Here is a 112,759-nt window from a genome sequence, read left to right as displayed (position 1 = left end):
CTTCCGGCGGCCGCATCCTCACCGGGGGCGTCGACGCGACGGCGCTGACCGGACCCAAACGGTTCTTCGGCGCCGCCCGGACGGCCGAGGAGGGCGGCTCCCTCACGATCCTCGCGACCGCCCTGGTGGAGACCGGTTCCCGGGCCGACGACTTCTACTTCGAGGAGCTGAAGGGCACCGGCAACATGGAGCTCCGCCTGAGCCGGGACCCGGCGTCCCGTCGGGTGTTCCCGGCCGTCGACATCACGCCCTCGGGCACGCGCCGCGAAGAACTCCTGCTCGAACAGCCCGAGTTGGCGGCCGTCCACGGTCTGCGGCGCGTGTTGCGGGACCGGGACGGGCAGGGCGGTCTGGAGACCCTCCTGGAACGCATGCGCGAGACGCCGGACAACGCGACGTTCCTGCGGCGCATCCAGCCGACCCTGCCCTCGGGCTGACGCGGCGAGATCATCCATCCGGGTACGAGCGCGCGGAATGCGGCCGTGCCGTCGCGGCGCGGAGCAGGTCCGTTCCTACGTTGATCATATGATCATCGGATTCTCTTCCCGGGTGGCTGCGTCGGCCGGTGCGCTCTGCGTGGCGGGGCTCCTGGCGCTGACGCCCGCGGCGTCGGCCGACCCCGGTGTGGTGGAGCCCACGCCACCGGGCGGGCCGAGGGCCGCGGCACCGCACCCCTCGCTGCTGTACCGACCCGGCATCCAGGTCCGCCCGCGCCCCGGCGCGGCTCGCCTCCCGGAGGTCTCCGCGCTGTCCTGGCTGGTGGCCGACGCCCGCAGCGGCGAGGTGCTCGCCGCCCACAACGCGCACCGCAGACTGCCCCCGGCCAGCACCCTGAAGACGCTGTTCGCCCTCACCGTACTGCCCGGGCTGCCGGCAGGCGTCCGGCACACGGTCCGTGAGCGGGAGCTGCGGGGCATCGGTGCCGGCAGCAGCCTGGTCGGGGTCGCCGAAGGCCGCTCGTACCGGATCGCCGACCTGTGGCGCGGTGTCTTCCTCAACTCGGGCAACGACGCGGTGCACGTCCTGGCCGAACTCAACGGCGGCTGGCAGCTCACCGCCGAGCGGATGCAGGCCAAGGCCCGCTCCCTCGGCGCCCTCGACACCCACGTGGTGTCGCCCGACGGTTACGACGCACCCGGCCAGGTGTCGTCGGCGTACGACCTGGCGTTGTTCGGCCGGGTGGGGCTGCGCAACCCCGACTTCGCCCGGTACTGCGCCACCGTCGAGGCCATGTTCCCCGGTGACGGCACGTCGTCGTACCCCATCCTCAACACCAACCGGCTGCTGAGCGGTGCCAAGGGCGTGAAGCCCTACCCCGGCCTGATCGGCATCAAGAACGGCTACACCAGCAAGGCCGGCAACACACTCGTCGCGGCGGCGCGCCGGGACGGGCGCACCCTTGTCGTGACGGTGATGAACCCTCAGGACGGCGGTGGGTCCGCCGTGTACGAGGAGGCCCGCTCGCTGCTCGACTGGGGCTTCAGGTCGGCCGGGAAGGTCGAGGCGGTGGGCTCGCTCGGCGCACCGCCCACCTCCACGCGGCCGACGGCGGCGCCGCCCGCGGTCGCGGCGGCCGTACCGGAGGAGCACACCTCCGCCTGGACGGAGGCGGGGCTGATCGCCGGTGCCGCCGGTACGGGCGCGGCGGTCGTGGTGCTGGTGCTGCGGCTCCCGGTCCGCAGACCGGACCGGAGCTGACCTGCCGGCAGCCACAGCAGCAGCCCCAGGGTGATCCAGGCGTAGGTGTTGCTGCCCACGAACCCGACGACGCCGGAGGCATCGTCGAACCACAGCCACACCACGCTGGTGCACAGCACCGCGTACAGGGCGCCCGCGATCCTGGGGCGCCCCGCCCGGACCAGCACGGCGAAGGACGGGAGCAGCCACACCAGATGGTGCACCCACGTGATCGGACTGACGAGGCAGGCGGCGAGACCGGTCAGGGCGAACGCCGCCGTCCAGTTCCTCGCGGCGACCGCCCGGCGCGTCCGCAGCACCCATACGCCGAGGACCGGCAGGACCGCCACCGCCCACACCGTGCGGTCCGTCTCACCGAGCCGGGCCAGGACGCCCTGCAGCGACTGGTTCGAGACGTAGTCGAGACGCCCCACGCGGCCGGTGTCCCACAGCGCCTCGGTCCAGTAGAAGCGCGAGGCGTCCGGGTCCACCCACGCCGCCAGGGCCGTGGCCCCGAGGGCGACGGCCGTCGCGACCGCCGCCGCGTGCCACCGCCTGGCCACCAGCAGCAGACCGATGAACAGTGCGGGCGTGAGTTTGACCGCCGCCGCGAGCCCGATGCCGGCACCCGCCAGGCGCCCGCGTCCGGTGGCGAGCAGCGTCGCGTCGGCGAGGACGAGGGCCAGCAGCAGCAGGTTGACCTGACCGAAGCTGAAGGTGTCCCGCAGTGGCTCGAAGAGAACGAGCAGACAGGCGATGAGAGCCCAGCCGAACCAACCGGGGCGCCTCCGGTCCGGCCCCGCGAGCAGGCGCAGTACCACGGCGAGGGCGGCCAGGTTGAGCAGCAGGGCGACGGCGATCGCGGTGCGCAGGCCGAGCAGGGCCATCGGCACCATGGCGACCGCGGCGAACGGCGGGTAGGTGAAGCCGTACGTCGTCCCGGGCACCCGGTAGTCGTACACCCGGCCGCCGTGGTGGACCCAGCTGTCGATGCTGCCGTAGTAGACGCGCAGGTCGAACCAGTCGCGCAGCAGCGGCACGGTCGCGGTGAAGACCGTCACCAGTGCGGCGAGGGCCAGCACCAGCAGCAGCCGGCCCCGGTCGGTGCGCGGCAGGGCCGGGGTCATGCCGCTCCTCCCGGCGCCGGGGCGAGTTCGGCCTGGTGGGCCTGCCACAGCACGACGAGGGCGAGTGCCGCGCCGCATGCGGCCAGCACGACTTGCCCCGGGTCCGCCGGGCCGCCGCTGGGCAGGACGGACAGCGCGAGCACGCCGGTCACCGCTGCGGTGCGGTGGCGTACGGAGGTGCTGGGGGCGGCGGCGGCGATGAGGAACAGGCCCCACAGGGCGTACCAGGGGCGGATCGCGGGGCCGAGCGCGGCCACCGCGGCCAGGGACAGGCCGAGCGCGTACACCGGCCGCAGGCGCAGCCGCCGCCAGATCAGCACGATCACCACCACTGCGGTCACGACTCCCAGAGCGTGCCAGGCGGGAAGGGCGACGGGCGCGAGATCGCTGCCGAGGTGCGTGAGCAGGGCACGGGTGGCGCGGCCGAGGAGGGTGGTCAGGGCCCAGTTCTGGTCAGAGGCCGGGGTGGTCAGGGCGCCGACCCAGCCGTACCCGGTCCCGGCCACGGCCGTCGCCGCGACGGTGGTCCCCGCGGCCGCGACGGTGGTCGTCACGACGGCCTTCGACGGACTGCGACCGGCGCGGACCTGCAGGACCACGACGGCGGCGAGACCCAGCACGGCGGGTGCCTTGACCAGGGCGGCGAGGGCGACCAGGACGCCGCTGAGCACCGGCCACCGCCCGCGTGCGGCCACCAGGCCGACGCCGAGCAGGCCGAGCATGACGGCGTCGTTGTGGGCGCCCGCGACCAGGTGCAGCAGGACGAGCGGGTTGAGGGCGCCCAGCCACAGCGCCGCGCTCGGGTCGGCGCCGTTGTGGCGGGCGAGACGTGGCAGCGCGGCCGCCATCAGGGCTACGCCGGCGAGGGCGACGAGCCGCATCCCGAGCAGTCCGGCGGGCAGTTCGCCGCGGGTCAGACCCGACAGGGCCGCCGCCACGACCAGGAACACCGGCCCGTACGGGGCACCGGTGTGCCGCCAGAGCGGGGCGACCTCGTCGGCGAGCGGACCACCCAGCAGGGACGGCCCGTGCGCGTAGACGTCCAGGTGCGCCTCGACCATCGCCCCCTGAGCGAGGTAGCTGTAGACGTCCCGGCTGAACAGCGGCGGGGCGAGCAGCAGCGGAGCCGCCCATGCCGCGAGCACGAGCAGCAGGGCGCGCGGCGCGGGTGGTCTCGGCCTTCGGACCAGCCGGCCCAGCAGCGCCCAGGCCGCTATCAGCAGGACGACGCCGAAGTACGCGCCGACCAGGCCGAGAGCGGCGCGAGCGGAGGCCGGGTGGAGAAGGTCCTCCACGGGCAGGGCACCGGCCGTCTCACCGCCCAGGGCGAGGCAGGCGGTACCGGCCAGACCGAGCATCTGGCAGCGGCGGAGATCGACGGGGAAAGCCATGGCCAACACTCGGGCAGCGTGTCAACGGCGGATGGCCGAAAGGGGACGCACCCCTCTCCGGAGGGCGGCCCCGCGGTGACCGGCCGGTGATCACCGGCCGATGAGTTCCCGCCGGGGCGAGAGTCCCAACCCCGTCAGCACACCGACGAACGGACGTGATCCCATGACCGGCACCTCGGCCTACGCGAAGGTCAACGGCCTGGAGATGTACTACGAGCTGCACGGCACCGACAGCGGGCAACGGCCCCTGGTGCTGCTGCACGGTGGGGTTCTCACCGTCGGCCTGTCCTTCGGGGCCGTCCTGCCGGCGCTCGCGGCCACACGCCCGGTCGTGGCCCCCGAGTTGCAGGGCCACGGGCACACGGCCGACATCGAGCGGGAGATGAGCGTGCCCGGCCTCGCCTCGGACGTGGTCGCCCTGCTGGACGAACTGGGCATCGAGCGGGCGGATCTCCTGGGCTTCAGCCTCGGCGGCCTGACCGCCCTCGAAGTGGGCGTGCGCCACCCCGAGCGGGTGGGGCGGCTGGTCCTCGCCGCCACCCACTACCGTCAGGACGGCTACTACGAGGAGGTCCGGGACCCGGAGTACGCCTCGCCGCGGCTGCCGAGCCAGGCGGATTTCCAGGAGATGGCCGACGCCTACGCGGCCGTGGCACCGGATCCCGGGCACTTCGCGGACTTCATGGCCAAGTGCGGGACGGCGGCGCACGCCCCGCTGCCCTGGACCGCGGACGACCTGCGCGCGCTGGCCGCCCCCACGCTCCTGGTGCTCGGCGACACGGACTTCCTGCGGGTCGAGCACGCCGCCGAGATGCGTGACCTGATCCCCGACGCCCGGCTGGCGGTGCTCCCGGACACCACCCACATGGCGCTCATGCGGCGCACGGAGTTGCTGCTGCCGATGCTGGAGGAGTTCCTCGGCTGAGTCGCCCGCGGACAGGTGGGGCCGCCGGTCAGAACACCGACAGGCCGGTCAGGGTCGTGAACCGGTCGAGGGCGGCCACGCCCGCCACCGAGTTGCCCCGCTCGTCCAGGCCCGGGCTCCACACGCACAGGGTGCAGCGGCCGGGTACGACCGCGATGATGCCGCCGCCCACCCCGCTCTTGCCGGGCAGGCCGACCCGGTAGGCGAAGTCGCCGGCCGCGTCGTATGTGCCGCAGGTCAGCATGATGGCGTTGATCTGCTTGGCCTGGCTGCGGGTGAGCAGGCGGGTGCCGTCGGCGCGGATGCCGTGCCGGGCGAGGAAGCTGGTGGCGAGGGCCAGGTCGGCGCAGGACGCGGCGATCGAGCACTGCCGGAAGTACTGCTCCAGCAGCGTCGGCACGGGGTTGTCGATGTTGCCGTAGGACGCCATGAAGTGGCCGAGCGCGGCGTTGCGGTCGCCGTGGGCGGTTTCGGACGCGGCGACCTCCTGGTCGAAGGTCAGGTCGGGGTTGCCGCTCTCCGCCCGCAGGAACGACAGCAGTTCGCCCGACGCGTCGCCGGTGCGGGTGTGCAGTCGGTCGGTGACGACGAGGGCGCCCGCGTTGATGAACGGGTTGCGCGGGATGCCGTTCTCGTACTCCAGCTGGACGAGGGAGTTGAAGGGGTTGCCGGAGGGCTCGCGGCCCACGTGCTCCCACAGGACGTCGCCCTCGCGGGCCAGGTCGAGGGCGAGGGTGAACACCTTGGTGAGGGACTGCGCCGAGAACGGCTGCCGCCAGTCCCCCACCCCGTACACCGTGCCGTCCGGCTCGGCGACGGCCATGCCGAAGCTGCGCGGATCGCAGGCGGCGAGCGCCGGGATGTAGTCGGCGGGCCGGCCGCGGCCGGGAGTCCGCTCGATCTCCTCGGCGATGCGCTCCAGGACCGGCTGGAAGGTGGTCGACGACGTCATGATCGGTATTGTCCCTCCGCCGGTCCCGGTGCGCTCCGGCAGGTCAGGCCGGTGCCGGACCGCTGCCGGCGAGGACCTCGGGGCGCAGCAGGCCGGCGAGTGTCCCGGCGGGGAGCAGGCCCTTCTCCAGCACGAGTTCGGCCACGCCCCGGCCGGTGGCGAGGGCCTCCTTGGCGATGTCGGTGGCGGCCGTGTAGCCGATGTGCGGGTTGAGGGCGGTGACCAGCCCGATGGAGTTCTCGACGCTCGCGCGCAGTGCCTCGGTGTTGGCGGTGATGCCGGAGACGCACCGCTCGGCCAGGGTCAGGCAGGCGCTCTGCAGGTGCGTGATCGACTCCGACAGGGAGTGCAGGATGATCGGCTCGAAGGCGTTGAGCTGGAGCTGCCCGGCCTCGGCGGCCATGGTGATGGTGACGTCGTTGCCGATGACCTCGAAGGCGACCTGGTTGACGACCTCGGGTATGACGGGGTTGACCTTGCCGGGCATGATGGACGAACCGGCCTGCACCGGCGGCAGGTTGATCTCGCCGAGGCCGGCGCGCGGGCCGGAGGACAGCAGCCGCAGGTCGTTGCAGCTCTTGGACAGCTTGACCGCGATGCGCTTGAGCACCCCGGACATCTGCACGAAGGCACCGCAGTCCTGGGTCGCCTCGACCAGGTTGGCCGCGGTCACCAGGGGCAGCCCGGTGATGGCCGCGAGGTGGCGGCGGGCCGCTTCGGCGTATCCGGCGGGGGCGTTGAGCCCGGTGCCGATCGCGGTGGCGCCGAGGTTGATCTCGTGGATCAGCTGGACGGCCTCGGCGAGCCGGGAGCGGTCCTCGTCCAGCATGACGGCGTAAGCGGAGAACTCCTGGCCCAGCGTCATGGGCACCGCGTCCTGCAACTGGGTGCGGCCCATCTTGAGCACGTCGCGGAACTCGACGGCCTTGCGGGCGAACGTGTCCTGCAGGACGGACATCGCGTCGAGCAGGCCGCGCACCGCGAACACCGTCGCGATCTTGACGGCGGTCGGGTAGACGTCGTTGGTGGACTGGCCGAGGTTGACGTCTTCGTTGGGGTGCAGGAACCCGTACTCGCCCTTGGCGTGGCCCAGCAGCTCCAGCGCCCGGTTCGCCACTACCTCGTTGGCGTTCATGTTGGTGGAGGTGCCGGCGCCACCCTGCACGACGTCCACGACGAACTGGTCGTGCAGCTTGCCGTCGCGGATCTCCCGGCAGGCCTCGACGATGGCGGCGGCCTTCCTCGGCTCCAGCAGACCGAGCTCCTCGTTGGCGAGGGCGGCGGCCTCCTTGACGGCGGCGAGGGCGTCGATCAGGTGCGGGTAGGCGGAGATGGTCATGCCCGTGATGGGGAAGTTCTCCGTGGCCCGCAGGGTGTGCACACCCCAGTACGCCTCGGCGGGTACGTCACGGTCACCGAGCAGATCGTGCTCGGAACGGGTGGCGGCGGTCATGACGGTGAGGGTCCTCTTCTCTGAGGTACAGCGTGGGAAGCGCCCCTGAAAGGGGCGCGGGGAACTGCGCGACCAGCCTCGTGCGGCCCGCAGCCGCCGACGGGGAGACCGGGCACGGCGTCAGGCGCGGGCCGAAGCGGCGGCCGGCTCCAGCGAACGGGCGGGCCGCACTCGCCCGACCTCCCGCCCGCCCCCCAGAAGCGGCTCGCCCTGGAACTCGGCAAGCAACTCCGGATCGACACCGGCCCGGGCCAGCGCGGCGGCAGCCACCGGCACACGCGCCCGGTTCGCCCCGTCGGCGATCTTCACCGCCACGGCCCGCCCATCGGCCAGCGCAGCGACCTGCACGCCCTCGAAGCCGTCCTTGGACAACAGCCCCGGCACGGCCCGCATCAACGCGGCGACGTCCCGGCCGGATCCGGAGGCCATCTCGGCGTGTTCCCGCATCGCGTCGGCGACCCTGGCCTCGGGCGTGCCCGGCGCGGCGGTGGTGATCCGGGCGGCGGCCCGGGCCAGTCCGTGCAGGGAGAGGGAGAACAGGGGCGCGCCGCAGCCGTCGACGGTGACGCCGGCGATGCGCTGCCCGGTGAGGTCCTCGACGATCTCGGCGATGGCCTGCTGCAGCGGGTGGCCGGGGTCGAGGTAGTCCTCCAGGGACCAGCCGTTGAGGGTGCAGGTGTAGAGCATGGCCGCGTGCTTGCCGGAGCAGTTCTGGGCGAGCCGTGAGGGCAGTCGGCCCTCGCGCACCCACGCGTCCCGGACGACCGGGTCGAACGGCAGGTCCGGGACGTTGCGCAGGTGGTCCTCGGTGAGTCCGGCGAGTTCCAGGATGCGCCGGGCCCCGGCGAGGTGGCGTTCCTCGCCGGAGTGGCTGGCGGCCGTCAGCGACAGCAGCTCGCCGTCGAGCGGCAGCCCGGCCCGGGCCATGGCCACGGCCTGCACGGGCTTGATCGCGGAGCGGGGGTAGAAGGCGGCCTCGATGTCTCCGATCTGGAGCCGGACCTCTCCGTCGGCGTCGAGGACGACGACGGAGCCGTAGTGGATGCCTTCGACGATTCCGCCGCGGATGAGGTGGGCGACGGGGGCGTGGAGGGGTTCACGGACAAGGGGTGCGTCCGCGAGAGAACTGCTGAACATCACTGCCTGCTTCTCGGGGAGCGACGCGTTCGTCACGCGTCGGCTCCGGTGGTGGACTTGCGTGCGATACGGCCGCGGATGCCGAACCATCCGACGACCAGGGCCCCGACGATCAGCGGCAGGCACAGCACGGTGGTGCGGCCCGCGCCGCCGTCGGCGTACATGAGGACCAGGACGGAGGCGAGGAACACCAGCGTCACGATCTCGGTCCAGGGGGAACCCGGGAGCCGGTAACCCGGGCGGGTCAGCTCGCCCTTCTGGGTCTTCTGCCAGAAGAGGAGGTGACAGATCATGATCATGCCCCAGGTGGCGAGGATGCCGATCGCGGCGAAGTTCAGCACGATCTCGAACGCCTCGGCGGGCACGACGAAGTTGAGGCCGACGCCCAGCACGCAGATGCCGCTGGTGAGCAGGATGCCGCCGTAGGGGACCTGGCTGCGGCTCATCACGGAGGTGAACCTGGGGGCGGATCCGGACATGGCCATGGAGCGCAGGATGCGGCCGGTGGAGTACAGACCGGAGTTCAGGGAGGACATGGCGGCGGTGAGGACGACGAGGTTCATCACGCCGCCGGCCGCCGGGATGCCGATGTTGGACAGCACCGTCACGAAGGGGCTCTCACCGGCGGTGTACTTGTTCCACGGCAGCAGCATCGACAGCAGCACGACCGAGCCGACGTAGAAGACGCCGACGCGCCACATGATCGAGTTGATCGCCTTCGGCATGATCTTCTCGGGGTTCTCGGTCTCACCGGCGGCGACGCCGACCAGCTCGACGGAGGCGTAGGCGAAGACGACGCCCTGGATGATCAGCAACATGGGCAGCAGGCCCTGGGGGAAGACGCCGCCGTTGTCGCCGATGAGGGACGGGCCCGGGGTGTGGCCGTCGACGGGGTGCTGCGTGACCAGCAGGAAGATGCCGATGCACATGAAGACGACCAGGGCGCCGACCTTGACGATCGCGAACCAGAACTCCAGCTCGCCGAAGATCTTCACCGAGATCAGGTTCACGGTGAGCACCACGGCCAGCGCGATCAGCGCGATGACCCACTGCGGGATGTCGGAGAACATGCCCCAGTAGTGGGTGTAGGTGGCGACGGCGGTGATGTCGGCGATGCCGGTGGTCGCCCAGTTGAGGAAGTACATCCAGCCGGCGGTGTAGGCGCCCTTCTCCCCCATGAACTCGCGGGCGTAGGAGACGAAGGCGCCCGAGGAGGGCCGGTACAGCACCAGTTCGCCGAGGGCGCGCACGACGAGGAAGGCGAAGAGGCCGCAGACCGCGTAGGCGATGAAGAGCGACGGGCCGGCGTCGGCGAGACGGCCGCCCGCGCCGAGGAACAGCCCGGTGCCGATGGCTCCGCCGATGGCGATCATGTTGACGTGCCGCGACTTCAGGGACTTGCTGTAGCCCGCGTCTCCGGCATCGACATGGATGGAACGTTTCTGCACATCGTCGTGCAGGGACTGCTCGCTCACGCCTCGGTTCCGCCTTCCGTGGGGATGTCCGTGCGCGAGGAGCGCACGATGTCGGTGAGGGTGGTTTCGACGCGGTCGAGATGGTGGGCCATGGCCTCCACCGCGTCGGTCTCGGAACCGTCGGTCAGAGCCTCGACGATCGCCCGGTGCTCGCGGTTGGACTGCTCACGGCGGCCCCCCAGCTCGTTGAGGAAGGCGGACTGGCGGGCCAGCGCGTCCCGGATCTCCTCGATGACCCGGCGGAAGACCGGGTTCTGGGCTGCCTCGGCGACGGCGAGATGGAACAGCGTGTCCATGGCGACCCACGCGGTGGTGTCCGTCTCGCGCTCCATCCGGTCCAGGAGGTGGGCCAGGTGGTCGAGGTTCTCCGGGGTGCGGCGCCGGGCCGCGTACCCGGCGACCGGGATCTCGACGTGGCGGCGCACCTCCAGCAGGTCGCTGGCCGAGTAGTCGCCGAAGGTGGGGTCCTCGACGGTACTGGCCACGACGAAGGTGCCCTTGCCGGTCCGGGACACGGTCAGGCCCATGGTCTGCAGCGCCCGCAGCGCCTCGCGCAGCACGGGCCGGGAGACCTCGAGGGTGCGGCACAGCTCCGCCTCGGAGGGGAGCTTGTCACCGATGGCGTACTCGCCCCGCTCGATGGCGCCGCGCAGGTACGCCAGCACCGCTTCCATGGCACTGACGCGACGCACGGGCTGTCCGGCTGTCCGGCTGTCTGACAGGTTCACGGGAGAGATACTCCGGGCGAAGGCTCAAGCTGTCAAGGGTGGAGCGCCCCGAAGGGGCGCGGGGAACTGCGCGACAAGCCACGATGGCGCCGCGCACAGCCACGGCGCCCCCGGCAGACCACTCAACTGTGCAGCACACCCGCCCCGAGCAGCCCGAACAGCAGCACACCCACGACGATCCGATAGATCACGAACGCGTTGAACGAGTGCTTGGCGACGAACTTCAGCAGCCAGGCGATGGAGGCGTACGCCACGACGAAGGAGACGAGCGTGCCGACGGCCAGCGGCGCCGCGCCCACCCCCGTGCCCAGGGCGTCCTTGAGTTCGTAGAGGCCGGCACCGGTCAGCGCGGGGATGCCGAGGAAGAAGGAGAGCCGGGTGGCGGCGACGCGGTCCAGGTCGAGGATCAGCGCGGTGGACATGGTCGCGCCGGAGCGGGAGAAGCCGGGGAAGAGCAGGGCGAGGATCTGGGAGCTGCCGACCAGCATCGCGTCCTTGAAGGACGTGTCGTCCTCGCCGCGCTTGTGCCGGCCCATCTGGTCCGCCGCCCACATCACGCCGCTGCCGACGATCAGGGAGCCTGCGACCACCCACAGCGAGGCGAGGGGGCCCTCGATGAGCGGCTTGGCGGCGAGCCCGACGGCGACGATAGGGATGGTCGCGCAGATCACCCACCAGGCGAACTTGTAGTCGTGGTGGTACCGCTCCTCACGGTCGCGCAGGCCCCTCCCCCAGGCGGAGACGATCCGCACGATGTCCTTGAAGAAGTACACGAGCACCGCGGCGATCGCGCCGACCTGGATGACGGCCGAGAACCCGACCACGGCGTCGTCGTCGACGGGGATGTCCATCAGGCCCTCGACGATCTTCAGATGGCCGGTGGAGGAGACGGGCAGGAACTCGGTCACCCCCTCGACGGCTCCGAGGACGACGGCCTGACCGACGCTGATGACGCTCATGGGATCCAGTTCTGCTCGGGGGCGGGAGCGGAGGGGACCGTCTTACTACACCCGGACGAGAACGGAGCTCATGGACGCGCCTCACATACGCGCCAGTGCCGCCCCCGCGAAGGCGGCGGCAAGGCCGACCGCCACGGTGACGCCGACGTTGAGGGCGGCCTGGAGACGTGCCCCGGTCTCCGCCAGCCGCAGCGTCTCGTAGGAGAACGTCGAGTAGGTCGTCAGGGCGCCGCACAGGCCGGTGCCGAGCAGCAACTGGACGTGGGTGGCGGCTCCGGTGAGCAGGCCGAGGACGAGGGAGCCGGTGACGTTGACCGTGAAGGTGCCCCAGGGGAAGACCGAATCGTGGCGCGCCTGGACCGCCCGGTCGGTGAGGTAGCGCAGCGGGGCGCCCACCATCGCGCCGCAGACGACCAGCAGCCAGTTCACAACGAGCTCTTACCCTTCGTGTCCGCTGTGCCGGGATCGTCCCCGCGTCCGGCGTAGTGGATCACCTCGCAGTCGTCGAGGGTCACGAGCCCCTCCGTGACGATGTCGTCGAGTTGCGGGAGGAAGGCGCGCACGCGCGGTTCGGTGTCGACGATCACCACGGCGACCGGCAGGTCCTCGCTGAGGGAGAGCAACCGCGAGGTGTGGATCAGGGCGGAGGCGCCGAAGCCCTCGATGCCGCGGAAGACGCTGGCGCCCGCGAGGCCCGCCGTGTGGGCCCGGTGGACGATCTCCGAGTAGAGGGGCCTGTGATGCCAGGTGTCGCTCTCGCCGATGAAGACGGTCAGACGCAGGGCCCTGCCGTTCGGCCTCGTCATCGTTGCCTCCTTTTCAGGACGCGGCGGGTCGTCCCGGCCGCGAGCCACACCGCCGTGAGGGCCGCGAACGGGGTCGCGGCGAGGTAGGCCAGACCGGGGCCGGGGCGGCCGCCGTCGATGAGTTTGTGGATGTCGACGGCGTACGTCGAGAAGGTGGTGAAGCCGCCGAGGACGCCGGTGCCGAAGAAGGGGCGGACCAGAGGGTGGGCGGTACGGACCTCGGTGATGATCACCATGAAGACGCCGATCACGGCGCAGCCGGCGATGTTGACCCAGAGGGTCGTCCAGGGGAAGCCGCCCGGGGGCGTGGGCCACCAGAGGGAGGCGGCGTAGCGGGCGGTCGCCCCCGCTCCCCCGCCGAGTGCCACGACCCCGACGACGGGCGCCTGGGTGCGCCAGGACGGCTGCCGCGGGGTGGGGACCCGCAGGCGGAGGCTCTCGGGGGATGTCATGGGGGTGTCTCCTACTCGCCGGGAGCCCGGGGTCGTGCGGGCGCGTGCCGTCGCAAGTAGGGACCGTTGGCGGCGTCCTCGCCGCGGTTCGGGTACGGCGGGCCCCACCGCCGCGCCGCGAGGGGGTCGCGGCCGGAGTTCAGGTTAACCCCGGGGCGGGGCGGGGTCACGCCGAGGCCGAGACGGACGATGCGGGTCACCTCGGGACTGCCGGCGCAGGCCCACCCCGGGACAGCCGACGCAGGCCACCTCTGGACGGACGACGCAGGCCACCTCTGGACGGACGACGCAGGTCACTTCAGGGTCGGCGGCTCGCAGACCGCCACGCCCCGTTCCCAGATGCTGCCGAGGATCAGGTACCCGCCCGCTTCGCAGACGCTGGTGGGCATGCGGTAGCCGGAGTGGCGGCGGGCGAGGTGGTGCACGACGCGGCCCTCGTCGTCGAAGGCCTGGAGGGCGATCGTGCCCGTGGGGCGGAACGGGGCGCGCACGGCGACGCGCGCGGCGGCGGCCCGGACCCCGGGCGCACTGCGGTGGAGCACGTCGAGGGGCGGGACGCGGGGCCCGGCGAGGGCCACCCAGATCGGTCCGTCCGGCGCGCCACGCCAGAGGTTGTCGGGCATCCCCGGGAGGTTCTCGGCGAACGGTTCGCTCCGCCCGGCCCGCGGCCCGGTGAGCCAGTGGCGCAGGAGCCGGCAGGCGCCGGTCTCGGCGACGACGAGGAACGACTCGTCCGCGCCGACGGCGACCCCGTTGGCGAACTGCAGCCCGTCCAGCACCACCTCGGCCGCGTCGGAGCCCGGGGCGAGCCGCAGCAGCCGCCCCGTCCCGGTGTGTTCGACGATGTCGCCGATCCAGTGCTCCAGCGGGTACCGACGGCTGGAGACGGTGAAGTAGACGCTCCCGTCGGAGAGGGACACGACGTTGCTGCAGAACCGCAGCGGCTCTCCCGACACCTCGTCGGCGAGGATCCGAACCGTGCCGTCGCCGGTGCCGACCCGCAGCAGTCCGCGTTCGGCATCGCAGACCAACAGGTCGCCGTCGGGGAGGAGTTCCAACCCGAGCGGCCTGCCACCGGTCTCGGCGAGCACTTCGACGCGGGCCGCGACCGGGTCGGCGAGGGCGTCGAGCCGCAGGATGCGGCCGTCCGCGACGCCGGTGAGGACGCGGCCGCGCGGGTCGGCGACCACGTCCTCGGGTCCGGGGCCCACCGCGATGTAGTGGCGGGGGACGAGTGCCGTGGGACGGTCCATAGTGCGCGTGTCCTTCGTCATCGGGGGCGATATGGCGGGTACCGGGTCGCCTACCAGCCCTTCTCGAACATCCGGGCGACCTCGGCGATCCGCATGTCGTCGCGGTGGTAGCGCACACGGCCCGCGGACCTGCTGGTGCGCAGCATGCCGGTGGCCTCCAGCAGCCGCAGATGGGTGGCGGCGACCGGGCGCGGTAGCGAGAACCGCTCGGCGACGGCGTCCGCGGTGACACCGTCCGCCGCGGGACCGGGTTCCTTCAGCCAAGCCAGAATGCGCAGCCGCGTCTCGTCCGTGGGAGTCCTCAGCATGTCGTGCCCCTGCCTCGCGGCTTCGCCCTCTCACCGAGCCTTCCCACTGTCTCGCAGTCGACGCCGCCCTGTCCGGGACTCGGCATCGTTGACCGATACCGAACTACCCCTTCGCAGGGCGGAGTTCGGCCAGTCCCCCGGTCGTCGTGCCCGAACGGCGCCCGGCGCCGCCGCAGGCCGCGCCGCCGGGCTCCGCCGACGTCCTCGCGGTGCTCCCGCTGGTCGCCTTCTTCCCGGTCGTCCCCCGCCTCCGGAGTCCGGATCCGGTCTCCGGAGCCGTAAGGTCATGACCATGAACGCTGCGGGAGGCAGGCGCAGGCCGCCCACGATCCACGACGTGGCGCGCGAGGCGGGGGTCTCGCGCGGCACCGTCTCGCGCGTCCTCAACGGCGGCCACTACGTCAGCCCTGCCGCCCAGGAGGCGGTCAACGCGGCCATCCGCAGAACGGGTTACGTCGTCAACCGGCACGCCCGCTCCCTGATCACCGGGCGGTCCGACTCGGTCGGCTTCCTGCTCACCGAGCCGCAGGAGCGGTTCTTCGAGGACCCCAACTTCAACGTCCTGCTGCGCGGCTGCACCCAGGCGCTCGCCGCGCACGACATCCCGCTGCTGCTGATGCTGGCGGGCACCGAGGACGAACGGCGGCGCATCACGCGGTACATCACCGCCGGTCACGTCGACGGGGTGCTGCTGGTCTCCAGCCACTCCGGTGACCCCGTCGCGGAGCGGCTGCGCGAGGCGGGGGTGCCGCTGGTCACGTGCGGGAAGCCGATCGGGCCGGCCTCCAAGGTGAGTTACGTGGCCGCCGACGACCGCGACGGGGCCCGCGACATGGTGCGCCACCTGTTGTCGCTCGGGCGGCGCAGGGTGGGCACGGTGACCGGACCGCTGACCACACCCGGCGGTGTCGATCGCCTCGCCGGCTACAAGGAGGTGCTGGCGGAGGCGGGCCTGGAGTTCGACGAGCGGCTGGTCGTCTCCGGTGACTTCGGCAGGGCGAGCGGCGAGGCGGGCGCCGAGCGGCTGCTTGCGCAGGCCCCGGACATCGACGCGGTGTTCGTGGCCTCCGACCTCATGGCGCAGGGGGCGCTCACGGCACTGCGCCGGGCCGGGCGGCGGGTGCCGCAGGACGTGGCGCTCGGCGGCTTCGACGATTCGCCGGCCGCCGTGGCCTCCAGTCCCGGTCTGACGACCATCCGGCAGCCCTGGGACCGCATCAGCAACGAGATGGTGCGGGTGCTGCTCGCGCAGATCGGGGGCGAGGATCCGGCGGCGGTGATCCTTCCGACGGAGCTGGTGAGGCGGGAGTCGGCCTGAGGCTCGGCGCCCTGCCGGGAGCCTGTGCGGTCCGGCTCGGCGGCAGGGGGCGGGCGGTTCCGCATCCGGGCGACGAGCCCGTACTGCATGCACGGTCATTGAAACCCCGCGCCGGTGTTACCGTTCCCCTATGGCGTCGAAAACGGCTGGCGGGCAGCTCGAGGACCGGTGGCGGGACATCCTGTCGGCGCACGCGCGCACGATGTGCGAGATCGACCGGGCGCTGCATCCGCACGGTCTCGGCGCGTCCGATTTCGAGGTCCTGGACATGCTCGCTGCTGCGGCGCCCGAGGAGGGCGAGCAGTGCCGTGTGCAGAACCTCGTCGGGCGGGTCCACCTCAGCCAGAGCGCGCTGTCCCGGCTGATCGCCCGGCTGGAGAAGGACGGTCTGGTGACACGGTCCGTCTGCATGGAGGACCGGCGGGGTGTGTGGGTCGCCCTGACCGCCAAGGGCCGTGACCTGCACGCCGAGGTGCTGCCCCTGCAGCGCGCGGCGCTGGCCCGGACGCTGGGCGCGTAGGCGGGCGGGGGCCGGCGGCCCACGCGGTGCAGCGGCGGATCAAGCTCTCGCCCCCGGCTCATTCCGAACCCAGGCAAGGTGCTCTGACCCGCGCCGCGACCGCGTGGGCCGTCGGCGCGCGTGCTGTCAACGGACCAGCAGGGTGCGGACTCCCTCCGAGGTCAGCGTCAGCCGGTGCTCCGAGCTGCCGTCGATGGTGAGCGACAGGTCGTCGGCCGGCCACTGTGCGGCGAGGGCGCCGAGCGGCACCATGCGGTAGCGGGAGACGAACGGCAGCAGCCCGGCCATCTCCACCTCGGAGGTGAACACGGGCACCACCGGTTCGCCGCCCGGCTGTTCCAGCACGGGCAGCGCCACCGTCGAGGGGTTGGCTGCGTCGGCGTCGCCCGCGTCGTCGGGCACGGGGATGAGCACGTCGCTGTTGGCGAGCGCGTCCAGAGCCGCCGCGTCCTCGGTGTTCTCGGCGAGGACGTCCAGTGCCCGCTGGGCGGGCGTGGGCGTGGGGTCGTTTGCGGGTGTCTCCATGGCACATTCCCTGGTAGCGGCGGTCGTGCGGCCTGCCCGGGGCAAGATCCGCCCCGGGTACGGTCCTGCTCGCGTACCCGAACGGGAACAGGGCAATCCTGGTGGATCTTCGGGCTTCGTGGGAGCGCGGGGGAGATCTTGTGGTGCCCCGGGCCGGCCCGGGCCTGCCGAGGGGTGTCGACCGGCTCATGTTACCGGTAACATCAGGCGTCTGATTCAGACGTACGCGCCTGTGCCCTCCGCCCCGCCACTCGGTGGCCCGTCCCTCGGAGTCCGCGTGATCGAAGAGCGTGTCGCCCGTCCCACCCCCGCACCGCTCTTCAGCAGGGCCGCCGTCCTGGCCTCATGCGCCGGCTTCGTGCTCATCGGGGCGCTGCAGGCGCTGTACGGGCCGGCGATCCCCGCTCTGCGTGCGGAGTTCGGGCTGTCGCCGTCCGCCGCGGGGCTGGGGCTCAGTGCGCACTTCGTCGGGGGTGTCGCCGGTGTGCTGCTGTTCGACCGGCTCTACGGGCGGATAGGAAACCGGCGGATCCTCGGCAGTTCGTATCTGCTGATGGCCGTCGGCGCGGCAGGCTTCGCACTGGCGCCCGACTGGCCGACCGCGCTGGCGGCGGCCCTGCTCGCCGGGCTCGGCTTCGGCGGCATCGACTACGGCCTCAACCAGTTGTTCGCCGTGGGCTTCGGCCACCGCTCGACCGCGATGCTGAACATCCTCAACGCGCACTTCGGCATCGGTGCCATCCTCGGCCCCGCCGTGATCGGCGCGGTCGGCTCCGAGCACTACCCGGTCGTGTTCCTCGTGTTCGCCCTCGCCGATCTGCCGTTGCTGCTGTGCCTGCGGGGCGTGGGGAACCAGGCGCCCGTCACGCCCGGGGAACGGGCCGTCGGCGGAGCCGTCCTCGGGCGGAGCCTCGGCTCCGTGCTCGCCCTCTTCGTCGTCCTCTACGTGCTGCACGTCGGCATCGAGGCGGGTGTGGGCGGCTGGGAGCCCACGCACCTGGAGACCGTCGGCTACGGCGCGGGGGCCGCCGCCACCGCCACCTCCGTGTACTGGCTCATGATGACCGCCGGCCGCTTCCTGGTCGCCCCGCTCGCGCTGCGCTTCTCCGCCCAGGCCATCATCACCGTCTCCTGCGCCGGGATGACGGTGTGTCTGCTGGCCGCGGCCGTCCCGGCACTGGCGCCCTACGCCTACGCCGGTGTCGGTCTGTTCATCGCGCCGATCTTCCCCACCGGACTGCCGTGGCTGAACCGGGTCGCACCGCGGGCCCGGCGGGCCGGTGCGCTGGTCATCGCGGCTTCCATGGCCGGGGGCGTGGCCGCGGGACCGGCTCTGGGCAAGGCCATCGAGTGGTCCGGGGTCCGCGCCGTGCCGCTCCTGCTCTGCGGCGTGTCGGCGCTCTGCCTGTCCGCCACGCTCTGGCTGATCCGCGCCACCCGCTCCCGCTGACCGTACTCCCCCTCTCCCGAAGGGACGCTTCCACATGCCCGCCCTGACGACGACGTCCGACGGATTCCTGCTGAACGGCGAGCCGTTCCGGATCATCTCCGGTGCGCTGCACTACTTCCGCGTCCACCCCCAGCTGTGGTCCGACCGGCTGCGCAAGGCGCGGCTGATGGGGCTTAACACGGTGGAGACGTACATCCCGTGGAACCACCACCAACCCGCCCCCGAGGGCCCTCTCGTCCTCGACGGCTTCCTCGACCTGCCCCGTTTCCTCCGGCTCGCGGGGGAGGAGGGACTGCGGGTACTGCTGCGTCCGGGTCCGTTCATCTGCGCCGAGTGGGACGGGGGCGGCCTGCCCGACTGGCTGACCTCCGAGCCGGACCTCCGGCTGCGCACCAGCGACCCCCGCTTCACCGGGGCCGTCGACCGCTACCTCGACCTGCTGCTGCCCGCGCTCCGCCCGCACCTGGCGGCGGCGGGCGGTCCGGTCATCGCCGTACAGGTCGAGAACGAGTACGGGGCCTACGGCGACGACGGCGCCTATCTGAAGCACCTCACCGACGCCTTCCGCTCCCGCGGCGTGGAGGAGCTGCTGTTCACCTGCGACCAGGCCGACCCCGAGCACCTGGCCGCGGGAAGCCTGCCGGGCGTGCTGACCGCAGGCACCTTCGGCAGCCGCGTCGAGCGGTCCCTGGCCCGGCTGCGCGAGCACCGGCCCGAGGGCCCGCTGTTCTGCGCCGAGTTCTGGATCGGCTGGTTCGACCACTGGGGCGGCCCCCACCACGTGCGGGACGCGGCCGACGCCGCCGCGGACCTGGACCGGCTGCTGTCCGCCGGGGCGTCGGTGAACATCTACATGTTCCACGGCGGCACCAACTTCGGCCTCACCAACGGCGCCGACCACAAGCACGCATACACGCCCACCGTCACGTCCTACGACTACGACGCCGCGCTCACCGAATGCGGCGACCCCGGCCCGAAGTACCACGCCTTCCGCGAGGTCATCGCCCGGCACGCGGCCGTGCCCGAGGAGCCCGCCCCGGCTCCGAGCAAGAAACTTCCGCCCACCTCGGTCGAGTTGAGCAGCCGTGCCCCACTCCTGCCCCTCGTCGGCTCGCTCGCGGCGGCCGTGCGCGCCGACGCGCCCGTGACCATGGACGAGCTCGGGCAGCGCACCGGCTACGCGCTCTACCGCACCACCCTCCCGGTCGGTGGCGACGGCCTGCTGCACTTCGCCCGGGGGGTCGGCGACCGCGCCCAGGTCTTCGTCGACGGTGCGCCCGTCGGCGTGCTGGAGAGGGAGCGCCACGACGAGTCGCTGCCCGTGCGGGTGCCGTGCCCCGGGGCGACGCTGGAAGTGCTCGTCGAGAACATGGGCGGCGTCAACTACGGCCCCCGGATCGGCGCTCCCAAGGGCCTGCTCGGGCCCGTCTTCCTCAACGGAACGGCCCTGACGGGCTGGGACTGCCTGCCGCTGCCGCTGGACGGCCTGGCCGCGGTGCCGTTCGCCCCGGCCGGGCAGGCGCCGGTCACCGTCCCGGCCTTCCACCGCGGCACGTTCGCCGTCGACACCCCCGCCGACACCTTCCTCTCCCTGCCCGGCTGGTCGAAGGGCCAGGCCTGGGTCAACGGCTTCCACCTGGGCCGCTACTGGAACCGCGGCCCACAGCGCACGCTGTACGTCCCGGCCCCGGTCCTGCGCCCGGGCGACAACGAACTCGTTCTGCTGGAGCTGCACGGCACCACAACCACCAGCGCCCGGCTCACCGACACCCCCGACCTCGGTCCGGAGAACACCTGGTGAGGCACGCCGTGCGTTCCTCGGCCCGCCGCCGGACGGTTCGGCCCGGCCGAGGACCGCACGGGGCACCTCCCGGCCTATGCTGTGCACCTGCCGGGCGGGTCAGGACCGCCGTGCCGACCGCGAGGAATCATCCGCCATGACACCGAGCGCCTCCGACGGCCCTGCTCCCAAGGGCCGCAGCAGGCGCAACTTCGCGGGGGCGCGGCCGGTGATGGCCGACGTGGCCAGGATGGCGGGGGTTTCCAAGCAGACCGTGTCGCGGGTGCTCAACGACCATCCGGCCGTCCGCAGTGAGACCCGCGAGGCGGTTCTGGACGCCATGCGTGCCCTCGGCTACCGGCCCAGCCGCAGCGCGCGGTCCCTGGCCAGCGGCAGGACCCGGATGCTCGGGGTCATCTCCTTCGACGCCGCGCGGTACGGGCCCGCGTCGATCCTCACCGCGATCAACACGGCCGCCCTGGAGGCCGGTTACCTCGTCAGCTCCATCGCCCTGGACACCGCCGACCACGACACCGTCGTCGAGGCCGTGAACCGGCTGTCGGCCGAGGGCGCGGACGGCGTGATCGCGATCGCGCCCCAGCTGTGGGTGGGCCGGACCCTGGCGAAGGCGACCGCTCTGGGCACTCCCCTGGTGGTGCTGGAGAACGCGCTCGACGACGAGACGTCCCTGGTCACCGGCGATTCCCGCATCGGCGCCCGCAAGGCCACCGAGCATCTCCTCGGCCTCGGCCACACCACCGTGTGGCACATCGCGGGGCCCGCGGGGTGGACCTCCGCCGACCACCGGCTGACAGGCTGGCAGGAGACGCTCCGGGCGGCCGGTGCCACCGTTCCCGAACCCCTGGCCGGGGACTGGAGCGCCGGATCCGGGTACGACCTGGGCCGTCGGCTGGCCCGGCGCCCGGAGGTGACGGCGGTGTTCGCCTGCAACGACCAGATGGCGCTGGGTCTGCTGCACGCCCTGCACGAGTCCGGGCGGTCCGTCCCCGGGGACGTCAGCGTCGTCGGTTACGACGACATCCCCGAAGCCGCGCACTTCCTGCCGCCGCTGACCACCGTCCGCACCGACTTCGCGGAGATCGGCACCCGTGCTCTGCGGCTCCTGGTCGACCGCATCGACGGCCCGGGCGAGCGGTCCCGCGTCGACACCCTCGTGCCCGTGGACCTCGTGGTGCGGGCGAGCAGCGCTCCCCCACCGGTGCGCTGACCGCCCTTGGTCAGCCGTCTCCACCGGCGGCAGCCCGCTGCCAGGCCCCTTCCCTCAGCAGCCGCAGCCCGTTCAGGCCCACCAGGACGGTGGAGCCCTCGTGGCCCGCGACGCCCAGGGGGAGCGGCAGGTCACCGGCCAGGTCCCAGACGACGAGGCCGGTGATGAACACCCCGGCGATCACGAGGTTCTGCACGACGAGGCGCCGGGCGCGCCGGGACAGGGCGACCGTGGCGGGAATCGCGGCGAGTTCGTCGCGCACGATGACGGCGTCCGCGGTCTCCAGGGCCAGGTCGGAGCCGGCCCGGCCCATGGCGAGGCCGGTGTGCGCGGCGGCCAGCGCGGGAGCGTCGTTGACGCCGTCGCCGACGACCAGCACCTTGCGGCCCACGCTCTCCATCTCCTTCACGGCCGCCAGCTTGTCCTGCGGCAGCAGCCCGGCACGCACGTCGTCGATGCCGGCTTCGGCGGCGAGATGCGCGGCGGCGCGCGGGTTGTCGCCGGTGAGGAGCACCGGGGCGGTGCCGGTGAGCCGGGCGAGGGAGGCGACGGTGACGGCGGCGTCCGGGCGCAGCCGGTCGGCGATGCCGAGCAGTCCGGCGGGCGTGCCGTCGACGACGACCAGGACGGCGGTACGGCCGGACTGCTCCAGTTCCGCGACCGTGCCGAGGGCGGTGCCGGCCAGCCGGGCCGGTGCGCCGACCTCCACCGTACGGCCGCCGACGACGGCGGTGACTCCCACGCCGGGCGCGGAGGTGAAGTCCTGTGCGTCGGGCAGGTCGAGACCACGCTCGCGGGCCGCGTCCACGACCGCCCGGGCCAGCGGATGCTCACTGGGCCGTTCGGCTCCTGCCGCCAGTGCCAGCAACTCCCCCTCGTCCAGGCCGGATCCGGGCAGCGGCCGGACGTCGGTCACCCGGGGACTGCCCTCGGTGAGGGTGCCGGTCTTGTCCAGGGCGACGGCGTCCACCTGGCCGAGCCGCTCCATCACCACGGCCGACTTCACCAGCACGCCGTGGCGTCCGGCGTTGGCGATGGCCGACAGCAGGGGCGGCATGGTGGCCAGTACGACCGCGCACGGGGACGCCACGATCATGAAGGTCATGGCGCGCAGCAGGGCGTCGGTGAGCTGGGCCCCGAAGGCGAGCGGCACCAGGAAGACGGCCAGGGTCGCGGCCACCATGCCCAGTGAGTAGCGCTGTTCGACCTTCTCGATGAACAGCTGCGTGGGCGCCTTGGTCTCGGACGCCTCCTGCACCATGCGGACGATCCGGGCGATCACCGAGTCGGAGGCGTCGCGCTCCACCCGGATCCGGAGTGCGCCGGTGCCGTTGAGGGTGCCGGCGAAGACCTCGTCGCCGGGCTCCTTCGCCACGGGCAGCGGCTCGCCGGTGATGGTCGCCTGATCCACCTCGCTCGCCCCGTCCAGCACGCGTCCGTCGGCGCCGACCCGCTCCCCGGGGCGTACGAGGACGGTGTCTCCGACCGCCAGCTCCTCGACGGGGACGGCCTGTTCGGCGCCGTCCGGGCTCAGCCGGGCGGCGGTGGCGGGAGCCAGATCGAGCAGGCCCCGCACGGAGTCGGCGGTGCGGGCCGTGGCCAGGGCCTCCAACGCGCCCGAGGTGGCGAAGATGACGATGAGCAGGGCGCCGTCCATGACCTGCCCGATCGCGGCCGCGCCCAGTGCGGCGACGACCATCAGCAGGTCGACGTCGAGGGTGCGGTCCTTCAGCGCCTTGAGCCCTTCCCACCCCGGCTCCCAGCCCCCCGTGACGTACGACAGGGCGTACAGGGCTCCCCAGGTCCAGACGGGGGCGCCGGTCAGCTGCAGGGGCAGCGCGAGCAGGAAGAGGGCGGTGGCCGCGGCGGCCCAGCGCGCCTCGGGGAGCGCGAGAACACGGGTACGCCGCCGGGCCGCCGCTCCGGCGCGGGCGGGCTTCGCCCGTTCGACCGGCTGGGGCGCGAGCGTGGAGGTCATCAGGGGTCCTTCTGGCGGGGGCGCGTGGCCATCCACCATACAGGAACACATGAAGACTGATTCATGTCTTCATTTCGAGCAGAGCTTGGCCAGGGCCTGGGGCGGTCCTCGCCCCGGCGGCCTCAGTCACCGAAGGAGTCGATGACCGTCTCGCCCGCGTGCACACGCCGCAGCGTGCCGATGAGACGGTCGGGGTCGCCCAGACGCTCCTTCAGCAGGCAGCCGACGCCGCCCGCGGGGTGCGGTCCGGCGAGGCGGTGCACATGGTCGGTCGCGACCCGGGACGACAGCACCAGCAGCCCTGTTTCCGGGTGCCCGGCTCGGATCGCCCGGGCCGTCCCCAGTCCCTCCCCCGGGCGGCCGAACGGCAGGTGGATGTCGAGGACGACGACGTCGGGCGACGACCGGGCGACCTCACGCAGCCCGTCGACATGGCCGGAGGCCGTGCCGACCACCTCGATCCCTCGCTCGGTGAGCACCCGGACGAGGGCGTCCCGCAGGGCGGGGGTGCCTTCGACGACGACGACACGCATGTCCACTCCCTCCCCGCACAGGACAGATGGTCCCCGCTCCGCGGGTGGACGTCAGCGAGGTTTCCCTCACCGGTCCCGCTGGTTTTCCGCGCCCAGGTACATCAAGGTGGCCACGACCCGGCGGTTGAGGTGCCGCTGCTCGTTCTCGGAACCCAGGCCGAGCTTGCCGAAGACGGTCGACAGGTTCCTTTCGACGTTCCCCAGCGTGCAGGAGAGTTTCTGGGCGATGGCCAGGTTGGTCAGTCCCCTGGCCACGAGGGACAGGATCTGCCGCTCACGGGGCGTCAGGCCCTCCAGCGGATCGGGCGCCCGGTCGGCGGGCCGGGGCTGCGGAACCAGGAGGTCACGGACCCATCCGGGGTCGATGACGACCTGGCCTTTGGCGACCCGGCTCATCGCGTCGGTGATCAGTTCCATGTCGCCCAGGCTGCCCTTCGCCATGAGGCCGACCGCGCTGGGCGGCTCCAGTTCCATGAGCCGTTTGACGTGCTCCACCGTCGGGTCGGTCGCGAGGACCAGCAAGGCGACCTCGGGGTAGAGAGCCCGGACGCGTTCGGCGATGCGCAGTCCCGCGTCGGCGGGCTGGGCCTCCTTGACCAGCCGCAGATCGAGGGTGACGACGTCCGGGGCGTGTTCGTCGACCAGGGCGACGGCGTCGTCGGCCGTTTCGGCACTCCCTGCGACCTCGACGCCGAGGCCGGTCAGGGCGGCGATGAACGTGGTGCGCAGCATCGGGTCGTCCTCGACGACGACAGCTTTCAAGGGGCGTCTCCTTCTGTGGGATCGGGTGAGTCGGCGGGTGGCCCGCCGGGCAGGCGGGCCACGAGGCGGGTGCCTCCGCCGCGTGGGCTGTCGACGCGCAGTTCGCCCCCGACGGCCGCGACCCGCTCGGTCAGCCCGCGCAGGCCGGTGCCGCGGGCGTCGGCGCCGCCCTGTCCGTCGTCGGAGACGGTGACGATCACGTCGTCCCCGTCCGGTGCGACCGCGACGCGGATGGCCGCCCCGGGCGTGGCGTGCTTGACCGCGTTGGTGACGCCCTCCGCGATGACGAAGTAGGCAGTGGACTCCACGTGGCCCGGCCAGCGCCGGTCGGGCACCTGGTAGGTGACCCGTCCCCCGTGGTTGCGGGCCAGATTGCCGAGGGTGTTGCCCAGGCCCTTCTTGACGAGCTCGTACGGGTCCAGTCCCTGGGACAGCTCGCGCAGCGTCTTCATGGAGTCGGTGAGTTGGCTCTTCGCCGTGGCCAGCAGGTCGGCGAGTTGGTGGCTTCCATCGGTCACCGCCCTGCTGTGTGCCACGCCGAGCAGGGTCAGCACGGCGAAGAACCCCTGCTGGGCACCGTCGTGAAGCGCACGCTCGATCCGTGTGCGCTCGGCCAGTTCGGCTTCGAGCAGTCGCCGCCGCGACTCGCTGACCTGCTCGTACAGCCGGACGTTCTCCATCACCAGGCCGGCGAGGGCGAACGCGATCGCCGTGGCCCGCCCGGTTTCCGTGAGGGCGGCGTCGTGTTCGATGACGCACAGCAGCCCGTCGCCGCGCCTGACCGGCGTGCGGGTGCGCGCCGGGTCCCGGCTGTCGTCGGCACGGCTTCCGGACAGATCGGTGAGCACGCCGCCCTGGCGGGGCAGCAGCAGGCGCAGCGTGGGATCGCCGACGGCTTCGGCGAGGGACGTCTGCAGCGTGTCCAGCGGCGTGGCGTGCAGTTCCCCGAGCCGGGCGGGCAGTTCCGCGATGTGCATCTCCCTGCGCCACTGAAGGCCGGCCGAGACGATGTACGCCACGATGAGCCCGGCCGCCGAGCCACCGAGCATGAGCACCTCGATGACGAGGCGGAAGTCGAGAGGCAACCCCATCGCGCTGGTCAGGGAGGACGCGATGAGCAGCACACCGGCGATCACCAGGATCGCCCAAACCGGCCCGGTACGGCGACGGCGTACGGTGAGCGCGATCAGCAGGCGGCGCAGCACGATGACGATGCCCGTAATGCCGAGCACGGCCAGGATGAGGCTGCTCGCGATCGCCCACCGCGTGTTGACCTGCCCGATGTTGTAGTTCCACGTCCCGTCGGGGCGGTCGGCGAGGTACCGGCCCACCTGGGTGCCCGTGCAGGCGAGGTAGCAGATCGCGACGTAGACGCGGTCGCCCACCCCGCGCAGGCGTCCGGAGGGCAGGCTGAGGGCCAGGTGGCCGAAGACCCCGACGTACAGGAAGGCCAGGCAGAATCCCACGGCGAACAGGACCGGGTGGCTGCTGACACGGAGGAACTGCAGGTAGTAGGTGACGCCGAGCGCGATCAGCAGCACGCCCACCCGGGCTCGCGCCGCGCGGGTCCACAGCACGCCCCCCGCAAGGATCAGCGGTACTCCGAACCCCCGGTAGGCCAGGTCGGTCCAGAGCGCGGTCGGCGGCCCGACTCCCCAGGAGGCGATGGCCGCCCACCCTGCCGCGGCGAGCGCGAGCAGCGTGACCGGCACGGCGATCATGCCGGGCATCAGCCCGCCGCGAACCGTACTCCCCACTGGGTCAAGCCACCCCCCGGCCCGTGGTTAACCAGGCCTAGCACCCCGGGTTTTCCCCGCCTGACCGCCCAGGATGCCAGTCGCGAAGAGCAGGTTTGTCCGATCGTCGGAGAAGGCCCGAGCCGGAACACTTTCGAGTGACTTCAACGCCCGCTGGAGGTCTCCGGCATGTCAGAGACATACGTCCTGCCCACCTTGGTGAAGGGACCATTCCCCCTGCCCGAGCGGTGGCTCGTGGTGAACGTCGGCTGGCTGGCCGTCATCTTCCGCAACGGGGTGCCCTGCCGGGTGTGCGGCCCCGGCCGGCACAGCACGGTGACCGGCCTGTTCACCGGCCGCAGGCTGCCCGCGACCGGCGAGTTGTCCGTGCTGCTCTTCGACAACGCGCCGCAGACCGTGGAGATGTCGGCCGACGCCGTACGGCTGGCGGACGCGCGCAAGGTCGGGGTGAGCGCGGTCGCGGTGGTGCAGCCCCGCTGGAGCGCCGACCCCGAGTCCCTGCTGGACGTCGTGGCCCGTTACGGCGTGCTCAGTTCCCGGTACGGCGAGGCGGCCGGGGTCCGGCTGGAGGCCGACTTCCGCGCGTGGGCGCGCAGACTGCTGCGTGAGCGCGGCCACGACGACGTCTATCTCGCGTTGGACAGCCGCAGCATCCTGGCCGGCCCGCCCGGCGCGTCCACCGGGCCCGGCGGGGGCCTGCTGGTAGTGGAGCAGTTCGTCGATGTGGACGTCACGCCCGACCCGACGGTGATCGCTATTGAGCGGGTCCACGACGAGCGAGAGATCGACGCCGCCAAAGAGCAGGCCAACGTCGCGCTCGAGCCGCTGCGTGCCCTCCTGGTCGATCTCAGGCAGCAGTATGCCGACCAGACCGAGCGCGCGCACAGCATCCGCCAGGCCGAGCTGGATGTGGACGTGGCCGCCGTGTACGACGTGATTCCCCTGTTCATGCGGGACCCGGAGGCCGCAGGCGAGGTGGTCAAAGCGCGCTGGGAGACGCTGACCCAGCTGCTGGGCGAGTACGCCGACACACTGCCCTTCGCAGCCGAGGAGCTCAAGGTCACACCGACCCAACTGCTGCGGAGTCTGGCGCAGGGACGCGTGCCCCAACCGGGCCGCGACAGCGAGGGGTCCTCCCTCGACGACATCGGACAACTGGACGAAAGGAGGCGCTCCGCATGAGCGCGGGATCTCGCCGGCAACAGGAGCAGCATCGGGACGACGAGCACGGCCGACGCGACGGCAACGCCCCGGCACCGCCGAACGCACAAGGCGGTGGACCGCGCAGCGGGGACGTCCGCCGGGGGAACGGCCACCGTCCGAGGGAAGATCACCTCGTCGACGCACCCGATCACCGCAGGCATGACCGGTTCTTCGGCCCGGCGCAGCAGGATCAGGGACAGCCGGGGGCGGGCCGGCCGCGCACGGGGGAGGGCTCCGGGCAGGCCCAGGGCGGGGTACCGGCCCGGGAACGCCAAGGGGGCAGCGCCCGCCCCGGGCCGGGTGCCGAGCCGCCCACCGGGCCGCGGGAGCGGCGGCCGCGGGGTGAGGAGCACCCGGACGGTGGCGGCGCCCAGCCCACGCCCTCCACCGAACGCCCGGCCCCGGCCACCGAACGCCCGGCCCCTACCAGGGAACAACCTCAGGGAAACGGCGAACGGCAGGCTCCCGGACATCCCGGCGGGGCGTCGCGAGAGGGAGGCGGAGAGCTCTTGCGGCCGCGCCAGTTCGTCGACGGCTGGTCCATCGGCCCCCGCGAGCGGTGGGAAGAGCGGCACGGCGGAGGGCACCGCACTGAGCCGGGCGAGGGACACCCCCGTCCCACGGGCGCCCGCCCTCCGCAGACCGGCGACGGGGGAACCACCGCACCGCAAGGCCATCCGCCCCGCCAGAAGGGGTCGTTGGAGGCGGAGGACGGGCAGCGCGTGTCCGATCCGTACGAGCGTCATCACTCGTGGGGCCACGACCGCACCGGCGGCCTGAAGCAGACGGACCAGCAGCTCCACAGCGGCCAGGGACAGACGTCGGTGCCCCGGACCGACTTCCACACCCATCTCAACGAGCAGGACAGGTCGTCGAGCAACACCCACGACAACAAGTCCTCCTCGGAGCTCGGGACCGGGGGGTACCGCCCATGAGCAGGAACTCCGGCGACCTGAACGAACTGCGCGACATCATCATGCGGGCGCAGACCAGGCAGGACCCGTACCCGAACGATCCGTCGGCGCGGATCACCGTGGGGCGGGACGGCACGATCTACCGGGGGGACTCGGCGGAGGACGAACCGGTCTCCCGAGTGCACCACGGCACCTTCGCCGCCTCGAGGGCCGATCAGCGGCGGCTGGCGGCGGACCGGCAGTTCGCGCGGACCCACATGCCGGAGGGCACCGTGTACGTCGACGAGCCGGACGTGCGCGGCTGGGCGTACTCGATCACGACCGAACTCGACGAGCGCTACACGTTGTTCGCGTTCTTCGACGGGCGCGAGTACCGGGTGAAGCTGGTCGAGCCCCCGCTGGAGCAGCTCGTCCAGCGGAACGTGATCGATGCGCACGACGGCCATCTGTACGCGGACGGGACGATCTGCCTGTCCCCTACGCGCGGTGCGGGCCGGCCGACGCTCGAGGAGGCGTACTCCAAGTCCGTTCTGTGGGCGCTGGGCATGGGGTTCGTACGGGGCGGCCACCGGTTCCCGTTCGCGGCGGAAGGGCGGTGAGCGCCGTGATGAGGGTACGGGTCACCGATCACGCGCTTGCGGCGATCGTCGACCGGATCGGCGGGGTGCCGCCGGAAGCCGGCGGGGCGCTGCTCGGGCCGGCGGGCACCGATCTGGTCACGCATCTGGTGCCGGACGATGAGGCGGCCGTCACCAGCGTGCGGTACCGCACCAGCACCCGGCTGATCGAGGAGGTCGAGCGGATCCAGCGGGCCGGTGCGGCACGGTTCAAGGGCATCGTCCACTCGCATCCCGCAGAACTCCCGGAACCGTCCGAGCAGGACCACCGCGAGTTCGGCCGGTCACTCGCGCTGAACCCGCATCTCGGGCGGTACCTGGCGCCCGTGGTCACGCGGGACGACGGGCCACCGGCCCCGCACGAACTGGTCAGCCGTGGGACGCGGGTGTCGTGGTTCGGCGCGGTGGGCACGCCGGGCGGGGTCGAGGTGCTGCCGATGCGTCCGCTCGTGCTGCCGGTGTCGGCCTCGCTGGACCGGGCGGGAGCCCACGAGGTGGGCGAACCCGAGGTGCTGACCATGGACGGTGTCCCGGTGCTGGCCGTGCGGGCCCGCTTCGAGGCGCTGCCCTCAGTGTCGGCGGTGCTGTTCGGCGTGGACTTCCCGGCCACACCTCCGGTGCTGGTCACGCACGGCTCACCGCTCGCGTTGTCGTGGGATCCGGCGGCCGCGGCCGCCGACCGGCTCGCCCTGGCCGTGGCGGCGGCGAGGCCGCGGCGCCGTTCCCCGGCCTCCGCAGCGCGGCTGTGGGCGGCTTCGGCCGGGACGGCGCGTCCGCGGGCGCGCCGGGGCGGCCGCCGCACGCCCAGGCTGTTCGCGCGCAGCGCGGGGCTGGTCGCCCCCGAACTCGCGGGGCGGCACGTCGTGATGGCCGGCGCGGGGTCGGTCGGCGCGTACCTCGCCGAGTGCCTGGTTCGCTCGGGAGTCGGTGGGCTGACCCTGATCGACCCGGAGCGGGTGGCCCCCGAGAACCTCGGGCGCAGCCCGTACACGGTCCGCGACATCGGCCGGTCGAAGGTGTCGGCACTCGCCTCCCGGCTCGTCGCGGTGAACCCGGATCTGTCGGTGCGCACGCTGGGGCGTACCGTCCACGAGCTCGGCGCCCGCGGTCTGGCCGACGAACTGCGCGACAGTGATCTGCTGGTCGCGGCCACCGACGACAGCCGGGCCCAGCGCCGCCTGGACCACCTCGCGTACTGGACCGGCGTTCCGGCGGTCTTCCCCGGTCTGTACCGGGGCGCGGCCGGCGGTGAGGTGATCATGACCTATCCGGGGGCCGCGTGCTGGGGCTGTGCCACGGCGGGGGTACGGGAGCTGTCGGCGGGCACTGCCCTCGTACAGCCGGCCGATTACGGCACGGGCCGACTGGTCGCCGAACCCGGACTGGTCGTGGACATCCAGCACGTCTCGGCCGCGGCCGCCAAGATCGCGCTCGCCCTGCTGCACCCGTCCGACGGTGGGACCGGGCAGGCGCGCATCGCGCGGTTCCTGACCGTCGCCCGTGAGCGCGGCCAGTCCTACGTGGCGTTCGGCACCGAACCCGGCTACTGGCTGTTCGGGCACGTACTCGCCGAGGCCCCGGGCCAGCATGCCTTCCAGAGCGTCTGGATGACGGTGGAACGCAGGCCCGACTGCCCGGTGTGCGGTGCCGAGGACTCCAGGACCGACCCTTTGGCCGGGCCCGCCCAGGACGTGTCGCCCGGCAGGCTGCGCGACCTGATCAGGACAGGGGGACAATCATGAGCGCGGCACAGGAGACCACCGGCCCGGCCGGCGTTCCGGCGACGGCGCGCAGCGTCAGTCTGCCGGTCGTCCGGCTGCCGGCACAGGCCGCGGTTCCCTCGCCCGACCGTTCGTCGCGGACGGTGGATGATGTCCTGCGGCTCAGGCTGGCGGAGTTCCTGGCGGGCATGCGGCCCGGTGATCCCGTCGCCGTGCACGCTCGTGTCTGGCGTGATCCGGTGACGGGAGCGCGCATGGAGCTGCGGCTGACCGGGCAGCACGCGTCGGTGGCCGGCCATGTGGCCCGCTGCCGTGATCTGCTCGCCGGGCTCACCGACTTCGGGTCGGCCGACGGCGGGCCGGCGGGCGCCGAGGGTGCGCTGACGTGGCGGTTGAGCGCCGGGCCCGCCGGGCGGCTGTCGGGCCGGAGCATCGCGTGCTGGCCGCCCGCCGGGTTGCGGTGGGCCGCGCTGCTGGACGCCGTCGAACGCTCCGCCGGAGCGTGCGGCGTACGGGTGGCGCTGGTACCGCTCGCGCCGCCGCGGACGGTCGTGCCGGTGCTGCGCCGCGTGGTCCGGCGCGTCGACGGACGGGCGACGGCCCCGGAACGGGACCAGGCGGCGGGCGGCCTGGTGGACGCGTCAGGTCCGACGGCCTCGCTGGAGGCTCTGGACCAGGCTCTGGTGGCCTTCCACGCGACCGTGACGGTCACGGCGGACGGGCCCGCCGTCGCGGCGGAGCTCGCGGCCGCGCTCGCCGCGCCCGGCCTGTCCCCCGAACCCGTCGCGGAGCTGCCCCGACCGAGCACGCTGGAACTGGTCCGGAACGGCACGATCGTGCCCCCGCAGACCGCGGCCGGCCTGCTGCCTCTCACCGCGTTGCCCAGGGAGGCGGTCACCCGCCTGGAGCGGCGTCCCGCGATCGTCTCCCGTTACGCCCCGCAGGCGGACGGGGCCGGGGTCCGGCTGGGCCGGTCGGCCGGCGGCCGGCCGTACCGGCTGCGGATGCCGGACCTCAATCAGCATCTGCTCGTCACCGGACTCGTCGGGTTCGGCAAGACGACCACCGTGATGACGCTGCTGCGGCGCATGTGGCGCGAGCACGCGGTCCCGTACCTGGTCGTCGACCCGGAGAAGACCGACTACCTCCCGATGGGTGCCCATGCCCTGAGGCTCGGTCACGACGGGACGCAGATCAACCCGCTGGCGGTCCCCGAGGGCGTGGACAGGGCCGCGTTCGCCGACACCGTGGCCGAATGCCTCGACGCGGCCACGGGGTTGTCGGCGTCCTGGCCGCTCGCCGCGGCGGCCCTGCGCAACGCTGTCACCGATCTCTACCAGGACGACGCCCCGCCCACCGTGGCCCAGCTCTACCGGGCGGTCCTGGAACAGGTCTGTGCGTACGGGGGCACCGGGGAACAGGCCGCCAATCTGCGGGCCTCGCTCGGGCAGCGGGTGCAGAGTCTGCTGGCGGGCGCGGGCGGTGACGCCCTGGCCGGTGGCCCGGACGCCGGGCTGGACTGGGGACGGCTGCTGGCCGAGCCCTCGGTGATCACACTGGCCGACTTCGGGGACCGGGCGGCCCGGCAACTGGCCTTCGGCCTGCTGCTGGCCGGTCTCGTGGCCTACCGGCGGGCCCATCCGCTCCCCGGCTTCGGACATCTGACCGTCCTGGAGGAAGCGCACCTGCTGCTAGGCGGTGGGGGCAGCCCCGCCCAGAACGAGTTCCGGATGTCGGCCGCCGCGGAGGCGACCGCGACGGCGATCGCAACACAGCGTTCCTACGGGCAGGGGTTCGTCCTGGTGACGCAGGACCCGAAACAGCTCCCGGACACGGTGACCGGCCTGTTTCCCAATCTGCTCACCCACCGGCTGCGCGAGGCGCCGGGCCCCGGAGCGATCGGCGAGGTGGCCGAGCAGGTGCCGTTGCTCGGCCGGGGCGAGGCCTTCGTCGTGTCGGCGGGCGGCCACCCGGCTCCGGTGTGGGTGTCGGTGACCCCGGAACCCCCTGCCCCGGTCGACGAGGTGCGGCGGTCCGCGGCCGGGCCCGCGCTGGGCGGGCAGCCCGGGCCGGCCGAGCGGATCTGGTGCCAGGCCTGTCCTCGGCCGTGCGCGGCCCGGCACTGGCTCAGGCTGGTACCGGACGTCGAGCACGAGCTGGCGGGCGTCGCCCAGGAAGCGCAGGCGGTAGCCGCTCTGCGAGCGTTGGGCGACCGCGTGCCCCGCGACGGCATGCGGTTCGACTCCGAGGAACTGCACACCGGGTTCTACTGCGTCATCGCCCGGGCGCTGACCCGGGTGCGGGCGGCCGACCGGCGCGGGGCCGCCGCGGCCGTACGGGAAGCGCGCCTGATCGCCGACCGGGTCGCTGCCGACACACGACGAGGGGCGGAGCAGGCACATGGCGGCCAATGAGGACCTGGAGAGGATCCGCGAAGCGATCACCGGCCGGCCCGGGCCCGCTCCCTTCACGGGCGGCGCGCAGTCGTTCCCCGGAACGGGAAAGACGGGGAAGCCCGCGGGAAAGGGCAAGAAGAAGTGCGGCCCCGCGCCGCTGCCGCCGGGACCGGCGGCAGCTCCGCCCCCGGCCCCGCGCCGCGAGGAGAGCGGTGGCGGGAGCGGCATCCTCGGCGGGATCGCGTTCCTGGTGGCCGCGGCGTTCGTGATCAACGGGTGGATCAACTCCGGCGGCCTGCCGGACTTCGGCTCCGCCACACCGCCATGGTCGTCGGGTTCCTCGGCCGGATCCGGTTCGTACCCGGACACAGTCCCGGAGAACGACACCTACTCCGCCCCCGAGGAGCTGACGGTCAGTCCCAGGAGCGGCTCGGCCCACACGACCGTCACCGTCACCGGATCCGGGTTCGTCCGTGACGGCCTGGTGAAGCTGACGTTCCACGCCACCGCCATGGGCGAGGCCCGCACCGACGGCGACGGTGACTTCACGGCACGGATGCGACTGCCCTCCCCCGACTTCTACGGCCGCTTCCCCGGCCAGACCTTCTCCATCAGCACCACTGAGCACACCCGGGACGGGACCTACCAGGGCAACGGTCCCGGCGTCGGGTTCCACATCAACTGACTCACGGACCACCAGGAGGTCCTTTTGTCGGTCGGCATCAGGCGGTTCCTTACACTGGCCACGGCAGCCATGCTCGTCGTCCTGTGCTGCGCGGCACCCGACGCGGCGGCCGGGCCGGGCGAGTTCGACAACTGCACCGCTCCGGTCCCGGACGAGACATGTCTGTTGCTCACTCTGAAACCGGCGGAGACGATCTGCGGGGAGGCGGCGGCGTCTCCGGCGACCCGCCGCCCCGGGAACTCCCTCCGGCTGTCCGAACCACGCCGTTCCGGTTCACCAGGTCCGACAACACCTCCTTTCAATCCCGGCAACCGCACTTCGGTGACGGCGTTCTGCGGGTTCTGGGGTCTGGGCCGGGACGGCTGGATCCAGTTCGACCATCTGCCGGTTCGGCGCGCCTGGACAAGCGGCCGTCAGCGCACGGGCACCGCCACGTACTGGTACTCCAGGAACTCGTCGATGCCGACGCGGCCGCCTTCGCGGCCGAGGCCGGACTGCTTGACTCCGCCGAAGGGTGCGGCGGGGTTGGAGACGAGGCCGGTGTTCAGGCCCACCATGCCGACCTCCAGGCCTTCACTGACGCGCAGCCCTCGATCCAGCCCCTGGGTGAAGACGTAGCCGACGAGGCCCCACGGCGTGTCGTTGGCGCGGCGCAGCACCTCGTCCTCGTCGTCGAAAGTGAGGATCGCGGCGACCGGCCCGAAGATCTCCGTGTCCATCAGACGGCTGCCGGGGTCGACGCCGGCCAGCACGGTCGGCGGGTAGAAGTGGCCGGGCCCTTCCGGCGGGCGGCCGCCGACGAGCACCTGGGCGCCGCGCTCCACCGCGTCGGCGACGAGGTCCACGACCTTGGCGCGTCCGGCGGCGTCGATCAGCGGGCCGACGTCGACGCCGTTCCGGGTGCCGGGCCCCACCACGAGGGCGCCCATCCGCTCGGCGAGCCGCCGCCCGAACTCCTCGGCCACCGACCGGTGCACGAAGAACCGGTTCGCCGCCGTGCAGGCCTCGCCCATGTTCCGCATCTTGGCGATCATCGCGCCGTCCACGGCCACGTCCAGGTCTGCGTCGTCGAAGACGATGAAGGGCGCGTTGCCGCCCAGTTCCATCGACGTGCGCACGACGGTGTCGGCGCACTGCGCGAGCAGCAGCCGTCCGACGGCGGTGGAACCGGTGAAGGACAGTTTGCGGATCCGGCCGCCGCGCAGCAGCGGCTCGCAGACCTCGCCGGCCCGAGAAGTGGTGACGACGTTCAGCACACCGTCCGGCAGACCTGCCTCCTTCAGGATCCCGGCCAGCGCGAGGCTGGTCAGCGGCGTCTGCGGGGCGGGCTTGAGGACCATGGTGCAGCCCGCCGCGATCGCCGGGCCGATCTTGCGGGTGCCCATGGCCAGCGGGAAGTTCCACGGCGTGATCAGCAGGCAGGGGCCGACCGGGCGGCGGGAGAGCAGCATGCGGTTGCGGCCGTCGGGCAGGGTGCCGTAGCCACCGTCGACACGGACGGCCTCTTCGGAGAACCAGCGGAAGAACTCGGCGGCGTACGCCACCTCGCCCCTGGCCTCGGCGAGCGGCTTGCCCATCTCGGACGTCATCAGGTGGGCGAGCTCGTCGGTGCGCTCCAGGACGATCTCGTAGGCACGGCGCAGGATCTCGCTGCGCGCCCGGGGTGCCGTACGGGCCCAGTCCTGCTGGGCCTGGACGGCGGCCTCCTCCGCGAGCCGGGCGTCCTTGGGGCCGGCGTCGGCGACGTGGCAGATGAGCTCACCGGTCGCGGGATCGTCGACGGGCATGGTGGCACCATCCGCGGCGTCCACCCAGGCACCGCCGATGAACAGCTGGTTCAGGACCTCGGTCATGTCGTCTCTCCTGGCTGGTCGGCGGCGGGGTCGAGGAGTTCGGCGAGGTGCAGGGCGCGGATGCCCCGGTCACCGGCGAGGTGGTCGATCTGGGTGGCGCAGCTGAAGCCGTCGGCGACGACGGGCCGTCCGTCGAGACGGGGCTCCAGCGCCAGGCCGGCGACGGCGATGGAGGTGTCGTAGTGCTCCGCCTCGAAGCCGAAGTTGCCGGCGAGTCCACAGCAGCCCTCCGCCTCGTCGACCTCGCGTACGCCCAGGCGGCGCAGGAGGTCGGCGGGACGGCGGCCGGTGAAGGTGGCGTACTCGTGGCAGTGGGTCTGCAGCACGATGTCCTCCGGCAGGGGCGGAGGGCTCCAGCCCTGGCCGGCCAGGTCGGTGAGCGCGCCGGTGAAGGTGTGGACGCGATCCGCGACACGCTGGGCTTCCGCTGTGCCGAGAAGTTCGGGGACGTCGCGTTTGAGGGCGGCGGCGCAGCTGGGTTCGGCCACGATGATGGGCCGGTCGTCGCCGTTGTCGAGAGCGGTCACGGTGCGGGTCATGATGGTGCGGGCCGTGTCCAGTTGGCCGGTGCTGACCCACGTGAGACCGCAGCACAGGCCGTCACGGGGGGTGCAGGGGATTCCGGCGTCGGCGAGGACGCGGCTCGCCGCTCCGGCTACCTGAGGGCGGAAGGCTCGGGTGAAGCTGTCCACGAAGAGCAGGGCCTTGGCCGGTTCCGTGGTCTTCGCCGCCTGGAGGGTCTTGCGTAGCTCACGGCGGGAGGCGAAGGCGGGGATCCTGCGCCGGGTGGTGACGCCGCCCAGACGGGCCAGGAGCTTGCCGAGCGGTCCGCGCAGCAGGGCGTTGACCGGCCGGGCGGCGTATCCGGCGAGCGCCGAACTCTTCGGCAGCCAGCCCAGGGAGTAGTGGGAGCGGGGGCGAAGGCGGCCACGGTAGTGCTGGTGGAGGAACTCGGCCTTGTAGGTGGCCATGTCAACACCCACCGGACAGTCACTGGAGCAGGCCTTGCAGGACAGGCACAGGTCGAGGGCATCGCGCACCTCGCTGGAGCGCCAGCCGTCTGTCACCGTCTCGCCGCGGACCATCTCCTGCAGCATGCGGGCCCGGCCGCGGGTCGAGTCGTTCTCCTCACCCGTGGCCCGGTAGCTGGGGCACATCACCCCGCCCGCATGGCTGCGGCAGCGGCCCACCCCCACGCAGCGGCGCACCGCACCGGCGAAACCGTCCTCGTCATGGGGGAAGCCGGACGTCGTCTCCAGCAGGGGAAGTTCGCGCAGCGCCAGGTCGGCGTCGAGCGGGGCCGGATCGACGATGACGCCGGGGTTGAGCAGCCCGTCGGGGTCGAACACCCGCTTGAAGGCGGCGAACGCGGCGATCATACGGTGGCTGTACATCACCTCCAGCAGTTCACTGCGGGCCCGCCCGTCACCGTGCTCACCCGACAGCGTGCCGCCGTGCTCCACGACCAGCGCGGCGGCCTCCGCGAGGAAACGCCGCATGACCTGCCGACCGTCATCGGTGGTCATGTCGAAGTCGATCCGCACATGCACACAGCCCGCGCCGAAGTGCCCGTACAGCACACCGGTCAGCCCGTGGGAGTCGAGCAGCTTGCGGAACCCGCGCAGGTAGGCGGCCAGGTCATCCGGCGCGACGGCCGCGTCCTCCCAGCCCGGCCAGGACTCCCCGCCGTCCACCAGCCGGGCGGCCAGCCCGGCCCCGTCCTCCCGCACCCGCCACAACGACCGCCGCTCCGCCGGGCTCTCCACCACGCGGCCACCGGTCAGCCGGCCCAGGGCCTTCAGCGCCTCCAGCAGCTCGACGGCGCGGGCGTTCACCTCGGCCTGGTCGTCGCCTTCGAGCTCCACGTACAGCCAGGCCCGGCCCTCGGGCAGGCCGGTGACCGAATCCGGTCCGCGGCGGGCGCGCATGGTCGCGACGATCGCCTCGTCCATGCCCTCCACCGCGCTCGGCGCGAAACGCAGGATCTGCGGCACGTCCTCGGCCGCGGCCACCACGTCGTCGTAGCCGAGCGTGAGGAGGGTGGATGCCTGTGCGGTCGCCACCAGGCGGACCGTCGCTGCGGTGACGACCGCACAGGTGCCCTCGCTGCCCACCAGGGCGCGGGCCGGATCGAAGCCGTTCTCCGGCAGCAGATGCTGCAGCTGATAACCCGAGACCTGGCGCGGAATACGCCCCAGCTCGGTCCGGATCGGTGCCAGATTCTCCTCGACCAGACGCCGGACTTCGGAATCGAGCCGGGCGACGCGCCGCACAGCCTCCGCGTCGCCCTGCTCGGCGGCACGCAGCCCGGTATGGTCGGCCACGGCCCGCACGCCGTCGGCCGTCACGATCTCCAGCGCCACCACATGCCCACCGGTTCGCCCGTCACGCACCGACCGGTTCCCGCACGCGTCGTTGCCGATCATTCCGCCGAGCGTGCAGCGGCTGTGCGAGGACGGGTCCGGACCGAAGTCGAGCCCGTGCAGCGCGGTTGCACCGCGCAGCGCATCCAGCACCACCCCCGCCTCGACCCGCGCGGTACGCGCCACGGGATCGATGTCCAGGATCCGGTTCATGTACCGGGAGAAATCCAGCACCACACCCGCCCCGACGGCGTTGCCCGCCATGCTGGTGCCGCCGCCACGGGCCGTGACCGGCACACCCGCCTCACGGCAGGCCCGCAGCACCGCGACCACATCCTCGGCGCTGCGTGGGAAGGCCACCGCCCGCGGCGGCACACGGTAGTTGGAGGCGTCGTAGGCGTAGGGACCGGTGGCCTCCGGTCCGGTCTCCACCCGCAGACCGGGCGCCAGCTCGGCGAGACGGGCCGTGAGACCCGCCAGGTCGCGGGTGGCGGTGCTCATCGGTGCGACGCTCCCGAGGTTCCGGCCTCGACGGCGTTCGCCCAGGCCCGGAGGCCCTCGTCGACGCCCGCCTCGTCGATCACGAGCGCCGGGATCATACGGACGACCTGGTTCCAGGCGCCGCACAGCAACAGGAGCAGGCCCTCGTCGACGGCGGCCCGCTGGACGCGGGCGGCGGTCTCCGGGTCGGCGCTGCCGTCCTCGGTGACGAACTCGGTGGCGAGCATGAGGCCCAGGCCGCGGACGTCGCCGATGCCGGGGGTCCGGTCGGCCACGGCCTCCAGGCCCTGGCGGAGCCGCTTGCCCATCGCCTCGGCGTTCTCAACGAGCCTTTCGTTCCGTACGACGTCCAGGGTCGCGCAGGCGGCGGCGCAGGCGACGGCGTTGGCGCCGTACGTGCCGCCCTGCGAGCCGGGCCAGGCCTTCGTCATCAGTTCCTCGGAGGCGGCGATGCCGGAGAGGGGGAAGCCGCTGGCGAGACCCTTGGCGGTGACCAGGATGTCGGGGGTGACGCCGAAGTGGTCGTGGCCCCAGAAGCGGCCAGTGCGGCCGACACCGGTCTGCACCTCGTCGAGGATCAGCAGGAAGCCGTGCCGGTCGGCCCGCTCCCGCAGGCCTTCCAGGAAGGCGCGGTTGGCGGGGACGTAGCCGCCCTCGCCGAGGACCGGCTCGACGATGATCGCGGCCGTGTCGGCGGGCGACGAGATCGTCTGGAGGGTGTAGTCGAGTTCCTTCAGCGCGAAGCGGGTGGCGGTCTCCTCGTCCCAGCCGTACCGGAAGGCCGTCGGGAACGGGGTGACGACCACGCCGCTCATCAGCGGCGAGAACCCGGACCGGAAACGGATGCCGGAGGTGGTCATGGAGGCCGCGGCGACGGTACGGCCGTGGAAGCCGCCGTGGCAGACCAGGACGTTGGGCCTGCCGGTGGCCTGGCGGGCCAGCCGCAGGGCCGACTCGACGGCCTCACTGCCGGAGTTGGTGAAGAACAGGCTGTCCAGACCGGCCGGCAGCACCTCGCCCAGCTTGTCGACGAGGCGGCGCAGCGGCTGGTGCATGACGGTCGTGTACTGGCCGTGGATCAGCGTGCCCACCTGCTCCCGGGCCGCCGCCACGACCTCGGGGTGGCAGTGCCCGGTGCTGGTGACGCCGATGCCGGCGGTGAAGTCGAGGTAGCGGCGGCCGTCCTCACCGTAGAGGTGGACGCCCTCGCCCCGGGCGGCCACGACGGGCGTGGCCTGGCGAAGGTGCGGCGACAGTGCGGTCATGGTCTCTCCCGGCCGTACGACGAGGTCCGATGGCTTGGCTCAGCTCCGGTACCGAGCATCCGAGCCGTCGCGGAACGGGACAACGCGTGATCTGTCCAGCCGGAGCCCGTTCTCCGGACGATGTGTCAACCGGCGAACCCCGCGGGCACCGCCCGCCCCTCCCGTGGACAGCTCTTGCGCAGGTCAGCGCCGCTTGTCAGAGTGACCGGGCACGCAGGGAGGCACCGTGAACGCTCACCCCCCGACGGCCGGTCCGGACGCCGCCCCGGCCGGCCGTGCGCCGACCCTCGCCGACGTCCTCGCCCTGCCGGTCCTGGCCGCCGGGCAGCCCCAGGTCGTCACGGGACTGGACCGGCTCGACCGGCCGGTGCGCTGGGTGCACATCACCGAGCTGACGGACCCCGCCTCCTTCCTCAAGGGCGGCGAGCTGGTCCTGACCACGGGCATGCCCCTGCCCGAGGACGCCGCGGGGGTCCGCCGGTACGTCGAGGAACTCACCGAGGTGGGGGCGGCCGCCCTGGTCATCGAGCTCGTACGGCGCTACCACCGGCCGCCCGACGCCCTCGTGCAGGCCTGCCGGGCCCGGGGACTCCCCCTGGTCACCCTGGCTCGCGACGTCAACTTCCTCGAGGTCACGCAGGTCGTGCACGCCCTGATTCTCGGCAACCAGGCCGACGCGATGCGCCGCACGCAGCGCATCCATGAGGCGTTCACCGCCCTGACGTTGCGCGGGGCGGGGCCGGAGGACGTGGTGCGCGCGGCGGCGGAGATGAGCGGCCGGACGGTCGTGCTGGAGAACCTGGTGCACCAGGCGCTGATCTGCGAGCCCTCGGGGAGCACGGTGGAGGAGGCGCTCGGGGACTGGGAGCGGCGCTCCCGGGCGACCGAGCCCGGTGACCACACCGAGGTGGGCGGCCCGGAGGGCTGGCTCACCGCGCCCGTCTCCTACCAGGGCGAACGCTGGGGGCGCCTGGCCATGCTGCCCGCCGACGGGGCGGTCTTCGGGCCGGAGCACCTCACCGTCCTGGAACGGACGGCGATGGCCCTGACCGTGGCCCGGCTCATCCATTCCACGCCGTGGGAGCACACGGCCCATCGCAACGCGCTGCGGGAGCTGGCGGAGCAGCGCCACCACTCCCCCGAGGACGTCCGTGCCCGCTGCGCCGCGCTGGGCCTGCCCACGGAGGCCGGTGTGTTCCTGGCGATCCTCGTGGACCCGGGGCCCGGCGGGCGGGGCACCGAGCCGGAGACGCGGCTGCACCGGGAGCTGAGGTCGGCCGGTGTCCCGGCCCTGGTCGGAGAGCTCTCCCCCGGGCGCCTCGGCGTCCTGCTGGCCTTGCGCCCGGCCCAGCCCTGGCGGCCCGTGGCCGAACGGCTGAGCCGCACGGCCCTGGCTCTGGCCCCGGCGACGATCGTCGGTGTCGGTTCGGAGGTGGCGGATCTCGCCGACACCGCACGCTCCTTCCGGGAGGCGGCCCGGGTCATAGAGGCCACCCCGCCCGGCCAGGCCCCGCCCGCGGACCGTTCCTTCCACGAGCTGCCGGACATCGACCTGCGCCGGCTGCTGTACGCGCTGCGCGAGGACACCAGGATCCAGGACTTCACCGAACGCCGGCTGGGCCGGCTCATCGACCACGACACCCGGCACGGCACCGACCTGCTGACGACCCTGGGCCACTACCTCGACGCGGCGGGCAACAAGACGACGGCGGCCCGTCGCGGCGGCCTGTCCAGGGAGACCATGTACCAGCGTCTGCGCGCCATCGAGCGCCTCCTCGACACCGACCTCGAATGCGGCGACCGCCGCACGGAACTCCACGTGGCGCTGACGGCGTTGCGAGTACTGCGTGCCGACCGGGGAGCGCACCCCCTGTAACGCTTTTCCCGTCCCGTTCCAAGAACAAGTGACAGGCACCGGTCGCGAGAAGGGGACATGCGTGGACGACGCGGAACGGTTACGGGGCGGGCCCGCCGCGGCGGTCGGCGACCCGCGGCTCTTCGAGGAGTTCTACCGGCGTCACGTCGACGCGGTGCTGCGCTTCGTGGCCCGCCGGGTGGACGACCCGCACACGGCGGCCGACCTGACGGCCGAGATCTTCCTCGCCGTCCTCGACTCGGCCGGCACGTACCGGCCGCACCTCGGCAGCGAGACCGCATGGCTGTACGGCATCGCCCGCAACGTGGTGTCGTCGGAGCGCCGCCGAATCGCCCGGGAGACCGAACGCGATCTGCGCATCTCCGGGCGGCGGTTGCTGGAGGCCGACGACATCGCCCGCATCGAGGACAAGCTCGACGCGGAGAGCCCCGGGCGGCGCGTTCTTGCCGCGCTGGCGAGGCTGCCCGAGGGTGAGCGGGCCGTCATGGAACTGATCGCGGTCGACCAGCTCACGGTCACCGAGGCCGCGGCCGCGCTGGGCATCCGCCAGGTCACGGCCCGGGTCCGGCTGCACCGGGCGCGCAAGGCACTGCGGGAGGAGACGGACGGGCGGTCCGATCGGACGGCGGAGGCATCGCTGGTGTACGTGGCGAGGGGGGAAGCATGAGCACGAGGACGACGTTCGAGGACCGGCTGCTCGCTGAGCTGAAAGGGGAAATCACCCTACGGGGGGCGGGGTCCGGGGCGAACGACCTCGGCAGGGCGACGGCTTCCGTGCGCCGCCGGTCCGCCCCGCGGCGGATCGCCGTGGTGGCGGCGGCCTGCGCGGCGGCGTGGGCCGCCACGGTGGTGGTACCCGGTTCGCCCGCCGACTCCGGCGCGTTCGCGGCGGAGCGCACCGACGACGGCAGTGTCGAACTCACCGTCAGGACAAGAGGCTTCGGCATCGACGACCAGCTGGAACTCGCGGAACGCGTGCGCCCGTGGGGCATCCGGGTCGACGTGGTCGCTCCCGGGGACGTGTGCAGTTCGTGGAAGATCCCACGCGTCATGGTCCTCACCGCCGAGGGCGACCCCATCCGTGCCTGGCCCGTCACCCTGCGCCGGGGCAGCACGCTGGTGATCGAGAACTCCTGGGGCGAGCCGGTGCCCAGGGACGAGATCGAGCGTCACGCGGTGAAGCCCTGCGACCGGTGAGCGGGCGGTTGGGCTGGCTCGACGGGTTGCGCGGACTCGCCGCACTCGTCGTGGTGTTCGACCACTCGTCGCACACCTTCATGCCGGACTTCCGGGCGGAGTTGATGCCTCAGTTCAACACCAGCCGCTACGGCATCATGGTGTTCTTCCTGGTCAGCGGGTACATCATCCCGGCGTCGCTGGAACGCCGGGGCTGTGTGCGGACGTTCTGGATCGGGCGGGTCTTCCGGGTGTACCCACTGTGGGCGGTCGTCGTCGCGGTGCTGCTCGCCGTCGACGTCCTGGGGCTCGCCGAGCTGCGCGACACCGGCTCGCAGAGCGCGCTCACGGTGGCCGTCGCGCACGTCACGATGCTCCAGGAGCTGCTGGGGACGCCCAACGTCCTGCTCGTCCTGTGGACGCTGTCGTACGAGATGTGCTTCTACCTGCTGGTCGTCGCGCTCTTCACGGTCCGGCTGCACCGGCGGTCCGCGGCGGTCGCGGTCCTTCTGGCGGTCCTCGCGGGAGTGAGCGCGGCGGCGGGTGCCGTGCTGCCGTCTTCCGCGCTGTCCGGCCTGGTCGGCACCGGCCCGCTGATCGCCTTCGCGTCGATCGCCATGGGCGTCGCCCTGTGCTGTGCTTGCTCCGGCTCGCCCGTGCCGCGGGTGTTCGGTGGTGTGCTGGGCGGGGCGCTGGGGCTCGCGCTGGTCGCCTTCAACGGCACGGTCCCCTTGTGGGAGGGCCTGCTGATCCTCGCCGTCATGTTCCTCGGTACCGCGGTCCGTCGTGCCGAGCGGGGGCGGAGCACCTGGCGCAGCGCAGGGGGCACGGCCGTCCTGGTGGTGGTCTGTGCCGTGGGAAGCGCCTACCGGTACGGCGACGGCGACCACTTCACCCGGCGCGGCTGGATCACGGCGTTCCTGCTGGCCGTGCTCACCTTCGCCGCCGGCTGGGCGTGGCGCGGCCGGCGCCTACCGCGACCCCTGATCGGCCTGGGGGCGGTCAGCTACTCGGTGTACTTGGTGCATCCGGTGCTGCTGGCGGTGATCGACGGCACCGCCGGACGCAGGCACGACGACAACGCCGTGCTCGAAGTGGCGTTTTTCGCCGTCCTGTTGCCCCTGTGCGTGGTGACCCACCGGCACATCGAAGCGCGGGGCCAGACCTGGGGGCGCAGGCTGGCCCGGCGCTCGGGAGATAAGGCGTCCCGGGATCAGGCGCCTCGGGATCAGGCGCCTCGGGATCAGGCGCCTCGGGATCAGGCGCCTCGGGTTCAGGTGTCGAAATCCACCGTCAGTTCCTCCGACACCGGGAATGACTGGCAGGTGAGGACGTAGCCCGCGTCGACCTCGGACGGTTCGAGGGCGAAGTTGCGGCGCATGTCGGCCTTGCCGTCGGTGATCTGGGCCCGGCAGGTGCCGCAGACACCGCCCTTGCAGGCGAAGGGCAGGTCGGGACGGATCTGCTGGGCCCCTTCCAGGATGGTGCGGTCGCGGGGCAGCGGGGAGGTGGTGGAGCGGCCGTCGAGGGTGACGGTGACCTGACTGATCGGGCCGGAGGGACCGGTCTCGGCGTGCCGGACCTCACGGACGGGCTCGTCGTCGGCGTAGAACAGCTCCTGGTGGACGCGGTCTGCGGGGACGCCGAGGCCGGTCAGGACCTGCTGGGCGGCGCGGACCATGCCGTGCGGTCCGCACAGCCACCAGTGGTCCGCCGACTCCACGTCCACCAGGGCGTCGACGAGCGCCGAGAGCCGCTCGGCGTCAAGTCGGCCCGAGAGCACCTCGGCCTCGCGGGGCTCGCGGGACAGGACGTGGGCAAGCTGGAACCGCGTCGGGTAGAGGTCCTTCAGGTCGGCGAGTTCGTCGGCGAACATGACCGTGCCGGTGCGGCGGTTGCCGTAGAGCAGGGTGACGCGCGAGCGGGGGTCGGCGGCCAGGACGGACTCGGCGATGGACACCATGGGCGTGATGCCGGAGCCGGCCGCGATCAGGACGTGGTGGCCGTGAGCGGTGAGGTCGGGGGTGAAGGCACCGGTGGGCGCCATGACCTCGACGGTGTCGCCGGGGCGCAGGTCGTGCACCAGCCAGGAGGAGAACAGGCCGCCCGGCACCACCCGGACGCCGATCCGCGGCGCTGTGCCGGCGGGGGCGCAGATCGAGTACGAGCGGCGCTCGTCCCTGCCGTCGATGTCGCGGCGTACGGTGAGCGACTGTCCGGGCGCGAAGGTGAACTCCTCGGCCAGCTCGGCCGGGATGTCGAAGCTGACGGCTGCCGCGTCCTCGCACAGGGGCTGCACGGCGGCGACCCGCAGGGGGTGGAAGACCGGGCGTCGGCGGGCACGCGGGCGTGCCGCCGGGGCGGGGGCCGGCTCCATCAGGTCCTCCATCAGATCTCCTTGACGTACTCGAACGGCTCGCGGCAGGCGAGGCAGCGCCACAGGGACTTGCAGGAGGTGGCGCCGAAGCGGGAGGTCTCCTCGGTGTCGGGGTGGCGGCAGCGGGGGCAGGGCACCGAGCGGCGGGTCGGCGACAGCACGAGCGGAACGGGCCCCACGGCGTGCCGCGGCGCTGCCCCGGGCGGGGCGATGCCGTGCTCCGCGAGCTTGCGGCGGCCCTCCGCCGTGATCCAGTCGGTGCTCCACGGCGGGTCGAGGACCGTGCGGATCTCCACGCGCGCGTACCCCGCCTCACGCAGCCGGGCGGCCACGCCCGCGCGCATCTCGGCCATCGCCGGGCAGCCCGAGTAGGTCGGCGTCAGGCTCGCGACGACCGTGCCGTCCTCGGTGAGCGACACCTCGCGCAGCACGCCGAGGTCGGCCAGGGTGAGCATGGGCAGTTCCGGGTCGGGCACCTGCTCGGCGATGCGCCGGGCCCGTCGCTCGTCCAGGAGTGCCGTCACCATGTCGCCTCCGGGTGAGCGCGGGCCACGCCCTGCAACTCGGCGAGCAGCGGGGCGAGATGCTCGGTGTGGTCCCCGGTGCGGCCCGAGCCGGGCAGCGGGCGGTAGACCGGCATGGGCAGTCCTGCCGCGTCGGTGACCTGGCGGAGGACCGCGACGACCTCGTCCCGGACGTCGCACGCCGTGAACAGCTCGCCCAGGTAGGGCGCCACCTGCTCCTGCGCCCTGCGCATCCGGCGGTGGGACTCCTCGGTGCCGTCGCCGAGGCGCACGGCCCACTCGGCCGCGTACTGGCGGTGGTAGGCCAGTTCCTTCACGCCCTTGGCGGCGATGGCCGCGAGCACCGGGTCGCGGTGCGCGGTGAGCCGCTCGAAGTGCGCGAGGCGCCAGCTGACGAGCACCAGCAGCCGCACGATCGAGAACGCGAAGTCGCCGCCCGGCAGTTCGGCCAGGCGTACGTTGCGGAAGTCGCCGGCGTCGCGGAAGTAGGCGTAGGCGTCCTCGTCGCGGCCGGTGCCGTCGGCCTGGCCCGCGCGGGAGTAGAGCAGGCGGGCCTGGCCGAGCAGGTCGAGGCCGATGTTGGCGAGCGCCACCTCCTCCTCCAGCTCGGGGGCGCGGGTGGTCCACTCCGCGAGCCGCTGGGCCGAGACCAGCGCATCGTCGGCCAGCGTGACGCAGAGGTCCGCCAGTTCAGCGGCGTCCACGCCGTCCGGGACGGTGGTGTCGACGCCGTGCAGGGGGTCCTCGAAGCCGGTGCCGTAGGCCCAGCGGGTGTCGTCGTCGTGTCCCTCGGCGAGGGTCAGGTAGACGTGGTCGTCACTCATGCCCTCTCCTTCAGATGTGCGGGACGTCTTCGGGGATGTCGTAGAACGTCGGGTGCCGGTAGACCTTGTCGGCGCTGGGCTCGAAGAAGGGATCCTTCTCGTCGCGGGTGGAGGCGGCGATGTGCTCCGAGCGCACCACCCAGATGCTCACGCCCTCGTTGCGCCGGGTGTACAGGTCGCGGGCGTGGGTGAGCGCCATGCGGTCGTCGGCGGCGTGCAGCGATCCCACGTGGACGTGGTTCAGTCCGCGCTTGCCGCGCACGAACACCTCGTACAGCGGCCAGTCCTGCCTGTCGGCGGTCATGCCACCGCTCCCTTCTGCGCGCGGGCGGCCTGTTTGGCGGCGTGGGCGGTGGCCGCCTCGCGCACCCAGGCGCCCTCCTCGTGGGCCGTGCGGCGCCGTTCCATCCGCTGGTCGTTGCACGGGCCGTCGCCCTTGATGACCCGCATCAGCTCGTCCCAGTCGGGCGTGCCGAAGTCGTGGTGGCCCAGCTCCTCGTTCCAGCGCAGCTCCGGGTCCGGGAGCGTCACGCCGAGCTTCTCGGCCTGCGGAACGGTCATGTCGACGAAGCGCCGGCGCAGTTCGTCGTTGCTGTGCCGCTTGATCTTCCAGGCCATCGACTGCGCGGAGTTGGGCGAGGCGTCGTCGGGCGGACCGAACATCATCAGCGACGGCCACCACCAGCGGTTCACCGCGTCCTGCACCATCTCGCGCTGCTCCGGGGTGCCGCGCATCATCGTCATCAGCAGCTCGTAACCCTGCCGCTGGTGGAAGGACTCCTCCTTGCAGATGCGCACCATGGCGCGCGCGTACGGCCCGTAGGAGGAGCGGCACAGCGGCACCTGGTTGCAGATCGCGGCGCCGTCCACGAACCAGCCGATCACGCCGACGTCGGCGAAGCTCAGCGTCGGGTAGTTGAAGATCGATGAGTACTTCTGGCGGCCCTCGATGAGGCGCTCGGTGAGGTCCGCGCGGTCGGCGCCCAGCGTCTCCGCCGCCGAGTACAGGTACAGCCCGTGCCCGGCCTCGTCCTGGACCTTGGCGAACAGAATGGCCTTGCGGCGCAGCGACGGCGCGCGGGTGATCCACTCGCCTTCCGGCTGCATGCCGATGATCTCCGAGTGCGCATGCTGCGCGATCTGCCGGATCAGTGTCTTCCGGTACCCCTCCGGCATCCAGTCGCGCGGCTCGATCCGCTGGTCCCGCGCGATCGTCGCGTCGAAGTGCTGCTGGAGAGCCGGCTCGGCGCCGTCCGCCCCCGCGGGGCTGGAGTGTGTCGTGTCCATCCGTCCCACTTCCCAACCGACCATTCGTTCGGTCCATCGTAGGACACTCCGGCAGGCCTTGGTAAGACCCCTTGACCAAGTCCTGGACCCTTGACAGGCGTCGAGACGCCTGGATTACATGACAACGCCAAGCTAACCGAATGTTCGGTCGGGCCATGAGGTGGTGCGAGAAGTGACCCATGCCGCTGATGCGACGACGCCACCCGCGGAGGCGATGTTCGCCGCGGACGAGGCTTCCCGCGCGCTCGGGATAGAGCTGCTGGAGCAGGGCGAAGGCACCGCCGTGCTGCGGATGACCGTCACCCCGGCGATGGTGAACGGGCACGGGATCGCCCACGGCGGCTACGTCTTCCTGCTCGCCGACAGTGCTTTCGCCTGCGCGTGCAACAGCCGCGGCCCGGTGACCGTCGCGGCCGGCGCGGACATCACGTTCGTCGCCCCGGCGCACCAGGGCGACGAGCTCGTGGCGAGGGCCGAGGAACGCACCCGCTACGGGCGCAGCGGCCTCTACGACGTGACGGTCAGGCGGGGTGACGAGGTCGTGGCGGAGTTCCGGGGCCGCAGCCGGAGCATCAGGAGCACGAGGCCGGAGGAGTCCTGAATGACCAGCGAGCAGACGGCCTCCCGGGCCTCTGAGCCGACACCGCGGCGGCTCGGCGAGCCCCTCCCCCACGACCTGTACGACGACGGTGAGCGGCTGACCCGCGAGCAGCTGCGCGAGCTCCAGCTCGACCGTCTGCGCGGCAGCCTGCGGCACGCCTACGACAACGTGGAGGCGTACCGGAAGAAGTTCGACGCGGCCGGGGTCTCCCCCGACGACTGCCGCTCACTCGAGGACCTGTCCCGCTTCCCGTTCACCACCAAGGCCGACCTGCGGGACACCTACCCGTTCGGGATGTTCGCCGTCCCCATGGACCAGGTACGGCGGGTGCACGCCTCCAGCGGCACCACCGGCCGCCCCACGGTGGTCGGCTACACCGAGAACGACCTGTCGACGTGGGCGGACCTCGTCGCCCGCTCGATCCGCGCCGCGGGCGGGCGCGCCGGCCACAAGGTGCACGTCTCCTACGGCTACGGGCTGTTCACCGGCGGCCTCGGCGCGCACTACGGCGCGGAGCGCGCCGGCTGTCTGGTGATCCCGGCCTCCGGCGGCATGACCGCGCGCCAGGTGCAGATCATCGAGGACTTCCGGCCCGAGATCATCATGGTCACGCCGTCCTACATGCTGACGCTGCTCGACGAGTTCGAGCGGCAGGGCCTCGACCCGCGCGCGAGCAGTCTGCGGGTGGGCGTCTTCGGTGCCGAGCCGTGGACGGAGGAGATGCGCCGTGAGATCGAGGAGCGGACGGACATCCACGCCGTCGACATATACGGCCTGTCCGAGGTGATCGGTCCCGGTGTCGCGCAGGAGTGCGTGGAGACCAAGGACGGGCTGCACGTGTGGGAGGACCACTTCTACCCCGAGGTCGTCGACCCGGTCACGGGTGAGGTGCTGCCCGAGGGAGAGGAGGGCGAGCTGGTCTTCACGTCCCTGACCAAGGAGGCCCTGCCGGTCGTCCGCTACCGCACCCGGGATCTGACGCGGCTGCTGCCCGGCACGGCCCGGCCCGCGTTCCGCCGCATCCAGAAGATCACCGGCCGCTGCGACGACATGATCATCCTGCGCGGGGTGAACGTCTTCCCCAGCCAGATCGAGGAGATCGTGCTGCGCACGCCCGGCGTCGCCCCGCACTTCCAGATCAGGCTGACCCGGCGCGGCCGCCTGGACCACATGACCGTGCGTGTCGAGGCCCGCCCCGGCACCGGTCCCGAGCAGCGCGAGGCCGCGGCCGGGACGATCGCCCAAGCCGTCAAGGACGGCATCGGCGTCGCCGCCGACGTGGCGATCGTCGAACCGGAGACTCTGGAGCGCTCCGTCGGCAAGATCCGCCGGGTGAAGGACCTGCGCGAGGCGTGAGCGCCTGTGGCCGCGGTGACGTCACGAGAGGCATTTCGCCCCGTGGCACCGGGGCGAGGGCGCCCCGGAAGGTGCGGCCGCCGCTCAGGAGCAGGGCCACCCCCCGAACAAGGGCCGGTGCAGCCGCCACGGCCCTCAGGAGCAGCACTCCGCCCCCGGCACCGGGGCAGGAACGTCCGGGCCGGTGCCGCTCGCAACAGCAGCCTCCGCTTCCGCCGCGCGCACGGCGGGCTTGCGGATGAGGAGCAGGGCCGCGTCGTCGTGCAGCCTGCCGCCCACATGGGCCAGCAGTTCCTCGTGGAGCGCGCCGAGGGTGGCCGCCGGCTCCTGGGAGACGTGCCGCTCGAGGCCCTCGGCCAAGGGGTAGAAGGCGCGGCCTCCGTCGCGGGCCTCGGTGACCCCGTCGGTGTAGAGCAGCAGCTGGTCGCCGTCGGCGAAGGGGAGCGTGTGGAGTCCCGGGGCGTATCCCGCCAGGTCGCGCAGTCCGAGCGGCGGCGCCGGAAGCACGGGCTCCACCGGGGTGACGGTCCCGGAGGCGCGCACCAGGAGCGGGGGCGCGTGTCCGCAGTTCACCACCTCCAGATGTCCCTCGCGCGGATACCCGGCGACCACGGCGGTCACGAAGTCGTCGCGGCCCAGATTGCGGGCGAGGCTACGCTCGATCCGGTCGACCACGGCGAGGAGGTCGGGCTCGTCGTGGGCGGCCTCGCGGAACACACCCAGCACCAGCGCAGCAGTTCCGACGGCAGGCAGCCCCTTGCCGCGCACGTCGCCGACGATCAGCCGGACCCCGTGCGGGGTCGGTATCAGGGCGTAGAGGTCGCCACCGATGCGGGCCTCGGCCGCCGCGGCGCTGTAGCGGACGGCCACCTGAAACGGCCCGACGGTCGACGGCACGGGTTTGAGCAGTGCGTGCTGGGCGGTCTCCGCGACCGACCGGACGGCGGCGAGCACCCGCTCCCGGCGTCCGCGCAGCACACCGGCCAGGCCGCTCGCGAGTGTGACGGCGACCAGGGCCGACAGCACCGCGGCCAGTTCGCGGCCCGGCACTGCGTCCCGGATTCCGAGCGTCGCACCGACCACCACGGTGAGGACGCCGACGCAGAGGACCCCGCGCGGTCCGTTGGTCGTGGCCGCCAGGGCGGGCCCGGCCGCGAGCAGGGGGAGCCAGACCATCCCCGCCCCGCCGACGAGGTCGGCGGACACGACGGCGGCGACGACGAGGACGGGCAGCACCGGCAGGACGGGTGCGCCGACGCCCAGCTGCGCGACGGCGCGCCTGCGGGCCGAAGCCCCGGCACCGGCCACCCGGTTGCGGAACGGCCGTACGGGCGGGTGGTCGTCACCATGGTGGGGGGCTTGGTTCATGTCTTTATCCGCAGTCCTGCCTGTGCGCGGGGCACGTCCCGGAAATGTCTGACATATCCAGAAAACGGGGTGAGGGCAGCACCCGGCAAGAAGCGGAATTTCAGATAGTGAGCGAGAGGCTTCTCGTCACGCGACTCGCGGTCGGCAGCAGCCGCTCGCGGATCTCCGGCAGCCTGGAGAGCCGGTTCGACGGCAGCGACACGCCGAGCGAGCCGAGCGTGTCCCCGCTGTAGACCGGGACGGCGACGCAGACCGTGCCGAGGGAGTACTCCTCCAGGTCCGTGACGGCCGGGGCCATGGGCGGGGTCTGAAGCCTCCGGAGGAGTTCCGGGAGGCTGGTGATCGTGCGCGGCGTGAGGTCGGCCAGATGGTGCCGCGAGAGGTAGTCCTGGCGAGCCTCCTCGTCCATCTCGCGCAGGACGGACTTGCCCAGTGCGGTGGCGTGCCCGGCGTCCTCGAAGCCCACCCAGAGATCGACGCGGGGTGTCCCGGGGCCGTCGACGATCTCGGCGACCCGGATCTCGCCGTCCTCGTAGAAGGTGAGGTAGGCGGCCGTGGCGAGCTCGTCCCGCAGCGCGGCGAGGGTGGGCCGGACGCGACTGAGCAGGGCCTGCGCACGGCCCGTGGACTGCAGCGTCTGCAGTTTGTCACCGAGGACGAAGCCGCCGTCGTCCAGCTTCCGCACGTACCCGTCGTGGACCAGGGTCCGCAGCAGGTGGTAGGCGGTGGCCAGGGGCAGGGCCGTCTCACGCGCCAGCTGCTTGGCCGGCGCGCCGTTCTCGTGCGCGCTCACCGCCTCCAGCAGCCGCATGGCCCGCTGCACGGAATTGATGAGCGTAGGGCCGTCTTGCCCACCCATACGGACAGCGTGCGTCAGGCCCGGGCCCCCGGGCAAGGGGGAGGCTCCGTGGATCAGCGTGGACCGGCCGCCGTGTTCCTCGCAGCTCGGCGGCCGGGCAAGGGGGAGGCCGATCAGCGTGGACCGGCCGCCGTGTCCCCCCGCGGTTCGGCGGCGGTGGGTGCGGGCGGGCGTGCGCCCCGGGGCGGCGGTGCGGTGGACGCGCGGACGACGAGGTCGACCGGCGGGTCGTACGCCGGCGGCAGGTCCGCGTCCGGGTCCTCGATCGCGCGCACCAGGAGCCGCAGCCCCTCCCGCGCCACGGCGTCGAACGGCTGCCGCACCGTGGTCAGCGGCGGGGTGACGTAGGCGGCCACGGGGATGTCGTCGAAGCCCACCACGCTGATGTCGTCCGGCACGCGCAGCCCGGCCTCCGTCAGGGCGCGGACGACGCCGATGGCCATGTCGTCGTTGGCGGCGAACAGGGCGGTGCAGTCACGGTGCGCGGCGAGCTCGCGGCCCACCGCGTATCCGGATGCGGCCGACCAGTCGCCGTGCAGCACGGCGGGCGGCGCGATGCCGCGTGCGGCGAGGGCACCGCGCCAGCCCTCCAGCCGGTCCCGGGCGGCGAACCACCGTTGTGGGCCGGCGAGATGGTGGACCGTCGCGTGGCCGAGGTCCAGCAGGTGCTCGGTGGCCGTCCGCGCGAGGAGTTCGGCGCCGACCCCCCTGGCCATGGTGCGAGCCCCGCCGAACGCCGCCGGCGCGCCGAGCACCAGGACCGGCACGTCGACGCCGAGGGAGACCGGCCCCTCGTCGATCGGCTCGGAGACGACGATGCCGTCCACGCCCTGCTCCAGCAACGACTCCACGGCGCCGGCCACACCGCCCGGGTCGCCCTCGAGCGTGTTGACGACCCGGAGCGCGTAACCGGCGTCCCGAGCGGCCCGTTCGATGCCGATCAGCAGCGAGGCGGGGCCGTAGAGGGCGGTCCCGAGGGTGATCACGCCGATGGAACGGGTCCGCCCGGAGGCCAGGGCCCGGGCCGCGCTGTTCAGCCGGTAGCCGAGTTCCCCGGCCGCCTCGAGCACTCTTCGGCGTACGTCCTCGGAGACATAGCGCTCCCCGTTGAGCACCCGTGACACCGTCTTCTGCGAGACCCCGGCGAGCCGGGCCACGTCCACCCCGCGCGGCGCGCCGCCACCGGCCCGGCCTCCCACTCGCGTCATCGCTCACTCCCCCGTGTCCGGCGGCCCCACCACGGCCCCTCACGCCCAGCGTTCCATACCCCCGAACGCCCCGGACCCGCGCCTGGTGCCCGACCGTGTGGCACGTCCTCGAAGGTGGCGTGGACGCCCCGGCGGCGCACCCGACCGGAGTGACCGTAGGCCCGGGGCCCCGGCGGTGGCCGCCGCGTGCCCGTTCCGCCGGAAGCGGATGAGCACCGCGAAACGCCGCCGTGGTCCTTCGCGGCCCTCCCTCGACGGGCGACCATGCCGTGTCATGGACATCTTGCTCGTCGCCAGCGCGTTCAACAGCCTGTCCCAGCGTGTGTTCGCCGAATTGTCGGACGAGGGGCACCACGTGGACGTCGTGCTCGCCTCGCACGGCCCCGACGCCGTCCGGGACGCCGTACGCGAGACAAGCCCGGAGCTGATCGTCGCCCCGATGCTGAAGTCGGCCCTGCCGGAGGACGTGTGGCGGGACCGCACCTGTCTGATCGTGCACCCGGGGCCGCCCGGTGACCGGGGCCCGTCGGCGCTGGACTGGGCGATCGCCCAGGAAGCCTCGGAGTGGGGCGTCACGGTGCTGCAGGCCGAGGCGGCCATGGACGCGGGGGACGTGTGGGCGGACGGCTCCTTCCCCGTGCCGCCGGCGGGCAAGAGCGACGTGTACCGCAACGAGCTGGCCGACGCTGCCACGGCCGCCGTGCTGCTGGCCGTGCGACGTTACGCCGACGGGTCGTACAAACCCCGTCCGCAGAGCGAAGGCGGGATCCACGTGGTGTGGCGGGACTTCTTCCGCCAGGAGCAGCGGCGGATCGACTGGGAGCACGACGACACGGCGACGGTGCTGCGCAAGCTGCGCGGGGCCGACTCGCAGCCCGGCGTCCGGGACGAGATCTGCGGCCGGGAGGTGTTCCTGCACGGCGGGCACCCCGAGGACCGGCTGCGCGGGGAGCCCGGTGAGCTGCTCGCGACCCGGGCCGGCGCGGTCTGCCGGGCCACCCGGGACGGCGCGGTGTGGATCCCGGAACTGCGCCCCCGCAAGAGCTCCGGCGACCCGGCGCCGTTCCGCCGCCCCGCGGCCTCGGTGCTCTCCGGCTTCCCGGCCCCGCCCGGCAGCGGACCGGGCATGCCGGGTTCGAACGATCGCCCGTACTGGCTGCCCGAGATCGCGGCGCCGCTCGAACTACCGCCGGACCGCACCACCTGGACCGACATCCGCTACCGGCAGCGGGGTGCCGTCGGCTTTCTGACCTTCTCGTTCCCCGGCGGGGCCATGAGCACCACCCACTGCCGCAGGCTGCTCGCCGCCTGGCGCTACGCCCTCACCCGCCCCACCTCGGTGCTGGTGCTCGGCGGCGCCCGGGACTTCTTCTCCAACGGCATCCACCTCAACGTCATCGAGGCGGCGAGCGACCCGGCGGGCGAGTCCTGGTCCAACCTCAACGCCATGAACGACCTGGTCGAGGCGGTGCTGCGGACCACCGACCGGCTGGTGGTGGCGGCCCTCGGCGGCAACGCGGCCGCCGGCGGGGTCATGCTCGCCCTGGCCGCCGACGAGGTCTGGTGCCGCGCGGGCGGCGTCCTCAACCCGCACTACCGGCGCATGGGCCTGTACGGGTCGGAGTTCTGGACGTACTCGCTGCCCCGCCGGGTGGGCGCGGAGACGGCCGAGCGGCTGACGAGCGAGGCACTGCCGGTGAGTGCCGCGACCGCCGAGCGGATCGGACTGGTGGACCGCCTGGTGCCGGTCGCGGCCCGGGACTTCGCCGGCGAGGTGGAGCGGCTGGCCGCCGGCCTGGCCCAAGATCCGGACCTCCCCGGCCGGATCACCGCCAAAGCCACGGCACGTCACGCGGACGAGCTCCAGCGGCCCCTCGCCGAATACCGGCGGGACGAACTCGCCCGGATGCGCGCCGTCTTCTTCGACCCCGAGGCGCCGTACCACGCGCTGCGGTCCGCGTTCGTCCGCAAGCTGCCGGGCGACTCCGTCCGGCCGACGGCCACGGGAGGCGGGCAGTGAGCACGCGGCTGCTGGTGGCGGGCGTCGGCAACATCTTCCTCGCAGACGACGCCTTCGGTCCGGAGGTGATCCGCGCCCTGGACGAACGCCCGCTGCCGCCGGAGGTCCGCGTGCGGGACTTCGGCATCCGCGGCATGGACCTGGCGTACGAGCTGCTCGACGACTACGACACGGCCGTGCTGGTCGACGCGGCCGTGCGGGGGCACGAGCCGGGCACGCTGTCGCTGATCGAGCCGGACCTGCCGGACCGAACCACCGCGGGCGCCCCGCCCGAGGCACACGGCATGGATCCGGCGACGGTCCTCGCCCTGGCCGCCCACCTGGGCGACGAGCCGCTCCCCCGCGTCCTGGTGCTGGCCTGCGAGCCGGAGCTGCGGGCGCCCGCCGACGAGGACATCGCCCCGGGCATCAGCGCGACGGTGCGCCAGGCCGTGGTGCGGGCCGTCGCGGCGCTGCACGCGATGGTGCCGGTGCTGCTCGCCGACCCCGGGGCCACGCCCCCGTTGAGCCGCCCGGACGAATCCACCGCACTGTCGTCGGCCGGGCTGCCGGGCACGGCGAGAGACGGCACGGAGGATCGGTAGCGGAACGATTTCCCTACCGACCCGCGAGGAGCGGCGCCCATGTGCGATTCCGTGGACGAGGTCACCGAGGCCGTCCTGGCGAAGAACGACTCCCTGGCCGCGGGCCTGCGCCAGGAGCTGGCCCGGCGCGGAGTGAGCGTGGTCAACCTGCTGTCGAGCCCGGGCAGCGGCAAGACGGAGCTGCTCGGCCGGGTCCTGGCCAGGGCGGTGGAGCGGGGCCTTCCGGTGGCCGCGCTCACCGCCGACCTGGCGACCGAGAACGACGCCGACCGGCTGGCCCGTTCGGGAGCTCCGGTGAAGCAGCTGCTGACAGACGGGCTGTGCCATCTGGAGGCGCGGCAGCTGCGCGGCCACGTCCAGAGCTGGCTTCCCGAGGGGACCTCGCTGCTGTTCGTGGAGAACGTCGGCAACCTCGTCTGCCCCGCCTCCTACGACCTCGGCGAGAGTCTGCGGATCGTGCTCATGGCGGTGACCGAGGGCGAGGACAAGCCCCTGAAGTACCCCACCGCCTTCGGGTCCGCCCAGCTGGTGGTGCTGACGAAGACCGATCTGTCCGGGCCGGCCGGGTTCGACGAGGCCGCCTTCGAGGCCAACGTCCGGCGGGTCAACCCGGGGGTGGAGGTGGTGCGGTCCTGCGCCCGCACCGGAGTGGGCGTCGACACCCTGCTGGAGCGGGCGCTCGCCGTCCGGGACGGGGCCCCTGCCCACCGGCCGCCCCTGGCGCCCCGCCCGCACTCCCACTCCCACTCCCACTCCCACTCCCACTCCCACGAGGGCGCCGAAGCCGGCCTCGTCTCGTGACCGCGCCCGTCACCCGGGCGGTACGCCGTCGCGTCACCGTGCGCGGCACCGTGCAGGGCGTGGGTTTCCGCCCGTTCGTGCACCGCCTCGCCTCCGAGCTCGCGCTGGCGGGCTTCGTGAGCAACACGGCGAACGGCGTCCTGATCGAGGTGGAGGGCCCGCCGGAGGGTGTCGCCGACTTCTGCGACCGGCTGGCCGGGGAACCTCCGCCGCTCGCCACCGTCACCGGCGTCGGGTTCGAGGACCTGCCCGCAACGGGCGCCGACGGCACCTTCGACATCCGCTCCACCGACCGCTCCCCCGGCAGCACCCTCCTCCCGCCCGACACGGCGACCTGCCGGGACTGCCTGCGGGAGCTGGGCGATCCGGCCGACCGCCGGCACCGGCACCCGTTCGTCACCTGCACCCACTGCGGCCCCCGCTTCACCATCGCCACGGGCATGCCGTACGACCGGGCCGTCACGACCATGGCCGGCTTCCCGATGTGCGCCGCGTGCGCCCGGGAGTACGGCGACCCCCTCGACCGCCGCTTCCACGCCCAGCCCGTGGCCTGCCCCGACTGCGGTCCCCGGCTCCGGCTGGTGCCCGCCTCCGGGAGCGGCGTCCGCCCGGCCCGGGACGCCGGGGCCCTGGCCGCGGCACGCGCGCTGCTGGCGGCCGGGCGGATCGTCGCCGTCAAGGGACTCGGCGGCTACCACCTGGCCTGCGACGCCGGTGACGCACGCGCCGTCGACACCCTGCGCACCCGCAAGGCGCGCGGCGGCAAGCCGTTCGCGGTGATGTGCGCGGACCTCGACGAGGTACGGCGCATCGCCGGGCTCTCTCCCTCCGAGCTGGCCGCACTCACGGGCCCTCGCCGCCCCATCGTCCTGCTGCGCCGGCGCCCGGAGGCCGACGGCCTCGCGCCCGGCGTCTGCCCAGGCAGCCCACACCTCGGCGTGATGCTGCCCTACACGCCCGTGCACACCCTGCTGTTCGGCCTGCCCGGTGATCCGCCCGGCCCCCGCGCGCTGGTCATGACCAGCGGCAACCGCTCCGGGGAGCCGATCGTCACGGACGACGACGAGGCACTGACCCGGCTCGCCGGGCTGACCGACGCCTGGCTCGCCCACGACCGGCCCATCGCCTCCCCCTGCGACGACTCCCTGCTGCGGGTACGCCCCGACGGCACCGAGCAGGTGCTGCGCCGGTCCCGCGGTTACGTGCCCCGGCCGCTGCGGCTGCCGGTGCCGGTGCGGCCCGCTCTCGCCGTGGGCGGTGACCTGAAGAACGCCCTGTGCCTGGGTGCGGGCGACCAGGCCTGGTTCGGCCCGCACATCGGCGACATGGGCGACCTGACGACCCTGGAGGCGGCCCGGCGGGCGGACGCGCATCTGCGGGCCCTCACCGGCGTGAGCCCCGAACTGGTCGCCGCCGACCGGCACCCCGGGTACCACTCCACCCGGTGGGCCTCCCGGCTGGCCGGGCACGCCCCCGTGCCGGTCCAGCACCACCACGCCCACATCGCCTCCGCCATGGCCGGGCACGGCCTCGACGGCACCACCCCCGTGATCGGCGTCGCCTTCGACGGCACGGGCTACGGCGACGACGGCACCGTCTGGGGCGGCGAGATCCTGCTCGCCGACTACACCGGCTTCCGCCGCTACGCCCACCTCTCCCCCGCTCCGCTGCCCGGCGGTGACGCCGGCGTCGCCAATCCATGCCGTCTGGCCCTGGCCCGGCTGTGGGCGGCGGGACTGCCGTGGGACGCGGACCTGCCCTGCGTGACCGCCTGCGCGCCCCAGGAACTGGCCGTGCTCCAACAACAGCTGTCCGGCGGCCTGGCCTGTGTGCCAACCTCCAGCATGGGCCGCCTCTTCGACGCCGTGTCCTCGCTCGTGGGCGTGTGCCACCGCGCGGGGTACGAGGCGCAGGCCGCGCTGGAGCTGGAGGCCGCCGCCGCTTCGGCGTGGGACGCCGACCCGTCGGCGTACGCCTTCGGCGGGGATCTCGACCCGGCGCCCGTGCTCGGCGCGCTGATCGCCGATCTGCGGCGCGGCGCCCCGGCCGCCGTGCTCGCGGCGCGTTTCCACCGCGCCGTGGCGCGGGCGGTGGCAGGGATCTGCCGACGGGCCCGTCAGGACACCGGCCTGGCCACCGTCGCGCTCAGCGGCGGGGTGTTCGCCAACGCGCTGCTGGAGGAGGAGTGCGCGCGGCTGCTGTCCGGATACGGCTTCGCGGTGCTCCGCCACGGAGAAGTCCCGCCCAACGACGGCGGGCTGGCCCTGGGCCAGCTGGTGGTCGCGGCGCACCTACGACAGAAGGAGTGACCCATGTGTCTGGCAGTGCCCGGAAAGGTCGTGTCCATCGACGACAGTGCCGATCCGCTCACCGGGCTGATCGATTTCGGCGGTGTGCAGAAACAGGCGTGCCTGGAGTACGTGTCCGACGTGAAGGTCGGTGAGTACGTCATCGTGCACGTCGGTTTCGCGCTCCAGCGCCTGGACGAGGAGTCGGCGCTGGCCTCCCTGAAGCTGTTCGAGGAACTGGGGCTTTTGGAGGAGGAGTTCGGGGACGCCTGGGAGCAGGCGGCCAAGGAGGCGGGCGACACCCTCGCGACGGAGCGTGCGGCGGCGGAGCCCCAGGAGAGCGGGAGCGAGGCCCGGTGAAGTACATCGACGAGTTCAACGACCCCCAGCTGGCCGGGCGCCTGCTGGACGAGATCCGCGCCACCGCCACCCGGCCCTGGGCCCTGATGGAGGTGTGCGGCGGGCAGACCCACTCCATCATCCGGCACGGAATCGACCAACTGCTGCCCAAGCAGGTCGAGTTGATCCACGGCCCCGGCTGCCCGGTCTGTGTCACTCCGCTGGAGGTCATCGACAAGGCGCTGGAGATCGCCGCGCGGCCCGGGGTGATCTTCTGCTCCTTCGGCGACATGCTGCGGGTGCCGGGCACCGACCGTGACCTGTTCCGGGTCAAGGGCGAGGGCGGCGACGTACGGGTGGTGTACTCGCCGCTCGACGCCCTGGAGCTGGCCCGCCGCAACCCGGACCGGGAGGTGGTGTTCTTCGCCATCGGCTTCGAGACCACCGCTCCGGCCAACGCGATGGCCGTGCATCAGGCCCGCCGACTGGGCCTGACCAACTTCAGCCTGCTGGTGTCACATGTGCGCGTCCCCCCGGCCGTCGAGGCGATCATGACCGCACCGGAGTGCCGGGTGCAGGGCTTCCTCGCCGCCGGGCACGTGTGCAGCGTGATGGGGATGGCCGAGTACCCGGAGCTGGCCGAACGGTTCAAGGTGCCGATGGTGGTGACCGGCTTCGAGCCGCTGGACATCCTGGAGGGCATCCGTCGGGCGGTGCGCCAGCTGGAGCGCGGCGAGCACCGGGTGGAGAACGCCTATCCGCGGGCCGTGCGCGAGGAGGGCAACCCGGCCGCGGTGCGCATGATCGAGGAGGTCTTCGAGGTCACCGACCGGTCCTGGCGCGGCATCGGGCGGATCCCGGCGAGCGGCTGGCGGCTGACCGACGCCTTCCGCGCCTACGACGCGGAGCACCGCTTCGACGTCAGCGGGATCCGTACCGAGGAACCCGCCGAGTGCCGGGCCGGTGAAGTGCTCCAGGGCCTGATCAAGCCGACCGAGTGCGGCGCGTTCGGCACCACCTGCACGCCGCGCACCCCGCTCGGCGCCACCATGGTCTCCAGCGAGGGCGCCTGCGCGGCCTACTACCTCTACCGCCGTATGAACGCCCCGGCCCCGCAGGCCGCCGGGGCCACCCCCCGGGAGGAGGCGACTCCCGTTGCCTGAGCACGTCACCGATGTGGTCGACCCGGCCAACTGGACCTGCCCCGCCCCGCTGCGTGACCAGGGGGTCGTGGTCATGGGGCACGGCGGCGGGGGCGCGCTGTCGGCGGAGCTGATGGAGCAGATCTTCACCCCCGCCTACGGCAACGCCACCCTGTCCGGTCTCGCCGACTCCGCCGTCCTCGAACTGGGCGGCGCGCGGCTGGCCTTCTCCACCGACTCCTACGTGGTCCGGCCGCTGTTCTTCCCCGGCGGCTGCCTGGGCGACCTCGCGGTCAACGGCACCGTCAACGACCTCGCGATGAGCGGCGCACGGCCCGCGTACCTCTCCGCCGCCTTCGTCCTGGAGGAAGGCGTGGAGCTGACGGTCGTCGAGCGGATCGCGCGCGCGATGGGGGCGGCCGCCGAGGCCGCCGGGGTCACGATCGCCACGGGCGACACCAAGGTGGTGGAGTCCGGGCACGGTGACGGGGTGTACGTCACCACCGCCGGGGTGGGTCTCGTGCCCGACGGGGTGGACATCCGGCCGCAGCGGGCCCGGCCCGGGGACGCCGTCATCGTCAGCGGGCCGATCGGGCTGCACGGCGTGGCGATCATGAGCGTGCGGGAAGGTCTGGAGTTCGGCGTGGAGGTCGCCAGCGACACCGCACCGCTGGCGGACCTGGTGGCGGCCGTGCTGGCCGTCACACCGGACATCCATGTGCTGCGCGACCCCACCAGGGGCGGCCTGGGGGCGTCCCTCAACGAGATCGCCCGTGCCTCGGGGACCGGGGTCAGGTTGCGGGAACGGGCGATCCCCGTGCCGGACGCCGTGGCGAACGCCTGCGGGTTCCTCGGGCTCGATCCGCTGTACGTCGCCAACGAGGGCCGGCTGGTCGCCTTCGTGCCCCCGTCGCGGGCGGAGGAGGTGCTGGCGGCCATGCGGGCTCACCCGCAGGGAGCCGGGGCGACACAGATCGGCGAGTGCGTCGCCGAGCATCCCGGGATGGTGGTGGTCGCCACCGGGCTCGGCGGGACGCGGGTGGTCGACCTGCCCCTCGGGGAGCAGCTGCCGCGCATCTGCTGACCCCGGCAGAGCACGGAGGGCCCCGCCGACGCGTCGGCGGGGCCCTCCGTACGTTCGCTAGGCCGGCGCCGGCTCGATCCCGGCGATCTCCAGCTCACGGCCGCTGCGCAGGTCGCTGGAGGGCTGGTCGCAGCGCGGGCACCAGAAGAACGGGGGCATGCCCACCGGGAACTCCTCGGCGCACGGGCCGCACCAGGCCTGCGCGGGGATCTGCTCGACGACCAGCCGTGCTCCCGCGAGGGACGTGCCGTCACGGGCCACCTCGAAAGCGAAATCCAGGGCGTCGGGGACGACGCCCGCCAGCTCGCCGACCCGGACGGTCACCTTCGAGACGGTCTGAGTCCCGTCCGCCCGGGCCAGCTCGCCGGCCCGCTCGATGATCGCGGTCGCGATCGACAGTTCGTGCACGGCCTGCTCACGGGTAGCGGTGACCGGCGCGGAACCCGCCCGCCATCCGCCAGATGCGCGCCTCGCGCCTCAGGCTGGGCCATTCCCAGCACAGCAGGGCCAGGGCCGCGCCGCCCACCAGGAGGGCCTCGGTCTTCAGCACCCGCTGCCCGCTCATCCCGCCCCGCCTGCGCACGACGGTTCTGCGTACTCGTTTCATTGCGGTGACTCCCTGCTCGTTCGCGTCACGGTGTTCATCCCGGCGGGATGTTCGGCATGGTCTCCGCGAGGGCGTCATGCCGCTTCCAGTGGATCCCGGTGGAGCGGCGCGCGTCGGCGGTGCCGTCCGCGTGGTGCCCCTTCTGCTGCTGGCGCGGTCCCTTGTTGCCCTGGTGCATCCCGGCGATGTGCCGGGGCGTGTCGGGCTTCGCCTGGGGCCGGCCCACTCTGATGCTGCCCATGGGGTGCTCTCCTTCCTCGCCTCCGACCTGCGGAGTGCGTGGCTATGGCCGCTCGGTGAGGCTCTCGAAGAACTGCTCGACGGCCGGCCAGATCCGTCCGCCGCCGGACAGGCCGCGCCACTCCCGGCGTACCACGGCGACCATCCGGTAGCAGTCGTCGATCGGCACGATCCAGTGGTGGTTCAGGCCGTGGACGGTGTTGACCAGCAGGGCCTCCACGTCGGGTTCCACGGTCGCGAGCGGTGGACACGTGCCGGCCAGTTTCCGCCAGGCCGTCGCGTCCACCTCCCAGCGCATGGCTCCCGCGGGGCTCGGGCCCTCGGCGGTGACGGTGCCGTCGGCCCGGGGCACGAAGAAGACCAGGCCGACCGGTACACCCAGCGCGGCCGTGTCGACCTCGGGCAGCCGGACCCGGCGGCGGGGGACGAGACGGTACTGGCCGTCCCCCGCCGCCGCGTCGGCGAAGAGCACGGAGCAGGGGCCGCAGGCGCAGCGCACCTCCTCCTGCCCGGTGTCGTACAGGTGGGCGTGCTCGTCGGCGACCGGCGCGGCGCACAGGTCGCACACCTCCCGCTCGGCCGCCGCCGTGCGGTCGGCCGAGGAGCGGATGAGGCGGGCCAGGGCCCCGTCGGTGGTCACGGTGCGCCCCGGTGCCTGAGCGTGGTCAGGGGGACGAAGGCGGGGGGCTTCTCGGTCAGGGACTCCACCGTCGTCAGCTCGGGAGCCGCGGCGAGCACCGCCGCGGTGACGGCGTCGCCGACCTCCGATCCTCCGCCGCCGCAGCCGGACCCGCATCCGCCGCCGCCCGTCGTCAGACGGACCCGGGCGACCTGCCCTTCGACGCCGGCCCACTCCACGTCGCCGCCCCGTTCCTGCACGGCGGGCCGCAGCCGTTCGACCGCGCGGGCCGCCCGGCGTTCGGGGGGCTCGGGGTGGATGTCGTGCAGCACCAGCAGGTGCCCGAGCAGCTCGTCGTCGGCCAGCCGCTCGGCCAGCTGCTCGTCCGCGGCGTCCAGGACGCGGGCCAGGGCCTCGCCGTAGACCTCGGTCAGCAGGGCCACCGCCTCGGTCGCCGAGCGGGTCGTGGGCCCGGGCGCGGACTCGAGGGTTTCCAGCGCCTGGTCGAGCCGGGCGAGCCGGGCCTCGACGTCCGGGTCGGCCAGCCGTGTACCGACGGCCTCAGCCATGGTTCGCCCCATACGTCGGCGAGTGCAAGGTGGTCAGCGTCTTGCCCTTGCCGACGTACATGTGCACACCGCACGGCAGACAGGGGTCGAAGCTGCGGACCGTGCGCATGATGTCGACGCCCTTGAAGTCGTCCGGCCCGTTCTCCTCGAAGATGGGCTGGCCCTGGACGGCGTCCTCGTACGGGCCGGGGGTGCCGAACTTGTCACGCGGGCTGGCGTTCCACGGGGTCGGCGGGTACGGGTGGTAGTTGGCGATCTTCTTGTCCTTGATCACCAGGTGATGGGAGAGGACGCCGCGCACCGCCTCGTGGAAGCCGCAGCCGATCGCCTCGTCGGGCACCTCGTAGTTCTCGAACACCTTGGTCTCGCCCGCGCGCACCATGCCCATGGCCTCTTCGAGGAACTGCAGGGCCATGGCGGCCGCGTAGGCGATGAAGTAGGGCCGGGCGCGGTCGCGTTCGATGGTGTTGCTCCACTGCGGGATGCGCCACTCCAGGGTGGTCTCCGGCAGCGACTCGCCCTTGGGCAGGGAGATGCGCACGCTGTGGCCGGTGGCCTTGACGTACGGGGTGTCGACCAGGCCGCTCAGCGCGGTCGACCACAGGCGGGCCAGGGGGCCGCCGCCGGTGTCGAGGGCGAGGTGGTCGCCGGTGCGCTGGTCGAACCAGCGGGGGCTCATCACCCAGCTGTACTTGTCGTCGAAGTTGCGCTTCTGCGGCACCGGGACGGTCGTCTGGTTCCACGGGTGGCGCATGTCGACGGGGTTGCCGAGCGGGTCGTGGGTGACGAACGGCTGCTCGTTGACCCAGTCCTCGTAGTAGGAGCTGCCCAGCATGATGCGCAGGCCGAGGTTGATGTCGACGAGGTTGTTGGTGACCAGCTCGCCGTCGACGATGATGCCCGGGGTGACGTACATGTCCTTGCCCCAGGAGTTCATGTTCTCGTAGCGGTAGTCGACGGTCTGGGGGTTCTGGAAGGCGCCCCAGCAGCCGAGCAGGACGCGGCGGCGGCCGACCTCCTCGTAGCCGGGCAGCGCCTCGTAGAAGAAGTCGAACACGTCGTCGTTCATGGCGACGGCCTTCTTCACGAAGTCGATGACCCGCATGAGGCGCGCGAGGTAGTCGGTGAAGACGGTGGGCTGCGGCATCGTGCCGACGCCGCCCGGGTACAGCGTGGAGGGGTGGACGTGCCGTCCCTCCATCAGGCAGAACATCTCGCGGGTGACCCGGCTGACCTTCAGGGCCTCCTTGTAGACCTCGCCCTCGAAGGGGTTGAAGGCCTTCATGATGTCGGCGATGGTCCGGTAGCCGTGGATCTCGCCACGGGGCGCCTCGGTGCGTTCGGCGCGGGCCAGAACACTGGGGTTGGTGGCCTTGACCATCGCCTCACAGAAGTCCACGAAGACCAAGTTGTCCTGGAAGATCGTGTGGTCGAACATGTACTCGGCCGCCTCGCCGAGGTTGACGATGTGCTCGGCCAGCGGCGGAGGCTTGACGCCGTAGGCCATCTGCTGGGCGTAGTCCGAGCAGGTGGTGTGGTTGTCGCCGCAGATGCCGCAGATCCGGGACGTGATGAAGCCCGCGTCGCGCGGGTCCTTGCCCTTCATGAACACCGAGTAGCCGCGGAACAGCGACGAGGTGCTGTGGCATTCGACGACTTCCCGGTTGGCGAAGTCGATCTTCGTGTAGATGCCCAGGTTCCCGATGATCCGTGTGATCGGATCCCAGGACATGTCCACGAGCTGTGGTGGCTTGCGGTCCGTGGGCCGGGCCTCGGTGGTGGTCATCTGCGGTACTGCCCCTCGCTGTCGGTGGTGTGTGGGGTGGTGTGCTTGCTGCGGGGAGGCCTCATCAGGCGCGCCAGTGGGGGTCGTAACCGCTGGTCAGCTTGCGCTGGTTGTGGCGCCATCGGGGCTCGTGGTTGACGAGCTCGTTGGTCATGCCGCGCAGTCGGCGGACGACGGCCCCGTAGGGCTTGATGACCAGGGACGACAGGGTGCTGCCCGGGGGTTCGTCCATGAACGGCATGAACGCGTCGGGGAAGCCGGGCATCGTGCAGCCGATGCAGATGCCGCCGACGTTGGGGCAGCCGCCGATGCCGCCCATCCAGCCGCGCTTGGGCACGTTGCAGTTGACGACCGGACCCCAGCAGCCCGTCTTCACGAGGCACTTGGGTGAGTTGTAGTCGGCGGCGAAGTTGGCCTGCTCGTAGTACGAGCCGCGGTCGCAGCCCTCGTGGACCGTCTTCCCGAACAGCCACTGCGGGCGCAGCATGTGGTCCAGCGGCGGCGGGGGCGCGGAGCCGGCCGCGTGGTAGAGGACCCAGATCAGGGTCTCCATGAAGTTCTCGGGCTGGATCGGACAGCCGGGCACGTTGACGACGGGCAGGCCGGCCTGGGAGGTGTAGTCCCAGCCCAGGTAGTCGGCGAGGCCCATGCAGCCCGTCGGGTTGCCGGACATGGCGTGGATGCCGCCGAAGGTGGCGCAGGTGCCGGCGGCGACCACCGCCCAGGCCTTGGGGGCCAGTTGGTCGATCCACCAGTTGAGGGTCTGCGGCTCGCCGGTCTCCGGGTCGTTGCCGAAGGACGTCCAGTAGCCGTCGCCCTCGATGATGTTCTGGTTGGGGATGGAGCCCTCGATGACGAGGATGAACGGGGCCAGCTCGCCGCGTACGGCCGCCCGGTAGGGCGCGAGGAAGTCCTCCCCTCCCAGGCTGGGCGAGAGCACCTTGTTGACCAGGTTCACCTTCGGCAGGCCCGGGATCAGCCCGAGCACCAGGTCCTCGATGGAGGGCTGGTCGGCCGCGGTGAGCGAGACGGTGTCGCCGTCGCAGCTCATGCCCTCGGAGATCCAGAGGATGTGGATCTCGTCGATGCCCTGCCGGACCTCGGACCGTTCGGGTTCCTTGCTGACTTCTTCGGTGCTGCTGTGGGTGGTCATGTCACTCGGCCTCCGCTGCGGGGGTGTCGGAGTCGGACGTGTGCCGCGCAGGAGCTGCGGCGGGAGCCGGTGCCGACGGCTCGTCCGGGGATCCGGCGGGCTCGAGGGGTTCGAGCTCGTCGGGCCGGAAGTAGTGGAAGCGGCCGTACCAGTTGTTCAGTTCGGCTGCGGGGTCGTCGTCGAGGGTGACGGCGAGGTGCGTGCTGCCGTCCACGTCGTGGAAGACGGCGGCGACCTCGGCGGTCCGCCCGGCCAGGAACATGTCCTGGGCGTCGGCGCCGCGTCCCCGGGGGCGCAGCCGTACGCGGCTGCCGCCGCCGAGCCGGACGCCGTCGACGAGCACGGTGTCGGTGGTCGGGCAGAGACCGTCGTCGCCGCCTTCCTGCCACCAGGCGGGGCGGTCGGCGGGCGCCGTGGGGGTGACGGTTGCCGGGAAGGGGTCGACGGCCGCCGGGGCGGTGATCGGGGTCAGGAGAGGTTCGGCGGATGCCGTGGGGGTGGCCGGCGTCAGGGAGCGGACGGCGCCGTGCAGCCGTTCGAAGACCTCCTGCGGCATGGTGTCGACGCGGTCGAGGATCGCCGCCGCCCGCGGGTCGGTGGCTCGCGCCTCGCGCTTCTCCTCGTCGGTCAGCAGCATCGTGCGCAACGTGAGGATCTCGTCGATCTCCGCGGCGTCGTGCAGGTCACCGGGGCTTTCGGGCGCGACCTGGGGATGGTCGGGCAGGATGATCGGCGCGGACAGCAGGACGCGTCCGGTGTCCCCGGCCTCGCCCCCGAGCACAGGGAAGGTGAACTCGTTGCGGCAGGCGCGCACGGGCGCTTGCAGATCCGCCGGTGGATCGATCAGCGAGACGAACTCCACCCCGTCGCCGCCCACGAGGGTGTGAGTGGCGATGAGGGCCCGGCGCAGTGCCTCGTCGCGCGCGGTGCCCGGCCCTGGTGCGGGCGCGGTGTTCGCGGTGCGTACGCGGATCCGGCAGAGGTCCTCGGCGAGCCGCTCGGCGGTGAGGGTGGTCTCGGCCCGGATCTCCTCCCGGCTGCGCACCACCCGCCCGGTGCCCTCGGGCAGCGGCTCGACGTCCTCACCGGCCGCGGCACCCACCGCGACGGTGCGTGTGCCCCGGAGGAGTTCGTCGAGGGAGACCTCCACCTCGCACTCGCGCGGCAAAGCCTCGTCGAAGGTCAGATGCACCGTGCCGTCGTCGGTACGCAGCGACTGGACGGGGTGGCCCGCTTCCTCCACCTGCTTGCGCTGCATCTGGAGGTAGCGGACCCGCACGCGGACACGGGCGCTGTCCGGCCGGCGGATCCGCAGCAGGCACTCGGTCTGCTGGTACCAGGAGTCGGCGGAGCCGGAGACACCGGGGAGGACGGGGCCGTCCGCCTCGACCCAGTCCCGGGGGAACAGCACGCCGAACTGCCAGCGAACCCGGTTCTTGGTGGAGGAGCGGCGGTAGGGGTAAAGGAGGTAGCCCTCGTAGAGGACGGCGTCGGCGACGGCGCTGAGCTGCTCGAAGACGCCCGGGGACGGGCGTGTGCCGACCGTCGTGGCAGCGCCCTTCGTGCCGCCCTCGGCCAGTGCCTCCGCCATCGCGTCTCCTCGTCCTGTGTGCAAGCGATCTCTGTGCAAGCGGTCCCTGTGCAAGCGGTCCCTGTGCAAGCGCATCCCTTCCACCACGGTCACACCGCTCATCCACGTTCGCCTCCTCCGGCCCAGTCCGATTGGGCTGTTCGGGGTGGTCACGGTGCCGGCGCCGTGGGGCGGCGCGGGAGGAGACACAGCGACGGGACCGTCGGCGCCGGGCGTACGGAGGCGGACCGGGCGGCGCGCCGGAACTCGTAGGTGGCCCGGGGACGTTTCCCCGGAGCCGGTGGTCGTCCGGATGGCACACGTCACCCGCACATACCGGCGCGTCACGGGAAGGCGTCACCTCATGGACCAGCCGACACACCACCCCCGCCCCACCACCGGCCCCGCCGTCACCACCCTGGCCGACCCCCTGGTCAACAAGGGCACCGCGTTCAGCCGTCGCGAACGCGTCGAACTGGGCATCGACGGACTGCTGCCACCCGCCGTGGAGACCCTGGACGAGCAGGTGGCCCGCGCCTACGAGGCGTTCCGCGGCTACGACAAGCCACTCAACCGGCACATCTATCTGCGACAGCTCCAGGACACCAACGAGGTGCTCTTCTACCGTCTGGTCACGGAGTACCTGGAGGAGCTGCTGCCCGTCGTCTACACGCCGACGGTGGGCGAGGCCTGCCAGAAGTTCAGCGAGATCTACCGGCGGCCCCGCGGCCTGTTCCTGACCTGGGAGGACCGGCACCGCTTCCGGGACATCCTGCGCAACCGCCCGCACCGGGACCACGACGTGGACGTCATTGTCGTCACGGACGGCCAGCGCATCCTCGGCCTGGGCGACCAGGGGGTCGGCGGCATGGGCATCCCCATCGGCAAGCTGAGCCTGTACACGGCGATCGGCGGCATCCACCCGGCCCGTACCCTGCCGATCCTGCTGGACGTCGGCACCGACAACGAGGCCCTGCTCGACAATCCCCGCTACCTGGGCCGGCGCGACCGCCGGCTGACCGGCGCCGAGTACGACGAGATGATCGAGGCGTTCGTCTCGGCGGTCGAGGCGGAACTCCCCGGGACGCTGCTGCAGTGGGAGGACTTCGCCACCGCCCACGCCCATCCGATCCTCGCCCGCTATCGCGACCGGCTGCTCACCTTCAACGACGACATCCAGGGCACCGCGGCCGTCACGCTCGGCGCCCTGTCCACCGCGGCGGACGTGGCCGGCACCCCGCTGACCGAGCAGCGCGTGGTGATCCTTGGTGCGGGCTCGGCCGCGATCGGCGTCGCCGACATGATCCGTACCGCCATGGTCGACGAGGGGTTGTCGAAGGATGAGGCGACGGCCCGGTTCTGGGTCCTCGACGTCGACGGCCTGCTGGTGTCCTCGCGTTCCGAACTGACCCCGCAGCAGCGGGAGTTCGTCCGCGATGACAGCGAGGTGGCCGACTGGGACGGCACCGGCCTGGCCGAGGTGGTGCGCCGCGTGGAGCCGACGGCGCTCATCGGGCTGTCGACGGCGCACGGCGCGTTCACCGAGGAGATCGTGCGGCAGATGGCGTCGACCTGCGAACGGCCCGTCGTCTTCCCGCTGTCGAACCCCACCTCGCACTCCGAGGCCGACCCGGCGGACCTCACCCGCTGGACCGACGGGCGGGCACTGATCGCCACCGGTTCGCCCTTCCCGCCGCTCACGGTCGACGGGCGCGAGGTGCCCGTGGCGCAGTCGAACAACGTGTACGTCTTCCCGGCCATGGGGCTCGCGGTGACCGCGAGCGGGGCCACCCGGGTCACGGACCGCATGCTCGTGGCCGCCGCCCGGGCCGTCGCACGGTGCGCGGTGCGGGCGGCGGACGGCGAGGACCTCCCCGTGCCGCTGCTGCCGCCGCTGACCGGGATGCGGGAGTCCGCCCGCGAGATCGCCCTGGCCGCGGCCCTCGCCGCCGTCGAGGACGGGGTGGCCCCGCAGGCCACGGAGGAGGAGTTGCGCAAGGCCGTCACCCGGGCGCAGTGGACGCCCCGGTACGAGGACTAAGGAGGCGTGTGCCGGCCCTCAGTGCCCGCAGTGGATGATGCCGGGCCCGGGCCGGCATCGCCCGAGCGACGCCGCGCAGTACGCCCACGCGTGGGTGTTCGTCAGCACGAACAAGTGCGCCGATAGGCTGATCACCATGGAGCATGGGAGGGCCGGAGGGCCGGCCGGAGCGGTGTGCCCGGGGTGCGGCGGTGGCCGGGTCCGGACGGTCGAGCAGGCGCGCGGTGGTAAGGGTGCGATGCGGGACGACCTGTACGGCCGACTGGCCCCGGGGCCTGACAAGACAGGCGACGGGTGCGTGCACGTCGCGGAGGGCCTGGTGTTGACCGGCATGGGCATCGCCTTCGCCTACGTCGGCGTGCACCAGGACAAGCCGCTGTACCTGGTCGGCGGGGCGGCGTTCGCTCTGCTCTGCTTCGTCGGGACCATCGTGGTCGCACGGAGCGACGGTCGGGAGAAGGCCGCGGCCGAGGCCGGGGCTCAGCGCGCGGAACGTCTGTGGCGGCCCGCGCACTACTGCTCCGACTGCTCCTCGGTGTTCTGCCCGGGTCACGCCCCGTGGCAGGGAGCCCTCACCCCGGAACAGTTCAAGAAGCTGGTGTGGACGGAGGCCGGCTACGCCGACCAACTCCCCACGGGCGACAAGGCCAGGGACGCAGTGCTTCCGTCGGGCGTCCTGCCGCAACGGTGAGGCACGAGGGGCGGCGGAGCCACTCCCCGCGCCTCCTCGTCGCGCGCCGCCTCGGTCCCGCCCCTCACCCGACCCGGATGCCCACGATGCACGTGTCGTCGTCGGTGTCCGACTTGCTGTAGGTCAACAGGCGGTCCAACTGCTGGTCGAGGGTGCTGGGTGCCGTACGGGCCGTGGTCAGGAGGTAGGTCAGGGACTCCTCCACGGGCCGGTCCCGGCGCTCGACCAGGCCGTCCGTGTACATCAACAGGGTGTCCTCGGGGGCCAGTTGGAGCTCCGTCTCCTCGTACACGGCCTCCGGGACGGCCCCCAGCAGCAGTCCCTTGACCAGGGGCAGCGGGGCCGCTTCCGTGTCCCGGACGAGGACGGGCGGGAGGTGTCCGGCCCGGGCCCAGCGCAGTGTCCGCGTGACCGGGTCGTACAGGCCGCACACCGCCGTCGCGGTGACGGCACCCGTCAGGTGGTGCGCCACGATGTTGAGCCACGACAGCAACTGCCCCGGCCCGGCACCGGTCACCGCCAGGCCGCGCAGCGCGTTGCGCAGGACGACCATGCTGGTGGCGGCCTCGATGCCGTGCCCGGCGACGTCCCCCACGCACAGCAGCACCTTGCGGGACGGCAGGACGACGGCGTCGTACCAGTCGCCGCCCACCAGCTGCTCGGTCTCCGCCGGCCGGTAGCGCACGGCCACCTGGAGGCCGGACACCTGCAACGGCGCCTGGGTGGGAGGCATGATGGCGTGCTGCAACTGCAGGGTCAGCCGGTTGCGTTCGGTGGCCTGCTGCTCGGTGTGCGCCAGCTGGTCGCGGGTGGCGGCGAGCGCCACCTCGGTCCAGTGCTGGGCCGAGATGTCCTGGTAGGCGCCGCGCACCAGGAGGAGCCGGTCGTCGGTGTCGAGCACGGGTTCGGCGACGATCCGGATGTGACGGGTCACCCCGTCCGGCCGCTGCAGCCGGAAGGCGGCGGCCGCCGGCCGCTGGTGGTGCAGCAGCGTGCGCAGGAAACGGCGGATGGAAACGCCGTCGTCGGGGTGCGCATGGGCCGGCAGCTCCTCCAGAGGCACCGGGGTGCTCGTCTGGGGGCGTCCGTACAGGTCGAAGAGCTGCCCGTTCCAGGTGATCTCGCCGGTGAGGACGTTCTCCTCGAACCCGCCGATACGGCCCAGCCGTTGGGCGTGCTGAAGCAGGCTGGCCAACCGTGCCGTCTCGTCCTCGATGCGCCAGATGAGCAGGACGGACGTGCCGTGGCGGCTGATGCTGATGTCCGCCACCGCCGAGAGCGAAACCTGGTCGACAAGGGCTGTGAGGTTCAAGCGGCGGGCCCGGAAGGGCTCACCGGTGGCGTACACCCGCTCGACGCGCTGGAACAACTCGCTGTCCCCGGCGGCCATCGGGTAGGCCTCCAGGAGCAGCGCGCCGTTCACGACCGCCCGCGGCCTGCCCGCCGGGTCCAGGAAGCGGTTGTTCACGTGCTGGATACGGAAGTCCACCAGGTGCCCGTCGCCGTCCAGATGCGGCACCAGCACGAGGGCGGGGTCGTACAGCCCGTCCGCCAGATCCATCAGCTCGGCGGCGTCCGGCAGCACGCGCGGCTCCTGGGCCGCTCCCTGTGGCGGCGTGTACATCTCCAGGGTGTGGGCGCACAGTTCGGCCAGCGCCTCCAGCTGCCGGACGATCTGCGGGGACTGCGGCGCCTGCGGGGTGGGCCAGGCGATCTCCAGCACACCGTGGATGCGGCCTCCGGTGCCGGCGGGCAGGGCGGCCCGGCCGCCGTCCGGATGGTGGTGCAGGCCGATGGTGGGCAGGCCGGTCGCGCCGAGGGTGGCGATCCACTGCCCCTCGCGCTCGATGAGTCCGCGTCGCGCCACGGTCACCACGTCCGGCGGGACGTAACGCCAGCGCTCCGCCTCAGCCGGTGAAAAGCCGGCGCTGCCCGCCAGGGTGAGCGAGCCGTCTGCGCCCGCGGCCCAGACGGCCACGGCCACCGCACCGAGCGGGCGCAGCGCCTGCTGCAGCAGGGCGTCCGCCACTGCCTGGGCGTCGTCCGCTGCCAGTACTCCGCTCTCGGCCGCGCGCAGGCGCACGGCGGCCGACTCGGTCTCCGCCTCGTCCGCGGCCCTGGTGGCGGCGAGGAAGGCGTCCGTCACCTCGGACATCCGGTCCCGGGCCGCCTGGTTGATGACGTCGACGGCGAGTTCCAGGGGGGTGACCTGGGCCTGCTCGGCCAACTGGGTGAGCTGGCGGGCGGCCTGGGCCGGACCGCACTGCAGCCGCTCGACCAGAACGCCCTTGGCGAGCTCGATCAAGGCACGCCCTTCGGCCTCCGCCTGAGCGGCCCGCACCTCCCGGCTGAGCCGTTCCACGGTGGCCGCGAGCCGACCCACCGGAGAGGCGGATGAGCGGTCCTCGACGTCGGCGGGCGGTTCGTCGCGGAACGCCGACGGGCCGCTGGGGGTCTCCGCCTGTTCGTCGGAGGACTTGGACTCCCCGTCCACGGCCGGGGACGAAGCGTCGGAGGTCACCGACGGCAGCGAAGACTCCGGATCCGCGGCCGAGCCGTGCTCCGGCTCACCGCCCCGACCCGGCTCGCGCGGCTGCTCGGACATGCTCACGGTGTAAAAGCTCCTCGGCTGGGGTGCCCTGGGGCGCGGAACGACAGGCGCTGCGGGGCGCCCGGCCCGCCGGTCTGGGGGCCGGGCACCGGTGTGCTCATGCGGGCAGCCAGCGGCGGACGCAGGCCATGAGGTCGCGCGTGTCGACGGGCTTGGTGACGTAGTCGCTGGCCCCCGAGGAGAGGCTCTTGTCCCTGTCACCCGGCATCGCCTTCGCCGTGACGGCGATGATGGGCAGCTCGGCGTACTGCGGCATGCGGCGGATCTCGGCCGTCGCGGTGTAACCGTCCATCTCCGGCATCATCACGTCCATCAGCACGAGGGCGACGTCCGGATTGTTCACCAGCGTCTCGATGCCTCTGCGGCCGTTCTCGGCGTGCAGGACGCGGAAGCCGTGGAGCTCCAGGATCCCGCTCAGCGCGAAGAGGTTGCGCGCGTCGTCGTCGACGACGAGAACGGTCCGGCCGGCCGACGTGTCATGGACGGCGGGCGGCGTCAGATGCTGCGGCCCTTCGGTCCTGACGAGGGAGAGCACGTCCCCGGGTTCCTCCGCGGACAGGTGCAGGGCGATGCGCTCGCGCAGTTCGTCGAGGCTGGACAGCAACTCCAGTGCGCCGCCCTCCGAGCGGGAACGCAGCGTCTCGTCCAGGGGCACGTCCGCGGGATGGCTGCTGTGGACCAGCACCGGAACGCTCGTCAGCGCCGAATCGCCCTCCAGGGCCTGAAGGAAGCGGGACGCCTCGTCGTCGGGCATGTCCAGCTCCAGGACGACGCAGTGGCACGGCTCGGACGCGAGGGCACCGGCCGCCTCCTGTGCGCCGACGGCGGTGATGATGTCGACCGCGGGGCGCTGGGCACCGTCGGCGCGGCCGTGCGTCAGGTCGGCGACCACGCTCTCCGCGACGAGGGTCAGCAGGCCGCGCGAGCGCTCCTCCACGACGAGCAGACGCCGGGGCCGGGGGCCGGGCCCGATCTGGGGCACCGGCACCGAGCCGGCCAGTCCGTCCGGCACGGGTTCCGCCAGGACCCGCTCCAGGGTCCTGCCATGGCTGAGCAGTTCCTCGAAGTCGGGGCGGGCCACGGGCAGGAACAGTGTGAACGTACTGCCCTGACCGGGCGTGCTGTGCACCGAGACGGCACCGCCCAGCAGTTGGGCGATCTCCCGCGTGATGGACAGGCCCAGGCCGGTGCCGCCGTACTTCCTGCTGGTCGTGCCGTCCGCCTGCTGGAAGGCGCCGAAGATCGTCTCCAGGTGCTGCTCCGGGATGCCGATGCCGGTGTCCTTGACCCGGAAGGCGACCACGGCGGCGCCCCGCACCACTCCCTCGGGGACCTCGTCGTCGGAGGCCGGCTCGATGCTCAGTTCCACGCCGCCCTGCTCGGTGAACTTCACGGCGTTCGACAGGAGGTTGCGCAGCACCTGGCGCAGCCGGGAGTCGTCGGTGAGCACGTCGGCGGGCGCGCCGGGCGCGGTCGTCACCGTGAACTCGAGGCTCTTCTGCGTCGTCATCGGCCGGAAGGTGGCCTCGACGTACTCGATGAGCTGCCGCAGCGTCACCCGCTCGGGCGTGACGTCCATCTTCCCGGCCTCGACCTTCGACAGGTCGAGGATGTCGTTGATCAGCTGCAGCAGGTCCGAACCGGCGGAGTGGATGATCTGCGCGTACTCGACCTGCTTGGGGGTGAGGTTGCGGGAGGGGTTCTGCGCGAGCAACTGGGCGAGGATGAGCAGGCTGTTGAGCGGGGTGCGCAGTTCGTGGCTCATGTTGGCCAGGAACTCCGACTTGTACTTCGAGGCCAGCGACAGCTGCTGGGCACGGGTCTCCAGCTCCTGGCGCGCCTGCTCGATCTGCAGGTTCTTCGCCTCGATGTCCCGGTTCTGCGCCACCAGCAGCGAGGCCTTCTCCTCCAGCTCCGCGTTGGAGCGCTGCAGTTCCTCCTGCTGCACCTGCAACTCGGTGGACCGGGCCTGGAGTTCGACCGTGAGGCGCTGCGACTCGACGAGCAGCTCGTCGGTGCGGGCGTTGGCCACGATGGTGTTGACGTTGACGCCGATGGTCTCCATCAGCTGCGCCAGGAAGTCCCGGTGGATCTGGGTGAAGCGGGTGACCGACGCCAGTTCGATGACGCCCAGGACCTGGCCCTCCACCACGATGGGCAGCAGCACCAGTGCGGACGGCACCACCTGGCCGAGGCCCGAGGAGATGGTGACGTAGCCGTCCGGCAGCTCCTCGACCATGATGGTGCGCCGGCTGCGCGCCGCCTGTCCGACGAGGGTGCGGCCGAAGGCGATGCGGGAGGGGCGGCTGCTCTCCTCCGGGTAGCCGTAGGAGCCGACGAGCCGCAGTTCGGGCCCGTCCTCGCCGTCCTCGGCGAGGTAGAAGGCTCCGTACTGGGCCGACACCAGCGGAACCAGCTCGTCCATGATCAGCTCGGCGACCACGGGCAGGTCGCGGTGGCCCTGCATCAGGCTCGAGATCCTGGCGAGGTTGGTCTTGAGCCAGTCCTGCTCCTGGTTGGCCCGGGTGGTCTCGCGCAGGGACTCCACCATCGAGTTGATGTTGTCCTTGAGCTCGGCGACCTCGCCGGACGCCTCGACGTTGATCGACCGGGTCAGGTCGCCCTCGGCGACGGCGCTGGTGACCTCGGCGATGGCCCGCACCTGACGGGTCAGGTTGCCCGCCAGTTCGTTGACGTTCTCCGTCAGGCGCTTCCAGGTGCCGGAGACGCCCTCGACCTCGGCCTGGCCGCCGAGGCGTCCTTCGGTGCCGACCTCGCGGGCGACTCGCGTGACCTCGTCGGCGAACGCGGACAGCTGGTCGACCATCGTGTTGATCGTCGTCTTGAGTTCGAGGATCTCACCGCGGGCGTCCACGTCGATCTTCTTCGACAGGTCGCCCCGGGCCACCGCGGTCGTCACGAGCGCGATGTTGCGCACCTGGCCGGTGAGGTTGTTGGCCATCGAGTTGACGTTGTCGGTGAGGTCCTTCCAGGTGCCGGCGACGTTCGGCACGTGCGCCTGGCCCCCGAGGCGCCCCTCGGTGCCGACCTCGCGGGCGACACGGGTGACCTCGTCGGCGAACGCCGACAGCGTGTCGACCATCGTGTTGATGACCTCGGCCAGCGCCGCGACCTCGCCCGCGGCCTCCACCGTGATCCGCTGCGACAGGTCACCGCGCGCCACGGCGGTGGCGACCTGGGCGATGGAGCGGACCTGGCCGGTCAGGTTCGACGCCATGACGTTGACGTTGTCGGTGAGGTCCTTCCAGGTCCCCGACACCCCGCGCACCTGGGCCTGGCCGCCGAGGCGCCCCTCGGTGCCGACCTCGCGGGCGACACGCGTGACCTCGTCGGCGAACGCCGACAACTGATCCACCATCGTGTTGATGGTGCTCTTCAGCTCCAGGATCTCCCCGCGCGCGTCCACCGTGATCTTCTGCGACAGGTCGCCCTTGGCCACCGCCGTGGCCACCAGGGCGATGTTGCGGACCTGGCCGGTGAGGTTGCCCGCCATGAAGTTCACCGAGTCGGTGAGGTCGCGCCAGGTGCCCTTGACACCCTTGACGTCCGCCTGGCCGCCGAGGCGCCCCTCGGTGCCGACCTCGCGGGCCACGCGCGTGACCTCGTCGGCGAACGCCGACAACTGATCCACCATCGTGTTGATGGTGCTCTTCAGCTCCAGGATCTCCCCGCGCGCGTCCACCGTGATCTTCTGCGACAGGTCGCCCTCGGCTACGGCCGTGGTCACCTGGGCGATGGAGCGGACCTGGCTGGTGAGGTTGCCCGCCATGTGGTTCACGGAGTCGGTGAGGTCACGCCAGACACCCGCCACGCCGGGCACCTGCGCCTGGCCGCCGAGCCGTCCCTCGCTGCCGACCTCGCGGGCCACGCGCGTGACCTCGTCGGCGAACGCGGACAGCTGGTCGACCATCGTGTTGACGGTCTCCTTCAGCTGAAGGATCTCGCCCCGGGCCGGCACGTCGATCTTCTGCGAGAGGTCGCCCTTGGCAACCGCCGTGGCCACCTGGGCGATGTCGCGGACCTGGGTGGTCAGGTTGCCGGCCATCGCGTTGACCGAGTCGGTCAGGTCGGCCCAGGTGCCCGAGACTCCCGGCACCTCCGCCTGCCCGCCGAGCGTGCCCTCGGTGCCGACCTCACGGGCCACTCGGGTGACTTCGGAGGTGAACACGGACAGCTGGTCGACCATGCCGTTGAAGACCGTGGCGATGTCGCCCATGAGGCCGTCCGCGTCGTCCGGCAGCCGGGTACCGAAGTCCCCGTCGCGAACGGCTGTCAGACCGGCCAGCAGCCGACGCAACTCCTGATCACCCGGCACCGCATCGACGACCCCAGTGCTGTCGCTGGTCATGCGCACCCTCGTTCCGCTCCCCGAGAGCCCTCTGAGCAGAGGACTCGGACCCCCCGGACCGATGTGCGGCCCGGTTGTCATGCAAGCGTGTTCCACGGTCACAGATGTGTATGCGGTGTGGAAATACGCCGCAGGTTAACCCACGTTTCAAGCCCTGAACAAAGCCGGAGCAACCATCCTCGGCCGAACTGCGCCGGCGCCCCCGGACCCGTCGGCGCCGGCAGGCGGACCGGGGAAGTGCCGGGCGAGCGAGGCCGGCCCGCTCAGGAGACGGCGGCGTCGTCGACGGAGTCCCGGATCTCCAGGAGGGCGTCGATCCCGGTGATCTCGCAGAGCCGCCGCAGCTGCGCCGACGGCGCCACGACCCGCAGGGTGCCCGCCTGGTGGGTCAGGATCAGCAGATTCAGCAGGGCCGAGTCGGCGAAGGTGATGCCGGAGGCGTCCAGGATCACCTTCGGATGCTTCCTGGCCGCGACCGGGAGCGCGTCCGCCAATGGCGTGATCGAGTCCATGTCGTAGGAGCCGCGGGCGATGACGACCCAGGCCCCGCGCCATTCGTACTGCAGCACCGAGGCCCCTTGCGAGGTGGGCGCGGCGGGCTGTTCCGGCTGCGTCTCGACGCCGGCATCGCGCGTGAGCGCCGGCGCGCCGGCCTCGTCCCAGGGCATGGTCGGGCTCCTTCTGTGGATCCCCCGAGGGGAGCACGTCATATGTTGCATGAAAAGTATGTCACGTATCTACGTTCCGGCAACGGGCTCCTCTAAAATGCTGCGCATGGTCGGAGTGCCCGAGTCCCACAGCGGATGGACGTTCATCACCAGCCACGCGCGCGTACTGGCAGTCATTGCCGACAACCCGAACGTCCGCATCCGTGACATCGCTGCCCGCTGCCGTCTCACGGAACGTGCCGTCTCCCGGATCATCGCCGATCTGGAGCAGGACGGTTATCTCTCCCACACCCGGGACGGACGCACGAACACCTACCGCATCGAGCCGGACAAGGTGTTGCGCCACCCGGCCGAAGCAGGCCTGTCCGTGGCTTCCCTGCTCTCCCTGCTCCTGCAGGACGAGTCCGCCCGGGTCAGGAATCCCGTCGCCGGATAGCCGGCCTGCGAGGACCTCGAGGTCTCGCTCGATGACGGCTCGCTCGGTGGGAGTCAGCCTTGTCGTTGGCCGCGCCGTTGTAGCCGACTTCCTGGCCGGGGGTGAGACGGATCGTCATGTGTCCGCCCAGACTGGCGCTGGAGTAGACCCTGACATGGTCCTTGACCCCCGGCCCCGAGATCCCGTGGTTCGCCCAGGAGGAGTCCGTGTCCGCGATCCAGCTCTCCCACCAACGGTCGTCGCCGGACCAGTTGGCACGCTGGCCGGAGAAGTCGGCGTTCTGCCAGAGGCAGAACTCACCGCGCGGGCACTCGACGGCGTCTGCCGGGCCGGCCGTGGTGAGGGCACCGGCGAGGAGGCCGGGCCGTGCGCGGTCACCCCGGCTCCCTGGCGTCCCTCACCTGGGGATGCGGGAAGGCCGGAGGGGGATCCTCACCCGGTGACGAAGGTCGTCACGCTCTGAGCGGGAAGCTGACCGGTGAAGGAGCCGTTCGACAGGGTGATCCTGTTCTGGGCCGCGAGGTTCCTGCTTGCGTCCGTCAGCCAGGACGACACACCGGACGAGGTGTTGTTCTGCAGGACGAACTGCTGACTCACTCCTGCGGTTCCCTTGTTGACGGCGACGATGACCAGCCGGGAGCCGCTTCCCTTGTACGCCGAGACGAAGACGTTCGGCGCGGGATTCGGCGTCACCGCGACGCGCACATACCCCGGGCGGACGAACTTGGAGAAGTGCGCCATGCCGGCACCGCGCTTGCTGATCCGGCCGTCCTCCCGCATGGGCCCGTAGCCGCGCCGGATGTACCACCACACGTAGGCCTGGAACTCGGCGTCCACCATCGCGCGGTGGACGTGCTCGGCGACGCCGAGTGCCTGGGGCCAGAGATCGGCCGAATCGCTGCTGTTGGGGTAGTAGACCTCCGTCATCCACAGTTCCTTGCCCCCGCCCTTCTGCTTGAAGAGGGGGTAGGGGAAGTTCTGGAACGGTGTGCCGTAGAGGTGGGCCCCGAGGATGTCCACGTTGGCGAGTGCCCTGGCGTCGTTGAGGATCGGGTCCGAGAAGCTCTTCACATACTGGAAGGACTCAGGGGCGATGACCTTGGTACTGATCGAGCCGGCGTTCTCCCGCAGGAACCTGGTCATCTCGCCCGGAGTCCACCACGTCCAGTCATGCGCGTAGTCGGGCTCGTTCTGCACGGAGATGGCATACAGGTTCACTCCGTTGTTCCGCATGAAGCCGACGAAGTCGTTCAGGTGCTGTGCGTAGGCGCCGTACGAGTCGGACCGGAGCCGCTTCGCGTCGGTCTGCTGGCCGTGGACGAAGGTCTCGACCATGTGAGCGGGCGGGTTCCAGGGGGATGCGAAGACGGTCGCCCCGAGCTCGATCGCCCGCCTGGCCGTCGCGACCTCGCGGTTCCAGTTCGCCCGGTCCTCGGAGACGAAGATTCTCAGCATCGAGAAACCGAGTTGCCCTTCGCCGTTGCCGAAGGCCGTGTCCCTCTGAGCGGAGGTCAGGTCGCCGATCCAGAGCGGATGGTTCATGCCGCCGAATCCCCGGATCGTCTGCCGCGTCGCCGACGGGTCGACGGTCACGGCGGCCGCGACGGACGGTGTGCGAGGTGCCCCGACGGCCGGTGCCGCGGCCGCGAGGACGGGCAGTGCGCCCATCGTCGCCAGAAGGGCACGACGCCCTGGAGATTCCGGCCCTGTGGTGCTGGATCCGATGCGGTGCAAAGACATGGTTCCTCCTTGGCAGAGGGGCGTCTGCCGTCTCGGTGTCTGCCGTCTCGGCGTCTGCTCTGCCGGCCTGGACGGGAGGTGGGAGCGCTCCCCCAGGGCGAAAGTTTCGGGAGATCGGCCGATCGGGAGCGGTGTAGGGAACGTAGGTGCGCGCCCTTTCGTCGTCAAGGCTCAGGGGAACCAGTCGTGTGGCGGCTGCGCGGGCTCCATGGGGCTAGGACGCTGCGTGTCCTCAGCCGCGACAGGCATGAGGCCCGGGCCTGTCCTCAGCCGCGCCGTACCGCGCCGAGTTGGGTCCGGTGCAGGCCGGGGGCCGTGAACCGCTGTGCCACCGTGCGCAGGACACGGACCATCGCCTGGGCGGGTGGAGTGGCGGGGCGGGCCGTGGCGCGGGCGAGCAGGATGCGGCGGGTGGGGGCCGGTACGTCGGAGGCGAAGGGCAGGAGACGTACGTCGCTGCGCCGGCTGGTGAGGGCCAGGCGAGGGGCAAGCGCGATGCCGAGCCCGGCGGCGACCATGGCCTGTGCCTCCTGGTAGTCGTGCGAGGAGTAGGCGATGTGCGGCTCGAAGCCCGCCCGGCGGCAGCTTCGGCGCAGGACGTCGGCGACGGGGTGGTTGTCGGCGCGGATGATCCACTCCTGGTCGGCGAGGTCGCCGAGGCGCACGGAGGGATGATTGCGAAGGGGCGAGTCGGCGGGGACGACCAGCACCGTGGGGTCGTCCAGGAGGTGGGTGAGGGTGAGCGCCGGATCGTCGAGGCGGTTCCACTCGTAGTCCCAGAGCAGCCCCTGCTCCACCTCGCCGGTGTGCAGCATTTCCCGGAGCTCGGCGAGGATCCCGGCGCGCACCTCGATGCGGATGCCGGCGTGACGACGCCGGAAGCGGGTGAGCGCGAGCGGCAGCAGGGACGCGCTGGCCGTGGGGAAGGAACCCAGCCGCAAAGTGCCCTGGTCCAGGGCCGTGAAGGAGTCCAAGTCGGCTTGCGCCGCCCTCAGTTCACGGCGGATCGCCTGTCCGCGCCCCGCCAGCGCGACACCCGCCGGGGTGGGGCGGATCCCGCGTGGCAGCCGCTCGATCAGGGGCTGTCCGGCCTCCTGTTCCAGCAGGGACATCTGCTGGGAGGCGGCGGACGTGGTCATGCCCAGGGCCTCCGCCGCGGCGGTGAGCGACCCACGTTCGGTGGCCTCGGTGAGCAGCAGCAGTCGGCGCACGTTCAGCATGCGTTCGACTTTAGCGGAGCTAAACCCACCTGAAGCGAACCACGATTGTTCCGAAGTCACGCCTCTGCGAAGGTCTCCGCAGTCGCCGACCGGTTCACCGGCCCGCAATGGGCCCGACACCACCGCCTCGGCCATTCCCTCCCCCTCATTGATCAAGGAAGAGCTCAGCGTGCACACTCCCGCGACCCTGGTGCGTGGCGGCACCAGCAAGTGCTGGCTGTTCAACCAGGTCGACGTCCCCGCCGGCCGTGGCGACCTGGAGAGGCTGCTGGTCTCCGCATACGGCGCCACCGACCCCGTGGAACTCGACGGTGTGGGCGGGGCGACCCCCACCACCTCGAAGGCGGCGGTGGTCGGCGCGGCCCCCGAACCCGGCGTGGACGTGGACTATCTCTTCGCCCAGGTGGGCATCGGCACGGGCTCGGTCGAGTGGACGAGCAACTGCGGCAACTGCGCCACGGGGGTCGCGCTGTACGCGGTCGCGAAGGGCTTGGTGGCGATCACCGGCGACCACACTCGTGTGGTGATGCGCAACGCCAACACCGGCGCGGTCCTCGAAGGGCTCGTCGACACCACCGGTGGCGTCGTGCACCACTTCGGCCGCCAGACCGTCCCCGGCACCCGTGCCGGCGGGGTCGCCGTCGGTCTCACCTTCCGCGATCCGGCCGGCGGCACCACCGGTTCACTGCTCCCCACCGGGCAGGCCGTGCAGGATCTGCCGGTCGCTGCCGCCGGGCCGGTGCGGGTGAGCATGGTGGACGCCGGAGCACCCGTCGTCCTCATCGACGCCCTCCGCGCCGGACGCACCGGTGCCGAGTCGCTGGAGCGGATGGGCGCGGACGTGCCCTGGCTGCGCGGCGTCCGTCGTGCCGCCGCACCGCTCATGGGGCTGGTCGAGCCGGGCGTCGAACCCGGCGACGCGGTGCCCAAGGTGGGCCTGGTGGGCCCGCCGGTGCCCTACACCACCACCCTCGGGGAGCGGATCGCGGCCGAGGACTACGACGTCTCGGTGCGCATGCTCAGCATGAACGCCCCGCACCCCGCGATCGGTCTGACCTCCGCCGTCGCCGTCGCGGCGGCCGGGCTCGTCGAGGACTCCGTGGTCTGCCGGACCACGGGCGGCCCGGCAGACGAATGGCTGCGTCTGGGCACACCCGCCGGCATCGTCGCGGTCCGCTGCACCGACCTACGGGACGGCCTGCCGCGGAGGGTCACCGTGCAACGCGCGGCGCGGCTGCTCGCCGACGCCCGTATCTACGTCCCGGAGACCGGCCGCATCCACGTCCCGGACACCGGCCGCATCCACGTCCCGGGAGCGGGCCGCACGCAAGCCGCCTGAACCGGGACGGACATCACCCCGGTCGGCCGGTCCCCCAGCCGTCCGCACCGGGATACCCCTCGCGCCCCTGGGGCGCGCCCCTCCCCATCGCACCAAGGACGAAGATGTCTGCTGAAGTGATCTCCATAGGCGCGCTGCTGGTGATGTTCATGGTCGGCACGGTGCTGCCGATCAACCTGGGCATCCTCGCCTTCGTCGCCGCCTTCGCGGTCGGCACCGCCTCGCTCGGCCTCACCGAGGACCAGATCTTCGAGGGGTTCCCGGCGAAGCTCTTCGTGACCATCGTCGGGGTCACCTACCTGTTCTCCGTCGCCCGCCGCAACGGCACCATCGACCGGCTGGTCGCGGCCGGGGTACGGCTGGTGCGCGGCAAGGTCGCCCTCATCCCCTGGGTGTTGTTCCTGGTGGCCGCTCTGCTGACGGCGTTCGGCACCTTCACTCCTGCGGCGGTGGCGATCCTCGCGCCGATCGGCATGAACTTCGCCTACCGCTACAGGCTCAACCCGCTGGTCGTGGGCATGATGGTGATCAGCGGCGGACACGCGGGCGCGTTCTCCCCGCTCGCGGTGTCCGGTGCGCTGGTGCTCGGCCTGGTCGACAAGACGGAACTGCACATCTCCGCGGTGACGCTGTTCAGCGCGAGCTTCCTGATCAACCTGGTGCTCTCGGCGCTCACCTACGTGCTGCTGGCCAAGCGCACCGTTCCGTCGGCCGAGGGCTCGGCGGAAGCGGCCGAGGAGCGGGACCTCGCCGTGTCCGGCAGGCCCGACTGGCGTCAGTGGCTGACCCTCGCCTGCCTGGCCGCCCTCGTCATCGGCGCGCTCGGCTTCCATCTGGAGATCGGTTTCCTCGCCCTCGCGGCCGGTGCGCTGCTGGCCCTGGTGGACATGAAGCGCCAGGAGAAGGCGGTGGACGGCGTCAGCTGGTCCACCCTGCTGCTGGTCGCGGGCATGATGACCTACATCGCCATGCTGGAGAAGGCCGGCATCATCGAGAACATCTCCGAGCACGCGGCGGGCCTGGGCGCACCGGTCGCCGTCGCCCTGTTGCTGTGCTTCACCGTGGCCGTCACGTCCGCCTTCGCCTCCTCCACCGCGATCCTCACCGCGATCATCCCGATCGCCGTACCGCTGCTGCTGTCCAGTCACCTCAGCGCCGCCGGGCTGATCGCCGCTCTCGCCGTCTCCACGACGATCGTCGACACCTCGCCCTTCTCCACCAACGGCGCGCTGGTCCTCAGCAACGCCCGCGGGGTGGACCCCCGCCGCTTCTACCGCCAGGTCATCGGCTACACCGGCGGAGTCGTCGCCCTCGGACCCGTCGTCGCCTGGGGCGCGCTGGTCCTGCCCTGGTCGTAGCGGCCGGTGGTTCGTCCTTCGCCTGGTGAGCGCCGCCGACCGGCAGGAACCAGGAGGTGCCGTGGGAGGGCACGGGGGCCTGGAGCGCCATGCAGCGGAGGCCGATCTAGGCTGGAAGCAACCGCTGGAGACCAGCCCTGACGGGGCGGCAGTCCGGACGGAGGCGTGGTACGTGGAGATGCCCGGCAAGCAGGATGCCCCCACTGCCGCTGTCGTGGTGGGCCCGGACGGCCTGGTGAGCGGCTGGAGTGAGGGGGGCCGGCTGCTGCTGGGCTGGACAGCGGAGGACACCGTCGGACGCCCCGTGGCCGACCTGCTGGTCGATCCCCCGCCACCCGGCTTCCCGGAGGGCTTCGGTGCCGGCCTTACAGGGCTGGTCCCCTTGCGCCACCGGGACGGCTCCACAGTGGACGCTGTGGTATCGGCCCACCCGTTGTCCGGGCCCGACGGACGGGCCACTGGCCACGTGGTGACCATCCAGCATTGGGGACGCCGTCCGGTGATCGCCGACCGGGCCTTCGAGCAGTCCCCCTTCGCTCTGGGCGTCTACGACCCCGAACTGCGGTTCCTGTGGATCAATGCCTCCTCGGGCCGGGTGATCGCGCACTCCGAGGAGCAGGTGCTCGGCAGGAAGTACCGGGAGGTGCTTCCGGAATTCGACCGCACGCTGTTTCCCGAGAGGGACGACAAGCCCTACACCGACGCGCTCGCCCAAGTGGCGAGGACGGGCGAGCCCACGCGTCTCATCACCGTCTTCCGCCCGCGCGGCAGCGACTACGCCAACGCCTGGGCCACCAGCATCTGGCCCGTCCGGGATGCCGAGGGCAGGGTCCGCGCGATCGCCAACTGGGGATTCGACATGAGCGCCGAGTACTGGGCTCGGCAACGCCTGCTCATCCTCAACGAGGCCAGTGGCGGCATCGGCCGGACCCTCGACGTGATCGGCACCGCCCAGGAACTGGCCATGACTCCGGTGCCGGGATTCGTCGACCTCGTCAGCGTGGACCTCTTCGACGAGGTGCTGCGCGGAGAGGAACCGCCCTCAGGATTCCCGTTCGCCGCCGACGAGCCCATCAAGCTAACCCGTGCCGCCCAGCACAGCGCGAAGGCGGACGCCGGCCAGGCTCCGGGGGCCACGACAGCGGTCACGCACGGGCCGGGTTCCGTCGCCGCCCGCTGCATGGCCGCCGGCAGGTCCACGGTCGAGCTCTCCGCCGGGCCCGGCCAGGGCGGCGAGTGGGCCTTCGGGCCCGGACTCGCCGCCGACCCGGCCCACTGGCCCCCGGGCAACCCGGTGATCGACGCGTCCATCGCCGCGGACGGACTGACCGGCCGGATCACCGTGCCGCTCCGGGCGCGCGGCGCGCTGCTCGGCGTCGTCGCCTTCTCCCGCGTCGACCGGCCCGAGGCCTTCACCGCCGACGACCTGATCCTCGCCGAGGAGCTGACCGCGAAGGCCGCCGTCGCCATCGACAACGCCCGCCGGTACTCGCGCGAGCGCACCACCGCGCTGACCCTGCAACGCACCCTGCTGCCGCAAGGGCTGCCGAAGCAGGAGGCGGTCGAGGTGGCCTCCCGCTACCTGCCCGGCGGGACCGGTACGGAAGTGGGCGGCGACTGGTTCGACGTCATTCCGTTGTCCGGAGCCCGGGTCGCCCTGGTCGTCGGCGACGTCGTCGGTCACGGCCTGCACGCCTCGGCCAGCATGGGCAGGCTGCGCACGGCGGTGCGCACCCTCGCCGACGTCGATCTGCCACCGGACGAACTGCTGACCCACCTGGACGACCTGGTCCTCCACCTCGCCAGCGACCTCCGGCCCACCGGCGACTTCCAGCCGACCGGCGAGTCAGGGGCCACCTGCCTCTACACGGTCTACGACCCGGTCTCCCGGCACCTCACGCTGGCGAGCGCCGGCCATCCTCCGCCGCTGATCGTCTCCCAGGACGGCACCCGGATCCCGGTACCCGTCCATCCGGGACCGCCGCTCGGCATCGGCGGGCTGCCGTTCGAGGCCACCGAGCTCGAACTGCCGGAGCGCAGCCTGCTCGCCCTCTACACCGACGGACTGGTGGAAAGCCGCGAGCGCGACGTCGACCAGCGGACGGCCGAACTGCAGCGAGCCCTGAACCACCCGACCACCTCGCTGGAGGCCCTGTGCGACACGGTGATGGACGCCATGCTTCCGCAGCGCCGCACCGATGACGCGGCCCTGCTGCTCGTTCGCACTCACGCGCTGGATCCCCACCACGTCGCCGACTGGGACGTCGAGCCCGACACCGCGCAGGTGCCGCGCGCCAGGAAACTCGCCGTGGACCAAGTGGACGCCTGGGGCCTGGAGGAGGCGGCGTTCGTCACCGAACTGGTCGTCAGCGAACTGGTCACCAACGCCATCAGATACGGTGAGCCGCCCATCAGACTGCGGCTGATTCGCGACACCTCCCTGATCTGCGAGGTCTCCGACACCAGCAACACCGCTCCGCACCTGCGCCGGGCCCGGGCCTTCGACGAGGGCGGCCGGGGCCTGCTGCTCGTCGCCCAGCTCACCGAAGGGTGGGGCACCCGGCACACCACCGACGGCAAGACGATCTGGTGCGCACAGCCCCTTCCCCAGGCCGGGCGGCATTGACGGTCCCGCCCGCGGACGGTCTCCGCCCACAGTCGTCCGATCGCTCGTTGATTGCGGCGCCGGCGGTCAGTGGCTGCCGGTGAGTTCGCCGCTGAGCTTCTGGTGGATCTGGGCACTGGGCCGGTTCAGGCCGATGATCTCGATGCTCTTGCCGCGCTGGGCGTACTTGGTCTCGATCGCGTCCAGGGCGGCGACGGAGGAGGCGTCCCAGATGTGGGTGCCGGACAGGTCGATGACGACCTTGTCCGGGTCGGTGGCGTAGTCGAACTGCGTGACCAGCTCGTTGGAGGAGGCGAAGAACAGCTCACCAGTGACCCGGTAGACGACTTGGCTGCCGTCGGGGTCGGTTGCCGCGGTGACCTCGGCCAGGTGGGCGACGCGCTTGGCGAAGATCACCATGGCGGTGATGGTGCCGACGACGACGCCGATGGCGAGGTTGTGGGTGGCGACCACGACGGCGACGGTGAGCGCCATGACGGTGATCTCCCCGGCCGGCATGCGCTTCAGCGTCTTGGGGGCGATGGAGTGCCAGTCGAAGGTCGCGAAGGACACCATCACCATCACGGCGACGAGGGCGGCCATGGGAATGTCGGAGACGACCGGGCCGAAGACGATGCACAGCACCATCAGGAACGAGCCCGCCAGAAACGTCGACAGCCGGGTGCGGGCTCCGGACACCCGTACGTTGATCATGGTCTGCCCGATCATGGCGCAGCCGCCCATGCCCCCGAAGAAGCCGGTGACGATGTTGGCGATGCCCTGGCCGATGGACTCGCGGGTCTTGTTCGAGCGGGTGTCGGTGATGTCGTCGACCAGCTTCGCCGTCATCAGTGACTCCATCAGGCCGACCAGCGCCATGGCGAGCGCATAGGGGGCGACGGTGGTGAGGGTGTCGAGGGTGAACGGCACGTCCGGAAGGCCGGGAGTAGGCAGCGAGGACGGCAGGGCACCCTTGTCACCGACGGTCGGCACCGCGATCCCGGCCGCGAGGGTGATCACGGTGAGGATGACGATGGAGACGAGCGGTGCCGGGATCACCGTGGTGACCTTCGGGAAGAACACCATCAGCGCGAGCCCGCCGACGATCAGCGGGTAGACGGCCCACGGCACGTCGTGCATCTCCGGCAGTTGAGCCATGAAGATCAGAACGGCGAGCGCGTTGACGAAGCCGACCATCACCGAGCGCGGCACGAACCGCATCAGCTTGGCGACCCCGACCGCGCCGAGGAGGATCTGGAAGACGCCGGCCAGGATGACGGCGGCGACGAGATAGCCGAAGCCGTGCTCCCGGTTCAGGGGTGCGATGACCAGGGCAACGGCGCCGGTCGCCGCGGAGATCATGGCGCGGCGGCCGCCGACGACGGAGATGGTCACGGCCATGGTGAACGACGCGAACAGGCCGATCGCCGGGTCGACTCCGGCGATGATCGAGAACGAGATCGCCTCCGGGATCAGCGCGAGGGCGACGACCAGACCGGCCAGGACCTCGGTGCGCCAGACCTTCGGGTTGTTCACCCAGTCGGGACGCAGGCGGCGCAGCCGCGCGGCAGGAGACACAGCAGCAGATGACAAGGAGATGCGTACCAGTCGTGCTCGGGCACACCCGTCGGCACAGGCCGGGGGCGTGCGGACGCGCGGAGGCCGGGGCGGCACTCCGCGGACGGCCCGAGGGGCGGGCCGGAAGCAGAAGGGGGTGTGGCGGGAGGCGCGGCACGGGGCGGCCGGGCGACTCACGCAGAGAGACGAGAGATCACGGCGGGCAGGCGGCGGCGATCAGCACCTTGGGCTCGCGCACGCTCTCTCCTGCACATCGAATCTCGGCCGGGGGCGACACCGGCCCCGGACTGTAGCAGCGGGACGCTCAGACCGCCGTCACGATCTGCAACTCTACCCCGACGTCGCAGCGGAGGCCGGTGGGGCCGCACGGGACGCGACAGGCCTCGAGAACCGGCCCGGCTCAGTGGCGGTACGACCGAGGAGAGAAGGCCGGCAGGGTCTGCGTTCCCCGAGGGAACTGCGCGCTCGGAGAACCGCGTCCCCGCCCTGCTCGGGCGGGGACGCTCCAGCCGTCGCGCGGTGGGGTCAGTTGGCGTTCACCAGGTCGTGCGCGGGCACCGTGACCGTCCGCTTGCCCGGCTCGCCGCCGAGGACGATCTTCCGAAGGGCGCTGTTGTTGCCGAGGTTGGTTTCCTTCAGCCGCTTCGCGGGGTTGGCCAGCACCTGGATGTAGTAGGTGCCGTTGGGCACGTCGGTGATGTCGAACGACTGGCCCGGCAGGTCCTGGGTGTACGTGTCACCCGATCCGACGTCCAGCACCTCGCGGACGGAGATCGAGTTCTCCTCACCGCAGGCGGTGGCCAGGTCCGTGTTGTACGGGTGCCAGTTGGCGTTCTTCACCGTGTAGTCGATCGCGTCGGTGTTGGCCAGGCAGAACGCTTCCTTCCCGCTGCGCACGGCCTCCTTCTTGTCGGCCTTCAGCAGCCGGTAACTGGCGAAGTCGGTGAAGTGCCAGTGCACATGGCCCGGGCGCGGGTCCCACTCCATGGTGCCGGTCGGGGTGTACCCGACCTGCTTGCCCTTGGCGTCGTAGAAGTACTGGTAGGCGTCCATCTTGGCCTTGCCGGGCGAGCGGAACCCGTCCACCACGAGCTGCGCCGGGCCGGCGTTCCAGACGTTGGCACTGAACGCCAGGTAGTCCTTGCCCGGGATGTCCTCGTCGCCGTCGCTGATGGTGATGCCGTAGGCCGGCAGCGAGCGCAGGTCCGGCTTGGGGACGTCCGGGACGGAGGGCGTGCCCGTGGGGCGCTTCGCCGGCGGTTGGAGAGCGGGCGCCTGACGCGAGCCGTCGGTCTGGCCGCCGGTGTCCCCGGCCTGCGGAGACCGTGCGGAATTCTGCTTCTTCTTCAGTGCCCACGGCAGGGCCGGCGGCGCGGCCTTCAGCGGGCCGTGGCCCACGTTGTACGAGGGGCCCGCACCGCTCGTCACCGGTGCGGCGGCCTCGGCGGGCGTCGGGGCATGTCCCGGCCCGTGACCCGCGTGCGCGGCCGGCGCCCGGTGACCGGCACCGTGCCCGGCGTGCCCGGCGTGCTCGCCGGCCTTCGCGGAGCGGGGCGCCGCCCCGGTGATGCCTTCGTCCTCGTCGCTTCGTTCCACCACGGTCACCTTGACCGTGGCCGGTTTGTCGGCGATGCCGAACAAGGCGCGGTACTTCTTGGCGACACCGACCTTGGCCGTGTACGTACCGGCCGGCAGCTGGACCGGTTCGGTGTAGGAGCCGGCGTAGGTGTTGGCCGCCCAGCCCTTCTCGACGCCCCATACCGAGCCGAGGGTGAAGGGGTTGGTGGGGCAGCTCTCCGGATACTTGGACGTGGAGGGTGCGTCGGGCCGCACGCGGCCGCTGGCGTTGTTCGGGCAGAAGCTCTCGCTGCGGCTGAGGACCTTCTTGCCGGCCTTGTCGGTGAGGGTGATCTCTGAGAAGCCGGGCAGCCCGGAGAAGTCCTTCACGGTGCCCGCGGGCAGCTTCTTCGCCTTGGCCTTGCCACCCTCGTACACGGTCTGGGTGACAGCCACCGGGTCCTTGTAGGACTTGCGGGTCACCTTGAGCTCCAGCGGCGTCCCCTCGGCGATGAGGTAGGTGCCGAGGTCCAGGTACACACCCGGCTCCTCCTTCCAGGAGGTGAGCGTCACCGAAGTGGCCGCCGCGACAAGGCTCAGCTCGGGGCCCTTCGCGGCCTTCGCAGGGTCCTGCGCTGCGGCCACGATGCCGGCCGTAACGGCCGTCACGGCGACGGCCGTGGTGCCGGCGAGCAGCGTGCGCCGCAGCCGAGCGGTCCTTCTTCTGGTCATGGGTACCTCGTCCTTCGGTGCTGTGAGAAGGAAGCAGGCGGCACGGCACGTCTGCGAGGTCCGGGCCGCGGCCGTCACGTGAGAGGCGTTTCGCTCCGCCCGCGCTGTGAGAGGAACCGACCGGCCGCGCGGTTGTCCGAGCACGCAAAGGGGGTGGAGTGTTGGCCGAATGCCGTTGCAGTGACGAAATCCGGCCGCCGGTGGGGCACTCCTCGCCCGAGAGGAGTCTCAACTGGCCAACCGGATCAGGCGCCAGGAGTATCCGGTACTCGTCGACTGAACGGACGGCCCCTTCGACGCCACACAGGTTCCTGTGCTGTTCCGGGTCCACACCTCGACATCAGCACCCACACGATCACCGGCGGGACCGCTGTATCGGTCACAGTCACAGCCCGGCGGGCCGACGCTCTTCCCCTGTCTTCCCCGGATGAACCGGCCTGAAGGTGCGTTGAGGACCCCACCCGACGTGTCTAGCCTCCTTTCACAATCGAATGGAGGCATGTCCATGGCCCGAACGGTGAGCCTGTTGTCGACGGTGGCCCTGGCATCCGGTGCCCTGCTGGGTACCAGCACTCCGGCCGGCGCGGCCGACCCTGCCCCCGAGGTCATCCCGATCGACCTCCTGCTGGCCGGCTCCTACACGGACGCGGCGCGCGAGGCGATCCAAATCTGGAACACGGCCGTCCCGTCGATCAAGTTCGTCGAACAGGACACTCCGGCGCCGCTACGGGTCATGGAGTACGAGACGGCCAAGGGAGTCCAGTCCCACGTCAACATCAAGGGAGCGGGGCGGGGTTGGGTGTACCTCGAAGTCGGGGACGCCCAGCTGTACAGGCCTTCTCGCATCGTCGTCCACGAACTGGGCCACATCCTGTCGCTTCCCGACCTGGGCCCGGGCAGCCCCTGCTCCAAGGTGATGTCGGGTGCCTGGGGCGGATCGGACTGCGTCAACACCCGGCCCGACGCCGCGGAGAAGGCCGCCGTCAGGGACTTCTTCGCCGCCAACGACGTCGGCGACCGAGTCCCTTGGTGGGGGTCGGCACTCGCTCCACGGTAGGCAGGCAACAGGCTCCGACCGTGGCACAGGGGCCGGCTCGCACGTATTGCCCTGCCGGGAATCGACCGGCAGGGCAACTCATGCGGCTCGGGGCTCGAAAGAACAGCAGGCCCGCTGCGGCAGGACGACGTCAGACGCGCTCGAACTTCCACGTGACGCTGCCGGCGTCGGCCTTGAGCACTGTACTTCGACGAGGTACGGCCTGCGACGATGTTTCCGCTGAGCGCCTTGTGGCCGTCCACGGTCACGGTGGGGCACTTGTCGAGCCCAGTGGTCGACGGATCAGTCGTTCGTTGGTCCGGGTGTGCCGTTAACAGACGCGCAGTGGGCGCGGATCGAGCCGTTACTCCCGGATCGCACGCCGAAGCGGGGTGGTCGCTGGCGGGATCATCGTGAGGTGATTGACGCGATCGCCTTCAAGTTCCAGACCGGAACGCAGTGGGTCCACCTGCCGGAGAAGTACGGCAACTGGCCACCGGCTGCGTCGAGGCAGCCGGGGCGGCAGGCCGCCGGCCTTCGACCGCGAGGCCTACAAGCAGCGCACCAGTCGTAGTCTGTATACAGAAGAGTGTGCGTGTGGATGACAGGGAGTCTCATGGCCCGGGCGACTGGCAAGAGCGAGGCGGTCTACGAGCGGCTGAAGGGTGACATTGAGTCGCTTCGGATGCGGCCGGGAGCCAAGCTGAGTGAGGTCCAACTGGGCGAGGAGCTGGGGGCTTCACGGACGCCGGTGCGGGAGGCGATCAGGCGGCTGGCCCGGGAAGGGCTGGTCGATTTCGTGCCGGGGGAGGTGGCCCGGGTGGCCGCCATCTCCCTGGGCGGTGTGCGCGCCCTGTTTGAGTTCCGGATGCTGCTGGAGCCCCGGGCGGCCGCCTCGGTCGCCACGGCGGGCTCGGCCGACGAGCGGGTGCTGGCGCCGTTCCATGAACTGCTGGAGCGGCTGGAGGTCTTCGACGAGTCCTTCCGCGCGCTGGACTCCGCCGCGCAGGTGGGCTCGTACCAGCAGTTCTACGACATCACCGAGGCGTTCGATCAGGCGGTCATCGCGGCCTGCCGCAATCCCTACCTCGCCCGCACGATCCGCGACCTGCGCAGTCAGACCGTGCGCCTGCGTCACCTCTCGCACAGCGGCCCGCGTCGCATGCTGACCTCGCTGGAGGAGCACCGCGCGATGCTGAAGGCGGTCACGCACGGGGACGCCCAGGCGGCGGAGGCGGCCTGCCGGCACCACCTCGCGCAGACCTTGCAGGCGCTCATCGACAGTCTGACGAGCCAGGATCTGACATTCGGTACGGACGTGTCGCTGGACGTCGCAGGCTGAGACACCTCCCGCCCGGGCGAAGGCGCTGGGGCACGGCGCCTCACGGCCTGTGATGTCTTCAAGTTTTAATGTATACAGGACTGGATACATTATTTCCGGAGGGGAGAGTCCGCCTCATGCCGCATACCGTCGGCGCCGCCGACCTGCTGGGTTTCGCCACCGCCACTGCCGAGGCACACGGCGTTCCGCCTGCGGACGCCCGTCTTCTCGCGGACACGCTGGTGACCGCGGAGCTGTGGGGACATGCGTCCCACGGCATGCTGCGCCTGCCCTGGTACCTCGACCGCCTGGCGAGCGGGGCCACCACGGCCGTCGCGGACCCGGAAGTCGTCAGCGACAACGGAGCCGTTGTCGTGGTCGACGGCCGTGACGGTCTGGGTCAGGTGCTCACCGAGCGCGCGGTGGCCCTGAGCGTGGAGCGTGCCCGTTTCCACGGCATCAGCGCGGTCGCCGTCCGCAACTCCGGTCACTTCGGGACCGCGGCGTACTTCACGCGCAGGGCCGCCGAGCAGGGATGCGTGGCATTGCTGGCCACCAACGCCAGCCCGGCCATGCCCCCTTGGGGCGGCAAGGAGAAGCGAGTCGGCACCAATCCGTGGTCGATCGCCGCCCCTGGCGGCCGTTACGGCACGGTCGTGATGGACATCGCGAACACGGCCGTGGCGCGCGGCAAGATCTACCACGCCAAGGAGCGCGGTGAGCCGATTCCCGAGGGCTGGGCGGCCGACGCCGCGGGCGTGCCGACCACCGATCCGCGGCGTGCGATCGAGGGCCTGATCCTGCCGATGGCCGGCCACAAGGGTTACGCGATCTCTTTCATGTTCGACGTGCTGGCGGGCGTGCTGACCGGCAGCGCCTTCGGCTCGGCGGTCGTCGGCCCCTACCGGTCCACCGGCCGCAGCGGCGTCGGCCATCTGCTGCTGTGCGTCGACATCCGGTCGATGGCCGACCCAGCCGAGTTCGAGCAGAGGATGGAGGCCCTGATCGAGGAGACCAAGTCCACCCCGACCGTGCCCGGCACCGACGAGATCTTCGTCCCCGGTGAGCCGGAGATCCGCACCGCCGAGCGGCTGCGCACCGAGGGCATCACGCTCGTCGACGACACCTGGGCCGCCCTCGAACGCATCGCCGACGCCACCGCCGTACGCCTGCCCCTGCCCCTGCCCCTGCCCCTGCCCCTGCCCCTGCCCGAAGCCATCTCCCAGGAGCTGCCCGCATGATCGCCCTGACCGTGTCCCTCCAGGTCAACCCCGGCTACCGTGAGGACTTCCTCAAGGCCATCGAGGAGAACGCCGAGCGTTCCTTCACCGACGAGCCCGGCTGCCGCTACTTCGACGTCGTCTGCGACCTGGCCGACGACCACCACTTCGTCTTCCACGAGATCTACGACGACGAGGCCTCCGTCGAGGCACACCGCGCCGCGCCCCACTTCAAGGTCTGGCGCGAGGCCGCGGCGAAGTACGTCGTCCCCGGCAGCCAGGTCAACACACTCTCCCGCCGCCTGTTCCACCACTCCTGAACGGAACCGACTTCATGTGCACCAAGCCCGCTGGGCCGAATCTGCTCATCCACCCCGACGAGGTCGAACGCTTCGACCGCGGCGGCGGTGTGGCCACCATCCCCTACGTCGGCAAGTGGAACTCGGAGAAGGCCGTCATCACCACCGGCCAGACGGTCTTCCAGCCCGGCACCGGCCTCCCCCTGCACAGCCACAACGTCGAGGAGTCCGTACTGATCCTCGAAGGCGAGGCGACCGCCGAGATCGACGGCGAGTTCTTCGACCTGGAGCCCGGCCAGGCCACCTGGGTGCCGGCCGGGATCCCGCACCGCTTCTTCAACCGCGGCGAGGACGTCATGCGGATCTACTGGGTCTACGGCGGCCGGGACGTCACCCGCACCATCACCGCCACCGGCGAGACCTTCGAGCACCTCTCCGCTCACGACAAGGGAGGGGCACCCACCGCATGAGCGGCATCCTGCAGACCGTCGACCCGACAACCGGTGAGCCGACCGCCACGTATGAAGGCTGGGACGCGGACCGTATCGAGACCGCTGTGGCCCGGGCCCACGCCGCGAGTCGTGCCTGGGCCCTGGTGCCGGTCACCGAGCGGTCCGCGCGCGCCCACCGCCTTGCTCAGACCCTGCGCGAGCACAAGGACCACCTCGCTTCCCTGGCCGTCGCCGAGATGGGAAAGCCGGTCGGCGAGGCCGAGGGTGAGGTCGAGAAGTCGGCGGTCACGGCCGAGTACTACGCCCGGCAGGGCCCCGGCATCCTCGCCGACGAGCGCGTCGAGATCGACGGGGCACAAGCCTGGGTGGCCTACGAGCCCACCGGACTCGTCCTGGCCGTGATGCCGTGGAACTTCCCCGTCTGGCAGGTCATGCGCTTCGCCGTCCCCTCCCTGGTGGCCGGCAACGGCGTCCTGCTCAAGCACGCCTCCAACGTCACCGGCAGCGCGCTCGCCCTCCAGGACCTCTTCGTGGAAGCCGGTTTCCCCGAGCACCTGGTGACCACACTGGTGATCGCCGACACCGACGTGTCCGACGTGACCGTTCGGCTCATCGAGGACGACCGCGTCGCGGCCGTCACCCTCACCGGGAGCAACCGGGCCGGCGCGGCCGTCGGTTCGGCGGCCGGGCGCGCGGCGAAGAAATCGGTACTGGAACTGGGCGGGTCGGACGCCTTCGTGGTCCTGGACGACGCCGACATCGAAGTGGCCGCGGCTGCCGCGGTGAAGGCGCGCTTCACCAACTCCGGGCAGAGCTGCGTATGCGCGAAGCGGTTCATCGTCGCCGCCCCCGTGGCGGACGCGTTCACCGCCGCGTTCGTGGCCGGGGTCGAAGCCCTGCGCGTCGGCGACCCGCGCGAACGACAGACGCAGGTCGGCCCGCTCGCCCGCGACGACCTGCGGGCCGCGATCCAGCGACAGGTCGAGGAATCCGTCGCCGCCGGAGCCCGCCTCCTGACCGGCGGCAAGCCCGTGCCCGGCGACGGCTTCTTCCACCAGCCCACCGTCCTGGGCGACACCGGCCCGGGAATGCCCGCCTTCGACGAGGAGACCTTCGGCCCGCTCGCCGCCATCGCCGTCGCCCGGGACGACGAGGACGCCGTACGGCTCGCGAACGCCACGCCGTACGGGCTCGGCCTGAGCATCTGGACGGCCGACCCGAGCCGTGGCGTCGCCCTCGCCCGCCGTATCACCAGCGGAGCGGCCTTCGTCAACGCGATCGTCGCATCCGACCCCCGCCTGCCCTTCGGCGGCACCAAGCGCAGCGGCCACGGCCGCGAACTGGCCGCCGCCGGCATCCGCGAGTTCACCAACACCCGCACCTACTGGGTCACCACCTGACCCGATCCCGCCCTGCCGGACCACGCACTGACCAGCAAATTTGAGTGCCGACACTCCGCAGTACAGGTATGAATTCAACGCTGTACACAGACCTGGTTACGGCTACATGGAAAGGAGATGACCATGCTGGTCCTCCATCCTGCCGTATGGAACAGGGGCAGGGCGCTGACCCAGGTCCCCTGGTGGGGGAACCCGGCGCGGGCGGCTGTGAAGGCGGCGTTGGTGACCAGTCCACGGTGGTGCAGCACCGCGCCTTTGGGGGTGCCGGTCGTGCCGGAGGTGTACTGGATCTGTGCGGCCGAGCCGGGGGCCACCCGCGGCAGCGGTATGACCCGTGTCCGGCGGATCTCGGTGAGCCATCCGGTGAAGGAGGACTGTTCGCGCAGCCGGGGCAGCCGCGGCCGGATCCGTTCCACCGCCGCGGCCATGTCGGTGTCGCGGAAGGAGTCGGTGAGGAGCAGGCCCACGGCTCCCGACTGGAGCAGTACGTGCTGGAGTTCGGCGTATTGCGGTCCTGACGCCGGCCAGTGACTCTGGGCCGGTGCCAGGACAGGGGTGCTCGGCGATAGCGCGTATTCAGCAGGGCGATCCGGCACCTTCTGAGGCGCCGGGGCATCGCTGCCACGATCCCCGAGCGCCGGGACCAGGTGACAACGGTGGCCGCCTGGCAGCCCTGTCCCTGTGGCTCCGCGAACCCGCCAGGTGATCATTTGTCAGACACCCCCTGGGCCAGCAGGGGTCGACGCCGGCCCCAGCGGTCCGACAGTGGACCGACGACCAGCTGTCCGATGGCCAGGCCGGTCATGAACGCGGTCAGCGTCAGTTGGACGCCGGTGGCCGGGGCATGGAGGTCGCGCGCCATGCGCGGGAACGCCGACATATACATGTCGATGGCCAGCGGCGAGACTCCGCAGGCCAGGGGGAGCGCCGACAGCATCGGCGCAGGCAGGTCCGTTCCCTGTTGTTCGGGTGCAGCGCGTCTGTGGCCCCCTTCGGTCCGTGCCCCGCGTTCGGCCTTTACGCGGAGTCGGCCGACGGGCCGGTGGGCGTGGTCCGGAGCAGGTCGAGAACCCTGGGCGATGCCTGGAGTGCCGTGCGCTGCATCAGGTCCACGACACCGCGAGTGCCCGCCATCTCCGACCCCCCGCCGGCCCGGCCGGGGCCCCCGTGGCGCAGGGCGGGGAGCGGGGAGCCGTGTCCGGTGGTCTGTGTCATGTTCGTCGAGTCCAGCAGGTGGAGTCGCCCGTGCCAGGGTGCCGCCTCGCGGACGAAGGCGGTCGTCCAGGCAAGATCGTCGCCGACCAGGGAGGCGGCGAGGCTGCCCCGGCCGCGCGCGATCAGGTCCGTGGCGTGGGCGGTGTCGGTGTACGCCAGGACGGTCGCGGCCGGGCCGAAGGGCTCGACCTCGTGGGGTGCGGCCGCCTCCGGGTCCGCGGAGATCAGCAGCGTGTCCAGGAAGGCGCCCCGCTCGGGGTCGGCGTCCACCGCACGGACCTTGTCCGGGTCGCCGTACACGAAGCGGCCGGATGCGGCGATGGTGCGCACCGCTCGTCGTACGTCGTCGCGCTGGGCGAGGCTGACGACCGCGCCCATCCGTACGCCCTCCGTGGCGGGGTTGCCGATGGTCACGTCGGCGAGCTCGGCGGCGAGGGCATCGAGGGCGGCGGCCTCGTGCTCGCGGGGTACGAGGACGCGGCGGATGGCGGTGCACTTCTGGCCCGCCTTGACGGTCATCTCGGTCACGACCTCCCGTACGAACGCCTCGAACAGCGGTGATCCGGGCGTGACGTCCGGAGCCAGCACGATGGCGTTGACGGAGTCGGCCTCGGCGTTGAAGCGCACGGAGCGGGCGACCACGTTGGGGTGGGTGCGCAGCGTCGCGGCGGTGGCGGCGGAGCCGGTGAAGGAGAGGACGTCCTGTTCGCCGAGCAGGTCGAGGGCAGGGCGCACCGAGCCGACGACGAGTTGCAGCGCACCGGGTGGCAGGACACCGGCGTCGGTGACGATCCGGATCAGGCGCTCGGTGAGGTACGCGGTCGGGGTGGCCGGCTTCACCACGCTGGGCATGCCCGCCAGCACCGCCTGGGCGAGCTTCTCCAGGGGCGCCCACACGGGGAAGTTGAAGGCGTTGACCTGGAGCATCAGGCCCGGGGAGGGCGTGAGGAGATGGACGCCCAGGAAGTCCTCGCCCCTGGCCAGGCGTTCGGCGGGCTCTTCGATCAGGTGGGGCGTGTCAGGGAGTTCGGTGCGGGCGCGGGCCGCGTAGTCGCGCAGGACGCGGATGCCTCCGTCGACGTCGTAGCGGGCGTCGTTGGGGGTGGCTCCGGCACGGGCCGAGAGGGCGTACAGCTCCTCACGGCGGGCGCGGACGGCTGCGGCTAGCGCGTCCAGCAGGTCGGCGCGCTGGTGGAAGGTCAGCCCTCGCAGGGCGGGTCCGCCGTGGGTGCGGGCGTGATCGAACGCGGCCGCGAGGTCGAGGCCTTGAGAGGAGACGCGGCAGACGGTCTCGCCGGTGACGGCGTCGCATACGTCAACGGCCGTCGCGTCGGCTGCCGTCGGGGTGGCCCAGGTGTCCTGCAGATAGCTCTCGAGAAGCATGGGGTTCGGCCCGCCTTTCTTCGCAGGGGTCGAGGGAGGTGAAGTCGGGCTACGGGACCGGGTGGTGGCCCCAGATGTCGGCCGTGTAGGTGCGGCTGACCCAGGTGTCCTCGTCGACCTGGATGCCGCCCGCGCCGATCTCGATGCCGAAGCCGGCCGGTGAGCGCATGTAGAAGGAGAACATCCCGTCGTTGGAGTGCTTGCCGAGCGTGGCCATGAGCTTGACGTCGTGCTCGCGCGTGCGGTCCAGTGCCCGGCCGACCTCCTCCGGGGTGGTCACCTCGCACAGGATGTGGTGGGTGCCCTCGTTCTTGTGCGAGCGGACGAAGGCGATGCTGTGGTGGCGGGGGTTGCAGCCCAGGAAGTAGAAGGTGCCCCAGGGGAAGTCGGCGGTGTCGCTGAGCCGGAAGCCCAGGACGTCGCGGTAGAAGTCGACCGCCTCCTGCACGTGCGGCGTCTTCATCACGACGTGCCCGAGCCCCTGATCACCGGTCACGAAGTCGACGCCGAGCGGGGAGACGAACTGGCTCGCGGCAAGGCGGCGGCCGCAGAACAGCTCGGTGCGAATGCCGACCGGTCCGGTGAAGTGCACCAGCCGGGCTACTTGGCGCTCCCTGCACTCCTCCTCGGTGCCCGCCGTCACGTCGACGCCGGCCTCCTTCAGCCGCACGGTCATCTCGTCGACGGCGGCCGCGTCGCGGACCTCCCAGCCGATGACCGTGACGCCGCCGGTCGGTGCCTGCGTCAGCCACATGCGGAACGGATGCTGGTCCATCCGCAGCCGGTAGCGCACCGGGCCGTCGGGCTCACCGGCCTCGACGGCGAGGCCTATCACGCTGCGGGCGTACTCCGCCCACGCGGTCGGATCGGGCGTGCCGATCCCTACGTAACCAAGGCTCTGGATCGTCATGACGAGGACCGTATTTGTTAGACCCTTGACGGTCAAGGCTCTGACGAATACGTTGCACGTCATCGAGCCGAGGAGGACTCCGATGCCGGAGAAGCCCCGCCTGCACCCCGTCGACGAGGCGGATCTGCAGGAGAAGACGCTGGCGTCGCTGGCGCCCTATCGCGACCAGGACGGCCGCGTCTACACGATCTGGGCCACGCTGGCCCACCACGAGGACGCGCTGCGCCGCTACCTCGTCTTCAGCAACCACGTACTGGGCAAGAACACCCTGCCGCTGACGTCACGGGAGTTGATGATCCTGCGGATCGCCGCCCGGGCGCAGGCGGCGTACGAGTGGGACCAGCACGTGCGCATCGCCCGCCGCGCGGGTCTCGCCGACGAGACGATCCTGGCTGCCGCGACCGGCAGCCGGGACGGACTCGACGAGCTGGATCAGGTGCTGCTGACCGCCACCGACTCGCTCATCGACCACCAGGGCGTCGACGACGAGCTGTGGGGCCGGCTGACCGCCCACCTGAGCACCGAGCAGGTCATCGACGTGCTCTACACCGTCGGCCAGTACCTGACCATCGCCACCGTCATCAACACGCTGGGCGTGCACACCGAGGGCGACCTCGCCCTCCCTCTCCCCCGCCCCGCCGACCTGAAGGAAGTCGCCGCATGAACCTCGCCAACCTCGCCGGCCGCCCCGTCGTCGTGCGCGACGACCGCGCCCTCGACATCGCGGACGCCAGCAGGGGAGCGATCGAACCGCGCCTGGAGGTCCTGTCCGACCTGTCGCTCCACGACGAGCTGCGCACGCTCGCCGAGCGGGCCGCCGAGGCGGACTGGAAGCCGTTCGAGCCGCGCGACCTGGGCCGCGTCGCCAAGCCGTACAAGGCCATCGGGGTCGCCCTGAACTACCGTGCGCACGCCGAGGAGTCCAACCTTCCCGTCCCGGACGAGCCGTCGGTGTTCGCCAAGTTCGCCTCGTCCGTGGTCGGCCCGTACGACGCGATCGTGGTCGAGCCGCAGTACGACAAGGTGGACTTCGAGGCCGAGCTCGTGGTGGTCATGGGCAAGGAGGGCAAGAACATCCCCGAGGCCGACGCCTGGTCCTACGTGGCGGGTGTGACCGCCGGCCAGGACGTCAGCGACCGCAAGGAGCAGTGGCGCAAGCCGATCAACCAGTTCACGCTGCCGAAGTCGTACGACACCTTCAGCCCCGTCGGCCCCTGCCTGGTGACGGTCGACGAGTTCGAGGACCCGGACGACATCGAGGTGGCCGGCTGGGTCGACGACCTGGAGGTGCAGCGGGGCCGCACCTCGGACCTCATCTTCAGTGTGCCGGAGCTGATCGCCTGGCTGTCGAAGCGGGTGACGTTCGAACCCGGCGACATGATCTTCACCGGCACCCCGGCCGGCTGCGGCGTCCGCCGCACGCCGCGGCTGTACCTGACCGCCGGGAAGGTCCTGCGGACCGAGGTCACGGGCGTGGGCACTATGGTCAATCCGATCGTGGCCGGTTAGCCGAGGGGAAGGGCGGGAGATCGTGACCGACACCGTGCGCGAGACGGGGGACGCCGGCGCCGGCCGGACCCGGAAGTTCTCGGAGCTGCTGCGCCACCACCATCGCGAGGTGGGCACGACGGATCCCCGCGACCTCGACGCGATCGAGATGGTCACCGACCTGACCCGCCTCGAAGCGCGACTGACCAAGGACTTCGAGAAGCACGTCCACCGGCCACTCGGCCTGACCTGGGCAGGCTTCCGCATCCTCAACGCCCTGTGGGTCTACGGCCCGCTTCCCCAGCAGGACATCAGCCGGTTCTCCGGATCCACCCGAGCCAGCATCTCCAGCGCCCTGGCGACCCTGGAGAGTCGCGGCCTGGTCGCCCGGGAGCGGGTCGAGACCGACCGCCGGCAGCTGACGGTCGAGCTCACCGACGAGGGCCGCGAGACCCTGCACAAGGCCATCGAAGCTCAGACCAGGCGCGAACGGGCCTGGACGGCCGTCCTGCGCGACGACCAGCTCAGCGAGCTGGTCCACCTGCTGCGCACCCTGGTCAACCAGGAGACACCGGCCGACGACTGAGCCTCGGCCTCCCCCCTGTCCAGGCGGTGCGGGGACGCACACCCTCGAAATAGTAAGAACTTTTACTGTCAAGGCTCTAACAAATAATCCCCGGGCTGCTTTAACGTGCAGCCACCTCATACGACGCCCTCTGCGTCGGTCCCGAAGGAGAGAAGGATGGTCCGTCGTATCGTCACCGGTGTCAGCCCCAGTGGCAAGCCCGTGATCGTCAGTGACGGCGAGCCGCCGCGCACCCGTCAGTACACCCACACCCCCGGCTTCGCCCGGTCCCTCGTATGGAACACAGCAGCCCCCGCCGTCCCCTCGGCCGACCCCACCGGGTCACTGGAGTCCTTCGTACCGGCCCCCGGCGAGACGATCGCGCTGACCGTGACCTTTCCGCCGGGCAGCGTCTACGCCGACCCCGCCTGGGACCCCGCGGCCGCGGCCGCCGAGCAGCTGGAGGCCACCCCGGGTCTGGCCGAGCTCTTCGAGCCCGACAACCCCGGCATGCACACCACGCCCACCGTGGACTACGGCGTCGTCCTGAGCGGCGAGATCGTCCTCGACCTCGACGGCGGCGAGACCGCGGTCCTGAAGCCCGGCGACATCGTGGTCCAGAACGCCACCCGGCACGCCTGGCGCAACCTCGGCACGGAACCCGCCACGCTGTTCTTCGTTCTGATCGGCGCGGGCGGCACCTCATGAGCGCCCCGGCGACGGCGGCACCCGGCGCGCCCGTCGTCGACCTCGACCTCGCCGAGCTGCGCCACGACCCCTACCCGGCCTACGCCGCCCTGCGCCGCAGCGCGCCGCTCGCCTGGGTCCCGTCGGTCGGCCGCCACCTGCTCACCCGGTACGACGACATCGTCCACGCCGAGAAGCTGCCCGAGGTGTTCAGCTCCCGCGAGGAGGGCTCGCTGCTGCTACGCACCGTGGGCCCCAACCTGCTCCGCGAGGACGACCCCGCCCACCGGCGGCTGCGCGCCGCGGCCGAGCCACCCACCCGCCCCCGCCAGGTGCGTGACCTGTGGGCCGGCGCCTTCGAGAAGACCGCGCACGAACTGCTCGACCGGATCGCCGGCCGCGGCGAGGCCGACCTCATAGCCGACTTCGCCGAACCGCTCGCCGCGGCCAACCTGGCCCTCGTCCTCGGCCTGCGCAATGCCACGGCCGACGACATCGCCGACTGGTCGCGGGCGATGATGGCCGGCAACGGCAACTACGCCGACGACCCCGACATCTGGCTCCGAGCGGAGCAGGCCACCCGGGCCATCGAGGAAGCGGTCGCCGACATCGCCGAGTCGGTCCGGCACGAGCCCGACGGCTCGGTGATCTCCTCGATGGTCCACGCGGCCGATCCCGTGGAGCTCACCGAGATCCAGAACAACGTCAAGGTCATCATCGGCGGAGGCGTCAACGAGCCGCGCGACGTCTTCGGCGTGGGCGCCTGGGCACTGCTGCGCCGCCCAGGCGTCAGGGACCGGGTCCTCGCCGACGCCACCCTGTGGAAGCGTGTCTTCGAGGAGAGCGCCCGCTGGATCTCGCCCATCGGCATGTACCCGCGCCAGCTCACCCAGGACCACGAGATCGCCGGCGTGAGACTGCCCGCCGGAAGCCGGGTGGCCCTGGTGATCGCCTCGGGGAACCGGGACGAGTCGGTCTTCGAACGGGCCGGCGAGTTCGACATCGACCGCCCCCACCGCCCGCACCTCGCCTTCGGCGGCGGCCCGCACTTCTGCATGGGCGCCTGGATCGCCCGCCACGAGGTCAGTGCACTCGCCTGGCCCCTCGTGTTCAACCGCCTGAAGGGCCTCCGCCTCGTCGAGGGCGCGGAGGACCACCTGGAGGGCTGGGTGTTCCGGGGACTCACCTCGCTGCACGTCACCTGGCAAGCAGCCTGAGCCGCTCCCACCGGGAGGACTTCATGCCCACCGTCATCTTCCAGCTGCCCGACGGCAGCGAACGCAAGGTCACCGCGGCACCGGGGACCGTGCTCATGCAGGCGGCCGTCTCCCACGGCGTCGACGGCATCGTCGCCGAGTGCGGGGGCAACGCCTCCTGCGCCACCTGCCACGTCTACGTCGACGACCGGCACACCGAGCTGGTGGGACCGCCCAACGACGTGGAGGACGAGATGCTGGACTTCACCGCCGCCGAACGCCGGCCCACCAGCCGGCTCAGCTGCCAGATCCAGCTCTCCGACGCGCTCGACGGACTGCTCGTGCACGTGCCCGAGGAGCAGGTATGACGTCCGCCGCGGGCGTGGTCGTCGTCGGCGGCGGACAGGCCGGGTTCAGCGTCGTCTCGAACCTGCGCAGCGCCGGATACGACGGCCCGGTCACCGTCCTCGCCGACGAGCACCACCTGCCCTACCAGAGACCGCCCCTGTCGAAGAAGGCCCACGCCGACCCCGACGGGATACGCGTCGGCCTGGTACCCGAGTCCTTCTACCGCGAACGGGACATCGACCTGCGCCTCGGCGACGGCGTGACCGCCCTCGACACCGCCACCCGCACGGTCGTCACCGGTTCGGGCAGGCGCGTGCCGTACGAGCACCTGGTCCTGGCGACCGGCGCCCGCAACCGTCGGCTCCCCGTCCCCGGCGCCGCACTGGACGGCGTCCACGCGCTGCGCTCGCTCGACGACGCGCTGGCGATCGGCCGGGCGCTGACGACGGCCCGGGACGTGGTCGTGATCGGCGGAGGCTTCATCGGGCTCGAACTCGCCCAGGTAGCCGCCGCCCACGGGGCACGCGTGACCGTGGTCGAGCTGGCGGACCGCCTGCTGGGCCGGGCCGTCTCCCCGCAGCTGCAGGAACACCTGCGGGAACGGCACGAGAGCAGCGGAGTGCGGATCCTCACCAGGACGGCCGTCGAGGCCATCGAGGGCGCGGGCCGGGCCGAGCGGGTCGTCACGGACCGCGGCGTGCTCGCCGCCGACCTCGTCGTCTACGGCATCGGCGCCACCCCACGCGACGAGCTGGCCCGCGACGCGGGCCTGGCCGTGGACGACGGTGTGATCGTGGACGAGCATCTGCGCTCGGTGAGCGACCCGCGGATCTCCGCCGTCGGTGACTGCGCCCGCCATCCCCACCCGCACGCGGACGGGCCGGTGCGGCTGGAGTCCGTGCAGAACGCCACCGATCAGGGGGCGCTGGTCGGTCGCCGTATCGCGGGCTCACCGGCCCCGTACCGGAGCCTGCCGTGGTTCTGGAGCGACCAGGGCGCCATCAAACTGCAGATCGCCGGGCTGCGGGCGAGCACCGACGAAGTACTCGTGGCCGAGGGTGACGCCCCGGAGCGACTGGCGGCGTACGCCTTCCGCGACGATCGGCTGGTCGCCGTGGAGACCCTGAACTGGCCCGCCGAGCACCTGGCCGCCCGTCGGCTGCTGGAGCGACCGATCCCTGTCCGCGCCGCTGACCTCGCGGGAGCGACCCTCGGCGCGCTCGCCCGTGCCAGACGTGCCGCGGAGGTGAGGGCATGACGCACACCTTCGGCGCCCACCTCACCGCCGGCGCCGCCGAGACCGGCTCCCGGACCGCCTTGGTCTTCGAGGACCGCAGCTGGACCTACGCCGAACTCGACTGCGCCGTACGCCGCACCATGGCCCGTCTCGACAAGGCCGGGGTGTGCAGGGGCGACCGGGTGGTGATGCAGGGCGCGGCGCGGCCCGAGGCCCTGATCACGCTGTTCGCGGTGACGCGGATGGGGGCGGTGCTCGTGCCCCTCCACCCGCAAGTCACCGGCGGCGAGCTCGCGGTCGTGTGCGAGGAGACCGGCCCTACGGCCGTGGTCGCCGACCAGAAGTTCCCGGCGGGCAGGGGTCTCAGGCTTACCTGGGAGGAACTGCATCCCGGGGACGAGGGGCCCGAGGCCCCCGACTGCGACCCGCCGACCGGTTCCGACGTAGCCGTCATCGCGTTCACCTCCGGTACGTCGGGCCGCCCCAAGGGCGTCGCACTGACCCACGACAACCTGCACTGGAGCATGGTCAACGGCCTCGCGGGGCTGCCCTTGGGCGAGGACGACACCGTGCTCGTCTCCACACCCCTGGCCCATGTCGCCGTACTGGGCGGACTTCCGCAGTACACATGGGCGCGGCGCGGCACAGTGATCCTGGCTCCGCGCTTCGATGCGGACCTGTTCATCGACCTGGTCCGCGACCACCAGGTCACCTGCGCCTTCGCCGTACCGGCCATGTCCGCCCTGCTGGCCCGCCACGCCCGGTTCACCGGCGGCGATCTGGACAGCCTGCGGTGGATCCTGTCCGGCGGATCACCGGCCCAGACCGCCACCCGCGAACAGTTCCGGGCCCGCGGGATCGGTGTGGTCAACTCCTATGGCCTGACGGAAACCGCGGCGGGGGTGACGTACTCCGCACCGGACGAGCCCGCCGCCTCCACCGGATCCCCGGTTCCCCACGTCGAGCTGGCGGTCATGGATGCGACCGGATCGCCCGTCCCGACCGGCACGCCCGGGGAGATCTGGGTGCGCGGGCCGTCGGTGGCGGCCCAGTACTGGACCGCCACCGGGCCGCTGCCCGTCACCGACGCCGAGGGCTGGTTCCACTCCGGAGACCGCGGACGCCTCGACGCCGAGGGCCGCCTCGAGGTCGTCGGCCGGGTCAAGGACACCATCATCACCGGCGGGGAGAACGTCGACCCCGCCGAGGTCGAGAACGCGCTGGCCGACCTGCCGGGCGTCGTCGAGGTCGCGGTGTCCGGGACGCCGGATCCCATCTGGGGCGAGGTCGTCACCGCCTTCCTGGTCTCCGACGCCGGGGAGCCCTCCCTGGACGACGTCCGCGCCCACCTCGACGGGCGACTGGCCCGGCACAAGTGGCCCCGCCGCCTGCGCGTCGTACCGGCACTGCCGCGCGGCGCCACCGGGAAGCTCCAGCGGCAGCGCCTCACCATCCTGCTCGACGACTGACAACCGTCGGCCGACACCCCCACGCAGCTCCCAGCTCCCCCACACACCTCCCCGCCCGTGAGATGGGGGCCGGTGCCACCGGCGACCTCTCCACACCCACACCCCAGGAGAAGCCATGAGTGCGACCATGCGAGCCGCGCGGATGCACCACGTCGGCGAGCCCATGAAGATCGAGGAACTCCCCGTTCCCGAGCCGGGTCCCGGCGACGTCCGCGTGGCCGTGCACGCCGTCAACATCGTCCCCAACCTCGCCAACATCCTGCACATGTGGACCACCTGGTTCCCGCACAGCCCCCTGCCGACCCTGCCGGCGATCTTCGGCCTGGACCCCGCGGGAGTGGTCGAGGCGGTCGGCGAGGGCGTCCAGGCGTTCAAGCCCGGCGACCGTGTCTACGTCAACCCGGGCCGCTCCTGCGGCTCGTGCCGCTCCTGCCGCAACGACGACTCGATCAACTGCGCCAGCTACGCCTTCGCCGGATACTTCGGCTTCTCACCGACCGCGATCGACCTGCTGGACCGCTACCAGGGCGGCCTCGCCGAGTACATGCTGGCCCCCGCGTACTCCCTGGTGAAACTGCCGGACAACCTGTCCTTCGAGGCCGCAGCCCGCTTCGGCTACCTCGGCACCATGTACTCCGCCCTGCGCAAGGCCGGCGCCGCTCCCGGCAAGTCGGTCCTGGTCAACGGCATCAGCGGCACCCTCGGCATCGGCGCGGCGCTCCTCGCCCCCGCCTTCGGCCTCACGCACGTCTACGGCACCGGCCGTGACAAGGGCCTGCTCGACCAGGTCGAGGAGCTCGGCGGCGGCCGACTGCGCCTGCACTCCCTGCACGACGGCCCGCTCGACGAGTGGATCCGCAAGGAGTCCGACGGCTACGGCGTCGACATCTACATCGACGCGCTCGGCCCGGGCGCGCCGCACGAGACGTTCCTGGCCGGCATGCGTGCCATGGCGCGCGGCGGGATCGCGGTGAACATCGGCGCGGTCGCCGGTGACCTGCCCATCGACATCCACCGGATGATGGACCAGCAGCTACGGCTGATCGGCTCGGCCTGGTTCACCTCCGGCGAGGGCCAGGCCATGGCCGACCTGGTGGAGGCCGGTGTGATCGACCTCAGCGCGCTGGAGCACCAGGTGTTCCCGCTGGAGCAGGTCAACGAGGCCATCAGCGGCATCGCTGAGCGCAACGGCGGCTTCAGCAACTTCATCATCAGTCCGACAGCGAGCGCGTGAGCGCCGGTCTGACGACCGCTCCCAGCCGGGGCCGCCGGCCCCTCCCCCGACCGGCGGCCTCCTCCCCTCCTCCGTACGACCTTCTGGAGAGACCTCATGCACGCCCAGCAGTCCGGCCGCCCGGCCGACCCCCTCGACCTCGTGGAACTCGACTCCCTGCTCACCCCTGACGAGCGCGCCGTACGCGACACCGTCCGCACCTTCTGCGACCGGCGCGTGGAACCGCACATCGCCGAGTGGTTCGAGCAGGGCGCGATCGACGACATCCGCGGCCTGACCAAGGAACTCGGTGAACTCGGCCTGCTGGGCATGCACCTGGAGGGCTACGGATGCGCGGGCATGAGCGCCGTCGACTACGGGCTGGCCTGCCTGGAACTCGAGGCGACCGACTCCGGTCTGCGCTCCCTGGTCTCGGTGCAGGGCTCGCTGGCCATGTTCGCGATCCACGCCTTCGGCTCCGAGGAACAGAAGGAGGAGTGGCTGCCCCGCCTCGCCGCCGGCACCGCCATCGGCTGCTTCGGTCTCACCGAGCCCGACTCCGGCTCCGACCCGGGCAGCATGCGCACCGCGGCCCGCCGCGACGGCGACGACTGGATCCTCGACGGGCGCAAGATGTGGATCACCAACGGGTCGGTCGCCGACGTGGCGGTGGTCTGGGCCCGCACCGACGACGGCATCCGCGGCTTCGTCGTCCCCACCCACGCCCCCGGCTTCTCCGCTCCCGCGATCAAGCACAAGATGTCGCTGCGGGCATCGGTGACCAGCGAACTCGTGCTGGACTCCGTACGGTTGCCGTCCACCGCGATCCTGCCTGGCGTACGGGGACTTCGCGGCCCGCTGTCCTGCCTCAACGAGGCGCGCTACGGCATCGCCTGGGGCGCGATGGGCGCCGCGCGCTCGGCCTTCCGGACCGCACTGGCGTATGCCAACGAGCGCGTCCAGTTCGACCGTCCGATCAGCTCGTTCCAGCTCACCCAGGCCAAGCTGACCGACATGGCGCTGGAGCTGACCAAGGGCACCCTGCTCGCCTTCCACCTCGGCCGCATCAAGGACGACCGTGGCCTGCGGCCTGAGCAGGTCAGCTTCGGCAAGCTCAACAACACCCGCGCCGCCCTGGAGATCTGCCGCACCGCCCGCACCATCCTGGGGGCGAACGGCATCTCCCTGGAGTACCCGGTCATCCGGCACGCCAACAACCTCGAGTCGATCCTCACCTACGAGGGCACCGTGGAGATGCACACCCTCATGATCGGCCAGGCCCTGACCGGCCAGGCGGCCTTCCGGTGACCGACACCCGGCCGTCGGCAGCGGACATCCGCCGGGTCGGCGTTGTCGGCTGCGGTCTGATGGGCGCGGGCATCGCAGAAGTCTGCGCCCGAGCGGCACTGGACGTGGTGATCCACGAAGTGACGGAGGAGGCGGCGAAGGCGGGCCTGTCCCGGATCACCGCCTCGCTGGATCGCGGAGTCCGCCGCGGCAAGCTCACCGGTGAGGAACGCGACGCCGCGCTCGGCCGGCTGCGGGCCACCACCGATCTCGCGGACCTCGCCGACCGGGACGCGGTGGTGGAGGCGGCCACGGAGGACGAGGCGGTCAAGCTCGACCTCTTCGCCGCCCTGGACCGCGTCGTCGTACGGGAAGACGCGCTGCTCGCGTCGAACACCTCCTCGCTCCCCATCATGAAGCTGGCCACGGCCACCGCGCGGCCGCACCAGGTGATCGGAGTGCACTTCTTCAACCCGGTCCCGGTTTTGGACCTGGTGGAGCTCGTGCCGTCCTTGCTGACGAGCACGCGGACGCAGGCCCGGGCCGAGGAGTTCGCGACGCGGGTGCTGGGCAAGCGCGTGATCCGCTCGCAGGACCGGGCCGGCTTCGTGGTGAACGCCCTGCTGGTGCCCTACCTGCTCTCGGCGATCCGGATGCTCGAGTCCGGCTTCGCCTCCGCGGAGGACATCGACACGGGCATGGTCCTCGGCTGCGCCCACCCCATCGGGCCGCTCGGCCTCACCGACCTGATCGGCCTGGACACCCTCAGCGCGATCGCGGACGCGATGTACGCGGAGTTCAAGGACCCCCAGCACGCCGCGCCGCCGCTGCTGCTGCGCATGGTGGAGGCGGGTCTGCTCGGCAGGAAGTCGGGCCGCGGCTTCCACGACTACGCGACGGCTCCGGCCGTCTGATCATCGCAAGCCCTCGCAATCGGAGAGAGAAGAGCAGACATGGCGCAGGAAGTTCGCGGTGTGATCGCGGCGGGCAAGGGCGAGCCGGTGCGGGTGGAGACAATCGTCGTGCCGGACCCGGGTCCGGGCGAGGCCGTGGTGCGGGTCCAGGCGTGCGGTGTGTGCCACACCGACCTGCACTACAAACAAGGCGGCATCAACGACGACTTCCCCTTCCTGCTCGGCCACGAGGCCGCGGGCGTGGTCGAGGCGGTCGGCCCCGGCGTCACCGATGTCGAGCCCGGTGACTTCGTGATCCTCAACTGGCGTGCGGTGTGCGGGAAGTGCCGGGCGTGCCTGCGCGGGCGGCCCTGGTACTGCTTCGACACCCACAACGCGAAGCAGAAGATGACCCTGGCCGCGACGGGGCAGGAGCTCTCCCCGGCGCTCGGTATCGGCGCGTTCGCGGAGAAGACGCTGGTGGCGGCCGGGCAGTGCACCAAGGTCGATCCGTCGGCCTCCGCCGCGGTCGCCGGTCTGCTGGGGTGCGGGGTGATGGCCGGGATCGGCGCCGCGATCAACACTGGCAACGTCGGCCGGGGTGACACGGTCGCGGTGATCGGCTGTGGCGGCGTCGGGGACGCAGCGATCACCGGGTCACGCCTCGCGGGCGCGGCGAAGATCATCGCCGTGGACATCGACGACCGCAAGCTTGACACCGCCCGGTCGATGGGCGCCACGCACACCGTCAACTCCCGTGAGAGCGACCTGGTGGAGGCGATCCGCGAGCTGACCGACGGCTTCGGCGCCGACGTCGTGATCGAGGCGGTCGGCCGCCCGGAGACGTACCGGCAGGCGTTCTACGCCCGCGACCTCGCGGGCACCGTCGTCCTCGTCGGCGTGCCCACGCCGGAGATGAAGCTCGAACTGCCGCTGCTGGACGTCTTCGGGCGCGGCGGTGCGCTGAAGTCGAGCTGGTACGGCGACTGCCTGCCCTCCCGCGACTTCCCGATGCTGATCGACCTGCACCTGCAAGGCCGCCTGGATTTGGGCGCGTTCGTCACGGAGACGATCCAGCTCGACGAGGTGGAGAAGGCGTTCGAGCGCATGCATCACGGCGACGTGCTGCGCTCAGTGGTGGTGCTCTGATGGCCGCCCGCATCGAACACCTCGTCATCTCCGGGCAGTTCACCCTCGACGGCGGCACCTGGGACGTCAACAACAACGTGTGGCTCGTCGGCGACGACCACGAGGTGATCGTCATCGACGCCGCCCACGACGCCGACGCCATCGCCGAGGCCGTGGGCGACCGCCGCCTGACGGCCATCGTGTGCACCCACGCCCACAACGACCACATCGACGCAGCCCCCGCCCTCGCCGAGCTCACCGGCGCCCCCGTGCTGCTCCACCCCGACGACCACCCTCTCTGGAAACAGACGCACCCCGACCGGGCACCGGACGCCGACCTGGCCGACGGCCAGGTGCTGGCCGTCGCCGGTGCGGAACTCACCGTCCTCCACACGCCGGGTCACGCACCGGGCGCCGTGTGCCTCCACGCGCCCGCGCTCGGCACCGTGTTCACCGGCGACACCCTCTTCGCCGGCGGCCCCGGGGCCACGGGCCGTTCCTTCTCCCACTTCCCGACGATCATCGACTCCATCCGCGACCGGCTCCTCACCCTCCCGCCCGGCGCGGTCGTACACACCGGCCACGGCGACTCGACGTCGGTCGCCGCCGAGGCCCCTCACCTGGACGCCTGGATCGACCGCGGCCACTGACGACGCAAGCACCCAGCAAGGAGAAGTGATGGCTCTGAGGATTGTCGTCTGCGTGAAGTACGTGCCCGACGCCACTGGCGACCGGCACTTCGCCGATGACCTGACCGTCGACCGGGACGACGTGGACGGTCTGCTCTCCGAGCTCGA

The 112,759-nt window shown here is 71.9% G+C and carries 100 protein-coding genes and 3 pseudogenes (1 of these 103 cut by a window edge); 54 read left to right on the top strand and 49 right to left on the bottom strand.

The window, feature by feature from the left end:
- Together rho and AB0B29_RS25905 are read left to right on the top strand one after the other, a co-directional pair.
- Positions 1-437, top strand: partial view of a transcription termination factor Rho gene (gene rho, locus AB0B29_RS25910; protein WP_362243880.1) — the 3' portion only. The gene continues 706 nt to the left of window position 1, outside the view; only the last 437 of its 1,143 coding nucleotides appear in the window; its start codon lies beyond the left edge, outside the window; the stop codon is at positions 435-437.
- A 37-nt stretch (positions 438-474) separates the two neighbouring features.
- Positions 475-1,362: pseudogene (locus tag AB0B29_RS25905) on the top strand (D-alanyl-D-alanine carboxypeptidase family protein); the annotation flags it as partial.
- 59 nt (positions 1,363-1,421) lie between these two features.
- Here the strand turns inward: AB0B29_RS25905 and AB0B29_RS25900 are convergent.
- Together AB0B29_RS25900 and mptB are read right to left on the bottom strand one after the other, a co-directional pair.
- A complete protein-coding gene (locus AB0B29_RS25900) occupies positions 1,422-2,804 on the bottom strand; it encodes a glycosyltransferase 87 family protein (protein ID WP_362243879.1) in 1,383 nt (460 codons plus the stop codon).
- Positions 2,801-4,195 (bottom strand): polyprenol phosphomannose-dependent alpha 1,6 mannosyltransferase MptB, encoded by a 1,395-nt coding sequence (gene mptB, locus AB0B29_RS25895; protein WP_362243878.1) that lies wholly within the window; start codon positions 4,193-4,195, stop codon positions 2,801-2,803. Before mptB ends, AB0B29_RS25900 begins: the two co-directional genes overlap by 4 nt.
- A gap of 163 nt (positions 4,196-4,358) precedes the next feature.
- Here mptB and AB0B29_RS25890 point away from each other — a divergent pair, with 163 nt between their 5' ends.
- Positions 4,359-5,120: an alpha/beta fold hydrolase gene (locus AB0B29_RS25890; RefSeq protein WP_362243877.1), complete on the top strand. Its 762-nt coding sequence runs from the start codon at positions 4,359-4,361 to the stop codon at positions 5,118-5,120.
- Positions 5,121-5,148: 28 nt separating this feature from the next.
- Here the strand turns inward: AB0B29_RS25890 and AB0B29_RS25885 are convergent, their stop codons facing one another.
- From AB0B29_RS25885 to AB0B29_RS25835, 11 genes are all read right to left on the bottom strand, one after another.
- The gene (locus tag AB0B29_RS25885) at positions 5,149-6,072 is read right to left on the bottom strand and encodes a glutaminase (protein ID WP_362243876.1); all 924 of its coding nucleotides are present in this window, start codon (positions 6,070-6,072) and stop codon (positions 5,149-5,151) included.
- Between the two features lie 43 nt (positions 6,073-6,115).
- Positions 6,116-7,525, bottom strand: coding sequence for an aspartate ammonia-lyase (gene aspA, locus AB0B29_RS25880; protein ID WP_362243875.1), 1,410 nt, complete (start codon positions 7,523-7,525; stop codon positions 6,116-6,118).
- A 120-nt stretch (positions 7,526-7,645) separates the two neighbouring features.
- A complete protein-coding gene (locus AB0B29_RS25875; protein WP_362244089.1) occupies positions 7,646-8,662 on the bottom strand; it encodes an asparaginase in 1,017 nt (338 codons plus the stop codon).
- A 32-nt stretch (positions 8,663-8,694) separates the two neighbouring features.
- On the bottom strand, positions 8,695-10,137 hold the full coding sequence (locus AB0B29_RS25870; RefSeq protein ID WP_362243874.1) for an amino acid permease: 1,443 nt from the start codon (positions 10,135-10,137) through the stop codon (positions 8,695-8,697).
- On the bottom strand, positions 10,134-10,811 hold the full coding sequence (locus AB0B29_RS25865; RefSeq protein ID WP_352099945.1) for a FadR/GntR family transcriptional regulator: 678 nt from the start codon (positions 10,809-10,811) through the stop codon (positions 10,134-10,136). The genes AB0B29_RS25870 and AB0B29_RS25865 overlap by 4 nt, the downstream gene beginning before the upstream one ends.
- Positions 10,812-10,987: 176 nt before the next feature.
- Positions 10,988-11,824 (bottom strand): undecaprenyl-diphosphate phosphatase, encoded by an 837-nt coding sequence (locus AB0B29_RS25860; RefSeq protein WP_362243873.1) that lies wholly within the window; start codon positions 11,822-11,824, stop codon positions 10,988-10,990.
- A gap of 81 nt (positions 11,825-11,905) precedes the next feature.
- Complete coding sequence (crcB, locus tag AB0B29_RS25855) at positions 11,906-12,253, bottom strand: fluoride efflux transporter CrcB (protein ID WP_362243872.1); 348 nt, start codon at positions 12,251-12,253, stop codon at positions 11,906-11,908.
- On the bottom strand, positions 12,250-12,630 hold the full coding sequence (locus tag AB0B29_RS25850) for a DUF190 domain-containing protein (RefSeq protein ID WP_362243871.1): 381 nt from the start codon (positions 12,628-12,630) through the stop codon (positions 12,250-12,252). Before AB0B29_RS25850 ends, crcB (AB0B29_RS25855) begins: the two co-directional genes overlap by 4 nt.
- Complete coding sequence (gene crcB, locus AB0B29_RS25845) at positions 12,627-13,082, bottom strand: fluoride efflux transporter CrcB (RefSeq protein WP_362243870.1); 456 nt, start codon at positions 13,080-13,082, stop codon at positions 12,627-12,629. The genes AB0B29_RS25850 and crcB (AB0B29_RS25845) overlap by 4 nt, the downstream gene beginning before the upstream one ends.
- Positions 13,083-13,375: 293 nt before the next feature.
- Positions 13,376-14,335, bottom strand: coding sequence for an SMP-30/gluconolactonase/LRE family protein (locus tag AB0B29_RS25840; protein WP_362243869.1), 960 nt, complete (start codon positions 14,333-14,335; stop codon positions 13,376-13,378).
- Positions 14,336-14,385: 50 nt separating this feature from the next.
- Positions 14,386-14,643, bottom strand: coding sequence for an ArsR/SmtB family transcription factor (locus tag AB0B29_RS25835; protein WP_362243868.1), 258 nt, complete (start codon positions 14,641-14,643; stop codon positions 14,386-14,388).
- A 286-nt stretch (positions 14,644-14,929) separates the two neighbouring features.
- On the opposite strand from AB0B29_RS25835, the gene AB0B29_RS25830 reads away from it, so the two are divergent.
- A complete protein-coding gene (locus tag AB0B29_RS25830) occupies positions 14,930-15,961 on the top strand; it encodes a LacI family DNA-binding transcriptional regulator (protein WP_362243867.1) in 1,032 nt (343 codons plus the stop codon).
- A 130-nt stretch (positions 15,962-16,091) separates the two neighbouring features.
- The gene (locus tag AB0B29_RS25825; RefSeq protein WP_362243866.1) at positions 16,092-16,481 is read left to right on the top strand and encodes a MarR family winged helix-turn-helix transcriptional regulator; all 390 of its coding nucleotides are present in this window, start codon (positions 16,092-16,094) and stop codon (positions 16,479-16,481) included.
- Positions 16,482-16,607: 126 nt separating this feature from the next.
- Here AB0B29_RS25825 and AB0B29_RS25820 read toward each other — a convergent pair whose 3' ends face one another.
- Positions 16,608-17,006, bottom strand: a complete 399-nt coding sequence (locus AB0B29_RS25820) for an SseB family protein (protein ID WP_344455083.1) — start codon at positions 17,004-17,006, stop codon at positions 16,608-16,610.
- Positions 17,007-17,283: 277 nt separating this feature from the next.
- On the opposite strand from AB0B29_RS25820, the gene AB0B29_RS25815 reads away from it, so the two are divergent.
- From AB0B29_RS25815 to AB0B29_RS25805, 3 genes are all read left to right on the top strand, one after another.
- Positions 17,284-18,456 (top strand): MFS transporter, encoded by a 1,173-nt coding sequence (locus tag AB0B29_RS25815; RefSeq protein ID WP_362243865.1) that lies wholly within the window; start codon positions 17,284-17,286, stop codon positions 18,454-18,456.
- A gap of 34 nt (positions 18,457-18,490) precedes the next feature.
- Positions 18,491-20,257, top strand: coding sequence for a glycoside hydrolase family 35 protein (locus AB0B29_RS25810; protein WP_362243864.1), 1,767 nt, complete (start codon positions 18,491-18,493; stop codon positions 20,255-20,257).
- Positions 20,258-20,393: 136 nt separating this feature from the next.
- Positions 20,394-21,464, top strand: a complete 1,071-nt coding sequence (locus tag AB0B29_RS25805; protein WP_362243863.1) for a LacI family DNA-binding transcriptional regulator — start codon at positions 20,394-20,396, stop codon at positions 21,462-21,464.
- Positions 21,465-21,474: 10 nt separating this feature from the next.
- On the opposite strand, the gene AB0B29_RS25800 is transcribed toward AB0B29_RS25805, so the two are convergent.
- The 4 genes from AB0B29_RS25800 to AB0B29_RS25785 form a co-directional block, all read right to left on the bottom strand.
- Complete coding sequence (locus AB0B29_RS25800; RefSeq protein WP_362243862.1) at positions 21,475-23,442, bottom strand: heavy metal translocating P-type ATPase; 1,968 nt, start codon at positions 23,440-23,442, stop codon at positions 21,475-21,477.
- A 122-nt stretch (positions 23,443-23,564) separates the two neighbouring features.
- Positions 23,565-23,975, bottom strand: a complete 411-nt coding sequence (locus AB0B29_RS25795; RefSeq protein ID WP_362243861.1) for a response regulator — start codon at positions 23,973-23,975, stop codon at positions 23,565-23,567.
- Between the two features lie 66 nt (positions 23,976-24,041).
- Positions 24,042-24,737, bottom strand: a complete 696-nt coding sequence (locus AB0B29_RS25790; protein WP_362243860.1) for a response regulator transcription factor — start codon at positions 24,735-24,737, stop codon at positions 24,042-24,044.
- On the bottom strand, positions 24,734-26,467 hold the full coding sequence (locus AB0B29_RS25785; RefSeq protein ID WP_362243859.1) for a sensor histidine kinase: 1,734 nt from the start codon (positions 26,465-26,467) through the stop codon (positions 24,734-24,736). The genes AB0B29_RS25790 and AB0B29_RS25785 overlap by 4 nt, the downstream gene beginning before the upstream one ends.
- 195 nt (positions 26,468-26,662) lie before the next feature.
- Here AB0B29_RS25785 and AB0B29_RS25780 point away from each other — a divergent pair, with 195 nt between their 5' ends.
- The 6 genes from AB0B29_RS25780 to AB0B29_RS25755 all read left to right on the top strand — a co-directional run bounded on the left by AB0B29_RS25780 (position 26,663) and on the right by AB0B29_RS25755 (position 34,030).
- Complete coding sequence (locus tag AB0B29_RS25780) at positions 26,663-27,676, top strand: hypothetical protein (protein ID WP_362243858.1); 1,014 nt, start codon at positions 26,663-26,665, stop codon at positions 27,674-27,676.
- A gap of 530 nt (positions 27,677-28,206) precedes the next feature.
- On the top strand, positions 28,207-28,632 hold the full coding sequence (locus tag AB0B29_RS25775) for a hypothetical protein (RefSeq protein WP_362243857.1): 426 nt from the start codon (positions 28,207-28,209) through the stop codon (positions 28,630-28,632).
- Positions 28,629-29,210, top strand: coding sequence for a hypothetical protein (locus AB0B29_RS25770; RefSeq protein ID WP_362243856.1), 582 nt, complete (start codon positions 28,629-28,631; stop codon positions 29,208-29,210). Before AB0B29_RS25775 ends, AB0B29_RS25770 begins: the two co-directional genes overlap by 4 nt.
- On the top strand, positions 29,207-30,970 hold the full coding sequence (locus tag AB0B29_RS25765) for a ThiF family adenylyltransferase (protein ID WP_362243855.1): 1,764 nt from the start codon (positions 29,207-29,209) through the stop codon (positions 30,968-30,970). Before AB0B29_RS25770 ends, AB0B29_RS25765 begins: the two co-directional genes overlap by 4 nt.
- Positions 30,967-33,363: an ATP-binding protein gene (locus tag AB0B29_RS25760; protein WP_362243854.1), complete on the top strand. Its 2,397-nt coding sequence runs from the start codon at positions 30,967-30,969 to the stop codon at positions 33,361-33,363. The genes AB0B29_RS25765 and AB0B29_RS25760 overlap by 4 nt, the downstream gene beginning before the upstream one ends.
- Positions 33,350-34,030, top strand: a complete 681-nt coding sequence (locus AB0B29_RS25755) for a hypothetical protein (RefSeq protein ID WP_362243853.1) — start codon at positions 33,350-33,352, stop codon at positions 34,028-34,030. The genes AB0B29_RS25760 and AB0B29_RS25755 overlap by 14 nt, the downstream gene beginning before the upstream one ends.
- A gap of 413 nt (positions 34,031-34,443) precedes the next feature.
- Here the strand turns inward: AB0B29_RS25755 and AB0B29_RS25750 are convergent, their stop codons facing one another.
- Genes AB0B29_RS25750 through AB0B29_RS25740 form a run of 3 tightly spaced genes read right to left on the bottom strand, consistent with a single transcriptional unit; the run spans position 34,444 to position 40,012 of the window.
- On the bottom strand, positions 34,444-35,883 hold the full coding sequence (locus AB0B29_RS25750) for an NAD-dependent succinate-semialdehyde dehydrogenase (RefSeq protein WP_362243852.1): 1,440 nt from the start codon (positions 35,881-35,883) through the stop codon (positions 34,444-34,446).
- Positions 35,880-38,747 (bottom strand): FAD-binding and (Fe-S)-binding domain-containing protein, encoded by a 2,868-nt coding sequence (locus tag AB0B29_RS25745; RefSeq protein WP_362243851.1) that lies wholly within the window; start codon positions 38,745-38,747, stop codon positions 35,880-35,882. Before AB0B29_RS25745 ends, AB0B29_RS25750 begins: the two co-directional genes overlap by 4 nt.
- Positions 38,744-40,012 (bottom strand): aspartate aminotransferase family protein, encoded by a 1,269-nt coding sequence (locus AB0B29_RS25740; protein ID WP_362243850.1) that lies wholly within the window; start codon positions 40,010-40,012, stop codon positions 38,744-38,746. The genes AB0B29_RS25745 and AB0B29_RS25740 overlap by 4 nt, the downstream gene beginning before the upstream one ends.
- Positions 40,013-40,238: 226 nt before the next feature.
- On the opposite strand from AB0B29_RS25740, the gene AB0B29_RS25735 reads away from it, so the two are divergent.
- The 4 genes from AB0B29_RS25735 (at position 40,239) to AB0B29_RS25720 (ending at position 44,401) form a co-directional block, all read left to right on the top strand.
- On the top strand, positions 40,239-41,888 hold the full coding sequence (locus AB0B29_RS25735) for a PucR family transcriptional regulator (RefSeq protein ID WP_362243849.1): 1,650 nt from the start codon (positions 40,239-40,241) through the stop codon (positions 41,886-41,888).
- 61 nt (positions 41,889-41,949) lie between these two features.
- Positions 41,950-42,555 (top strand): RNA polymerase sigma factor, encoded by a 606-nt coding sequence (locus tag AB0B29_RS25730; RefSeq protein WP_362243848.1) that lies wholly within the window; start codon positions 41,950-41,952, stop codon positions 42,553-42,555.
- On the top strand, positions 42,552-43,085 hold the full coding sequence (locus tag AB0B29_RS25725) for a hypothetical protein (RefSeq protein WP_362243847.1): 534 nt from the start codon (positions 42,552-42,554) through the stop codon (positions 43,083-43,085). Before AB0B29_RS25730 ends, AB0B29_RS25725 begins: the two co-directional genes overlap by 4 nt.
- A complete protein-coding gene (locus AB0B29_RS25720; RefSeq protein WP_362243846.1) occupies positions 43,082-44,401 on the top strand; it encodes an acyltransferase family protein in 1,320 nt (439 codons plus the stop codon). The genes AB0B29_RS25725 and AB0B29_RS25720 overlap by 4 nt, the downstream gene beginning before the upstream one ends.
- Here AB0B29_RS25720 and paaE read toward each other — a convergent pair.
- From paaE to paaA, 5 genes are read right to left on the bottom strand one after another with little or no spacing between them, the layout of a single operon-like run.
- Entirely contained in the window at positions 44,338-45,453 is a 1,116-nt protein-coding gene (gene paaE, locus AB0B29_RS25715) for a 1,2-phenylacetyl-CoA epoxidase subunit PaaE (protein WP_436845882.1), read from the bottom strand. The two genes, AB0B29_RS25720 and paaE, sit on opposite strands and share 64 nt — an antisense overlap.
- A complete protein-coding gene (paaD, locus tag AB0B29_RS25710; RefSeq protein WP_362243845.1) occupies positions 45,453-45,968 on the bottom strand; it encodes a 1,2-phenylacetyl-CoA epoxidase subunit PaaD in 516 nt (171 codons plus the stop codon). Before paaD ends, paaE begins: the two co-directional genes overlap by 1 nt.
- Positions 45,962-46,789: a 1,2-phenylacetyl-CoA epoxidase subunit PaaC gene (paaC, locus tag AB0B29_RS25705; RefSeq protein ID WP_362243844.1), complete on the bottom strand. Its 828-nt coding sequence runs from the start codon at positions 46,787-46,789 to the stop codon at positions 45,962-45,964. Before paaC ends, paaD begins: the two co-directional genes overlap by 7 nt.
- Positions 46,790-46,799: 10 nt before the next feature.
- A complete protein-coding gene (paaB, locus tag AB0B29_RS25700) occupies positions 46,800-47,093 on the bottom strand; it encodes a 1,2-phenylacetyl-CoA epoxidase subunit PaaB (protein WP_053672731.1) in 294 nt (97 codons plus the stop codon).
- The gene (gene paaA, locus AB0B29_RS25695) at positions 47,090-48,076 is read right to left on the bottom strand and encodes a 1,2-phenylacetyl-CoA epoxidase subunit PaaA (protein WP_362243843.1); all 987 of its coding nucleotides are present in this window, start codon (positions 48,074-48,076) and stop codon (positions 47,090-47,092) included. The genes paaB and paaA overlap by 4 nt, the downstream gene beginning before the upstream one ends.
- A 214-nt stretch (positions 48,077-48,290) precedes the next feature.
- Here paaA and paaI point away from each other — a divergent pair, with 214 nt between their 5' ends.
- Positions 48,291-48,677, top strand: a complete 387-nt coding sequence (gene paaI / locus AB0B29_RS25690; RefSeq protein WP_362244087.1) for a hydroxyphenylacetyl-CoA thioesterase PaaI — start codon at positions 48,291-48,293, stop codon at positions 48,675-48,677.
- Complete coding sequence (gene paaK, locus AB0B29_RS25685; RefSeq protein WP_362243842.1) at positions 48,678-50,033, top strand: phenylacetate--CoA ligase PaaK; 1,356 nt, start codon at positions 48,678-48,680, stop codon at positions 50,031-50,033.
- Positions 50,034-50,168: 135 nt separating this feature from the next.
- On the opposite strand, the gene AB0B29_RS25680 is transcribed toward paaK, so the two are convergent.
- From AB0B29_RS25680 to AB0B29_RS25670, 3 genes are all read right to left on the bottom strand, one after another.
- Complete coding sequence (locus AB0B29_RS25680) at positions 50,169-51,401, bottom strand: PP2C family protein-serine/threonine phosphatase (protein ID WP_362243841.1); 1,233 nt, start codon at positions 51,399-51,401, stop codon at positions 50,169-50,171.
- A 100-nt stretch (positions 51,402-51,501) separates the two neighbouring features.
- A complete protein-coding gene (locus AB0B29_RS25675; RefSeq protein ID WP_362243840.1) occupies positions 51,502-52,260 on the bottom strand; it encodes an IclR family transcriptional regulator in 759 nt (252 codons plus the stop codon).
- Positions 52,261-52,373: 113 nt separating this feature from the next.
- Entirely contained in the window at positions 52,374-53,468 is a 1,095-nt protein-coding gene (locus tag AB0B29_RS25670) for a LacI family DNA-binding transcriptional regulator (protein WP_362243839.1), read from the bottom strand.
- 274 nt (positions 53,469-53,742) lie between these two features.
- Between AB0B29_RS25670 and AB0B29_RS25665 the strand changes: the two genes are divergently transcribed.
- The 7 genes from AB0B29_RS25665 to hypE are packed head-to-tail and all read left to right on the top strand — an operon-like array spanning position 53,743 to position 61,726.
- Positions 53,743-55,488 (top strand): enoyl-CoA hydratase-related protein, encoded by a 1,746-nt coding sequence (locus tag AB0B29_RS25665; protein ID WP_362243838.1) that lies wholly within the window; start codon positions 53,743-53,745, stop codon positions 55,486-55,488.
- Complete coding sequence (locus tag AB0B29_RS25660; protein WP_362243837.1) at positions 55,485-56,072, top strand: hydrogenase maturation protease; 588 nt, start codon at positions 55,485-55,487, stop codon at positions 56,070-56,072. The genes AB0B29_RS25665 and AB0B29_RS25660 overlap by 4 nt, the downstream gene beginning before the upstream one ends.
- A gap of 39 nt (positions 56,073-56,111) precedes the next feature.
- On the top strand, positions 56,112-56,873 hold the full coding sequence (hypB, locus tag AB0B29_RS25655; protein ID WP_362243836.1) for a hydrogenase nickel incorporation protein HypB: 762 nt from the start codon (positions 56,112-56,114) through the stop codon (positions 56,871-56,873).
- Positions 56,870-59,182 (top strand): carbamoyltransferase HypF, encoded by a 2,313-nt coding sequence (hypF, locus tag AB0B29_RS25650; protein ID WP_362243835.1) that lies wholly within the window; start codon positions 56,870-56,872, stop codon positions 59,180-59,182. The genes hypB and hypF overlap by 4 nt, the downstream gene beginning before the upstream one ends.
- Positions 59,183-59,185: 3 nt before the next feature.
- Entirely contained in the window at positions 59,186-59,521 is a 336-nt protein-coding gene (locus tag AB0B29_RS25645) for a HypC/HybG/HupF family hydrogenase formation chaperone (protein ID WP_362243834.1), read from the top strand.
- Positions 59,518-60,663 carry a hydrogenase formation protein HypD gene (gene hypD / locus AB0B29_RS25640; protein ID WP_362243833.1) on the top strand — a complete coding sequence of 382 codons (1,146 nt, stop codon included), beginning with the start codon at positions 59,518-59,520 and terminating at the stop codon, positions 60,661-60,663. The genes AB0B29_RS25645 and hypD overlap by 4 nt, the downstream gene beginning before the upstream one ends.
- Entirely contained in the window at positions 60,656-61,726 is a 1,071-nt protein-coding gene (gene hypE / locus AB0B29_RS25635; protein ID WP_436845881.1) for a hydrogenase expression/formation protein HypE, read from the top strand. The genes hypD and hypE overlap by 8 nt, the downstream gene beginning before the upstream one ends.
- Before the next feature lie 57 nt (positions 61,727-61,783).
- On the opposite strand, the gene hypA is transcribed toward hypE, so the two are convergent.
- From hypA to AB0B29_RS25595, 8 genes are all read right to left on the bottom strand, one after another.
- Positions 61,784-62,134, bottom strand: coding sequence for a hydrogenase maturation nickel metallochaperone HypA (gene hypA / locus AB0B29_RS25630; protein ID WP_362243832.1), 351 nt, complete (start codon positions 62,132-62,134; stop codon positions 61,784-61,786).
- A gap of 7 nt (positions 62,135-62,141) precedes the next feature.
- Positions 62,142-62,333, bottom strand: a complete 192-nt coding sequence (locus AB0B29_RS25625; RefSeq protein ID WP_362243831.1) for a hypothetical protein — start codon at positions 62,331-62,333, stop codon at positions 62,142-62,144.
- A gap of 34 nt (positions 62,334-62,367) precedes the next feature.
- A complete protein-coding gene (locus AB0B29_RS25620; RefSeq protein WP_362243830.1) occupies positions 62,368-62,574 on the bottom strand; it encodes a hypothetical protein in 207 nt (68 codons plus the stop codon).
- Positions 62,575-62,616: 42 nt separating this feature from the next.
- Entirely contained in the window at positions 62,617-63,213 is a 597-nt protein-coding gene (locus AB0B29_RS25615) for a DUF5947 family protein (RefSeq protein ID WP_362243829.1), read from the bottom strand.
- Positions 63,210-63,761: a NifU family protein gene (locus AB0B29_RS25610; RefSeq protein WP_362243828.1), complete on the bottom strand. Its 552-nt coding sequence runs from the start codon at positions 63,759-63,761 to the stop codon at positions 63,210-63,212. The genes AB0B29_RS25615 and AB0B29_RS25610 overlap by 4 nt, the downstream gene beginning before the upstream one ends.
- A complete protein-coding gene (locus AB0B29_RS25605; RefSeq protein ID WP_362243827.1) occupies positions 63,754-65,547 on the bottom strand; it encodes a nickel-dependent hydrogenase large subunit in 1,794 nt (597 codons plus the stop codon). Before AB0B29_RS25605 ends, AB0B29_RS25610 begins: the two co-directional genes overlap by 8 nt.
- Before the next feature lie 64 nt (positions 65,548-65,611).
- Positions 65,612-66,700, bottom strand: coding sequence for a hydrogenase expression protein HypE (locus AB0B29_RS25600; RefSeq protein WP_362243826.1), 1,089 nt, complete (start codon positions 66,698-66,700; stop codon positions 65,612-65,614).
- Position 66,701: 1 nt separating this feature from the next.
- Positions 66,702-68,291, bottom strand: a complete 1,590-nt coding sequence (locus tag AB0B29_RS25595; protein ID WP_362243825.1) for a hypothetical protein — start codon at positions 68,289-68,291, stop codon at positions 66,702-66,704.
- Between the two features lie 343 nt (positions 68,292-68,634).
- Between AB0B29_RS25595 and AB0B29_RS25590 the strand changes: the two genes are divergently transcribed.
- The gene (locus tag AB0B29_RS25590; RefSeq protein WP_362243824.1) at positions 68,635-70,311 is read left to right on the top strand and encodes an NAD-dependent malic enzyme; all 1,677 of its coding nucleotides are present in this window, start codon (positions 68,635-68,637) and stop codon (positions 70,309-70,311) included.
- A 136-nt stretch (positions 70,312-70,447) separates the two neighbouring features.
- Positions 70,448-71,002: an MrpF/PhaF family protein gene (locus AB0B29_RS25585; RefSeq protein WP_362243823.1), complete on the top strand. Its 555-nt coding sequence runs from the start codon at positions 70,448-70,450 to the stop codon at positions 71,000-71,002.
- Positions 71,003-71,066: 64 nt separating this feature from the next.
- Here AB0B29_RS25585 and AB0B29_RS25580 read toward each other — a convergent pair whose 3' ends face one another.
- The 3 genes from AB0B29_RS25580 to AB0B29_RS25570 all read right to left on the bottom strand — a co-directional run bounded on the left by AB0B29_RS25580 (position 71,067) and on the right by AB0B29_RS25570 (position 78,650).
- Positions 71,067-73,613 carry a SpoIIE family protein phosphatase gene (locus AB0B29_RS25580; RefSeq protein ID WP_436845880.1) on the bottom strand — a complete coding sequence of 849 codons (2,547 nt, stop codon included), beginning with the start codon at positions 73,611-73,613 and terminating at the stop codon, positions 71,067-71,069.
- Between the two features lie 97 nt (positions 73,614-73,710).
- Positions 73,711-77,982, bottom strand: a complete 4,272-nt coding sequence (locus AB0B29_RS25575; protein ID WP_362243822.1) for a HAMP domain-containing protein — start codon at positions 77,980-77,982, stop codon at positions 73,711-73,713.
- 263 nt (positions 77,983-78,245) lie between these two features.
- Positions 78,246-78,650 (bottom strand): STAS domain-containing protein, encoded by a 405-nt coding sequence (locus AB0B29_RS25570; RefSeq protein WP_362243821.1) that lies wholly within the window; start codon positions 78,648-78,650, stop codon positions 78,246-78,248.
- A 106-nt stretch (positions 78,651-78,756) separates the two neighbouring features.
- Here AB0B29_RS25570 and AB0B29_RS25565 point away from each other — a divergent pair, with 106 nt between their 5' ends.
- A complete protein-coding gene (locus tag AB0B29_RS25565) occupies positions 78,757-79,086 on the top strand; it encodes a helix-turn-helix transcriptional regulator (RefSeq protein WP_362243820.1) in 330 nt (109 codons plus the stop codon).
- Here the strand turns inward: AB0B29_RS25565 and AB0B29_RS25560 are convergent.
- The 3 genes and pseudogenes from AB0B29_RS25560 to AB0B29_RS25550 form a co-directional block, all read right to left on the bottom strand.
- A pseudogene (locus AB0B29_RS25560) lies at positions 79,064-79,429 on the bottom strand (peptidase inhibitor family I36 protein); the annotation flags it as partial. The gene AB0B29_RS25565 and the pseudogene AB0B29_RS25560 overlap by 23 nt on opposite strands.
- 89 nt (positions 79,430-79,518) lie before the next feature.
- Positions 79,519-80,826 carry a glucuronoxylanase gene (locus AB0B29_RS25555; protein WP_362243819.1) on the bottom strand — a complete coding sequence of 436 codons (1,308 nt, stop codon included), beginning with the start codon at positions 80,824-80,826 and terminating at the stop codon, positions 79,519-79,521.
- A 266-nt stretch (positions 80,827-81,092) separates the two neighbouring features.
- Complete coding sequence (locus AB0B29_RS25550) at positions 81,093-82,046, bottom strand: LysR family transcriptional regulator (protein WP_362243818.1); 954 nt, start codon at positions 82,044-82,046, stop codon at positions 81,093-81,095.
- 169 nt (positions 82,047-82,215) lie between these two features.
- Between AB0B29_RS25550 and AB0B29_RS25545 the strand changes: the two genes are divergently transcribed.
- The 3 genes from AB0B29_RS25545 to AB0B29_RS25535 all read left to right on the top strand — a co-directional run bounded on the left by AB0B29_RS25545 (position 82,216) and on the right by AB0B29_RS25535 (position 87,369).
- Positions 82,216-83,385 carry a PrpF domain-containing protein gene (locus AB0B29_RS25545; RefSeq protein ID WP_362243817.1) on the top strand — a complete coding sequence of 390 codons (1,170 nt, stop codon included), beginning with the start codon at positions 82,216-82,218 and terminating at the stop codon, positions 83,383-83,385.
- A gap of 104 nt (positions 83,386-83,489) precedes the next feature.
- Complete coding sequence (locus AB0B29_RS25540; RefSeq protein ID WP_362243816.1) at positions 83,490-84,743, top strand: SLC13 family permease; 1,254 nt, start codon at positions 83,490-83,492, stop codon at positions 84,741-84,743.
- 178 nt (positions 84,744-84,921) lie between these two features.
- Positions 84,922-87,369, top strand: a complete 2,448-nt coding sequence (locus AB0B29_RS25535; protein WP_362244084.1) for an ATP-binding SpoIIE family protein phosphatase — start codon at positions 84,922-84,924, stop codon at positions 87,367-87,369.
- Positions 87,370-87,435: 66 nt separating this feature from the next.
- Here the strand turns inward: AB0B29_RS25535 and AB0B29_RS25530 are convergent, their stop codons facing one another.
- Both AB0B29_RS25530 and AB0B29_RS25525 read right to left on the bottom strand, forming a co-directional pair.
- Entirely contained in the window at positions 87,436-88,926 is a 1,491-nt protein-coding gene (locus AB0B29_RS25530) for a SulP family inorganic anion transporter (protein ID WP_436845879.1), read from the bottom strand.
- A gap of 525 nt (positions 88,927-89,451) precedes the next feature.
- Positions 89,452-91,215 (bottom strand): lysyl oxidase family protein, encoded by a 1,764-nt coding sequence (locus AB0B29_RS25525; protein ID WP_362243814.1) that lies wholly within the window; start codon positions 91,213-91,215, stop codon positions 89,452-89,454.
- Positions 91,216-91,720: 505 nt separating this feature from the next.
- Here AB0B29_RS25525 and AB0B29_RS25520 point away from each other — a divergent pair.
- The 7 genes from AB0B29_RS25520 (at position 91,721) to AB0B29_RS25490 (ending at position 96,943) form a co-directional block, all read left to right on the top strand.
- On the top strand, positions 91,721-92,272 hold the full coding sequence (locus AB0B29_RS25520) for a snapalysin family zinc-dependent metalloprotease (RefSeq protein ID WP_362243813.1): 552 nt from the start codon (positions 91,721-91,723) through the stop codon (positions 92,270-92,272).
- Between the two features lie 304 nt (positions 92,273-92,576).
- Complete coding sequence (locus AB0B29_RS25515) at positions 92,577-92,825, top strand: transposase (RefSeq protein ID WP_362243812.1); 249 nt, start codon at positions 92,577-92,579, stop codon at positions 92,823-92,825.
- A gap of 42 nt (positions 92,826-92,867) precedes the next feature.
- Positions 92,868-93,593, top strand: coding sequence for a GntR family transcriptional regulator (locus AB0B29_RS25510; RefSeq protein ID WP_362243811.1), 726 nt, complete (start codon positions 92,868-92,870; stop codon positions 93,591-93,593).
- Between the two features lie 116 nt (positions 93,594-93,709).
- Complete coding sequence (locus tag AB0B29_RS25505) at positions 93,710-94,813, top strand: Ldh family oxidoreductase (RefSeq protein ID WP_362243810.1); 1,104 nt, start codon at positions 93,710-93,712, stop codon at positions 94,811-94,813.
- Complete coding sequence (locus AB0B29_RS25500) at positions 94,810-95,112, top strand: putative quinol monooxygenase (RefSeq protein WP_362243809.1); 303 nt, start codon at positions 94,810-94,812, stop codon at positions 95,110-95,112. The genes AB0B29_RS25505 and AB0B29_RS25500 overlap by 4 nt, the downstream gene beginning before the upstream one ends.
- A gap of 14 nt (positions 95,113-95,126) precedes the next feature.
- On the top strand, positions 95,127-95,561 hold the full coding sequence (locus tag AB0B29_RS25495) for a cupin domain-containing protein (RefSeq protein WP_362243808.1): 435 nt from the start codon (positions 95,127-95,129) through the stop codon (positions 95,559-95,561).
- A complete protein-coding gene (locus AB0B29_RS25490) occupies positions 95,558-96,943 on the top strand; it encodes an NAD-dependent succinate-semialdehyde dehydrogenase (protein WP_362243807.1) in 1,386 nt (461 codons plus the stop codon). Before AB0B29_RS25495 ends, AB0B29_RS25490 begins: the two co-directional genes overlap by 4 nt.
- A gap of 74 nt (positions 96,944-97,017) precedes the next feature.
- Here AB0B29_RS25490 and AB0B29_RS25485 read toward each other — a convergent pair whose 3' ends face one another.
- The 4 genes from AB0B29_RS25485 to AB0B29_RS25470 form a co-directional block, all read right to left on the bottom strand.
- Positions 97,018-97,653, bottom strand: coding sequence for a class I adenylate-forming enzyme family protein (locus AB0B29_RS25485; protein WP_362243806.1), 636 nt, complete (start codon positions 97,651-97,653; stop codon positions 97,018-97,020).
- Positions 97,650-97,880, bottom strand: a complete 231-nt coding sequence (locus AB0B29_RS25480) for an MFS transporter (RefSeq protein WP_436845878.1) — start codon at positions 97,878-97,880, stop codon at positions 97,650-97,652. Before AB0B29_RS25480 ends, AB0B29_RS25485 begins: the two co-directional genes overlap by 4 nt.
- 80 nt (positions 97,881-97,960) lie before the next feature.
- Positions 97,961-99,541, bottom strand: a complete 1,581-nt coding sequence (gene paaZ / locus AB0B29_RS25475; protein WP_362243805.1) for a phenylacetic acid degradation bifunctional protein PaaZ — start codon at positions 99,539-99,541, stop codon at positions 97,961-97,963.
- A 49-nt stretch (positions 99,542-99,590) separates the two neighbouring features.
- Entirely contained in the window at positions 99,591-100,451 is an 861-nt protein-coding gene (locus AB0B29_RS25470) for a VOC family protein (protein ID WP_362243804.1), read from the bottom strand.
- An 82-nt stretch (positions 100,452-100,533) separates the two neighbouring features.
- Between AB0B29_RS25470 and AB0B29_RS25465 the strand changes: the two genes are divergently transcribed.
- The 14 genes and pseudogenes from AB0B29_RS25465 to AB0B29_RS25400 form a co-directional block, all read left to right on the top strand.
- Complete coding sequence (locus AB0B29_RS25465) at positions 100,534-101,115, top strand: carboxymuconolactone decarboxylase family protein (protein ID WP_362243803.1); 582 nt, start codon at positions 100,534-100,536, stop codon at positions 101,113-101,115.
- Positions 101,112-101,960 carry a fumarylacetoacetate hydrolase family protein gene (locus AB0B29_RS25460; protein WP_362243802.1) on the top strand — a complete coding sequence of 283 codons (849 nt, stop codon included), beginning with the start codon at positions 101,112-101,114 and terminating at the stop codon, positions 101,958-101,960. The genes AB0B29_RS25465 and AB0B29_RS25460 overlap by 4 nt, the downstream gene beginning before the upstream one ends.
- Positions 101,961-101,982: 22 nt before the next feature.
- Positions 101,983-102,525, top strand: coding sequence for a MarR family winged helix-turn-helix transcriptional regulator (locus AB0B29_RS25455; RefSeq protein WP_362243801.1), 543 nt, complete (start codon positions 101,983-101,985; stop codon positions 102,523-102,525).
- Positions 102,526-102,681: 156 nt separating this feature from the next.
- Complete coding sequence (locus AB0B29_RS25450; RefSeq protein WP_362243800.1) at positions 102,682-103,212, top strand: cupin domain-containing protein; 531 nt, start codon at positions 102,682-102,684, stop codon at positions 103,210-103,212.
- Entirely contained in the window at positions 103,209-104,408 is a 1,200-nt protein-coding gene (locus AB0B29_RS25445; RefSeq protein ID WP_362243799.1) for a cytochrome P450, read from the top strand. The genes AB0B29_RS25450 and AB0B29_RS25445 overlap by 4 nt, the downstream gene beginning before the upstream one ends.
- A gap of 23 nt (positions 104,409-104,431) precedes the next feature.
- The gene (locus tag AB0B29_RS25440) at positions 104,432-104,755 is read left to right on the top strand and encodes a 2Fe-2S iron-sulfur cluster-binding protein (RefSeq protein ID WP_362243798.1); all 324 of its coding nucleotides are present in this window, start codon (positions 104,432-104,434) and stop codon (positions 104,753-104,755) included.
- On the top strand, positions 104,752-105,993 hold the full coding sequence (locus tag AB0B29_RS25435) for an NAD(P)/FAD-dependent oxidoreductase (RefSeq protein WP_362243797.1): 1,242 nt from the start codon (positions 104,752-104,754) through the stop codon (positions 105,991-105,993). Before AB0B29_RS25440 ends, AB0B29_RS25435 begins: the two co-directional genes overlap by 4 nt.
- Positions 105,990-107,441: a class I adenylate-forming enzyme family protein gene (locus tag AB0B29_RS25430; protein WP_362243796.1), complete on the top strand. Its 1,452-nt coding sequence runs from the start codon at positions 105,990-105,992 to the stop codon at positions 107,439-107,441. The genes AB0B29_RS25435 and AB0B29_RS25430 overlap by 4 nt, the downstream gene beginning before the upstream one ends.
- Before the next feature lie 115 nt (positions 107,442-107,556).
- Positions 107,557-108,675 carry an alcohol dehydrogenase catalytic domain-containing protein gene (locus tag AB0B29_RS25425; protein WP_362243795.1) on the top strand — a complete coding sequence of 373 codons (1,119 nt, stop codon included), beginning with the start codon at positions 107,557-107,559 and terminating at the stop codon, positions 108,673-108,675.
- A gap of 96 nt (positions 108,676-108,771) precedes the next feature.
- On the top strand, positions 108,772-109,962 hold the full coding sequence (locus AB0B29_RS25420) for an acyl-CoA dehydrogenase family protein (RefSeq protein WP_362243794.1): 1,191 nt from the start codon (positions 108,772-108,774) through the stop codon (positions 109,960-109,962).
- Positions 109,959-110,855 carry a 3-hydroxybutyryl-CoA dehydrogenase gene (locus tag AB0B29_RS25415; RefSeq protein WP_362243793.1) on the top strand — a complete coding sequence of 299 codons (897 nt, stop codon included), beginning with the start codon at positions 109,959-109,961 and terminating at the stop codon, positions 110,853-110,855. Before AB0B29_RS25420 ends, AB0B29_RS25415 begins: the two co-directional genes overlap by 4 nt.
- A 39-nt stretch (positions 110,856-110,894) precedes the next feature.
- Positions 110,895-111,983, top strand: coding sequence for an S-(hydroxymethyl)mycothiol dehydrogenase (locus AB0B29_RS25410; protein WP_362243792.1), 1,089 nt, complete (start codon positions 110,895-110,897; stop codon positions 111,981-111,983).
- Positions 111,983-112,612, top strand: a complete 630-nt coding sequence (locus tag AB0B29_RS25405; RefSeq protein WP_362243791.1) for an MBL fold metallo-hydrolase — start codon at positions 111,983-111,985, stop codon at positions 112,610-112,612. The genes AB0B29_RS25410 and AB0B29_RS25405 overlap by 1 nt, the downstream gene beginning before the upstream one ends.
- A gap of 28 nt (positions 112,613-112,640) precedes the next feature.
- Positions 112,641-112,759, top strand: a pseudogene (locus tag AB0B29_RS25400) (electron transfer flavoprotein subunit beta); the annotation flags it as partial.

It is taken from the genome of Streptomyces tibetensis, from assembly GCF_040647715.1.
Lineage (GTDB): Bacteria > Actinomycetota > Actinomycetes > Streptomycetales > Streptomycetaceae > Streptomyces > Streptomyces tibetensis_A.
The sequence above is the reverse complement of the archived record's forward strand: the minus strand, read 5'-3'. Positions and strand labels throughout refer to the sequence as shown.

Excerpts from the sequence above, each read along its gene's own strand:
- AB0B29_RS25610 (WP_362243828.1), bottom strand. The coding sequence starts at position 63,761 with ATGGCTGAGGCCGTCGGTACACGGCTGGCCGACCCGGACGTCGAGGCC.
- AB0B29_RS25840 (WP_362243869.1), bottom strand. The coding sequence starts at position 14,335 with ATGGACCGTCCCACGGCACTCGTCCCCCGCCACTACATCGCGGTGGGC.
- AB0B29_RS25780 (WP_362243858.1), top strand. The coding sequence starts at position 26,663 with ATGTCAGAGACATACGTCCTGCCCACCTTGGTGAAGGGACCATTCCCC.
- AB0B29_RS25550 (WP_362243818.1), bottom strand. The coding sequence starts at position 82,046 with ATGCTGAACGTGCGCCGACTGCTGCTGCTCACCGAGGCCACCGAACGT.
- AB0B29_RS25825 (WP_362243866.1), top strand. The coding sequence starts at position 16,092 with ATGGCGTCGAAAACGGCTGGCGGGCAGCTCGAGGACCGGTGGCGGGAC.
- AB0B29_RS25885 (WP_362243876.1), bottom strand. The coding sequence starts at position 6,072 with ATGACGTCGTCGACCACCTTCCAGCCGGTCCTGGAGCGCATCGCCGAG.
- AB0B29_RS25900 (WP_362243879.1), bottom strand. The coding sequence starts at position 2,804 with ATGACCCCGGCCCTGCCGCGCACCGACCGGGGCCGGCTGCTGCTGGTG.
- paaZ (WP_362243805.1), bottom strand. The coding sequence starts at position 99,541 with ATGCTTCTCGAGAGCTATCTGCAGGACACCTGGGCCACCCCGACGGCA.
- AB0B29_RS25505 (WP_362243810.1), top strand. The coding sequence starts at position 93,710 with ATGCCGCATACCGTCGGCGCCGCCGACCTGCTGGGTTTCGCCACCGCC.
- AB0B29_RS25485 (WP_362243806.1), bottom strand. The coding sequence starts at position 97,653 with ATGATCACCTGGCGGGTTCGCGGAGCCACAGGGACAGGGCTGCCAGGC.
- AB0B29_RS25540 (WP_362243816.1), top strand. The coding sequence starts at position 83,490 with ATGTCTGCTGAAGTGATCTCCATAGGCGCGCTGCTGGTGATGTTCATG.
- AB0B29_RS25565 (WP_362243820.1), top strand. The coding sequence starts at position 78,757 with ATGGTCGGAGTGCCCGAGTCCCACAGCGGATGGACGTTCATCACCAGC.
- paaI (WP_362244087.1), top strand. The coding sequence starts at position 48,291 with ATGTTCGCCGCGGACGAGGCTTCCCGCGCGCTCGGGATAGAGCTGCTG.
- AB0B29_RS25740 (WP_362243850.1), bottom strand. The coding sequence starts at position 40,012 with ATGACCGCACTGTCGCCGCACCTTCGCCAGGCCACGCCCGTCGTGGCC.
- AB0B29_RS25875 (WP_362244089.1), bottom strand. The coding sequence starts at position 8,662 with ATGTTCAGCAGTTCTCTCGCGGACGCACCCCTTGTCCGTGAACCCCTC.
- AB0B29_RS25890 (WP_362243877.1), top strand. The coding sequence starts at position 4,359 with ATGACCGGCACCTCGGCCTACGCGAAGGTCAACGGCCTGGAGATGTAC.
- AB0B29_RS25570 (WP_362243821.1), bottom strand. The coding sequence starts at position 78,650 with ATGCCCTGGGACGAGGCCGGCGCGCCGGCGCTCACGCGCGATGCCGGC.
- AB0B29_RS25865 (WP_352099945.1), bottom strand. The coding sequence starts at position 10,811 with ATGGAAGCGGTGCTGGCGTACCTGCGCGGCGCCATCGAGCGGGGCGAG.
- AB0B29_RS25465 (WP_362243803.1), top strand. The coding sequence starts at position 100,534 with ATGCCGGAGAAGCCCCGCCTGCACCCCGTCGACGAGGCGGATCTGCAG.
- AB0B29_RS25430 (WP_362243796.1), top strand. The coding sequence starts at position 105,990 with ATGACGCACACCTTCGGCGCCCACCTCACCGCCGGCGCCGCCGAGACC.
- AB0B29_RS25405 (WP_362243791.1), top strand. The coding sequence starts at position 111,983 with ATGGCCGCCCGCATCGAACACCTCGTCATCTCCGGGCAGTTCACCCTC.
- mptB (WP_362243878.1), bottom strand. The coding sequence starts at position 4,195 with ATGGCTTTCCCCGTCGATCTCCGCCGCTGCCAGATGCTCGGTCTGGCC.
- AB0B29_RS25805 (WP_362243863.1), top strand. The coding sequence starts at position 20,394 with ATGACACCGAGCGCCTCCGACGGCCCTGCTCCCAAGGGCCGCAGCAGG.
- AB0B29_RS25450 (WP_362243800.1), top strand. The coding sequence starts at position 102,682 with ATGGTCCGTCGTATCGTCACCGGTGTCAGCCCCAGTGGCAAGCCCGTG.
- AB0B29_RS25645 (WP_362243834.1), top strand. The coding sequence starts at position 59,186 with ATGTGTCTGGCAGTGCCCGGAAAGGTCGTGTCCATCGACGACAGTGCC.
- AB0B29_RS25760 (WP_362243854.1), top strand. The coding sequence starts at position 30,967 with ATGAGCGCGGCACAGGAGACCACCGGCCCGGCCGGCGTTCCGGCGACG.
- AB0B29_RS25425 (WP_362243795.1), top strand. The coding sequence starts at position 107,557 with ATGAGTGCGACCATGCGAGCCGCGCGGATGCACCACGTCGGCGAGCCC.
- AB0B29_RS25675 (WP_362243840.1), bottom strand. The coding sequence starts at position 52,260 with ATGGGTGGGCAAGACGGCCCTACGCTCATCAATTCCGTGCAGCGGGCC.
- aspA (WP_362243875.1), bottom strand. The coding sequence starts at position 7,525 with ATGACCGCCGCCACCCGTTCCGAGCACGATCTGCTCGGTGACCGTGAC.
- AB0B29_RS25535 (WP_362244084.1), top strand. The coding sequence starts at position 84,922 with ATGCCCGGCAAGCAGGATGCCCCCACTGCCGCTGTCGTGGTGGGCCCG.
- AB0B29_RS25665 (WP_362243838.1), top strand. The coding sequence starts at position 53,743 with ATGGACATCTTGCTCGTCGCCAGCGCGTTCAACAGCCTGTCCCAGCGT.
- AB0B29_RS25500 (WP_362243809.1), top strand. The coding sequence starts at position 94,810 with ATGATCGCCCTGACCGTGTCCCTCCAGGTCAACCCCGGCTACCGTGAG.
- crcB (WP_362243870.1), bottom strand. The coding sequence starts at position 13,082 with ATGACATCCCCCGAGAGCCTCCGCCTGCGGGTCCCCACCCCGCGGCAG.
- AB0B29_RS25785 (WP_362243859.1), bottom strand. The coding sequence starts at position 26,467 with ATGCCCGGCATGATCGCCGTGCCGGTCACGCTGCTCGCGCTCGCCGCG.
- hypB (WP_362243836.1), top strand. The coding sequence starts at position 56,112 with ATGTGCGATTCCGTGGACGAGGTCACCGAGGCCGTCCTGGCGAAGAAC.
- paaD (WP_362243845.1), bottom strand. The coding sequence starts at position 45,968 with ATGGTGACGGCACTCCTGGACGAGCGACGGGCCCGGCGCATCGCCGAG.
- AB0B29_RS25510 (WP_362243811.1), top strand. The coding sequence starts at position 92,868 with ATGGCCCGGGCGACTGGCAAGAGCGAGGCGGTCTACGAGCGGCTGAAG.
- AB0B29_RS25575 (WP_362243822.1), bottom strand. The coding sequence starts at position 77,982 with ATGACCAGCGACAGCACTGGGGTCGTCGATGCGGTGCCGGGTGATCAG.
- AB0B29_RS25860 (WP_362243873.1), bottom strand. The coding sequence starts at position 11,824 with ATGAGCGTCATCAGCGTCGGTCAGGCCGTCGTCCTCGGAGCCGTCGAG.
- AB0B29_RS25590 (WP_362243824.1), top strand. The coding sequence starts at position 68,635 with ATGGACCAGCCGACACACCACCCCCGCCCCACCACCGGCCCCGCCGTC.
- AB0B29_RS25795 (WP_362243861.1), bottom strand. The coding sequence starts at position 23,975 with ATGCGTGTCGTCGTCGTCGAAGGCACCCCCGCCCTGCGGGACGCCCTC.
- AB0B29_RS25810 (WP_362243864.1), top strand. The coding sequence starts at position 18,491 with ATGCCCGCCCTGACGACGACGTCCGACGGATTCCTGCTGAACGGCGAG.
- AB0B29_RS25440 (WP_362243798.1), top strand. The coding sequence starts at position 104,432 with ATGCCCACCGTCATCTTCCAGCTGCCCGACGGCAGCGAACGCAAGGTC.
- AB0B29_RS25835 (WP_362243868.1), bottom strand. The coding sequence starts at position 14,643 with ATGCTGAGGACTCCCACGGACGAGACGCGGCTGCGCATTCTGGCTTGG.
- AB0B29_RS25410 (WP_362243792.1), top strand. The coding sequence starts at position 110,895 with ATGGCGCAGGAAGTTCGCGGTGTGATCGCGGCGGGCAAGGGCGAGCCG.
- AB0B29_RS25625 (WP_362243831.1), bottom strand. The coding sequence starts at position 62,333 with ATGAAACGAGTACGCAGAACCGTCGTGCGCAGGCGGGGCGGGATGAGC.
- AB0B29_RS25755 (WP_362243853.1), top strand. The coding sequence starts at position 33,350 with ATGGCGGCCAATGAGGACCTGGAGAGGATCCGCGAAGCGATCACCGGC.
- AB0B29_RS25555 (WP_362243819.1), bottom strand. The coding sequence starts at position 80,826 with ATGTCTTTGCACCGCATCGGATCCAGCACCACAGGGCCGGAATCTCCA.
- AB0B29_RS25850 (WP_362243871.1), bottom strand. The coding sequence starts at position 12,630 with ATGACGAGGCCGAACGGCAGGGCCCTGCGTCTGACCGTCTTCATCGGC.
- AB0B29_RS25420 (WP_362243794.1), top strand. The coding sequence starts at position 108,772 with ATGCACGCCCAGCAGTCCGGCCGCCCGGCCGACCCCCTCGACCTCGTG.
- AB0B29_RS25750 (WP_362243852.1), bottom strand. The coding sequence starts at position 35,883 with ATGACCGAGGTCCTGAACCAGCTGTTCATCGGCGGTGCCTGGGTGGAC.
- AB0B29_RS25445 (WP_362243799.1), top strand. The coding sequence starts at position 103,209 with ATGAGCGCCCCGGCGACGGCGGCACCCGGCGCGCCCGTCGTCGACCTC.
- AB0B29_RS25490 (WP_362243807.1), top strand. The coding sequence starts at position 95,558 with ATGAGCGGCATCCTGCAGACCGTCGACCCGACAACCGGTGAGCCGACC.
- paaE (WP_436845882.1), bottom strand. The coding sequence starts at position 45,453 with ATGGAGGACCTGATGGAGCCGGCCCCCGCCCCGGCGGCACGCCCGCGT.
- AB0B29_RS25595 (WP_362243825.1), bottom strand. The coding sequence starts at position 68,291 with ATGGCGGAGGCACTGGCCGAGGGCGGCACGAAGGGCGCTGCCACGACG.
- paaC (WP_362243844.1), bottom strand. The coding sequence starts at position 46,789 with ATGAGTGACGACCACGTCTACCTGACCCTCGCCGAGGGACACGACGAC.
- paaB (WP_053672731.1), bottom strand. The coding sequence starts at position 47,093 with ATGACCGCCGACAGGCAGGACTGGCCGCTGTACGAGGTGTTCGTGCGC.
- AB0B29_RS25605 (WP_362243827.1), bottom strand. The coding sequence starts at position 65,547 with ATGACCACCACCGAGGCCCGGCCCACGGACCGCAAGCCACCACAGCTC.
- AB0B29_RS25435 (WP_362243797.1), top strand. The coding sequence starts at position 104,752 with ATGACGTCCGCCGCGGGCGTGGTCGTCGTCGGCGGCGGACAGGCCGGG.
- AB0B29_RS25745 (WP_362243851.1), bottom strand. The coding sequence starts at position 38,747 with ATGAGCACCGCCACCCGCGACCTGGCGGGTCTCACGGCCCGTCTCGCC.
- AB0B29_RS25470 (WP_362243804.1), bottom strand. The coding sequence starts at position 100,451 with ATGACGATCCAGAGCCTTGGTTACGTAGGGATCGGCACGCCCGATCCG.
- AB0B29_RS25620 (WP_362243830.1), bottom strand. The coding sequence starts at position 62,574 with ATGGGCAGCATCAGAGTGGGCCGGCCCCAGGCGAAGCCCGACACGCCC.
- AB0B29_RS25480 (WP_436845878.1), bottom strand. The coding sequence starts at position 97,880 with ATGCTGTCGGCGCTCCCCCTGGCCTGCGGAGTCTCGCCGCTGGCCATC.
- AB0B29_RS25460 (WP_362243802.1), top strand. The coding sequence starts at position 101,112 with ATGAACCTCGCCAACCTCGCCGGCCGCCCCGTCGTCGTGCGCGACGAC.
- AB0B29_RS25830 (WP_362243867.1), top strand. The coding sequence starts at position 14,930 with ATGACCATGAACGCTGCGGGAGGCAGGCGCAGGCCGCCCACGATCCAC.
- AB0B29_RS25525 (WP_362243814.1), bottom strand. The coding sequence starts at position 91,215 with ATGACCAGAAGAAGGACCGCTCGGCTGCGGCGCACGCTGCTCGCCGGC.
- AB0B29_RS25585 (WP_362243823.1), top strand. The coding sequence starts at position 70,448 with ATGGAGCATGGGAGGGCCGGAGGGCCGGCCGGAGCGGTGTGCCCGGGG.
- paaA (WP_362243843.1), bottom strand. The coding sequence starts at position 48,076 with ATGGACACGACACACTCCAGCCCCGCGGGGGCGGACGGCGCCGAGCCG.
- AB0B29_RS25520 (WP_362243813.1), top strand. The coding sequence starts at position 91,721 with ATGGCCCGAACGGTGAGCCTGTTGTCGACGGTGGCCCTGGCATCCGGT.
- AB0B29_RS25600 (WP_362243826.1), bottom strand. The coding sequence starts at position 66,700 with ATGACCACCCACAGCAGCACCGAAGAAGTCAGCAAGGAACCCGAACGG.
- AB0B29_RS25495 (WP_362243808.1), top strand. The coding sequence starts at position 95,127 with ATGTGCACCAAGCCCGCTGGGCCGAATCTGCTCATCCACCCCGACGAG.
- paaK (WP_362243842.1), top strand. The coding sequence starts at position 48,678 with ATGACCAGCGAGCAGACGGCCTCCCGGGCCTCTGAGCCGACACCGCGG.
- AB0B29_RS25820 (WP_344455083.1), bottom strand. The coding sequence starts at position 17,006 with ATGGAGACACCCGCAAACGACCCCACGCCCACGCCCGCCCAGCGGGCA.
- AB0B29_RS25725 (WP_362243847.1), top strand. The coding sequence starts at position 42,552 with ATGAGCACGAGGACGACGTTCGAGGACCGGCTGCTCGCTGAGCTGAAA.
- AB0B29_RS25800 (WP_362243862.1), bottom strand. The coding sequence starts at position 23,442 with ATGACCTCCACGCTCGCGCCCCAGCCGGTCGAACGGGCGAAGCCCGCC.
- AB0B29_RS25670 (WP_362243839.1), bottom strand. The coding sequence starts at position 53,468 with ATGACGCGAGTGGGAGGCCGGGCCGGTGGCGGCGCGCCGCGCGGGGTG.
- AB0B29_RS25680 (WP_362243841.1), bottom strand. The coding sequence starts at position 51,401 with ATGAACCAAGCCCCCCACCATGGTGACGACCACCCGCCCGTACGGCCG.
- AB0B29_RS25770 (WP_362243856.1), top strand. The coding sequence starts at position 28,629 with ATGAGCAGGAACTCCGGCGACCTGAACGAACTGCGCGACATCATCATG.